This is a genomic window from Dokdonella sp. (assembly GCF_041395345.1).
In the GTDB taxonomy this organism is placed as follows: Bacteria; Pseudomonadota; Gammaproteobacteria; order Xanthomonadales; family Rhodanobacteraceae; genus Dokdonella.
Window position 1 is genome coordinate 115,344 of the sequence record NZ_JAWLAR010000004.1, and the last position, 115,343, is coordinate 230,686.

The 115,343-nt window shown below is 61.9% G+C and carries 92 protein-coding genes and 1 tRNA gene (2 of these 93 cut by a window edge); 45 read left to right on the forward strand and 48 right to left on the reverse strand.

The genetic code is table 11. The features are described from left to right. The 3 genes from R3F00_RS05040 to R3F00_RS05050 all read right to left on the reverse strand — a co-directional run. Window positions 1-742: the 5' portion of a diguanylate cyclase domain-containing protein gene (locus tag R3F00_RS05040; RefSeq protein ID WP_371280633.1), read on the reverse strand. The gene continues 854 nt to the left of window position 1, outside the view; 742 of the gene's 1,596 nt are visible here — the first part of the coding sequence; its start codon is at window positions 740-742; its stop codon lies beyond the left edge, outside the window. A 476-nt stretch (window positions 743-1,218) separates the two neighbouring features. Continuing rightward, a complete protein-coding gene (rocF, locus tag R3F00_RS05045; RefSeq protein ID WP_371280634.1) occupies window positions 1,219-2,139 on the reverse strand; it encodes an arginase in 921 nt (306 codons plus the stop codon). 104 nt (window positions 2,140-2,243) lie between these two features. After that, a complete protein-coding gene (locus tag R3F00_RS05050) occupies window positions 2,244-2,618 on the reverse strand; it encodes an Hpt domain-containing protein (protein WP_371280635.1) in 375 nt (124 codons plus the stop codon). Window positions 2,619-2,782: 164 nt separating this feature from the next. Between R3F00_RS05050 and R3F00_RS05055 the strand changes: the two genes are divergently transcribed. Continuing rightward, window positions 2,783-3,457 carry a DUF937 domain-containing protein gene (locus R3F00_RS05055; protein WP_371280636.1) on the forward strand — a complete coding sequence of 225 codons (675 nt, stop codon included), beginning with the start codon at window positions 2,783-2,785 and terminating at the stop codon, window positions 3,455-3,457. 166 nt (window positions 3,458-3,623) lie between these two features. Here the strand turns inward: R3F00_RS05055 and gspE are convergent, their stop codons facing one another. The 4 genes from gspE to R3F00_RS05075 all read right to left on the reverse strand — a co-directional run bounded on the left by gspE (window position 3,624) and on the right by R3F00_RS05075 (window position 10,185). Then, on the reverse strand, window positions 3,624-5,117 hold the full coding sequence (gene gspE / locus R3F00_RS05060; RefSeq protein WP_371280637.1) for a type II secretion system ATPase GspE: 1,494 nt from the start codon (window positions 5,115-5,117) through the stop codon (window positions 3,624-3,626). Then, window positions 5,114-7,168 (reverse strand): type II secretion system secretin GspD, encoded by a 2,055-nt coding sequence (gene gspD, locus R3F00_RS05065; protein ID WP_371280638.1) that lies wholly within the window; start codon window positions 7,166-7,168, stop codon window positions 5,114-5,116. The genes gspE and gspD overlap by 4 nt, the downstream gene beginning before the upstream one ends. A gap of 244 nt (window positions 7,169-7,412) precedes the next feature. Then, window positions 7,413-8,339, reverse strand: coding sequence for a type II secretion system protein N (locus R3F00_RS05070; protein WP_371280639.1), 927 nt, complete (start codon window positions 8,337-8,339; stop codon window positions 7,413-7,415). Window positions 8,340-8,484: 145 nt separating this feature from the next. Then, a complete protein-coding gene (locus tag R3F00_RS05075) occupies window positions 8,485-10,185 on the reverse strand; it encodes a DEAD/DEAH box helicase (protein WP_371280640.1) in 1,701 nt (566 codons plus the stop codon). A gap of 387 nt (window positions 10,186-10,572) precedes the next feature. Here R3F00_RS05075 and trxA point away from each other — a divergent pair, with 387 nt between their 5' ends. After that, on the forward strand, window positions 10,573-10,902 hold the full coding sequence (gene trxA, locus R3F00_RS05080; RefSeq protein ID WP_371280641.1) for a thioredoxin TrxA: 330 nt from the start codon (window positions 10,573-10,575) through the stop codon (window positions 10,900-10,902). Between the two features lie 314 nt (window positions 10,903-11,216). Then, window positions 11,217-12,962: a transcription termination factor Rho gene (gene rho, locus R3F00_RS05085; RefSeq protein WP_371280642.1), complete on the forward strand. Its 1,746-nt coding sequence runs from the start codon at window positions 11,217-11,219 to the stop codon at window positions 12,960-12,962. A 278-nt stretch (window positions 12,963-13,240) separates the two neighbouring features. Here rho and R3F00_RS05090 read toward each other — a convergent pair whose 3' ends face one another. Further along, window positions 13,241-14,152 carry a lipid A biosynthesis acyltransferase gene (locus tag R3F00_RS05090; protein WP_371280644.1) on the reverse strand — a complete coding sequence of 304 codons (912 nt, stop codon included), beginning with the start codon at window positions 14,150-14,152 and terminating at the stop codon, window positions 13,241-13,243. 104 nt (window positions 14,153-14,256) lie between these two features. Between R3F00_RS05090 and dtd the strand changes: the two genes are divergently transcribed. The 6 genes from dtd to R3F00_RS05120 all read left to right on the forward strand — a co-directional run bounded on the left by dtd (window position 14,257) and on the right by R3F00_RS05120 (window position 20,013). Then, complete coding sequence (gene dtd / locus R3F00_RS05095; RefSeq protein WP_371280645.1) at window positions 14,257-14,703, forward strand: D-aminoacyl-tRNA deacylase; 447 nt, start codon at window positions 14,257-14,259, stop codon at window positions 14,701-14,703. A 111-nt stretch (window positions 14,704-14,814) separates the two neighbouring features. Continuing rightward, complete coding sequence (rpoD, locus tag R3F00_RS05100) at window positions 14,815-16,689, forward strand: RNA polymerase sigma factor RpoD (protein WP_371280646.1); 1,875 nt, start codon at window positions 14,815-14,817, stop codon at window positions 16,687-16,689. Between the two features lie 391 nt (window positions 16,690-17,080). Then, window positions 17,081-17,157 (forward strand) — tRNA-Ile (locus R3F00_RS05105). A gap of 63 nt (window positions 17,158-17,220) precedes the next feature. Next, the gene (queD, locus tag R3F00_RS05110; RefSeq protein ID WP_371280647.1) at window positions 17,221-17,583 is read left to right on the forward strand and encodes a 6-carboxytetrahydropterin synthase QueD; all 363 of its coding nucleotides are present in this window, start codon (window positions 17,221-17,223) and stop codon (window positions 17,581-17,583) included. A 185-nt stretch (window positions 17,584-17,768) separates the two neighbouring features. Further along, window positions 17,769-18,161, forward strand: coding sequence for a phasin family protein (locus R3F00_RS05115; RefSeq protein WP_371280648.1), 393 nt, complete (start codon window positions 17,769-17,771; stop codon window positions 18,159-18,161). A gap of 286 nt (window positions 18,162-18,447) precedes the next feature. Further along, window positions 18,448-20,013, forward strand: coding sequence for a SpoIIE family protein phosphatase (locus R3F00_RS05120; protein WP_371280649.1), 1,566 nt, complete (start codon window positions 18,448-18,450; stop codon window positions 20,011-20,013). Window positions 20,014-20,019: 6 nt separating this feature from the next. Here the strand turns inward: R3F00_RS05120 and R3F00_RS05125 are convergent, their stop codons facing one another. From R3F00_RS05125 to R3F00_RS05135, 3 genes are all read right to left on the reverse strand, one after another. Beyond that, window positions 20,020-20,640, reverse strand: coding sequence for an STAS domain-containing protein (locus tag R3F00_RS05125; RefSeq protein ID WP_371280650.1), 621 nt, complete (start codon window positions 20,638-20,640; stop codon window positions 20,020-20,022). Between the two features lie 167 nt (window positions 20,641-20,807). Further along, window positions 20,808-21,824, reverse strand: a complete 1,017-nt coding sequence (locus R3F00_RS05130) for an FHA domain-containing protein (RefSeq protein ID WP_371280651.1) — start codon at window positions 21,822-21,824, stop codon at window positions 20,808-20,810. A 19-nt stretch (window positions 21,825-21,843) separates the two neighbouring features. After that, complete coding sequence (locus R3F00_RS05135; RefSeq protein ID WP_371280652.1) at window positions 21,844-22,686, reverse strand: cyclic nucleotide-binding domain-containing protein; 843 nt, start codon at window positions 22,684-22,686, stop codon at window positions 21,844-21,846. 574 nt (window positions 22,687-23,260) lie between these two features. Here R3F00_RS05135 and R3F00_RS05140 point away from each other — a divergent pair. From R3F00_RS05140 to glmU, 10 genes are all read left to right on the forward strand, one after another. Further along, window positions 23,261-23,788: an ATP synthase subunit I gene (locus tag R3F00_RS05140; RefSeq protein WP_371280653.1), complete on the forward strand. Its 528-nt coding sequence runs from the start codon at window positions 23,261-23,263 to the stop codon at window positions 23,786-23,788. A gap of 4 nt (window positions 23,789-23,792) precedes the next feature. Further along, the gene (atpB, locus tag R3F00_RS05145) at window positions 23,793-24,620 is read left to right on the forward strand and encodes a F0F1 ATP synthase subunit A (RefSeq protein WP_371280654.1); all 828 of its coding nucleotides are present in this window, start codon (window positions 23,793-23,795) and stop codon (window positions 24,618-24,620) included. 58 nt (window positions 24,621-24,678) lie between these two features. Continuing rightward, complete coding sequence (gene atpE, locus R3F00_RS05150; RefSeq protein ID WP_371280655.1) at window positions 24,679-24,966, forward strand: F0F1 ATP synthase subunit C; 288 nt, start codon at window positions 24,679-24,681, stop codon at window positions 24,964-24,966. Between the two features lie 62 nt (window positions 24,967-25,028). Then, entirely contained in the window at window positions 25,029-25,499 is a 471-nt protein-coding gene (locus R3F00_RS05155; RefSeq protein ID WP_371280656.1) for a F0F1 ATP synthase subunit B, read from the forward strand. Between the two features lie 4 nt (window positions 25,500-25,503). Beyond that, entirely contained in the window at window positions 25,504-26,037 is a 534-nt protein-coding gene (locus tag R3F00_RS05160; RefSeq protein WP_371280657.1) for a F0F1 ATP synthase subunit delta, read from the forward strand. A gap of 152 nt (window positions 26,038-26,189) precedes the next feature. Further along, window positions 26,190-27,737, forward strand: coding sequence for a F0F1 ATP synthase subunit alpha (gene atpA / locus R3F00_RS05165; RefSeq protein WP_371280658.1), 1,548 nt, complete (start codon window positions 26,190-26,192; stop codon window positions 27,735-27,737). Window positions 27,738-27,922: 185 nt separating this feature from the next. Beyond that, window positions 27,923-28,786 carry a F0F1 ATP synthase subunit gamma gene (gene atpG / locus R3F00_RS05170; protein ID WP_371280659.1) on the forward strand — a complete coding sequence of 288 codons (864 nt, stop codon included), beginning with the start codon at window positions 27,923-27,925 and terminating at the stop codon, window positions 28,784-28,786. A gap of 130 nt (window positions 28,787-28,916) precedes the next feature. Beyond that, window positions 28,917-30,350, forward strand: a complete 1,434-nt coding sequence (atpD, locus tag R3F00_RS05175; protein WP_371280660.1) for a F0F1 ATP synthase subunit beta — start codon at window positions 28,917-28,919, stop codon at window positions 30,348-30,350. Between the two features lie 135 nt (window positions 30,351-30,485). After that, complete coding sequence (locus tag R3F00_RS05180; RefSeq protein ID WP_371280661.1) at window positions 30,486-30,908, forward strand: F0F1 ATP synthase subunit epsilon; 423 nt, start codon at window positions 30,486-30,488, stop codon at window positions 30,906-30,908. 236 nt (window positions 30,909-31,144) lie between these two features. After that, complete coding sequence (gene glmU, locus R3F00_RS05185; protein ID WP_371280662.1) at window positions 31,145-32,509, forward strand: bifunctional UDP-N-acetylglucosamine diphosphorylase/glucosamine-1-phosphate N-acetyltransferase GlmU; 1,365 nt, start codon at window positions 31,145-31,147, stop codon at window positions 32,507-32,509. A gap of 40 nt (window positions 32,510-32,549) precedes the next feature. On the opposite strand, the gene R3F00_RS05190 is transcribed toward glmU, so the two are convergent. Next, entirely contained in the window at window positions 32,550-34,301 is a 1,752-nt protein-coding gene (locus R3F00_RS05190; RefSeq protein ID WP_371280663.1) for a hypothetical protein, read from the reverse strand. Window positions 34,302-34,811: 510 nt separating this feature from the next. Here R3F00_RS05190 and R3F00_RS05195 point away from each other — a divergent pair. From R3F00_RS05195 to R3F00_RS05235, 9 genes are all read left to right on the forward strand, one after another. Continuing rightward, window positions 34,812-36,104, forward strand: coding sequence for a nucleotide sugar dehydrogenase (locus R3F00_RS05195; RefSeq protein WP_371280664.1), 1,293 nt, complete (start codon window positions 34,812-34,814; stop codon window positions 36,102-36,104). A 16-nt stretch (window positions 36,105-36,120) separates the two neighbouring features. Beyond that, window positions 36,121-37,128, forward strand: a complete 1,008-nt coding sequence (locus tag R3F00_RS05200) for an NAD-dependent epimerase (protein ID WP_371280665.1) — start codon at window positions 36,121-36,123, stop codon at window positions 37,126-37,128. A gap of 67 nt (window positions 37,129-37,195) precedes the next feature. After that, window positions 37,196-37,816: an XrtA/PEP-CTERM system exopolysaccharide export protein gene (locus R3F00_RS05205; protein ID WP_371280666.1), complete on the forward strand. Its 621-nt coding sequence runs from the start codon at window positions 37,196-37,198 to the stop codon at window positions 37,814-37,816. Window positions 37,817-37,851: 35 nt separating this feature from the next. Further along, complete coding sequence (locus R3F00_RS05210; protein WP_371280667.1) at window positions 37,852-39,396, forward strand: XrtA system polysaccharide chain length determinant; 1,545 nt, start codon at window positions 37,852-37,854, stop codon at window positions 39,394-39,396. Next, window positions 39,393-40,175, forward strand: a complete 783-nt coding sequence (locus R3F00_RS05215; RefSeq protein ID WP_371280668.1) for a CpsD/CapB family tyrosine-protein kinase — start codon at window positions 39,393-39,395, stop codon at window positions 40,173-40,175. Before R3F00_RS05210 ends, R3F00_RS05215 begins: the two co-directional genes overlap by 4 nt. Before the next feature lie 24 nt (window positions 40,176-40,199). Continuing rightward, window positions 40,200-41,495, forward strand: coding sequence for a hypothetical protein (locus R3F00_RS05220; RefSeq protein WP_371280669.1), 1,296 nt, complete (start codon window positions 40,200-40,202; stop codon window positions 41,493-41,495). Then, window positions 41,492-42,514, forward strand: coding sequence for a UDP-glucose 4-epimerase GalE (galE, locus tag R3F00_RS05225; protein ID WP_371280670.1), 1,023 nt, complete (start codon window positions 41,492-41,494; stop codon window positions 42,512-42,514). Before R3F00_RS05220 ends, galE begins: the two co-directional genes overlap by 4 nt. Before the next feature lie 92 nt (window positions 42,515-42,606). Next, a complete protein-coding gene (locus R3F00_RS05230) occupies window positions 42,607-44,307 on the forward strand; it encodes a hypothetical protein (RefSeq protein WP_371280671.1) in 1,701 nt (566 codons plus the stop codon). A gap of 101 nt (window positions 44,308-44,408) precedes the next feature. Continuing rightward, a complete protein-coding gene (locus R3F00_RS05235) occupies window positions 44,409-46,061 on the forward strand; it encodes a hypothetical protein (protein ID WP_371280672.1) in 1,653 nt (550 codons plus the stop codon). 36 nt (window positions 46,062-46,097) lie between these two features. Here the strand turns inward: R3F00_RS05235 and R3F00_RS05240 are convergent, their stop codons facing one another. From R3F00_RS05240 to R3F00_RS05260, 5 genes are all read right to left on the reverse strand, one after another. Then, on the reverse strand, window positions 46,098-47,825 hold the full coding sequence (locus R3F00_RS05240) for a hypothetical protein (RefSeq protein ID WP_371280673.1): 1,728 nt from the start codon (window positions 47,823-47,825) through the stop codon (window positions 46,098-46,100). A gap of 228 nt (window positions 47,826-48,053) precedes the next feature. Next, window positions 48,054-48,824, reverse strand: coding sequence for a glycosyltransferase family 2 protein (locus tag R3F00_RS05245; protein ID WP_371280674.1), 771 nt, complete (start codon window positions 48,822-48,824; stop codon window positions 48,054-48,056). Then, entirely contained in the window at window positions 48,821-50,002 is a 1,182-nt protein-coding gene (locus R3F00_RS05250; protein ID WP_371280675.1) for a hypothetical protein, read from the reverse strand. The genes R3F00_RS05245 and R3F00_RS05250 overlap by 4 nt, the downstream gene beginning before the upstream one ends. A 79-nt stretch (window positions 50,003-50,081) precedes the next feature. Further along, window positions 50,082-50,672: a polysaccharide deacetylase family protein gene (locus R3F00_RS05255; RefSeq protein ID WP_371280676.1), complete on the reverse strand. Its 591-nt coding sequence runs from the start codon at window positions 50,670-50,672 to the stop codon at window positions 50,082-50,084. Window positions 50,673-50,996: 324 nt separating this feature from the next. Further along, window positions 50,997-52,220 (reverse strand): DUF418 domain-containing protein, encoded by a 1,224-nt coding sequence (locus R3F00_RS05260; protein ID WP_371280762.1) that lies wholly within the window; start codon window positions 52,218-52,220, stop codon window positions 50,997-50,999. Window positions 52,221-52,585: 365 nt separating this feature from the next. Here R3F00_RS05260 and R3F00_RS05265 point away from each other — a divergent pair, with 365 nt between their 5' ends. Continuing rightward, window positions 52,586-53,473: a hypothetical protein gene (locus R3F00_RS05265; protein WP_371280677.1), complete on the forward strand. Its 888-nt coding sequence runs from the start codon at window positions 52,586-52,588 to the stop codon at window positions 53,471-53,473. Window positions 53,474-53,799: 326 nt separating this feature from the next. Here R3F00_RS05265 and R3F00_RS05270 read toward each other — a convergent pair whose 3' ends face one another. From R3F00_RS05270 to R3F00_RS05295, 6 genes are read right to left on the reverse strand one after another with little or no spacing between them, the layout of a single operon-like run. Further along, window positions 53,800-54,915 (reverse strand): glycosyltransferase, encoded by a 1,116-nt coding sequence (locus R3F00_RS05270; protein ID WP_371280678.1) that lies wholly within the window; start codon window positions 54,913-54,915, stop codon window positions 53,800-53,802. Beyond that, window positions 54,912-56,285: a phenylacetate--CoA ligase family protein gene (locus R3F00_RS05275; protein WP_371280679.1), complete on the reverse strand. Its 1,374-nt coding sequence runs from the start codon at window positions 56,283-56,285 to the stop codon at window positions 54,912-54,914. The genes R3F00_RS05270 and R3F00_RS05275 overlap by 4 nt, the downstream gene beginning before the upstream one ends. Then, entirely contained in the window at window positions 56,282-57,832 is a 1,551-nt protein-coding gene (locus R3F00_RS05280) for a polysaccharide biosynthesis C-terminal domain-containing protein (protein WP_371280681.1), read from the reverse strand. Before R3F00_RS05280 ends, R3F00_RS05275 begins: the two co-directional genes overlap by 4 nt. Next, on the reverse strand, window positions 57,829-59,100 hold the full coding sequence (locus R3F00_RS05285) for an O-antigen ligase family protein (RefSeq protein WP_371280682.1): 1,272 nt from the start codon (window positions 59,098-59,100) through the stop codon (window positions 57,829-57,831). The genes R3F00_RS05280 and R3F00_RS05285 overlap by 4 nt, the downstream gene beginning before the upstream one ends. Further along, entirely contained in the window at window positions 59,100-59,255 is a 156-nt protein-coding gene (locus tag R3F00_RS05290) for a hypothetical protein (protein WP_371280683.1), read from the reverse strand. Before R3F00_RS05290 ends, R3F00_RS05285 begins: the two co-directional genes overlap by 1 nt. A gap of 23 nt (window positions 59,256-59,278) precedes the next feature. Beyond that, window positions 59,279-60,367: a polysaccharide deacetylase family protein gene (locus R3F00_RS05295; RefSeq protein ID WP_371280684.1), complete on the reverse strand. Its 1,089-nt coding sequence runs from the start codon at window positions 60,365-60,367 to the stop codon at window positions 59,279-59,281. Window positions 60,368-60,469: 102 nt separating this feature from the next. Between R3F00_RS05295 and R3F00_RS05300 the strand changes: the two genes are divergently transcribed. From R3F00_RS05300 to R3F00_RS05315, 4 genes are read left to right on the forward strand one after another with little or no spacing between them, the layout of a single operon-like run. Beyond that, the gene (locus R3F00_RS05300) at window positions 60,470-61,159 is read left to right on the forward strand and encodes a J domain-containing protein (protein ID WP_371280685.1); all 690 of its coding nucleotides are present in this window, start codon (window positions 60,470-60,472) and stop codon (window positions 61,157-61,159) included. Next, entirely contained in the window at window positions 61,156-61,779 is a 624-nt protein-coding gene (locus tag R3F00_RS05305) for a class I SAM-dependent methyltransferase (protein ID WP_371280686.1), read from the forward strand. The genes R3F00_RS05300 and R3F00_RS05305 overlap by 4 nt, the downstream gene beginning before the upstream one ends. After that, a complete protein-coding gene (locus tag R3F00_RS05310) occupies window positions 61,772-62,953 on the forward strand; it encodes a glycosyltransferase (protein WP_371280687.1) in 1,182 nt (393 codons plus the stop codon). The genes R3F00_RS05305 and R3F00_RS05310 overlap by 8 nt, the downstream gene beginning before the upstream one ends. Before the next feature lie 42 nt (window positions 62,954-62,995). After that, window positions 62,996-65,044 (forward strand): NAD-dependent epimerase/dehydratase family protein, encoded by a 2,049-nt coding sequence (locus tag R3F00_RS05315; RefSeq protein WP_371280688.1) that lies wholly within the window; start codon window positions 62,996-62,998, stop codon window positions 65,042-65,044. Window positions 65,045-65,083: 39 nt separating this feature from the next. On the opposite strand, the gene R3F00_RS05320 is transcribed toward R3F00_RS05315, so the two are convergent. After that, window positions 65,084-66,130, reverse strand: a complete 1,047-nt coding sequence (locus R3F00_RS05320; protein WP_371280689.1) for an acyltransferase family protein — start codon at window positions 66,128-66,130, stop codon at window positions 65,084-65,086. Window positions 66,131-66,278: 148 nt separating this feature from the next. Here R3F00_RS05320 and R3F00_RS05325 point away from each other — a divergent pair, with 148 nt between their 5' ends. Then, window positions 66,279-67,445, forward strand: a complete 1,167-nt coding sequence (locus tag R3F00_RS05325; RefSeq protein WP_371280690.1) for a glycosyltransferase — start codon at window positions 66,279-66,281, stop codon at window positions 67,443-67,445. Between the two features lie 8 nt (window positions 67,446-67,453). Next, on the forward strand, window positions 67,454-69,394 hold the full coding sequence (gene asnB, locus R3F00_RS05330; protein WP_371280691.1) for an asparagine synthase (glutamine-hydrolyzing): 1,941 nt from the start codon (window positions 67,454-67,456) through the stop codon (window positions 69,392-69,394). A 24-nt stretch (window positions 69,395-69,418) separates the two neighbouring features. On the opposite strand, the gene R3F00_RS05335 is transcribed toward asnB, so the two are convergent. After that, a complete protein-coding gene (locus R3F00_RS05335; protein WP_371280692.1) occupies window positions 69,419-70,597 on the reverse strand; it encodes a PQQ-dependent sugar dehydrogenase in 1,179 nt (392 codons plus the stop codon). A gap of 297 nt (window positions 70,598-70,894) precedes the next feature. Here R3F00_RS05335 and R3F00_RS05340 point away from each other — a divergent pair, with 297 nt between their 5' ends. From R3F00_RS05340 to R3F00_RS05355, 4 genes are read left to right on the forward strand one after another with little or no spacing between them, the layout of a single operon-like run. Continuing rightward, entirely contained in the window at window positions 70,895-71,143 is a 249-nt protein-coding gene (locus R3F00_RS05340) for an acyl carrier protein (RefSeq protein WP_371280693.1), read from the forward strand. A 9-nt stretch (window positions 71,144-71,152) separates the two neighbouring features. After that, the gene (locus tag R3F00_RS05345) at window positions 71,153-72,685 is read left to right on the forward strand and encodes a class I adenylate-forming enzyme family protein (RefSeq protein ID WP_371280694.1); all 1,533 of its coding nucleotides are present in this window, start codon (window positions 71,153-71,155) and stop codon (window positions 72,683-72,685) included. Beyond that, entirely contained in the window at window positions 72,682-73,671 is a 990-nt protein-coding gene (nadE, locus tag R3F00_RS05350; RefSeq protein WP_371280695.1) for an NAD(+) synthase, read from the forward strand. Before R3F00_RS05345 ends, nadE begins: the two co-directional genes overlap by 4 nt. After that, window positions 73,668-74,717 carry a hypothetical protein gene (locus R3F00_RS05355; RefSeq protein ID WP_371280696.1) on the forward strand — a complete coding sequence of 350 codons (1,050 nt, stop codon included), beginning with the start codon at window positions 73,668-73,670 and terminating at the stop codon, window positions 74,715-74,717. Before nadE ends, R3F00_RS05355 begins: the two co-directional genes overlap by 4 nt. 14 nt (window positions 74,718-74,731) lie before the next feature. On the opposite strand, the gene R3F00_RS05360 is transcribed toward R3F00_RS05355, so the two are convergent. Continuing rightward, window positions 74,732-75,745 carry a polysaccharide deacetylase family protein gene (locus tag R3F00_RS05360; RefSeq protein ID WP_371280697.1) on the reverse strand — a complete coding sequence of 338 codons (1,014 nt, stop codon included), beginning with the start codon at window positions 75,743-75,745 and terminating at the stop codon, window positions 74,732-74,734. Here R3F00_RS05360 and R3F00_RS05365 point away from each other — a divergent pair. Beyond that, on the forward strand, window positions 75,744-76,667 hold the full coding sequence (locus R3F00_RS05365) for a glycosyltransferase family 2 protein (protein ID WP_371280698.1): 924 nt from the start codon (window positions 75,744-75,746) through the stop codon (window positions 76,665-76,667). The two genes, R3F00_RS05360 and R3F00_RS05365, sit on opposite strands and share 2 nt — an antisense overlap. Before the next feature lie 203 nt (window positions 76,668-76,870). On the opposite strand, the gene R3F00_RS05370 is transcribed toward R3F00_RS05365, so the two are convergent. Next, window positions 76,871-78,151 (reverse strand): sorbosone dehydrogenase family protein, encoded by a 1,281-nt coding sequence (locus R3F00_RS05370; RefSeq protein WP_371280699.1) that lies wholly within the window; start codon window positions 78,149-78,151, stop codon window positions 76,871-76,873. A 187-nt stretch (window positions 78,152-78,338) separates the two neighbouring features. Here R3F00_RS05370 and R3F00_RS05375 point away from each other — a divergent pair, with 187 nt between their 5' ends. After that, entirely contained in the window at window positions 78,339-79,577 is a 1,239-nt protein-coding gene (locus R3F00_RS05375) for a pyridoxal-dependent decarboxylase, exosortase A system-associated (RefSeq protein ID WP_371280700.1), read from the forward strand. Between the two features lie 146 nt (window positions 79,578-79,723). On the opposite strand, the gene R3F00_RS05380 is transcribed toward R3F00_RS05375, so the two are convergent. Together R3F00_RS05380 and R3F00_RS05385 are read right to left on the reverse strand one after the other, a co-directional pair. Then, window positions 79,724-81,307 carry a class I adenylate-forming enzyme family protein gene (locus tag R3F00_RS05380; RefSeq protein WP_371280701.1) on the reverse strand — a complete coding sequence of 528 codons (1,584 nt, stop codon included), beginning with the start codon at window positions 81,305-81,307 and terminating at the stop codon, window positions 79,724-79,726. Further along, complete coding sequence (locus R3F00_RS05385; RefSeq protein ID WP_371280702.1) at window positions 81,304-81,567, reverse strand: phosphopantetheine-binding protein; 264 nt, start codon at window positions 81,565-81,567, stop codon at window positions 81,304-81,306. The genes R3F00_RS05380 and R3F00_RS05385 overlap by 4 nt, the downstream gene beginning before the upstream one ends. Window positions 81,568-81,828: 261 nt before the next feature. Between R3F00_RS05385 and R3F00_RS05390 the strand changes: the two genes are divergently transcribed. Further along, window positions 81,829-84,057: a hypothetical protein gene (locus R3F00_RS05390; protein ID WP_371280703.1), complete on the forward strand. Its 2,229-nt coding sequence runs from the start codon at window positions 81,829-81,831 to the stop codon at window positions 84,055-84,057. Window positions 84,058-85,158: 1,101 nt separating this feature from the next. Here the strand turns inward: R3F00_RS05390 and R3F00_RS05395 are convergent. After that, window positions 85,159-86,559 carry a TIGR03013 family XrtA/PEP-CTERM system glycosyltransferase gene (locus R3F00_RS05395; protein ID WP_371280704.1) on the reverse strand — a complete coding sequence of 467 codons (1,401 nt, stop codon included), beginning with the start codon at window positions 86,557-86,559 and terminating at the stop codon, window positions 85,159-85,161. Window positions 86,560-86,929: 370 nt separating this feature from the next. On the opposite strand from R3F00_RS05395, the gene glmS reads away from it, so the two are divergent. Further along, window positions 86,930-88,762 carry a glutamine--fructose-6-phosphate transaminase (isomerizing) gene (glmS, locus tag R3F00_RS05400; protein WP_371280705.1) on the forward strand — a complete coding sequence of 611 codons (1,833 nt, stop codon included), beginning with the start codon at window positions 86,930-86,932 and terminating at the stop codon, window positions 88,760-88,762. 12 nt (window positions 88,763-88,774) lie between these two features. Here the strand turns inward: glmS and R3F00_RS05405 are convergent, their stop codons facing one another. Further along, window positions 88,775-91,108 carry an FG-GAP repeat protein gene (locus tag R3F00_RS05405; RefSeq protein ID WP_371280706.1) on the reverse strand — a complete coding sequence of 778 codons (2,334 nt, stop codon included), beginning with the start codon at window positions 91,106-91,108 and terminating at the stop codon, window positions 88,775-88,777. Between the two features lie 144 nt (window positions 91,109-91,252). Beyond that, the gene (locus R3F00_RS05410) at window positions 91,253-92,281 is read right to left on the reverse strand and encodes an O-antigen ligase family protein (RefSeq protein ID WP_371280707.1); all 1,029 of its coding nucleotides are present in this window, start codon (window positions 92,279-92,281) and stop codon (window positions 91,253-91,255) included. A gap of 158 nt (window positions 92,282-92,439) precedes the next feature. Here R3F00_RS05410 and R3F00_RS05415 point away from each other — a divergent pair, with 158 nt between their 5' ends. Beyond that, entirely contained in the window at window positions 92,440-93,015 is a 576-nt protein-coding gene (locus R3F00_RS05415) for a flavin reductase family protein (protein ID WP_371280708.1), read from the forward strand. A gap of 356 nt (window positions 93,016-93,371) precedes the next feature. Here the strand turns inward: R3F00_RS05415 and R3F00_RS05420 are convergent, their stop codons facing one another. The 16 genes from R3F00_RS05420 to R3F00_RS05495 form a co-directional block, all read right to left on the reverse strand. Next, window positions 93,372-93,842: a DUF4440 domain-containing protein gene (locus R3F00_RS05420; RefSeq protein ID WP_371280709.1), complete on the reverse strand. Its 471-nt coding sequence runs from the start codon at window positions 93,840-93,842 to the stop codon at window positions 93,372-93,374. Window positions 93,843-94,207: 365 nt separating this feature from the next. Continuing rightward, window positions 94,208-94,645, reverse strand: coding sequence for a hypothetical protein (locus tag R3F00_RS05425; RefSeq protein ID WP_371280710.1), 438 nt, complete (start codon window positions 94,643-94,645; stop codon window positions 94,208-94,210). 250 nt (window positions 94,646-94,895) lie between these two features. Next, entirely contained in the window at window positions 94,896-96,770 is a 1,875-nt protein-coding gene (locus R3F00_RS05430) for a hypothetical protein (RefSeq protein WP_371280711.1), read from the reverse strand. Next, on the reverse strand, window positions 96,770-96,916 hold the full coding sequence (locus R3F00_RS05435) for a hypothetical protein (protein ID WP_371280712.1): 147 nt from the start codon (window positions 96,914-96,916) through the stop codon (window positions 96,770-96,772). The genes R3F00_RS05430 and R3F00_RS05435 overlap by 1 nt, the downstream gene beginning before the upstream one ends. Further along, window positions 96,913-98,253, reverse strand: a complete 1,341-nt coding sequence (locus tag R3F00_RS05440) for an MFS transporter (RefSeq protein ID WP_371280713.1) — start codon at window positions 98,251-98,253, stop codon at window positions 96,913-96,915. Before R3F00_RS05440 ends, R3F00_RS05435 begins: the two co-directional genes overlap by 4 nt. Window positions 98,254-98,365: 112 nt before the next feature. Further along, window positions 98,366-99,130, reverse strand: a complete 765-nt coding sequence (locus tag R3F00_RS05445) for a hypothetical protein (RefSeq protein ID WP_371280714.1) — start codon at window positions 99,128-99,130, stop codon at window positions 98,366-98,368. A 332-nt stretch (window positions 99,131-99,462) separates the two neighbouring features. Continuing rightward, the gene (locus tag R3F00_RS05450) at window positions 99,463-99,750 is read right to left on the reverse strand and encodes a GIY-YIG nuclease family protein (protein ID WP_371280715.1); all 288 of its coding nucleotides are present in this window, start codon (window positions 99,748-99,750) and stop codon (window positions 99,463-99,465) included. 157 nt (window positions 99,751-99,907) lie between these two features. Continuing rightward, window positions 99,908-101,767 carry a hypothetical protein gene (locus tag R3F00_RS05455; RefSeq protein ID WP_371280716.1) on the reverse strand — a complete coding sequence of 620 codons (1,860 nt, stop codon included), beginning with the start codon at window positions 101,765-101,767 and terminating at the stop codon, window positions 99,908-99,910. Window positions 101,768-101,801: 34 nt separating this feature from the next. Beyond that, window positions 101,802-103,646 carry a hypothetical protein gene (locus R3F00_RS05460; RefSeq protein ID WP_371280717.1) on the reverse strand — a complete coding sequence of 615 codons (1,845 nt, stop codon included), beginning with the start codon at window positions 103,644-103,646 and terminating at the stop codon, window positions 101,802-101,804. Next, window positions 103,643-105,502 (reverse strand): tetratricopeptide repeat protein, encoded by a 1,860-nt coding sequence (locus tag R3F00_RS05465; protein WP_371280718.1) that lies wholly within the window; start codon window positions 105,500-105,502, stop codon window positions 103,643-103,645. The genes R3F00_RS05460 and R3F00_RS05465 overlap by 4 nt, the downstream gene beginning before the upstream one ends. A gap of 3 nt (window positions 105,503-105,505) precedes the next feature. Beyond that, entirely contained in the window at window positions 105,506-107,374 is a 1,869-nt protein-coding gene (locus tag R3F00_RS05470) for a hypothetical protein (RefSeq protein WP_371280719.1), read from the reverse strand. A 241-nt stretch (window positions 107,375-107,615) separates the two neighbouring features. Further along, window positions 107,616-109,499, reverse strand: a complete 1,884-nt coding sequence (locus R3F00_RS05475) for a DUF885 family protein (protein ID WP_371280720.1) — start codon at window positions 109,497-109,499, stop codon at window positions 107,616-107,618. A 292-nt stretch (window positions 109,500-109,791) separates the two neighbouring features. Continuing rightward, a complete protein-coding gene (locus R3F00_RS05480) occupies window positions 109,792-109,947 on the reverse strand; it encodes a hypothetical protein (protein WP_371280721.1) in 156 nt (51 codons plus the stop codon). After that, window positions 109,944-111,773, reverse strand: a complete 1,830-nt coding sequence (locus R3F00_RS05485) for a hypothetical protein (RefSeq protein WP_371280723.1) — start codon at window positions 111,771-111,773, stop codon at window positions 109,944-109,946. The genes R3F00_RS05480 and R3F00_RS05485 overlap by 4 nt, the downstream gene beginning before the upstream one ends. A gap of 165 nt (window positions 111,774-111,938) precedes the next feature. Next, window positions 111,939-114,050 (reverse strand): tetratricopeptide repeat protein, encoded by a 2,112-nt coding sequence (locus tag R3F00_RS05490; protein ID WP_371280724.1) that lies wholly within the window; start codon window positions 114,048-114,050, stop codon window positions 111,939-111,941. A gap of 169 nt (window positions 114,051-114,219) precedes the next feature. Next, window positions 114,220-114,657 (reverse strand): hypothetical protein, encoded by a 438-nt coding sequence (locus R3F00_RS05495; protein WP_371280725.1) that lies wholly within the window; start codon window positions 114,655-114,657, stop codon window positions 114,220-114,222. Between the two features lie 274 nt (window positions 114,658-114,931). Here R3F00_RS05495 and R3F00_RS05500 point away from each other — a divergent pair, with 274 nt between their 5' ends. Further along, on the forward strand, window positions 114,932-115,343 hold the 5' portion of the coding sequence (locus R3F00_RS05500) for a TIGR00730 family Rossman fold protein (RefSeq protein WP_371280726.1). 170 nt of this gene lie beyond the right edge of the window; only the first 412 of its 582 coding nucleotides appear in the window; the start codon lies at window positions 114,932-114,934; the stop codon falls past the right edge of the window.

Below are 115,343 nucleotides of genomic sequence, written 5' to 3' on the forward strand. Positions count from 1 at the left end.
CATGTGCAAACGCAGGATTGACCATCTGCAGGTTGCCGGCCAGATCATGCGTGAACACGATGCCCAGGCTCAGTTCTATCAACTCGCGTGCGTTGCGTTCGCTGGCTTCCAGATCACTGGCCAGCTGCAGTCGTGCGGTCACGTCAGATACGACAACCAGCCAGGCCAGTCGATCAGCGTGCTGGACGCACTGCACATGGAGTTCGACCCAGATGGCGCTGCCGTCAACGCGGCGATGACGCGCCAGACCGGCCACGGGCGGCGAGCCCATTGCGTCGTCTGCGCCCGCCTTGCTGTGCTGAAGCTGGGAAAATTGCCAACCACGCATCTCTGCCAGGTTGCTTCCGTACAAGGCCGCGGCGGCAGCATTGGTCGCAGTTATCTCGAGAAACTCGCCATCCACGAGGAACATGGGAACCGGCGACGCGGCAAACAGCGTCTCGCCGGCAATGCCGATATCTGCATTGACATTCACGATGCCGCCGGCATCACCACCTTGAACAATGGCCGGGTGCGCGATGTTGGCGCGCCGTCGCAACGAGATCATCACCGCTATGACCGAGGCGGTCAGGAGCAAGGCGAGAAGGGGTGGCGCAAGCAAGTCGGTGCTGGCGGCGAGCGCAAGAATCAGGGTCAGGGCGACAACCGAACACAACATCGGTCGGCGCAACACGCCGGAGCGCGTTGGCCGGGTCATCAGGGCTCCCAGGCGAGCCTGTTCATGGTGCTTGCGAGCAAACATGTGCGAAGCCTGTTACCTGCATCACACGCTCGGACAGAGGTTGTCCGCATTCGGTTTCACGCCCACTGCCTGACCGGAATTCCCGCTGTAGCGACAACCGAGGCTTTTCCTGCCCGGGTCGGGTCAGCAGCCACGAATCAGATTCCGGTATCAGGTGAATGAGCGTTGCGCGTGCTGCAATAGCAGCAAGCAAGCTGTGTGCCACAAGACCATCCAGCGACACTGATCAGGCCGGGTACTCAGACTGGCCGCTCGCATCCCCGTTTTCGAGCCTCGCCAGGCACGCGAAACTTCATCAGGGACAGGGGGTTGGAACAATAAGCGAGCAAGTCGTCCTGATCGGAAAAACCGCAAGCAGTGGCACGTGCGTGGTGCGTGCCGCCTCGGTTTCGGGCAGGCGAACGCACAAGCCATCACGGATTGTCACAATCGCTCAAACTATGCCAGCTTCAGGGAGACGCTGATCAGTTGGCTCCCTAATCGCGCATCAGGGTGCTCTTGCCGAACAGGCTCTCGACCAGATCCACGGAAAGGATGGCAGTCCTGTTGTGATCATCGAAGGCCGGATTCATCTCCATGATGTCGAGTGAGCCAATACTGCCGCGATCGGCAATCATCTCCATGCACAACTGTGCCTCGCGATAATTGGGTCCGCCGGGAATGGTCGTTCCCACACCGGGCGCAATGCTCGGATCGAGAAAATCGACGTCGAAGCTGACGTGCACATGGGTGTTTTCGTCGATGTCGGCGAGCGCTTCCTCCATCACCCGCTTCATGCCGATTTCGTCGATGTAGCGCATGTCATAAATGTCGAGCCCGGCGTCGCGCACGAGCTTCTTTTCGCCAGCATCAACAGAACGGATGCCGATCTGGCGGATGCTGTCGGGCGTCATGGCCGGCGCGCTTCCACCGAGTTCGGTCAGCTCACGCGGCCCCAGTCCACACAGGCAGGCCACCGGCATGCCGTGGATGTTTCCAGACGGGGTGACCGTGCTCGTGTTGTAGTCGGCATGCGCGTCCAGCCACAGGACGAGGAGGCGCTTGTTGCGCTCCCGGCAGTGCTGGGCCACGGCGGTGATCGAGCCGATAGCAAGGCAATGGTCGCCACCCAGCAACACGGGCAGGCGATCCTGACTCAGTTCGGCAGCCACGGCGTGCATGACAAGCCGGTTCCATTCGTGAACCTGTGGCAGATGGCGGTATCCGTCAGTCGGCCCCTTCCACGGGTTCATCGGGCCGGTCAGATTGCCGCGGTCGACCACTTCGATGCCATGCTGGGTCAGTGCCTCGGCGATGCCCGCGACGCGCAAGGCCTCGGGCCCCATGGAGGCTCCGCGATGTCCGGCACCGATGTCGGTTGGGGCGCCTATCAGGGAAACTGGCAGGTAGCGTGGCATGGTCTTGGTCATCCTGGATGAGGGCGCGAAGGATAACGCTCTCGCTTGAGCATGGCCAATTGAACCGGCTTTCGCACAGAGGATTGCGGTTCAGGTTCCGGAGTTCAGTGCCTGACGCTCTGGCGCTCGGACACTGCGGAAGCGAGCTCCATGGCTCGCAGCAGATTGGCGATCAACGGCGTCAATCGATCCAGCATCTCGCAGCAGTCGACCGGGCCTGACGCAGGGTCCTCATGGCGACCGAATTTCTCAAGCAACGCATCGGCGCTCCCGGCGATTTCGCCAATTTCCTCGTAGCCATAGGATCCCGCCGAACCGGCCAGTCGATGGACCAGCCGCGTCAGCGACTGGAGGCGGGCCGGATCCGTGCTGTCGGCGCAGAATGCACGCCAGGCCAGCTCGACACTCGAGCGCTTGTTCGGCAGCGACGTCTGATAGCGCGCGTGAAGTGCTTGCAACCTCGTATCGGCATTCATCATCCCGGCACCCTCTTTCAGCAAATCGGCGGACGATCCGGCAAGCCTAGCGCTTCGCGCAGCCCGCGCCTGCGGTGTAACGATGTTTAACGCCATTGCATGAGAGATTCCATGCAATAGCGCGGCCACATGCTAACTTTGGGATTCAATTCGCACCGGAGCTGCCCATGAATGACCTGACCTCTAGTGTTTTTGCGCAACTGGATTCTTCCAGCATCGAATCCATCGCCGCGCAGCTCGGCATCGATCCTTCACAGGCCAGCAACGCCATTCAGCAGGCTCTGCCATTGCTGGTGGGCGGACTTGCCCGAAACACGAGGACGCCGCAGGGAGCCGATGCGCTGCATTCGGCCCTGGAACGCGACCATGCATCGGTCGATCTCGGAGGACTTCTGGGCAGCGTACTGGGCGGCGGTTCCGCGAGCGGCGGCGGTATTGGCGACATTCTCGGAAGCGTGCTCGGTGGCGATTCGAGCTCGCGCCGAACGGCGCCGGCTGCCGGCATGGGCGAGGCCATTCTCGGCCACATCTTTGGCGGGCGCCGTGAACGGGCTTCGCGGGGGCTTGGCCAGACCAGTGGTCTCGGCAGCGCCGGTGCGGCGCAGCTGATGGCCATGCTGGCGCCGCTGGTCATGGCTGCGCTGGGCAACATGACGCGCAAGCAGAACATGGATTCCAATGCACTCGCCGGCGTGCTCGGTCAGGAAGACAACCGACTGCAGCAAAGCGGTGTCGGCGGACTGCTCAACGGCGTCCTCGATACGGACGGCGACGGCGAGATCAGCATGAGCGAGATGCTGCAGGCCGGGGCAGGCCTGATGGGGGCGTTGGGCCGGAAGTAAACACGAAATGCGGGAAGCGGTCGTAGGAGAGGCGTCAGCCGCGACGCACTTCGTTCGAAATCAGGAGCAGAAGCATCGCCCCTGACGGGACTCCTACCAAGATTTTTCGCTTACCTGTGCGCCGAAAACAACGCGCGCGCCCCGCCCGACAACCGCTCACCGCAAGTCAATCCTCCCGCGTAACGCGCAACACTTCTTCGGTCGTGGTCACACCGGCCAGGCATTTGCGCCAGCCGTCTTCAAGAATGCTCGGTGCGCGGGTGCGTGCGTGACGCTCCAGCTCGGCCTCCGAGGCCCCTTCATGGATCAGGCGGCGCATGGCGTCGTCCACCGGCACCAGTTCATAGATTCCGGTACGGCCCTTGAAGCCGGCATGGCGGTTTTCGAGATCCGTGCGGGGCCGATACAGGGTCGCCTGCTCAGCGGCCGGTCGACCGAACGCAGCGAGCTCCGCAGGTGTCGCCTCATACGACTCGCGCGTTGCCGGATCCAGCGCACGCACGAGGCGCTGGGCAAGTACGCCGACCAGGCTGGAGGACAACAGGAAGGGTTCGACGCCCATGTCGCGCAGTCGCGCCACCGCACCGACGGCCGAATTCGTGTGCAGCGTCGACAACACGAAGTGACCGGTCAGTGAAGCTTGCACGGCGGTCTCTGCGGTATCCAGGTCGCGAATTTCGCCCACCATCACGACATCGGGATCCTGGCGCAGGATCGCGCGCAATCCGCGCGCGAATGTCATGTCGACGCGCGTGTTGACCTGGGTCTGTCCGATACCGTCGATGTAGTACTCGATCGGATCCTCGACCGTCATGATGTTGCGCGAGGAATCGTTGAGCTTGAGCAGGGCGCCGTACAGCGTGGTCGTCTTGCCCGAACCGGTCGGACCCGTCACCAGCAGAATGCCGTGTGGACGCGCGATCATCGATTCCAGGCGCGTGCGTGAATCGGTGTCCATGCCGAGCTGGGCCAGATCGAGTCTGCCGGCCTGCTTGTCCAGCAGTCGCAACACGACACGCTCGCCATGGCCCGCGGGGATCGTCGACACGCGCACGTCAACCGGCCGGCCTGCGATGCGCAAGCCGATACGGCCATCCTGCGGAAGTCGCTTCTCGGCGATGTCGAGTTTCGCCATCACCTTGATGCGACTGACCACGGCATTGGCGATGCCCTTCTGCGGCGCAAGCACTTCGCGCAGGACGCCATCAATGCGGAACCGCACGACCAGGCGGTTCTCGAACGGCTCGACATGGATGTCCGATGCACCTTCCTTGACAGCTTCGGTCAGCAGCGCGTTGATCAGGCGAATGATCGGCGCGTCGTCCTCGCTTTCGAGCAGGTCCTCGGGCTCCGGCAGCTCATCGGCCAGTGCCTTCAGATCATGGCGCTCGTCGAAATCCGAAACCATGGCGCGGGCGTCGTCGCCCTGCTCGTATAGGTCTCTGAGCAGGCGTTCAAAATCGGCCGGCGCGTAGGCGGTCAGGTGCAAATCGACGCCGAGGTGACGGCGCAGCTCGGCCAGCACCTCGGGACGCACGCCCTTGCGGCAGGCGATGTCTGCCGCGTCGGCATGCCAGCCGGTAAGCGTTACGCCGTGCCTGCGCGCGAATCCGAATCCCGGACGCGCCGGTCTTGCTTCGGCACGGACGGCATCATTCATTGCCCGCCCTTGCCCTTCGCCGGCGTGAGCGGATCGATCTGCTCGATCGGCGTGCTCAGGAAATCCTGTACATCGGGCAGCAACGGACGATCGGAGCGCGGTGTCAGCAGGGCAGAGTCCTCGCGCAGGCGCAGTTGCTCGGTGCGCATGTAGTTGTACTTCTCGCTGGATACCGCCGCTTCGGCTATCTCGTCGCGCAGGATCTGCGGTCGCAGGAAGACCATCAGGTCGCGCTTGTCGTTCTGGTTGGAGCGGTAGCGGAACAGGTTGCCGATCAGCGGAATGCTGCCGAGACCCGGCACCTTGCTGTTGTTGTCCGAAGTCAGCGTATCGACCAGTCCACCGAGGACCAGCATCGCCTTGTCTGCGACCAGCACGCTGGTATTTATTTCGCGCACGTTGGTAACCAGATCGACTGCGCCGGTGACCGGCGGGGCCAGCGAGGAGAGTTCCTGGTGAATGTCCAGGCGTACCGAATCACCTTCGTTGACGTGTGGCGTCACCTTCAGGATCAGGCCGACATCCTTGCGCTCGATGGTCTGGAACGGATTGGTCACCTGACCGTTGTCACCGGTGCTGGCGGTGTTCGTGTAGGAGCCGGTCAGGAACGGCACCTGCTTGGCCACCTTGAACTCGGCCTCGTGGTTGTCCAGGGTCAGGATGGATGGCGTCGACAGGATGTTGGTCTTGCCATCGCCACTCAGCGCACGCACCAGCGCGCCGAGATTGAGGATTTCCCTGTCGGTGCCGGGAATCTTGATGGTGCCATCGACATAACCCAGCGACAGTCCACCCAGGCCCGAGAATGCGAGCGGATTCGTGGCCAGCGCGGTCAGGCTCGAGTTGCCATTCGGACCGGCGTAGTTGGTGCCGCCGATCAGACCCTGGCCAATCGTGCCATCGCCAGTCTGCGGCGCGGTAAACCATTGCACGCCGAGTTCGGTAGCGGTCGAATCAGAGACCTCGGCGATGATCGCCTCGATAAGGACCTGGGCGCGACGCACGTCGAGTTGGCGCACGACCGAAGCCAGTGAACGGAATACGGCGGGCGGCGCGCTGATGATCAGCGAGTTGGTCTGCTCATGGGCCTGAATGGTCGCGATGCTGGAGCCCCCGGAGCTGCCTGTCTCCGCGTTGGCTGCGGCCGTCGGAGGTTCCATGCCGGTCAGGGTCGCGGCCACGCCCTGCAGAATCGGTACCAGATCCGCGGCACTGGCGTTTCGCAGGTAGATCACCTGGGTATCACCGCCGTTTTGCAGCGGTGTATCGAGGTGGGCAATCAGGGCGCGCATCTTGAGTCGCGCATTCTTGGCCCCGGCCAGCAGGACCGAATTCGTGCGCGTATCGGCAAACACTCGAGGCGCCTCGCCATTGGCCTGCGCGACGTTGTCCTGGGCCAGGGATGTCAAGGTTCGGGCCATTTCTGCCGCATTCGCATTCGCCAGCGGGATGACCTCGACCTCGGCATCGGACACGGTATCGATGCGCCGGATGATATTCACCAGTCGGGCCACGTTGCCGGCACGATCGGAAATGACCAGCGAATTTGACGGGGCATGCGCAATCAATTGGCCGCCCTGCGGCATCAGTGGACGCAGGATCTGGATCAACTCGTTTGCAGAGACATGCTTGACCGGCACGATCTGGGTGATCAACTCATCCGTTGCATGTTCCTTGGCGCCGTTCAGCGAAGCGGAACCATCCTGTTGAGCCATAGCCTCGGGCACGATCTTGATCATGCTGCCCTGGCTGATCGCTGCGTAGCCGTGCACACGCAGCACGGAGAGAAAGACGTCGTAGATTTCGTCCGGAAGCATCGGCTTGGCCGAAATCACCGTGACCTTGCCCTGCACGTTGGGACCCAGGATGAAATTCTTCCCGGTGATTTCCGATACGGTTGCGATCAGCGCCTGGATATCGGCGTCCTTGAGATTCAGCGTGTGCCGGCCGTCTGCACCGGAAGCGGCAGGTCGTGGCGTCTGCGCATGGGCGTTGAGCGCCAGCAGGCACACCGCCATGAGGACCATTCGGAACAGGAAGGCACACTTCATCGGGTCAGATTCTCACTCGGTTTGCAGCGGGCGCATGATCGATCGCGGGGCAAGCCTTGCCATCTGCTTGCTGCTACCACCGCACCACCGCGACGGCATCACGCGCAAGCGTAGCAAAGCATGAAGGCGAGTGTGGTGTTTGAATCCCGGAACCGGGCGAACGGAAGCGAGAATCCGGCTCGGCCACGTGACCGGCGCCTCTGTGGCTTCTCCCTGTTCCTGGCTCGCCACTCCCACTCCGGCTCTACTTCAGCTGGACCATGATTTCAGCCGGCTTGCCGTCGCGGGTCACGGTAACCCGCACGCTGCTGGCATTGCGCAGGCTTTCGAGGATCTGCTGGCCACGGGCGACCGAATCGACCGGCACGCCGTTGACGGCAGTCACGATATCGCTGGGGCGCAGGCCCAGCTTCGCTACCAGACCGGGATCACCGTTGGCTGCCGAAACGCGCACGCCGGTAATGTTGCCGTCGTTCAGGACCGGATCGATGCGCACATTCCTGGCCATCTCTGAGGCATCGCCGCCACCGACACTCTGCATGGTTTTCTGCCAGTCCAGCGCACCGTGCGCAAGATTGGGCGGCTCGAAACTCGTGACTCCGAGAGAATTGTTCGACGGCGCCGTGTTGCGCGGAGCTGCACCGCCGCGCATGACCGCGGGAATCGGCTCCACGCGAGCGGAGACTTCGTTGCGCTGAAGCGCCAGAACTTCCTGTGTTCCGGCGTGCAGTATGACCACCCGATCCGGATAGACTTCCTCAAGCGTGACCCCGGGAGTGATTTCCTCACCGACGCGCCAGGCGCGCTCCGCCCCCTGCTCGTCGGTGATCACGGCGATGCCGGTCCGCGGGTCCGCATCCGCAAGTGTTCCGCGCAGACTGAGGCTGAGCGTGGTTTCCGGGGCGTTCTTTCGCGCATTCAGCTGTTGGGGAGCATTGCCGAACAGGTGCCATTTGCCGATCGAAATCGTCGGTGCGCTGCTGGCCACGCTCAATTCACGCGGCGCGCCGCCCGCGAGGCCGTCGTCGCCGGGGACCAGCAGCCAGAATGTTCTGGCCAGCATCCAGACCAGAATCAGGGCCAGCGCGACGCAGCTCAGCCACGCAGCGCGCTCGGACAGGCGGTCGCGCCTGCCGGCAGTCCATCCAGTCAGATTCAGGAGACTCGGCATGCGTGTTCAGTTCCTTCGGCAACCGGTGGCAACTCTATCAAATCAGCCTGCACGACCGCGCCTGGCAGGCGGTTGCAACCGCCAGCCTTTGCGGGGTCGACCGGAGCTGCGGGTCACGCCCGCATCCAGTCGCTTCCGGGATACCTCAATGACGACCGAAAAAACTGGCGATGCGATTGAAGAAACCCTGCTTCTTGTGTGCAGTCGCGGTCGTCGACTCGCTGGCTGGTGCCGCCCGCCCGGTGTCGACATGCGGCGCCCGCTCGCGACGCGGCTTGCGTTCGCCTTTGCCAGCTTCACCCTGACCGTTGCCCGAACCGGCTTCGTTCGCGGCCGGGTTCTGGTCCGCACCCCTGGAACGATTGCGACCGCGTCCGCCGCGACGCCGGCGTTTCTTCGATGGATCCGCTCCTGCTTGCGGGGTGGCCGAAGCATCGGCGGCTACGACCGGCTTGCTCTCGGCGCTCTCGCTCGCGACCTTTGGCGCGGAAGACTCGCGACGGGGTGGCCGCGTGCGACCGCCGCTGCGCGGCGCCGCGGAACGCGGCCCGGCGCTGCGTGATTTCTGTTCTTTCGGGGGTGCGCCGGCCGTGTTGCGAAGGTCGTCAGCCGCATTCGCTTCGGCGTCCTCATCGGATATGGCCACCCGTGCACGCACGCGTGGCGGCGGGACCACCAGCAACTCCGGCTCCACCCGTGCAGTGGGAATCTTCTGTTCGATGTAGGCCTCGATATCCGGCAGACCCATCGCATAGAGGTCGCAGGCAAAGCTGATCGCATCGCCTTCTGCACCGAGTCGTGCGGTACGACCGATACGGTGCACGTAGTCTTCGGCATCCTGCGGCAGATCGAAATTGAATACGTGGGACACGGCCGGGATATGCAGTCCGCGTGCGGCGACATCGGTGGCCACCAGTATTTCGATATCACCCTTCTGGAAGCGCGCAAGCAGTCGCTCGCGCTTGGCCTGCGGTACGTCGCCCGACAGGGTCGCCACCCGGTAGCCATTCCTTTCCAGCGCGCGGGTTACACGTTCGGCCATCGCCTTGGTGTTGATGAAGACGATGCTGCGTTGATCATCGATCTTGCTCATCAGATTGAGCAGCAGCGGCATCTTTTCCTCGGTCGCCGGGAAATAGACCACCTGGCGCACACGATCGGCCGTCACGTTTTCGGTTTCGGCAGTCACCTTTTCCGGACTGTTCATGTGATCGTAGGCCAGCTCGAGCACGCGATAGCTCAAGGTGGCCGAAAACAGCATGCCCTGGCGCTGTTCGCGCGGCGGCATGCGCCGCATCAGGAAGCGCACGTCCTTGATGAAGCCCAGATCGAACATGCGGTCGGCCTCATCGAGCACGCAGACATCGACGGCGCGGAACGAAACCACATGCTGCTTGAGGTAATCGATGATGCGGCCCGGCGTGGCAATAACGATGTCGACGCCATTCTTGAGCATCTCGCGCTGCTTGTCGTAGTCGACGCCGCCGTAGATCAGGGCCGAGGTCAGGCCGGTGTGCCGGCCGATGCTGCGGAAGTCCTTTTCGATCTGAATGGCCAGTTCGCGCGTCGGAGCCAGAATCACGGCGCGCGGATCGCCGGTCTTGCGCTCGACCAGGGCCGGCTTGGTGAGCAGGCGGTTCAGTACCGCCACCAGGAATGCGGCGGTCTTGCCGGTACCGGTCTGGGCCTGGCCGGCGATGTCCCGCCCTTCGAGGGCGATTGGCAGGGTCAGTGCCTGGATCGGTGTGCAGCGGATGAATCCGGTGTCATTCAGGCCAGCCAGCAGGCTGGGATGCAGGTCGAAACTCTCGAAAACGGTATCGGTAAGTGGTTGAGTATGTGACATTCAATGGGGGTCTCATGGAGTCGGCGTCCGTGAACTGCGGTGCCGGAGCCCTGGCGGCAGAAATTTTCGTGGGGTTCGTCGAGCCGGTATTGGAGAGGGGCCTGAAGGCTGAACGCCCGAAAAACGAGTGCGCGCATGCCTTTGACGCCTGCTCCATGGAAAACCCGAATACCGCAACCTGAAATTTCTGCCGCCAAGGCTCCTTGTGCGGATATGATCCGCCCCCAACTTGCGCAGGACAGCCGATTGGGCTGAAATGGACTTCATGGTGGGCGCAGGCTCATCGTCAAGTCCACGCCGTAAAGCCGGACAAGTGTAGCTGAAGAGGCTGCAGCCCGCTTGCATTGCGGCACAATCCTCAACCCTTGCCCCCATTGGAGGTTCCGCGTGAGCCATCAAATCGCCCACGTCAGCGACGAACAGTTCGACGCTGAGGTTTTGCAATCGTCCGAGCCGGTACTGGTCGACTTCTGGGCCGAATGGTGCGGCCCATGCAAGATGATCGCTCCTATTCTTGACGAGCTGGCCCAGACCTATGGCGGTCGCCTCAAGGTCGCCAAGATCAATATCGATCACAATCAGCAGACGCCCCGCAACTACAACGTCCGCGGCATCCCGACCTTGATGATCTTCAAGGACGGCAAGGTCGAAGCCACCCAGATCGGCGCCGTCAGCAAGACCCAGCTGACCCAGTTGATCGACAGCGCGATTGCCTGAAAAGCCGGGATTCGGGAGTGGGTTGAAAGCCGGGAACTGGGAACAGGGAATGGGGAATCGGAAGAGCAGCAATGTGGCTCCCCCTGAATGTCCCACGTACTTCTACGCGCAGAATTGAACCAACGGTCGTTCCAGATTGGACCCCGCTTCGAGCCTGTTCCCGATTCCCCATTCCCCACTCCCGGCTCCCAAAGCTAGACGCACGCCCAGCGCAGTGCTAAGTTAGGTCGGAGTGACATGGAGCGCATCCGCTCCGCCTTCCGCAACACCCCCCGACATCCCTTTTTTCCTACGGAACCCAACGAGGTCCGTCCGTGTCCGATACCGATAATCCCGAAAACGGCGAAAGCGCCGCACCCAAGTCTCGTCCAGAGCCTCGCCAGCGTCAGCCACGCGCACCGCGTGCAGCCAAGGGCGAGGGCAAGGCCTCCGAGTCGGATTCCTCAAACGAGTCCGCGGAAGCACCCCCCCCTCGCCAGGAACGTAGCGCCTCCGGCAACGAAGACGGCAATCGCCAGCCCGAATCGACCTCAGGCGATTCGGCACCCAATCCGAACTCGAAGTCCGACAATTCGCGCGACAGCGAGGGCGGCTCCGGTTCGTCGGAAGGCCAGGATGGCGGCAACGCCAACCATCGCCACGGCAACCAGCAGCGGGGCCCGCAGCAGAACCAGCAGCGCGGTCCACGCAACCGTCGCGATCGCAACCGCGGCAGCAATCGGCAGCAGAATCCCGCGCATCGCGGTCTGCCGCGTGATGACGAAGAATACGATCCGAGCAAGGACAATGGTCCGCTGATCGATCTCAACGAACTCAAGCGCAAGAATGCCCTCGACCTGATTGCCCTGGCCGAAACGCTCGGCATCCAGGAAGGTGTGGCCCGCGCACGCAAGCAGGATGTGATCTTCAACATCCTCAAGGCACACGCCAAGTCCGGCGGCGGCATCTACGGCGAAGGCGTGCTCGAAATCCTGCAAGACGGCTTCGGCTTCCTGCGCGGCCCGGATCAGTCCTACCTGGCGGGCCCTGATGACATTTACGTTTCGCCGTCGCAAACCCGACGATTCAATTTGCGCACGGGCGACTACATCGCCGGTCGCATTCGTCCTCCCAAGGAAGGCGAACGCTACTTCGCCTTGCTCAAGGTCGACCATATCAACGGTGAGCCGCCCGAGGCGTCGAAGCACAAGGCCCTGTTCGAGAATCTGACCGCGCTGTTCCCGCGCAAGTCGTTCCGGCTCGAGCGTGGCAACGGTTCGACCGAGGACATCACCGGACGCATCCTCGACCTGGTTGCACCGATTGGTCGCGGCCAGCGCGGCCTGATCGTCTCGCAGCCCAAGGCCGGCAAGACGATGATGCTGCAGAACGTCGCGCAGGCGATCGTGCACAACCATCCCGAAGTGCACCTGATCATCCTGCTGATTGACGAGCGTCCCGAAGAAGTCACCGAAATGCAGCGTGGTGTGCGCGCCGAGGTGATCAGCTCGACCTTCGATGAGCCGGCCACGCGTCACGTGCAGGTCGCCGAGATGGTGATCGAGCGAGCCAAGCGTCTGGTCGAGCACAAGAAGGATGTGGTCATCCTGCTCGACTCGATTACCCGCCTCGCACGCGCCTACAACACCGTGATCCCCTCATCGGGCAAGGTGTTGACCGGCGGTGTAGACGCCAACGCGCTGCAACGACCGAAGCGGTTTTTCGGCGCCGCGCGCAACGTCGAGGAAGGCGGTTCGCTGACCATCATCGCCACGGCGCTGGTGGAAACCGGCTCGAAGATGGACGAAGTGATCTACGAGGAATTCAAGGGCACCGGCAACATGGAAGTGCACCTGAGCCGGCGCATTGCGGAAAAGCGCGTCTATCCGGCCATCGACATCAATCGCTCGGGCACGCGTCGCGAGGAATTGCTGATCGAGCCCGACATGCTGCAGAAGATCTGGATCCTCAGGAAACTGCTGCACCCGATGGACGAGCTTGCCGCGATGGAATTCATGCTCGACAAGATGAAGAACACCAAGTCGAACGACGAGTTCTTCAACTCGATGAAGCGCGGCTGATGGCTGCGTGACATCGGTTCAGGCAGAAACCGCCGCGAGGCGGTTTTTGCTTTTTCGGGAGGGGATCGAAGAGGGCTCCTCCGCCAACTCGCCGATGCTTCTGTTCGGAAGCAGGCAATCGCAAGTCCAACGTGCACCATTCATGATTCGTACCCGAGGGGTAATCTGTCGCGCGCACATGCAATGCAGGAGGCCCGACAGGGGCGACGATTCAACGGGATGGTACGACCCTCTTCAGGATCCTGTTTCAGCGGATGGAATAAACATCCAATGCGGTTTCATGACTTTGCTGGTGTTTTCTTGTACGGGTTTCTTGAGGCACTTGTTGGACGGATCGAGTAGCGCTTGTAGTGCCACTGATACTGCAGCGGAGCGATGCGCACGCACTCTTCGACACTTCGATTCATTGCCCTGCATGCAATCCGCAAGTCGGTATCGGCGATCTCCCGGGATGCAGACTGCAGTCGAACACGAAATCCCTTGCCGCGCGGCAGGCGTTCGGCAAAGGCGAACAATACGGCTGCTCCAGTGCGTTCGGCCAGCCGCGGAACCAGCACCATGGTCAGGGCATCGATCCCGAAGAACGGTGCAAACTCGCCCTCGCCCTGTTTGGGTTGCTGATCAGGCAGGATGCCCACGACGCCGCCCGCAGCAAGACGCCGGTAAAGGCTGCGTACACCGGCGCCCTCGGCACGAACCTGTTCGACCTTGGATGCGCCGCGCGCCTTGATCAGCAGCGATTCCATATCCGGGTTTCGCGGCGGCCGATAGACGATGGCCAGCGGCGTGCGTTCGGCCAGCCAATAGCTGAGCAGTTCCCAGCAGCCCAGATGAGGCGCTGCGATGATGACACCCTTGCCACTGGCGAGTGCCTGCTCGAACAGTTCGGACCCGTGGACTTCGCGCACCAGCCGCAACGCGGCCTCGGGCCGACCCGACCAGATGCGGGCCACCTCGACCGCAGACTTGCCCGACTCGCGCAGAACCTGGCGCGCATCCAGCAGTCCCAGTGCCCTGCCCTCTGGCGTCGTCGATATCAGGCCCAGATTGATCTCGGTGATGCGCCGTTCGCCGCGATGCAGCCACCACGCAACATCACCAAGCGCGCTGCCGAGCACATGCAGGATGCGCAGGGGCAACAGGCCAGCCAGCCAGAGGACGGCATAGAAAAGGCGAATCGGCCAGGTCATTGCGTGCAATCAGGTGGAAAGTCACGATTCTAAACGGCTGCCGGCGGTTTGACCGGATTCGCCCTCTGCGGCGAGCATATTGCCCCTGTCCAGTGGAGCCCGCCATGATTGCCCTGATCCAGCGTGTCAGCCAGGCGCACGTAGAAGTCGAGCAGGAAGTGGTGGGCCGGATCGGCGCAGGCCTGCTTGCGCTGGTTGCGGTGGAACGCGGCGACGGCGAAGCGCAGGTCAGGCGCATGCTCGAACGGATCCTGGGCTATCGTGTCTTCGGCGATGACGAGGGCCGCATGAATCGCTCCCTGCGCGACACCGGCGGGGGTCTCTTGCTGGTCTCGCAATTCACCCTGGCCGCCGATACTTCCAGTGGAATGCGGGCGGGGTTCTCCGGCGCGGCCAGCCCGGAACAGGGCGAGCGCTGGTTCGGCCATCTGGTGGATTTGGCACGGATCGCGCACGCGGAGGTGGAAACCGGGCGCTTTCGTACCCACATGAAGGTTCACCTGGTCAATGACGGGCCAGTGACCTTTCAGCTGCGCGTGGCCCCGGACTGATCCGGGCCCGGCTGGCAGATTACGATGTAGCCATATAAATCAATATCTTAGGCTGCCCTTGACGGGCCTCCTATACTTCCGAGTCTTTGTTTAAGGGTTATCACAACATTCATGGCGACCGAGCATATCCAGGAGCAGAAAACCACCGATATCAAGATGCTCATCACCAAGGGCAAGGAACAGGGATACCTGACCTATGCCGAGGTAAATGACCATCTGCCCGATGACATCGTCGATCCGGAACAGATCGAAGACATCATCGGCATGATCAATGACATGGGTATCGAGGTGCACGAAGTTGCGCCGGATACGGAAACCTTGCGCGCGCAGTCAGCCGGCTCCACCGACGACGATACCGCGACCGAGGAAGCGGTCGCCGTGCTGTCTGCCGTTGATGCCGAAGTGGGTCGCACCACCGATCCGGTGCGCATGTACATGCGCGAAATGGGTACGGTCGAGCTGCTGACCCGCGAAGGCGAGATCGCCATCGCCAAGCGCATCGAGGAAGGTCTCAACCAGGTCCAGGCGGCTCTGGCCAGCTTCCCCTGGTCGATCCAGCTGCTGGTCGAGGAATACGATCAGTTCACCGAAGGCAAGAAACGCATGTCGGAGGTCGTCACCGGCTTTCTCGACATCGAAGTGCCAACACCGGAGGAGGTCGCTGCCGCAGCGGCCAAGGAAGCCGCCGAGAAGGCAGATGGCGCCGAGGATGGTGACGGCGACGACGATGATACCGATGACGATAGCGAGGACTCGACGCCGGTCGACACCGGCCCCGACCCGGTTGAGGTCGCTCGACGCATGGAACTGCTGCGCGCCGGCTACGCCAAGTACCAGAAGTTGTCCGAGAAGAACGGTCTGGGCGACAAGAAGGCGCAGAAACTGCGCGAGCTGATCGCCGAAGAGTTCCTCAATCTGAAACTGCCTGCAATCCTGATCGACAGTCTTGTGCGCAAGCTGCGCGAAGTGGTCAGCAACATCCGACACCACGAACGTCTGATCATGGATATCTGCATCAAGCAGGCGCGCATGCCGCGCAAGGAATTCCTCAAGGTATTCCCGTCCAACGAGACCAATTTGGAGTGGGCCGACGAACTGATGCGCAAGCGTCAGAAGTGGTCGGCTGCGGTGAAGACGCACAAGGATGCACTGGTTGGCGAGCAGCACAAGCTGGTCTCGATTGAGAACACGCTGTTCCTGACGGTCGCCGACATCAAGGAAATCAATCGTGCGATGTCTATTGGCGAGGCCAAGGCGCGCCGTGCGAAGAAGGAAATGGTGGAGGCCAACCTGCGCCTGGTCATCTCGATCGCAAAGAAGTACACGAACCGCGGCCTGCAATTCCTCGATCTGATCCAGGAAGGCAACATCGGCCTGATGAAGGCCGTCGACAAGTTCGAGTATCGTCGCGGTTACAAGTTCTCGACCTATGCGACGTGGTGGATCCGCCAGGCCATCACGCGCTCGATTGCCGATCAGGCGCGCACCATCCGCATCCCCGTGCACATGATCGAGACAATCAACAAGCTCAATCGCATCAGCCGCCAGATGCTGCAGGAAATGGGCCGCGAGCCGACCCCGGAAGAGCTGGCCATCAAGATGGAGATGCCCGAGGACAAGATCCGCAAGGTGCTCAAGATCGCCAAGGAACCGATCTCGATGGAAACGCCGATCGGCGACGACGAGGATTCGCACCTGGGCGACTTCATCGAGGACATCTCGATCGTCTCTCCGATCGAATCCTCGACCAACATCGGCCTGATGGAAACCGTGCACGATGTGCTCGGTGGCCTGACGCCCCGCGAAGCCAAGGTGCTGCGCATGCGTTTCGGCATCGACATGAATACCGATCACACCCTGGAGGAAGTCGGCAAGCAGTTCGACGTCACTCGCGAGCGTATTCGTCAGATCGAAGCCAAGGCCCTGCGCAAGCTGCGTCATCCGAGTCGTTCGGAACAGCTGCGCTCGTTCCTCGATCTGGAGTAGGTCCGAGCAGCAATTGGCAGAGACGAGTGCAGCCTCGCTCCCTCTCACCAGGACAAGCAGGCTGTGGCTTCGCTCCCTCTCCCCCCGGGAGAGGGCTGGGGTGAGGGTACGGATTCGCACCCACCCCCGCTTCCCGATTTCACCTGACCGAGGGCCCCTGGTTTCAATCAAGATCGCAGCCGATGGCGCCGTTGGTTGGCGAAGATTTCTTTTCCGAAGCGGCGTTTCAGAGCATGGAGATCGTCGCGCCTTGCGCGACAGTTCAAGCGTCGGTTGGCATAATTGCGGATTCGCGCTACTTGCGCTTGCGTACCCTCACTCCAGCCCTCCCCCGAAGGGAGGGGGCGAGTGTTCGTCGCGCAAAGCGCGACCTCGTTACTGTTTTGAAGCGGGGCCTATAGCTCAATTGGTTAGAGCAGCGGACTCATAATCCGTTGGTTCCAGGTTCAAGTCCTGGTGGGCCCACCAATATCCGGCTTGCGGCCGCGCACTGCAGGAGTCCCGTCCGGAATACCCAACTGAGCGCCCTTGATGGTCATCTACAAGAAATTCCGAATCGAAGCCGCCCATCGGTTGCCGAATGTGCCCGAGGGACACAAGTGCGCGCGCCTGCACGGTCATTCCTTCGAGATCGAACTGCATCTGGATGGTCCCGTGGACCCGACCCTGGGCTGGGTCTGTGACTTTTCCGAGGTGAGCGCCGCGTTTGCGCCGGTCTTCGAACAGCTTGATCACCGCTATCTGAATGACATCCGTGGCCTGGAGAACCCGACCAGCGAGAACCTGGCTGTCTGGATCTGGAATGCAGTCAGGCCGCGCCTGCCCCTGCTGGCCAGGGTGATCGTGCACGAAACCTGTACCTCGGGCTGCAGTTACGGCGGACCCGCGGCCTAGCCCTTTTCGCCCGCTGATCTTCCGCGACGCAGCAGAGCTCGGAATTCGCGGAAATCGTCTATAATCATGACCTTGAGTGCCAAACCTGAATAAACGGCAACGCCAGCAGCTGCCGATATGTTGCGTCGCAACAAATTCCCTGCTAGAGTACGTCCATCCACTAATCCTAGAGAGGGAGTTATCACATGTACGAGCAGATGAATTCGCAGTTCCTTTCCCTTGGCAAGAACTTTGCCGACGCCGCCGTCAAGGCTCAGGGCGTCGCCCTGGCCGGTTTCGAGAAGATCGCCGACCTGCAGCTGAAGGCCGTCGAAAGCCACGTCAGCGCTTCCAACGCATTCTGGGCCGAAGCTTCCGAAGTCCGTGACTTCGAAGCCGCCAAGGCGATCCTGCCGAAGGGCGTGCAGCTGGCCAAGGAATCCGCCGAGAAGATGTACAACACCAACCAGGAAGTGCTCGGTCTGACCCTGAAGACCAACGAGCAGCTCGGCAACCTGATCAAGGGTTCGTTCGAAGCGACCAATGAAGCCGTGACCAAGCAGGTCAATTCGGTGAAGAAGGCTGCTTCGGGCAAGTAAGCAACCCACTTCGGAGTTGGTCGCAGCACACCGCAGCCAGCACCGAAAGCGATTCAAGAAACCGGATGGCTTGCCATCCGGTTTTTTTATGGCCCAATGACCGCGGTTCCGGCAAGCATCGACGCGGACCACGGCTTGTCGCGATGAGCAATCGCCCGCTGACCACTGTTCCAGCCCGCGCAAACGGACTCCGCGCCACACCCGCAAATGCACGATGGCGCATTTGCCGGCATTCAATCGCTGCCCGCGCAGCCCACGGCGAGGGATTCACCGCAGGCGCACCGGCGTGCGACACTGCATCATCATGCCGCGCCTGACCATTACCGGCGGTGCACTCGCCGGCCAACAATTCAGCTTCAAGGAATCCGTGGTCATCGGCCGCGGCGCCTACTCTGACATTCGAATCGATGACCCCACCGTCTCGCGGCAGCATGCGGAGGTCAGTTGCGGCGATGACGGCATCTGGCGAATCAAGGATCTTGGCAGCGCCAATGGCATCCTGCACGGAGGCAGCCTGATTCGAGGCGAATTGCTGATCGAAAACACCGTCGAAATCGTGATCGGCGAAGTGGCGGTACAGTTGAGTACGGAAGACGAGGCGGAACAGCCCGAACCCGGGCGTAGCGCGTTTCCTCAACTGGTCGACCGACTGGAGCTGCTGGCGTGGATTACTGCCTTGCCGGCACGACGCGAGGATCCGGCGCAATTGATCGACGAAATCCTCGATACGGTCATGGTCCGTTTTGACGGCTGCGTGCGTGTCGGCCTGTTCGTCAGCCGGCCCGGCAGCAGCAACCTGATTGCCTACGCCTGCCGCAGCGACAACGAGGAAGAGGACTGGAGCTCCAGCGCCTTGCTGGCCAAGGCCTGCCTGCGACACGTGGATGGCGTGGCCGGAGGCCAGTCCGCGCTTGAGCCTCTGGGTGTTGCCGATGCCCCGAGAGGCATCCTTGCCGCGCCCGTCATTTTCAGCGGCGAAACCCTCGGTGCAATCGTCGCGGAATCGGAGCGGGAAGATACCTGGAATCCGATGGATCGCTCGATCGCGAAGGCCATCGGCAGCGTGGTTGCAGGACTTCTCGAAGCTGAGAGAGGCAGCCATCCGGACCGTCGCGTTGCCGAACGTGATCTGGCCCTGGCGCGACGCGTCCAGCAGCATTTTCTGCCGCAATCGCAATTGCGGCTGCCCGGACTGCAACTGGCCGAAGCCTATGTTCCGGCACGAGTGGTCGGCGGCGACCACTACGATTATTTCCACTTTGCGGATGGCCGCGCCGGTCTGGTAATTGCCGATGTTTCAGGGAAGGCGGTATCGGCCGCACTGGTCATGGCGCGCTTCGGCATGGGGGTACGCCTCCTCGCCAGCCAGGCCAGCAACCCGGTGGATCTTCTGGTCACCTTGAACGTGCTCATGCTCGATGAGCTCGAAGCAGGCATGTTCGTCACGGCACAGATCGTGGCCATCGGCGAGCAGTGTGGCGATCTGGAGATTGCCAATGCAGGACATCCACGACCCTTGTTGCGCTCAAGAAGCGGAGACGTTTCCGAAGTCGCCCTCGAACCCGGCGCGCCACTCGGCGCCAATGCGCAAACCCGGTTCTCGACGGAACGCCTGCAACTGGAAGCGGGAGAGTGCCTGCTGCTTTACAGCGACGGCCTGGACGAAGCCGAAAACGAGGACGCGCAGTCGTTCGGAATCGAGCGCGCATTCGACGCCATGGCTGCCGCGTCATGTGCAGACGCGCCCGCCGTTCTGGCGTCGATCAACACGGCATTGACGGACTTCGTGGGCAATGCGAATGCCACCGATGACTTGACCCTGTTGCTGCTCAGTCGCGACGCAACGGCCTAGTCCAATTCAGACCCTGGCGCCCCGCGCCACTACCAGAGCCACCCGGGCCACCTGATCTGCCGGCATGATGGATGCGGGTTTTGCGCCGGCCTTGATTCCGAGCGCCTTCAAGACGCGAGCGGCCAGCGGATTGCCCGACGGTTCCTTCTGCTTGCTCTCGGCAGCCTTGGCTGGGGCGGGTTTGGCTGGTGCAGGTATTGGCGGCTCGGGCTTGCTCGCAGCAGGCTTTGCTGCCGCCGGCTTCTCCTCGACCGCAGGCTTGGCCGCAGCGGGCTTGCTGGCGGAGGTCTTGATCTTTTGCGCCAGTGCCGATTCGCGGTCGGGAAGTATCGTGAACAGTTGGGTGAAGCCGGCAACATCGAACACCTGGCGCACGGTCGGATTGAGCCCGGCCAGACGCAGGCTGCCGTTGCCGTCCACGCCTTTGCCCAGCATCAGCAGGACACGCAATCCGGCGCTGCTTACGTAACCGACGCCCGCCAGATTGATGATGAAGTCGCGAACGCCGGTCTCAAGGAGATCCTGCACGGCCAGCTCGAGATCCGCCGAGGTATCGGTATCAAGACGCCCGCTCAGATCAATTACAAGGACGTCCCCCACCCGTTCGTCGCGAATCTCGAGTGCCATTGGTCGAGCCCGGCCTATTCTTGAATGCGCGCGATGATCGCGCGGTACATTGGATTCACACGGCTTTTCGCGATTGAGGTGATAGCGGGCACTATCGCCGAATGAGCGAAATACCGTGTGGATTCAATGAACAAGTGAGAGCGTGCGCAATTCATGGATAGTCCGGGCTAACCTTCGCGGAAGACGAAGCGGGCCATGCCGATCTGGACGACATCCTCATGTCGCAGCAGACGTTCCTTGATCGACTCGGCATTGACCCGGGTGCCCGACTTGCTGCCGAGATCGCTCAGGGTATAGCCCTTGGAGTCCACCGTGATTTGCGCATGCTTGGGCTCGACGCCGGGGCCTCCGATTCGCACTTCGTTGGCCGGATCGGCGCCAAGCGAAATGGGCTTGGGCGGCAGTGGTATAGCCGAACGCCCCGCTTCGGGATTCTGCGGAACGAGGCGCGCCGTGCGTAGCGACATGGTTGCGTTCGGTCCGAATGCGGGCCGCTTCCCTTCAGCTCCCGGCACCGGCGGCGCGCCCGGCACCTTGGGCGGCTCCGGCATCTTCAATACCTGAAGGATCTGGGTCTGTGCCGCCGCGGGCTCATGGCTCGAGGCTGACGGAGCCGGTGGCGGTGCGGGCGGTGGCGCCTGCGGCAACGGCGGAGGTTCGTCTGCAGCTGGCATTTCCTGCGTGCTGGCGGGACCCGGATCTTCCACTCCCTGCAGAAGTTCTTCCTCGCTGGCAAATACTTCGAGGAAGCGTGCACGCAGAGCCTCGCCCTGCTTGTGCGCTACTGCGCGTTCGGCCAGCGCCGCCTCGATTTGCTTGAGCCGCTCCTTGTAGCCCTCGTCATCGAATTCACCGAGCTTGCGGCGCAACTCGATTTCCTGGCGGTCCAGCTTGACCGCCTCATGCGCATCGGCAATGTCGCTCAGCGCGCCGCGCAGTCGCGCATAGGATTCCCTGGCCTGCTGGCGCATCGGTTCGGCTTTGGCCTCGATCGCGGCAAGTTGCTTCGCGTAGTCGGCATTCACGCGGCTGAAGACGGCAGGATCGAAGTCGGCCTTGACAGCCTCGAGGCCGGTCAGACGTTCGCGCAGAATGTCGGCCTCCTCCTTGAGAGCCTTGAGGGCATCGATCACGCCGAGATCCACCTCGGAAAGGGATTCGGGCAATTCGCGGATATTCACCATTTTCGCTCTCCCAACCACCTCAGGCGGTGGCAAATTCGACTTCCACAGCTCCAAACCGCAGTTTGTCACCCGGCTTGATCGGCACATCAACCCCGGTGGCGACACGAACATTGTTGACGAAGGTTCCATTCACGGTACCGGATTCCTCGCGCACGAAGTACAACTGCCCCTGGCGAACCAGTTTGGCATGCTTGCGACTGAGGCTGCGGGTCGGATCGACACTGCTCAGATTGACTTCCGGATTGATGCCGGCTTTCGGGTCGGGGCGGCCGACCAGGAATTCCTTGACGTCGGGATCCAGCAGGAACGTCTCGCCTTGCGCGTGCTTGAGCAAGCAAGCCGGCTTCGGAGCCGCCGGGGCCGCTGGCGGGGCTGGCGGGGCTGACAATGGTTCTGCTGCCGGTTTGCTCCTGGCCGGAGACTTCGCTGGCGCCTTGACCGGTGCTGCCTCGGCAACCGCTGCGGAAGCAGACGGCTTGCCCGCCTGGGCAGCCCCTGCCGAAAGTGCCTTGGTCAACGCGTTCTCGCAATCGAGATGGCGCTGCGCCAGCGTCTGCATGAGTGAGATGGCGATTTCAACGTTGTCGGCCAGAAGGCCAGGAAAGGCTTCGCGTTCGATCCGGAGCAACCGGGTCGGCTCTCTCGCAATCGCGCTGGCAGAGCGTGGCTGACCGGAAAGCATCGACAATTCACCGAAAAACTCGCCCGGGCCCAGGCGCGCCACCGGGTCAGTGCCACGCGCTGCCAGAAAAATCTCGACCACCCCGGATTCGATGACATAAAGGGTCTGCCCGGGATCGCCCTCGGAAAACACCGCCTGGCCGGCCGGTACATCGAAGGAGAATTCGGCAGATTTGCTCATGGCAGACAGACTCTGACGCGGCGGGAACCAGCCCGGACTCACGATTATGCCGAGCGCGCGACGCCAGCGGCAACCTGCATCCCCGCAGATCGGGGACGTTTGCACCCATGAGAGCCGCAGGTTGAGCGTGCTTCGCCTCATTCTCCGGAGTCGAAATCGCCTACGGGACGCCTGATGGCGGTTCCGGGTCTGTCGGTTGGCCGCGGAGTTCAGCATCCGAGCGAAGATGGGCCCTTGTTGGCAGGCGCCCCGGGATACGTTGTTCACGCTGGCGGCTGACTGACTTTCCGCAATTCCTTGGGCTGGGGCGGGTTGTTCCCGCGAGCGACTGATTGCCGCATCCTCGCTTGTTTCTCGCCAGGGAAATCGTTCACGCTGGCGACTGATTGCCACCCTGCAGCTTTCTTGCTTGAGGCGGCTTGTCCCCGCAGGCGACGGATTGACGCAGCTTCGACGGTTTCCCGCTAGTGAAATCGTTCACGCTGGCGACTGATTGCCACCCTACAGCTTTCTTGCTTGAGGCGGCTTGTCCCCACAGGCGACGGATTGACGCAGCTTCGACGGTTTCCCGCTAGTGAAATCGTTCACGCTGGCGACTGATTGCCGCAACCTCGCTTGTTTCTCGCCAGGGTTGGTTGCGACCTTCGAAAGCCAACTGATATCATTCGCCGGCTCAGCGGGCGACGTTTTGCGTCGATCCGGAGTTCCAACACGACATTCGGGAAAGGCACAGGTGCGCAATTCCATCGCCTACGGTTGGCAGGTGGCAGTTCGCACCACGCTATTGCAGATCGGCGTGACCGTGCTGGTTGCCTTGATCGCAACAATGTTCGAATTGCGGATCGGCCTGGCCACCCTCGCGGGCGGCGCCATCATCGCAGTCGGAAATATGGTTTTTGCAGTGCGCCTGTTCGGGCGGGGAGTCGCTCCGGCACGCAACGCACTGCGCTCTGCCTACGCGGCAGAGGTATTGAAATGGTTCTGGCTGTGTCTGGCGCTGTATCTCGCCATCGCAGTCCTGAAACTGCCGTTCGCCGGACTGATCACCGGCGTCCTGGCAGCGCAGTTTTCATTCTGGATCGCCCTAATCGCAATCAGGTAACCCGATGGCCAGCGAACACGCTCCAGCGAACATGACCGACTACATCAAGCACCACTTGCATCACCTGCAAGTGCAGGTGCCTGGCACGGAAGGTCAGTTCTGGTTGATCAACGTCGACAGCGTACTGTTCAAACTGCTGGCCTGCGTCTTGTTCGTCTGGGTGTTCCTGCGCGTTTCGCGGCGAGCGACCGCAGGCGTACCCGGCAAACTGCAGTGCGCCGTTGAAATGATCGTGTCATTCGTCGACGGCATGGTCCGCGAGACTTTTCACGGCAGCAGCAAGATCATCGCGCCGATGTCGATCACCATTTTCTGTCTCGTGTTCCTGATGAACTTCATGGACATGATTCCGGTTGACGCCTTGCCCGCCGCGGGCGCTGCTGCAGGCATCAACTACCTGCGTGTCGTGCCGACTGCCGACATCAACACCACGGCAGGCATGGCGATTACCGTCTTTCTGCTGATCCAGTACATCGGCATCAAGCACAAGGGCCTGTTCGGTTTCTTCAAGGAATGGTTCACGGCGCCGTTCGGCCCGTGGTTCGCGCCGTTCAACCTGCTCCTGCGCGTGATCGAGGAAGCCGTGCGCCCGCTGTCACTTTCATTGCGACTGTTTGGCAACATGTACGCGGGCGAACTGATCTTCATCCTGATCGCGGTGATGACGCTGGGCGCCACACTGGATCACTTCTCGACCTACCTGCTCGGCGCAGGCCAGTTTATCGCCGGCTTCGTATGGACCGCTTTCCACGTGCTGATCATCACCTTGCAGGCATTCATCTTCATGACGCTGACCATCGTTTACCTGAGCATGGCGGCGGAGCACCATTGATTCAACCAAGAGCCAGATTTTTTCATTCATTCAAACACTGAGAAACCCGGAGAGAACCATGGAAACCATTGCCAATATTGCCCAAGTCGGCGACCTGCTCAGCATGACGGTCATCGCCGCTGCCCTCCTGATCGGACTCGGCGCACTCGGAACGGCGATCGGCTTCGCCCTGCTCGGCGGCAAGTTCCTCGAAGGCGCGTCGCGCCAGCCGGAATTGACCCCGATGCTGCAGACCAAGATGTTCATCGTTGCCGGCTTGCTCGACGCGGTGCCGATCATCGGCGTCGCCATCGCCCTGCTGCTGCTGTTCGCGAACCCGCTGCTCGCCACGCTGGGCGTGCAGTAACTGTCTGAAACCCGGCATCCGCGCGGCGGCCAACCGGCCGCCGTCCCGCAGGAGCAATATCCATGATTCCGAACATTACACTGGTGATCCAGGCCCTGGCGTTCTTCGCCGTGGTCTGGCTGGTGATGAAATTCGGATGGCCGCACATCATCGCGGCCATCGAAGAACGTCAGGCCAAGATCGCCGAAGGTCTGGCAGCCGCCGATCGTGCCCGCCAGGAATTGGCCGATGCCGACGCCCGCGTGGCCGACGAGATCCGCAAGGCTCGCGTCGACGCCGTGGCGATCATCGACAAGGCCACCCAGCAGGCCAACCAGATCATCGAAAAGGCACGCACCGACGCAATCGTCGAGGGCACCAAGCAGAAAGCCATTGCAGCGGCTGAAATCGACAGCATGGCTCACCGTGCACGCGAGGAACTGCGCGGCAAGGTGGCTACCTTGGCGATCGCTGGCGCCGAGAAGATCCTCAAGCGCGAGATCGATGCCAATGCGCACAAGGACCTGCTCGACCAGCTCGTGAGCGAGATCTAGGCCCATGTCCAGCGCACTGACCCTGGCCAGACCGTATGCGCGCGCCGCGTTTGAAACGGCGCACTCGCACGCGGCATTAGCCAGCTGGGCCGAAAAGCTGGCGTTCTCTGCCGAGGTGGCAGCGGACTCCCGCGTGGCGAAGCTGTTTGGCAATCCGCGTCTGGGCACCAGTGAACTCGCTTCGCTGTTCCTTCCGCACGGCGAGAAGCCGGACACCGATTTCGGTCGTTTCATTACCTTGCTGGCGGACAATGGCCGCTTGCCGGTGTTGCCCGAGATCGCTGCCCTGTTCGAGCAGCTCAAGCTCGAATCGGAGCGCACGCTGAAAGTGCGCCTGCGCACAGCCGAGCGCATCGATGCCGCTGGACTCGAGAAAATCAGTGCGGCTCTCAAGCGCCGCTTTGATCGCAACATCGAGCTGACCCAGTCGATCGACCCGAAGATGATCGGCGGCACGATCATCGATGCCGGCGAAACCGTTATCGATGGTTCGGTGCGCGGCCGTCTCGCGCGACTCGAACAGGCCCTTGTTCAGTGAGCGGAAGAACAGACACCGGCAAGCGGGAAGTACAGTTGCAGCCCGCGCAGCCGTTGCTTTTTCCTTCTCCGCTTGCTGCTCAGCGCTGACTGCTCAAACCAAATACTGAAAAACGCGTACGCCACATGGCGTGCACGAACCGGGAAACCAAAATGGCCACCACGATCAATCCGTCTGAAATCAGCGAACTCATCAAGCACCGTATTGAGGAGTTCAAGCTCACCGCCGATGCGCGCAACGAAGGCACGATCACCAGCGTGTCCGACGGCATCGTTCGCGTCCACGGCCTCAACGATGTGATGTCCGGCGAAATGGTCGAGATGCCCGGCGACACCATCGCCCTGGCCCTCAACCTCGAGCGCGACTCGGTAGGTTGCGTGGTTCTCGGCAGCTACGAGCACCTGCGCGAAGGCGACACGGTCAAGACCACGGGCAAGATTCTCGAGGTGCCGGTCGGCCGCGAGCTGCTTGGACGCGTCGTTGATGCACTGGGCAATCCGATCGACGGCAAGGGTCCGATCAATGCCAAGCACAGCTCGCCGATAGAAAAGGTCGCGCCGGGCGTGATCTGGCGCAAGTCCGTCGACCAGCCGGTGCAGACCGGCTACAAGTCGGTCGACTCGATGATTCCGATCGGCCGCGGCCAGCGCGAGCTGATCATCGGCGACCGTCAGACCGGCAAGACCGCCCTGGCCGTCGACGCGATCATCAACCAGAAGAATTCCGGCATCAAATGCATCTACGTCGCCATCGGCCAGAAGCAGAGCTCGATCGCGAACGTGGTGCGCAAGCTGGAAGAAAACGATGCGCTGGCTCACACGATCATCGTTGCCGCCTCGGCGTCCGAATCGGCTGCGATGCAGTACATCGCTCCGTACTCGGGTTGCTCGATGGGCGAGTTCTTCCGCGATATCGGCGAAGACGCCCTGATCATCTATGACGACCTGACCAAGCAGGCCTGGGCCTACCGCCAGATTTCGCTGTTGCTCAAGCGCCCGCCGGGTCGCGAAGCCTACCCGGGCGACGTCTTCTACCTGCATTCGCGCCTGCTCGAGCGCGCCGCGCGCGTGAACGAGGAATACGTCGAGAAGCAGACCAACGGCGCGGTAACCGGCAAGACCGGCTCGCTGACCGCCCTGCCGATCATCGAGACCCAGGCCGGCGACGTCTCGGCATTCGTTCCGACCAACGTGATCTCGATCACCGACGGGCAGATCTTCCTTGAGACGGACCTGTTCAATGCGGGTATCCGCCCGGCCGTCAACGCCGGCGTTTCGGTGTCGCGCGTCGGTGGTGCCGCGCAGACCAAGATCGTCAAGAAGCTGTCCGGTGGCGTCAAGCTCGCACTCGCCCAGTTCCGTGAGCTGGCCGCATTCGCGCAGTTCGCATCGGATCTCGACGCGGCAACGCGCGCCCAGCTGGAGCGCGGCCAGCGCGTTACCGAGCTGATGAAGCAGAAGCAGTACTCACCGCTGTCGATCGCCGAGCTGGCGCTGTCGGTGTACGCCGCCGAGAAGGGTTACCTCGACGATCTTCCGATTGCCAAGATCCTGCCGTTCGAAGCCGCTCTGCATCAGCATTTCCACAGCAACTATGCCGACCTGATGAAGAACATCGTCGACACCGGCGACTGGAACAGCGATATCGAAGGCAAGTTCAAGCAAGGGCTGGACGAGTTCAAGACGACTGGGTCCTGGTAACAGAGCCGGGAATGGGGAATAGAGGATAGAGAATCGGTTAGTAGCGGAAGTGAGAATCGGCAGACTCGAAGCGACAGGTGCGATACCGCGCTCTTGATCCAACCCATTCCCCATTCCCCATTCCCGATTCCCAAGCAAGTCCCGCAGCCGAATGATGGCTGCAACGACGAAAGTGTGAGGTAGACGTGGCCGGCGGAAGAGAAATCAAAACCAAGATCAAGAGCGTGCAGAACACCCGCAAGGTGACGCGCGCGCTGGAAATGGTCTCGGCATCCAAGATCCGCAAGGCGCAGGACCTGATGAAGGCCTCGCGTCCGTATGCGCGACTGATGCGTCAGGCGATCGGCCACATCGCGCACGCGAACAGCGAATACCAGCATCCATTCATGCTGGAACGCACCGAGATCAAGCGCGTTGGCTTCGTCATTGTCTCGACCGATCGCGGCCTCTGCGGCGGACTCAACACCAACCTGTTTCGCAGTCTGCTGACGCAGATTCGCAGCTGGCAGGACAAGGGGGTCGAGGTCGACATGGTCTGCATCGGCCAGAAGGCGACTTCGTACTTCCGTCGTCTCAAGGTCAACATGGTCGGCAGCGTCACCCATCTTGGCGAAAGGCCGCAGCTGGACAAGCTGATCGGCGTGATCAAGGTGATGCTCGATGCCTACACCGAGGGCAGGATCGATCGCCTTTCGCTGGTCTACAACGACTTCGTCAACACGATGACGCAGAAGGCGACCATCGACCAGTTGCTGCCGCTGCCGCCGGCGGAGGAAATGCCGACAACGCATGCATGGGACTACCTCTACGAACCCGACGCTGCATCCGTGCTCGACCACGTACTGACCCGCTATATCGAATCCCTGGTCTACCAGTCCACCCTTGAAAACCTCGCCAGCGAACATGCCGCCCGCATGGTGGCCATGAAGAGCGCGTCCGACAACGCGACCAAGGCCATCGGCGAACTCACGCTCGTTTACAACAAGGCCCGCCAGGCCGCGATCACTCAGGAAATCTCGGAGATCGTCGGCGGGGCAGCGGCAGTATGAATTGCCGGGATTAGGCATTCGGGATTAGGGATTTGTCTCAGCGCGGGAAACCGGCGCTCCTGCGAATCCCAAATCCCCAATCTCGAATCCCGTTACCGAAAAACCAAGCATCAACGTGGAGTCCCACAACATGAACCAAGGCAAAGTCGTACAAATCATCGGCGCCGTCGTCGACGTCGAATTCCCGCGCGATTCCGTGCCCAAGATCTACGACGCGCTGACCATCGATGGCATGGCGATCACACTCGAGGTGCAGCAGCAGCTCGGTGACGGTGTCGTTCGCACCATCGCACTCGGTTCGACCGATGGCCTCAAGCGCGGCCTCGTCGCCAACAATACCGGCGACGGCATCAAGGTTCCGGTCGGCAAGGAGACCCTTGGCCGCATCATGGACGTGCTCGGCAACCCGATCGACGAAGCCGGTCCGATCGGCGAGAAGGAAAAGTGGGTCATCCACCGTGAAGCACCCGCCTATGACGATCAGTCCTCGAGCAACGACCTGCTTGAGACCGGCATCAAGGTCATTGACCTGGTCTGCCCGTTCGCCAAGGGCGGCAAGGTCGGCCTGTTCGGCGGCGCCGGCGTCGGCAAGACCGTCAACATGCTCGAGCTGATCAACAACATCGCCACCCAGCACGCCGGTCTCTCGGTGTTCGCCGGCGTCGGCGAGCGTACCCGCGAAGGCAACGACTTCTATCACGAGATGATCGAGGCTGGCGTCGTCAAGCTCGACAACATTCAGGACTCGAAGGTGGCCATGGTCTACGGCCAGATGAACGAGCCGCCGGGCAATCGCCTGCGCGTCGCCCTGACCGGCCTGACCATGGCCGAATACTTCCGCGACGACATCGATCCGGAAACCGGCAAGGGTCGCGACATCCTGTTCTTCGTCGACAACATCTACCGCTACACCCTGGCCGGTACCGAGGTCTCGGCGCTGCTCGGGCGCATGCCGTCCGCGGTGGGCTACCAGCCGACCCTGGCCGACGAAATGGGCCGTCTGCAGGAGCGCATTACCTCGACCAAGACCGGCTCGATCACCTCGATCCAGGCCGTCTACGTTCCGGCCGATGACTACACCGACCCGTCCCCGGCAACCACGTTCGCCCATCTGGACTCGACCGTGGCGCTGTCGCGCGACATCGCCAGCCTCGGCATCTACCCGGCCGTCGACCCGCTGGCCTCGACCAGCCGCCAGCTCGACCCGCTGGTTATCGGAAACGAGCACTACGACACCGCACGTCGCGTCCAGGGCACCCTGCAGCGCTACAAGGAACTGAAGGACATCATCGCCATCCTCGGCATGGACGAGCTCAGCGAAGACGACCGCAACACGGTCTACCGCGCACGCAAGATCGAGAAGTTCTTCTCGCAGCCGTTCACGGTTGCCCAGGTCTTCACCGGCGCGCCTGGCAAGTACGTGACCCTCAAGGAAACCATCCGCGGCTTCAAGATGATCTGTGACGGCGAGTGCGATCACCTGCCGGAACAGGCCTTCTACATGGTCGGCGGCATTGATGAAGCGTTTGCCAAGGCTGAAGAGATGTCGAAGAAAGCGGCCTAGGCCGCTTTCCGGGAATCGAGAATAGGGAATCGGGAATAGGCAAAGCGAAATGCGCTTCGAGCTTGCTCCTGCATTTGACCATTCCCCACTCCCCATTCCCGATTCCCGTCGAACGAACGAAGTGAGAGAGACAAGATGAGCACAATTCGCTGCGACATCGTCAGTGCCGAGAAGGAAATCTTCCATGGCAACGTCAGCATGGTTATCGCGACCGGCGAGATGGGCGAACTGGGCATCGCGCCGCGTCATGCACCGCTGATCACGCGTCTCAAGCCCGGCCAGGTTCGCCTGAAGCTGGAGAATGGCGACGAGCAATTCTTCTATGTATCCGGCGGCATTCTCGAAGTACAGCCCCAGGTCGTTACCGTGCTGGCCGACACCGCCGAGCGCGCGGCCGATCTCGACGAAGCGGCAGCGCGCAAGGCCAAGGAAGAAGCGGAGCGTGCAATCGCCGACCGCAGCGACGCCATGGAGATTGCAGAAGCGCAAGCCCAGCTGGCCCAGGCCATGGCCCAGTTGCAGGCACTCGAGCACTTGCGTCGCAACCTCAAGCACTAAGTTGCGGTGAGCGGAGGCCTTTCGCAGGAAAGGCCTTCAGGCTCGATGCCTTTCGGCACGTTGCGGCAAACGCATCGCGGCTGAAGCCGCTTCCTGCGAAAACCTTTCCTTTTCCCGCCTCCCGCTTACCGCTTATCCCCGGAGCCTGACCGCCGGGCGCGTGCCATGGGTCCCGTCCATTTCCCGCATCCCCCGTTTCGGCTATGGTTCCGAACCTGCCCTGGGGAGAAATGCAGATGCCCGCCGCTTCTCTGCACGTTGTCATTCTTGCCGCCGGTGAAGGCAAGCGCATGAAGTCGTCACGACCGAAGGTGCTGATGCCACTGGCCGGTCGTTCCATGCTGGGCCATGTGCTCGATGTCGCCCGCGCACTTGAGCCCGCTGCCATTCATATCGTGTATGGCCATGGCGGCGACCAGGTCCGCGCGGCCTTCGCCGATCCGGATCTTTCCTGGGTAAAGCAAGCCGAGCAGCGCGGCACCGGGCACGCGGTCAAGCTCGCCATGACCGCCGTACCGGACGATGCGCGCGTATTGATCCTGTACGGAGATGTTCCCCTGATCGGTCGCGATACCCTGGAGGGCCTGCTGATGACGGCCGGTCCGCTGACCGCCCTGGTGACCCAGCTTGAAGTTCCCTATGGCTATGGCCGCGTCGTCCGTGACGGCATTGGTCGCGTGCGCGCGATCGTGGAGGAGAAAGACTGCACGGTCGAACAGCGCGCCATCAACTGGGTCAATAGCGGAATCCTTGTCGCCGAGGCGCGCCGCCTGCGCGTCTGGATCAATAATCTTTCCGATGACAACGCCCAGAACGAGTACTACCTGACCGATATCTACGCCCAGGCCGATGAGGAAGGCGAACCGGCCGAAGCCAGCCAGTGCATGAATCCGCAGGAAGTGTTCGGCGCCAATGATCCCTGGCAGCTGGCCGCTCTGGAACGCCTGTACCAGCGCATGCGCGCCACCGAACTGGCCGCAGCCGGCGTTCGCTTTTCGGACCCGGTGCGCTTCGACCTGCGTGGCAAGGTCAATGTCGGACGCGACGTCGAAATCGATGTCGATGTCATTCTCGAAGGTGAAGTCGAACTCGGCGACGAAGTCTCGATCGGGCCGTTCACGCGGATCTCGAACTCGCGCCTGGCTACCGGCACCGTGGTCAACGCGCACTGCGATATCGAGGGGATCGTTACCCACGGTCCCTGCGTAATCGGCCCGTTTGCGCGTCTGCGCCCGGGAACCGAACTGGGCGCCGGTTCCCGCGTCGGCAATTTTGTCGAGACAAAGAACACGCGCCTGGGTTCGGGCTCGAAGATCAACCACTTGAGCTATGTCGGCGATGCCGATGTCGGCAGTCATGCCAATATCGGAGCCGGCACCATCACCTGCAACTACGACGGCGTGAACAAGCACCGCACCAGCATCGGCGATGGCGCCTTCATCGGCTCCAATACCGCACTGGTGGCGCCGGTTTCGATCGGTCGCAATGCGACCATCGGCGCCGGCTCGGTCATTACCCGATCAGCACCCGAGGAACAGTTGACCGTGGCACGCAGCCGACAGAACACGGTGCCCGGCTGGAACCGGCCAAAGAAGTCCTGATCGATACCGCTGGCCGGACGATGACCTCGCCAGCAAACGCTCAATCGAAGCCGTTCGCAAACACGGCGTCGGTCGTTGCCGTTGCCGCATGCATGGCCCAGCCCAGTCCCCCGGAGACGCGATGCTCCCAGCCGAACTTGCGCCACGGCGAGGTGCGGTAGGCAGGTAAACCTGCGCCGGGCCCGCCGGGTCGAATCCAGTAATTGACGCCTTCGTCATAGGTGAAATAGAGGTCTTCGGCGGTATCGGCGAGGCGCGGATCCGACTGCTGGGTCAGCTCGGCGAAGTAGTTCGCCCAGGCCAGTCCTGCGGCAACATCAAGTGCGTGCTCGACATCCGAGCTGCCGGTCTGGCCGTCGGCGCCATTGGAAAGCATGGCATAGCGTGGCAGGGCGAGCGCTCCACCAAAGTTGTACATGTGGTCCGTGGTGTTGATCGTCGCCACGCGCAGGAAATTGCCCATGCGCCGGATGAAGTTCGCGATGGCAGGGTCTTCCGAGGTGGAATAGGCGCGCAGCATGGCATCAACGACCAGCATGCTCATCCAGCCGGAGGCGCCAAACGAACCGTCGGCCCAGTCGCCATCGTGCTGGGAGCCGAGATGATAGAGACCCCCGTCGACATAGCCGGAGGGTTGCGGAATCTGCCCGTTCGCACCGTTCTGGTGGCTCACCATGCGACCGACCAGGGTCGCCACATTGGCTGCCTGGCTGCCGCCATTGATTTCGTAGTCGACCTGGTAGGCAAGCAGCTTGAAGGCGGCGTGGCGCTCGGTCCAGAAGCCCATGCCTGGGCTCCAGGCATCATTGAATCCGCTCTGGGCGCTGACGATGGCGGAAAGACGATCCAGTGCCGTGTCATCCCCGGTCAGCCAGTATCGATAGGCCAGGTTCTCCGCATAGACATATTTCGTATCGCCGTTCTTCAGCGAAAAGAAGCCGCCCGAGTTGATGTGGTCGGTGTAGAAATCCGACGCGCGTACCGCCTCACGCAGGGCCTTGTAGAAACCGCTGCGTTCATACAGGACGAACATCGAGGTGGCGCGGTCGTACAACCAGGGTTCGTAGTCGGTCTTGTAGTGGCACTGGTTGGCAACCGTGACAGCCGGATCATCTTCGTTGATCGAGCTGTAGAAGTTGTTCTTGATTGCGCGATCCGCCTCCTGATAGTCCGGCCAATGCGCAATGGCGGCATTGGTGGTCGGGTTGTCCCGGGGCTCGGTATTGCTGTTGTCGAAGGCAATGCTGCGCACGCCTTTCAACATGCCCAGGCTCAGCCATGACTTGGGCAGGACCGCATAAACGTCTGGCTCCTGCACGCTGTCGGAAGCCACGAAACTGCCGCTGCTGACCGTGTGCCAGCCGTTGCGCGCCGATATCAGTGCCGGGACATCCTGCTGACGCGGGGGTCCGCCCCAGCTCAGGGTGATCGATTCGGGAGCAGACGCAGCGAACGCATACTGGATCTGTACGCGCGCAACACGCACCGAGGTTCCGTCAAGCGCGGCATTGCCGCGATGTCGCCAGGGCGTCATCTGACTGACATGGGCCGGTATTTCCTGTCCGCCCTTGAGTACCCGCAGCGTGGCCAGGCCTGCCGTGGTGATCGAGCCGCGCGGAAACGGCACGCCAAAGGTGACCAGTCGATTGCTGCCGGGGGTCACGACCTCGGTAGGTACCAGTTGCACGGACAGACTGCCGTTCGGAACGGCAGGGGCGACAAAGGGCTCGACTGCAAACGCGCAACCGGCGCCGAGTGCAATCAATCCCGCGACAAGGCGAGCAAAAAACACAGTCCTACTCCGACCATCAGGGGTGCGCATCATGTGCCCGCAAGCCGCTGATTTTATTGAATCCGATCACATACTTGCGTGTCCATTCAGGAGCCAGACACAAAGCTGTGGAACAGGTCCGCCAGCTTAAGGCAACGCTGAACAAGTGGCGCAACCGTCACGACGTCTGTGAGCGTTCAGATCGCGGCGCACGGACGCAGATGGACCGGCCGTCTCGGCAACTGCTCCTGCGTTGCTCTACCTCCTGCATCCATGCAGTCGCTTCAGGGCAGCGCAACAAGGAGCTGCGTGCTGACAGGCGTCGCCTAACCGATTGATTCTCTACTGAAACAGGTGGCCTTCAGAAGGCCCGCCAGCCGCGCCGCGAGTCCTGACAACGCCGCCAGGCGACCCGGCCTCTTGCTCCACCGCTCTGGCCAATGCCATGCACGGGTCGGGTATAGGCCGGGCCTTCGCCCGTACGAAGATCAACTTGATAGACTTGGGGGCTGACTCTGATGGATGCGCTCAATGACCTCCGCTGCGCTGCCCCGTGAACAGGAAATTCGGCTGGCCATCATCGGCCTGGGCTATGTGGGCCTGCCCCTGGCAGTCGGCTTTGGCAGAAAGCTGGCCACCCTTGGATTCGACATCAATACGCACCGGATCTCCGAGTTGCAGTCGCATCGTGACCACACCCTGGAAGTCACGGCAGAGGAACTCAGGGCAACGCCGAATCTGAGCTTCTCGGCTGACCAGGCCGACCTGCGCTCGTGCAACGTATTCATCGTCACCGTGCCGACGCCGATAGACGATGCCAAGCGCCCCGATCTGGGGCCGCTGGAAAGTGCCAGCCGCATGGTCGGCAAGGCCATTCGGCCAGGATCTGTCGTGATCTTCGAATCCACGGTCTACCCCGGGGCTACCGAAGAGGTGTGTGTACCGATCATCGAACGCGAGTCCGGACTGCGCTTCAACCAGGATTTCTACGCCGGTTACAGTCCGGAGCGGATCAATCCGGGCGACAAGGAACACCGTCTCGAGTCGATCATGAAAGTCACTTCCGGCTCGACGCCCGAAGTGGCGGATTTCGTCGACTCACTGTACCGGCGAATCATCACCGCAGGCACGCACAAGGCATCGAGCATGCGCGTGGCCGAAGCGGCCAAGGTCATCGAGAACACCCAGCGGGATCTCAACATCGCGCTGATCAACGAGCTGGCCCTGATCTTCGACCGGCTCGGCATCGACACCAGCGAGGTGCTTGCCGCGGCCGGTACGAAATGGAATTTCCTGCCGTTCCGGCCCGGCCTGGTTGGCGGACATTGTATCGGCGTCGATCCGTACTATCTGACCCACAAGGCTCAACAGATCGGTTACCACCCCGAGGTGATTCTCTCGGGCAGGCGCATCAACGACGGCATGGGCAGCCATATCGCCCGGCGTGTCATCAAGCACATGATCCAGCGTCGCCTGCACGTGGCCAATGCCAACATCCTTGTGCTGGGCCTGGCATTCAAGGAAAACTGCCCGGACTTGCGCAACACCCGGGTCGTCGATGTCGTCGACGAATTCCGCAAGTTCCACGCCAGCGTCGAGGTCTACGACCCCTGGGTCAGCCCGGCAGAAGCCCTGCACGAGTACGATCTCGAACTTGTCGGCACACTCGAGAATGGGCGCTATGACGCCATCGTACTGGCCGTCGCCCATCATCAGTTTGTCGAGATGGGTGCCGAGCACATTCGCGCACTTGGCAAACCGGGCTGCGTGCTGTTTGACGTCAAGCAGGTCCTGCCGCGTGAAGCGGTAGACGATCGCCTGTAGTTCAATGGAGCATTCGATGCGCGTACTCGTCACCGGCGCCGCCGGATTCATCGGTTCAGCATTGAGCCAGCGCTTGCTTGCGCGTGGCGATGAAGTTCTGGGTTTCGACAATCTCAACGACTACTACGACCCCAGGCTCAAGCAGGATCGGCTGGCACGCCTGACTTCGCAGCAGGGTTTCCAGTTCGTGCACGCCTCGCTGGAGGATCGAGCTGCCGTCGAATCCGCTTTCGCGGACTTTCGACCGCAGCGTGTCGTCAATCTGGCCGCCCAGGCCGGCGTACGTTATTCGCTGGAGAATCCTCGCGCCTATGTCGACAGCAACATCGTCGGCTTCACGCATATCCTTGAAGCCTGCCGCCACGGCAAGGTCGAACATCTGGTCTATGCATCATCCAGTTCGGTCTATGGCGCCAACCGCAAGCTGCCCTTCTCCGTACGCGACCCGGTCGACCATCCTGTCAGCCTGTACGCTGCCTCGAAGAAGGCCAACGAGTTGATGGCACATACCTACAGCCACCTGTTCGGCCTGCCGACCACGGGGCTGCGATTCTTCACGGTTTACGGTCCCTGGGGCCGGCCCGACATGGCCCTGTTTCTGTTTACCCGCAAGATTCTGGCCGACGAGCCCATCGACGTGTTCAACCATGGCCGGCACACGCGCGATTTCACCTATGTCGACGATATTGTCGAAGGCGTCATGCGTACCCTGGACAAGGTGCCCGTTGCAGACCCGGAGTTTGATCCGCTACTGCCAACACCGGCCTCGTCCAGCGCGCCCTATCGCATCTACAACATCGGAAACAACCAGCCGGTCGAGTTGTCCCGCTATATCGAAGTCATCGAGAATTGCATCGGACGCAAGGCCCGGAAAAACCTGCTTCCGTTGCAGCCGGGCGATGTCCCCGATACCTACGCCGATGTCTCTGAATTGACCCGCGACACGGGCTACGCGCCGGCGACAACCGTTGAAGAGGGCGTCGCCCGCTTCGTCGACTGGTATCGCGACTATTACGGGGTCTGAGCCGGTCAGAAAGACATCAAAGTGTGATACGTTTCACACTCCAGATCGAGTGTACAAGGGAACTTCGATGAGCTACGTTCGCCTGTTGGCATCAATCGCGGTATTTGCAATTCTGACTGCCTGCGCCAGCGGTCCGCGGCCCGGATCCGCTCCGGAGATCAACCCGGCCGAGCAGGCAGTGAAAGCGTACCGAATCGGCGTGGACGACGTCATTCGCGTATCGGTCTGGCAGAACCCGGACCTTGATGTGACTGTTCCGGTTCGACCGGACGGAATGATCTCGGTGCCCCTGGTCGGCGACGTCACTGCTGGCGGCCGGACTCCAGAGGAGGTTTCAGCCGAAATCAAGACCAAGCTCGAGACATTCGTGCGCAATCCTCAGGTCACCGTGATTGTCGACCAGCTGCGCAGCCACGAATATCTGGCCAGGGTGCGCGTGACCGGCGCCGTTCGCACGCCCATCTCCGTGCCCTATCGGCAGGGCATGACCGTGCTGGATGCCGTCCTCGCTGCCGGTGGCACGAATGAGTTTGCCGCAGCCGATCGCACCGAGTTGTACAGAAAGGAGGGCACATCGACCCGCGCCTATCCGGTGCGGCTTGATCGAATCCTGCAGAAGGGGGATCTGGAGACGAACTACCCGGTGCAGCCTGGTGACGTGATCACGGTTCCCGAGCGTACGTTCTGAATGGCCTACGGAATCAGGTGGGGAAGTTCGCGATCGTGAATACGGAAATGGCGCCCATTGCCGAGATGCTGCCGGTGTTCGCGCGCGAGACGCGACGCTATGGCGTGACCCTGGCGATCCTGTTTGCGGTCATTGCCATGATCGGACTCGCCGCCGGCATCTTCTGGCCACGAAGCTACGTCGCTTCGACGACGATCCTTGCCTCGAGCAGCGACATCATCCAGCCCTTGCTCGAGGGTCGTGCGGTGGCAACCGAAGTGGCCGACCGCGCGGGCATGGCTCGCCAGGTCATCTTCAGCCGCAAGATACTCGAGACTGCGCTGGAACACGGTGGCTGGACTGCAGACAATCCCTCCCCGGTCGTGCGCGATCGACTGATGGAGCAGATCAAGGACCGAACCACCATCACCAGTCCGCGTCCGGACCTGATCCAGATCACCTATCGGGATTCCGATCCGCAAAGGACCTTCGAGCTGACCCAGCTGTTCGCGACCCGGTTCATCGAGGAGAGCAAGGCGACCAAGGAACGTGAAAGTCGCGAGGCATTCGAGTTCATCGACAGCCAGGTCAAGGACTACCACGCGAAACTGACCAGCGCCGAGGATGGCCTGCTCAAGTATCGTTCCGAACATGCCGACGCCCAGCCCGGCAGCGCGACCGACGCCAACGCGCGCATCAGCGCATTGCGTACCCAGGTCGAACAGGCACGCATGAACCTGATGGAACAGCAGTCGCGCGAAGCAGCCCTGGTGGCGCAGTTGTCAGGAGAATCGGAAGTCACTGCCGTGCAGACGCGTTCCGGCCTCTACCGGGCCCAGCTCATCGAACTGCAATCGGAACTTGACCAGCTGCTGCTCACCTACACGGAACAGTATCCGGACGTGGTCCGCGCGCGCATGCAGATGAAGGACATCCAGCGCCAGCTTGAAGAGGAAGAACGCCGCCGCAACTCGGGCACCAGCTCGGGCCAGAGTCCATTCGACAACGCCCAGTTCAATCCCCTCTACCAGGAACTCAAGCAACGTCTGGCCGAGTTGCGTCGCGAGATTGCCGCCAACCGGTCGAGAATGAGCACGAGCGAAGCCATGCTCAATGCCGAGCTCGATCGCAGCCGCCGCATCGCCGAGTCGGAAGGCGCACTGGCCGAGCTGACCCGGGACTATGAAGTCAATCGCGACATCTACCAGGATCTGCTGCGCCGGCGCGAAAACGCGCGTGTCTCGATGGTCATGGATCAGGAACAGCGCGGCCTTACCTTCCGCATCCAGGATCCGGCCATTCTGCCGCTGAGGCCTTCCGGTTTGCGCCTGGCCCATTTTGCCGCCGCCGGGCTGGGGCTGGCGGTCCTGATTCCGTTCGGCTTGCTGTTTGCACTGATCCGCTTCGATCCTCGCGTGCGTTCGGCAAGACAACTGGAGCGCGCGACCGGACTGGTCGTGCTCGCCACGGTCCCGGTCTATTCGACCAGTCGCGAGCGCATGCGCCACCGCGCGCGCGGTCTGTTTGCCTTCCTCATGGTGGCCGGTGTCCTCGCCGCCTTCATCTTTACCTACTGGATACGGCAGCACTCCGGCTCATGAGCAATCCCGATTCCAGCGACAACACGATGCCCGACCATGTCGGCAAGGCGCTCGGTGCCGCCGCCGGGGACATGGCCCGGCGCGCCGGAGCGACGCGTTCGATCGCACGCATCGTTGAACCCAATGCACTGGCTCCGGTCGCGCTTGAAGAACGTCGACTGATCCATCGCGAAGAATCGGTGCGCCGTCAAGCCGATGCCTTTCGGGAAATCCGCACGCGACTTCTGGCCCTGGGTGGCGAACACAACTTCGTCACCATGGTGGCGCCGATCAGTCCCCGCTCGGGCGGCAGCTTCGTTGCGCGCAACCTCGCCGCGGCGTTCGCCTTCGATGAAGCCAAGACGGCCCTTCTGGTCGACTGCAATCTGCGCCATCCGTCGCAACACACCGAGTTGCGCGTCGATCCGGTCAACGGCGGCCTGATCGACTATCTCGATCACCCATCGCTCGGGGTCGAGAAAATTCTCTACCACACCGGCATTCCGCGCCTGCGCCTGATCCCGTGCGGCCGCCAGCGCGAGATGGGTGGTGAATATTTTTCCTCGTTTCGCATGCGCGCCATGCTGGATTCGCTGCGTAGCCGATACGCGGACCGCTACATCTTTCTGGATGGCCCGGCGGTCAAGGGTTCACCGGATGCGCGCATCCTCGCGGACCTGGTCGATTTCGTCGTCCTCGTCGCTGGCAGCGGTCGCGATACACCGGCATCCATCCAGAAAGTCGTGGCCAATTTCGACTCTACCAAGCTTGCAGGAATCGTCCTCAACGAACTGCCTTGAGCACCATTGAAGGAGGAGTACGACATGCAGCCGAAAGTCCTCGCCGCGACATTGCTGCTGGCCCTGCCATGCAGCGCCCATGCGGTACGCATCGATTACTCGGCCGAGCTCGGCCTGCTCTACAGCGACAACATCACCCTGAGCGCGACCGATCCGGTCAGCGAGAGCGTGCTCATTCCGCGTCTCAACTTCGAGATCAGCGAGGAAGGCTCGACCGTGCAGGCGCAGGTCAGCGGCACGCTCGAGTATCGCGACTATCTCGGAAACGAATTCGGCAACGAGTTCCGCGGCACCCTGGACGGAATCGTCAACTGGGTCCTGGTTCCGGAGCGCCTGGACTGGGACTTCGCCGACAATCTCGGCCTGTATCCGGTCAGTCTGCGTGCCCCAGACGTGCCCGAAAATCTCCAGCAGACCAACGTGTTCTCGACCGGTCCGAAGCTGCGCTTTCGCATCAGTCCCACCGTTCAGGGCCAGGCCGAGCTGCGCTATGTCGACAGCCGGGCTGAGGAGACCGAAGCGTTTGACTCACAGCGTCTCGTCGGCGCCTTGCGCGCCAGCTACGAGCTCGGTCCGACACGCAGGATCAGCGCCAACCTGGTCGCGCAGGATGTCGATTTCAAGGAAGACCTGCTCGCCAACGACTTCAAGGGCTACTCGGTGTTTGCCGGATACGTGGAAAATCTGTCGCAGATCGATCTCGACATCGCGCTTGGTTATACGCATCTCAATTTCGATCGCGGCGACAATGCGTCCGGACCGCTCGTGCGCTTCGGCGTGGACTGGCGTGCGACCGATCGCAGCACCTTCAGTTTTGATGCCGCCTGGGAATACACGGACGCAGCCAGCAGCCTGGCAGACGGCGGTGGCGTCGATTTCGATTCCGACCTCGGCGGCGTCGGCATCATCGGCACGGAGGCGATCACGCCGGACGTCTATCAGGAAAAGCGTATCGAGGGTGGCTATCACTTCGTCTCGACACGACTGAATGTCGACGCGCTGGTGCGCTATGCCACCTATCGCTATGAGGAGCTGACCGGCCTGCCGAGCAACCGCGATGAAACCGGGGTCGGCTTCAACATGGGCTACCTGCTGCGTCCACGCCTGACCCTCGGCGTGGTCGCAGAGGCGAACTACCGGGACTTCACCGTGACCGATACCAACGAACGCGATTACCGCTTCGGCACCTATCTGGCTCAGCAAATGGGCCCGCACTGGAGCTGGCGCGTCGACCTGACCCGCTACGAACGCCGCGCAGACGGTGACATCGAGTCGTTTGACGAGAACTCGGCCTACCTCCGCTTCGTTTACACCCGTTGAGTACGCGGAGCCTGACAGGCATGCAGGACGACGGCGCGCGCAAACCCGTTCTCGTGACTGGCGGTGCTGGCTACATCGGCAGTCACGTCGTGCGCCAGCTTGTTGAACGCGGAGAACGTGTCATCGTGCTGGATGACCTCAGCACCGGCTTTCGTGAGGCCTTGCTTGGCGTCGATCTCGTCGAGGGCAACGTGGGCGATGCAGGCCTGGTCCGGACATTGCTGGGCGAGCATGCGATCGAGACGGTCATGCATTTTGCCGCCCATACGATCGTTCCGGAATCGGTTCGCGATCCGCTCAAGTACTACGGCAACAACACCTGCGCGACGCGTTCGCTGCTCGAATCCTGTTCGAGCACTGGCGTGCGTCAGTTCGTCTTCTCCTCGACCGCTGCCGTGTACGGCATGCCGGAGTCTGGCGAAGCCAGCGAGGCTACCGCAACCGCACCGATCAATCCCTACGGCATGTCCAAGCTGATGAGCGAGAGCATGCTGCGAGATCTGTCGGCGGCAACGCCGATGCGCCACGTGATCCTGCGTTACTTCAATGTTGCCGGATGCGATCCCGGCGGACGCATTGGCCAGTCAACCCGAAACGCCACCCTGTTGATCAAGGTGGCCTGCGAACACGCCGTCGGCAAACGCGATCGGCTATGTGTGTTCGGCACCGACTATGACACCGCGGATGGAACCTGCATTCGCGACTACATCCACGTGGATGATCTGGCCACTGCCCACGTGCAGGCTCTGGACTACCTGTGCGGGGGTGGCGCGTCGGCGACACTGAATTGCGGTTATGGCCACGGCTACAGCGTGCGAGAAGTCATCGATGCAGTTGAGCGGGTCAGCGGGAAAACGCTGAACGTGATCTACGAACCGCGTCGCGCCGGCGATCCGCCCGCCCTGGTCGCACGCAGCGAAAGACTCAAATCCGTTCTGGGCTGGCAGCCGCGTCACGACGACCTCGACTTCATCGTCTGCACAGCGCTCGAATGGGAAAGAAAACTTCTCGCGCGCTGAGGATGCGCGTACGCGACGACCGCGCGATCAATCATTCAATCGGACCAGGCCAAGCCAGATTCGCCATTGCTCCGAACAGACCAGGGAACGCCATGACTCTGCAACGCCGGACACGAGCAATTCCATTCGCCGCACTACTCCTTCTCACGGCAGTGACCACCTGCGCGCAGGCGGAACTGAAGACGGATCTCGGCTTTGTCGACCAGAAGTCGGCCTCGTACAAGCGCTTCAGGTCCTGGGTCGATGCTGCCGCCGCGGGGCGGCCCGGCTACGAATTCTCGGCCACCGACGCAGCCCTGATGTTCAGCCTGACCGGCAAGGAAAAGTACTGCGAACTCGCGGTCGGCATGGTTCAGGCCCAGGTCGATGAAGCCAATGCGAAGATCGAGGCTGGCCAGCGTCCCCAGGTCGCAGGAGACTCCTACCTTGAAGCCGGCCCGATGATCGGCGCGCTCGCCCAGACCCTGCAAACCTGCGCGGCCGACATCAGCGACGCCCAGCGCACACAGTGGTCCGGCTATGCGGAACAGACGATATCCAATATCTGGAATCCGGGCGCCGCGCAGTGGGGCGGCAAGCCTTTTTCGTGGTCCGGTTGGTCGATCGACAATCCGGGCAACAACTACTACTACAGCTTCGTTGAAGCGACCATGGCCTGGGCCCTGGTCAGCAACAATGAGCGCTGGCTGAAACTGCTGCGCGAAGACAAGCTGCCGGCGTTGCAGACCTATTTCAGCAAGTTGCCGGGCGGTGGCAGTCTCGAAGGCACCGGCTATGGTGCCGCCCACATGCGTCTGTTCGCGATCTATCGCACCTGGAAGGATTCGACCGGTGTGGATCTCGCCAATGCCAATTCGCATGCCCGGGACAGCATCCGCTTCTGGGTGCATGCAACGATGCCGACGCTGGACCGCTTTGCGCCCATTGGCGACCAGTCGCGCGTGTCGGTACCTGAACTGTACGACTATCACCGCCGCCTCGTGCTCGAGGCGCGCATGCTCGACGAGGATGAAGAAACGCGCGAGATGGCCTCGTGGTGGCTGAACAATATTTCGGCCCGGGAAATGTCGCACGGTTTCAACGCGCGCCACGACCTGCTGCCTGCTGGTGATGCAGGCAGCCCGCCGAATGAAACGGTCTTTGTCGCCGAAGGAACCGGTCACGTGTTCGCGCGCACCGGCTGGGACAGCAACGCGATGTGGCTGGGATTCAATGCGGGACCCTATCTCGAAAGCCACGCCCATCAGGATCAGGGCGCCTTCACGCTGTTCGCGGGTGACTGGCTGGCGGTCAGCGAGAACATCTGGAGCCATAGCGGCATCCAGCAGGGCACCGAAGTACAGAACGTGGTCCGTTTCGAACGCAACGGCACGATCTTGCGCCAGCGTGAGGGTACGCGCTCCAGCATGGAGGTCACCGGAATCGACCAGGCCAATGGCAGCGTTGCCATCAGCGCCGATCTGAGCCCGGCCTATGGAGCCGATTCGGGCGTGCGTTCCTGGCAGCGCAACATCCGCTTTGGCGGACGCAAGCTGATTGTCAGCGACAGCTTTTCGACATCCGCCGATGTGGAGGCCGTGTTCCAGATAAACGTGCCGAAGAAGCCCGAAGTGAACGGGCGCCAGGCCCAGGCCGGTGATCTGCACATCCGCGTGGTGACACCCGAGGATGGCGTGCTCGATGTGCTTGAATGGTCAAGTCTGGACGCGCAGGAATTTCGCTCCGGCTGGCGCATTGACGTGCGCGGATCGGGCAATGCGTTCGTCGTGGAGTTGTCAGACAGCCCGCCGTGAACCGAATGCCTGGCGGCATTCCAGATCCGCATCGCCCATTCGAGCCCGACCTCTTCCGCTGGAGCACAGACACGTCACCGTGAAACGATGAGGAGTCCTCCATGACATTCCGATTCTTCCGCCCGATTCCGGCCTGGGCCATCAGCCTGATGCTGACGTTCCTGCCGGCACCAGCCTGCCTGGCCGCCGATGCTGTCGCCGCCAAAGGCGAACGGGGCCGTATTACCCTGCATTCAACGGACAAAGCCGATGGCGAGTTGCCGGTGACGTTCGGCATTCCGTTTGCACCGGGACAACTGGCCGATGCGGGCAAGCTGCGCATTCTCGATCAGGACGGCAACGAAGTACCCGCGCACGTGGAAGAGACCCTGCGTTGGCACTCCGGGGATCATGGTATTCGCGCGGTGCGCGTGCAGTTGCGCACCACCCTGAAGAACGGCAGGCGCGAGCTCGAATTCTCGACCGAGGGCGTGCGCAGCCGAGAATTGGACGGCTGGCCCTATGCCGAAGGTCTGGTCGATGCCGCAAACCATTTGCGCATGCCCGCAGTGCTGGCAACGCTGGAACCGAAGTGGCTGAGCCGATCGCTGATGGCGGGCCCGCAGGTTCCGTTCAGTACCGACAATGCCTATGACACCTATGTCGAGACCCAGTACGGCTGGGCCGGAAAGCTGCCTGCTGCCGATTCCACGGCATGGCTGTTCGATCGCCCGACGACCTTGTTCAAGCTCTATGTCCGCAGCGGAAAGATCGAGCACCTGCGCAGCGCGGTCGAGAGCTATCGCTTCTACATGGGTCATATCAAGCGCAGCGGGGAGTGTGCAGGCGGCTGGGAATTCGGTCGGGCCAAGCCTTGCGATGCCAAGTACGTCTACGTCGAGCCTTCCCTGCTTGCCCTTGGCCTGACCGGCGACGACAGCCTCTACACGCCGGAGCTGATCGACCGGATGATGGCTCTTTGGGATACCGGTGGGTGGAGCGGAATCGGAGGTCCCTACCGCAGCCCCGACCAGAATTTCACCGAGCGCCACATCGGGCTTGGCCTGATAGAAACCGTTGCAGCCTTCGAGCTGACCGGAAAGCCGGAGTACCGCAAGCGCATCGCCGAGCGCATCGGCTGGCTCCACGAGCACCAGGAGAACAATCCGGATCTGCTCGGCAAGGACGGCTCGTGGCGCCACAGCTGGCAGCGCCATGAAGGCGCCAGCTACGACGTGGCCACTGATGTCCGGGGGGCTTCCCCGTGGATGAGCGAAAACATCATCGATGGTCTATGGCACGCATGGCTGGTCACCGCCGATCCGCGCATTCCCGGCATGATGGTGTCGTTTGGCCGCTATCTCGAAGAGCATGGCTGGATCACCAAGGAGACCTTCAAGTTGGCCGGGCACAGCTGGCGCGACGACTGCAGCGGGGAGGACGGACAAATCGCCTGGTACTGGTCCTCGTCGCAGGCGTCCATGGCGACCCTGATTCGCATGCAGGACGAAGGCGGCGAATACAGCGATTCGCACACGGTCCAGTTGGCCTTGCCGGTCGCGGCCGCGCGCTATTTCGAAACCGACCCTGCCTGGAAATCGAAGTTCGACAAGCGCCTTGAACTGATCGCGCATTCCTATGCCGTTGAATGCGCGAGAACCAGCTCGACGGCGCGCCGCTTCAACTGGAACAACCGCGGTGCCGGCACCGTGCAATGGATGCTGAAAAACTTCGACTCAGCGCCAGAACCGGGAATTCCTGCCCGACCAAAGTGAGATCGCGGCGGCCTTCGATCAGTGTTCCCTGCTTGCCTAGTTGTCGAATCCGTTCTTCATGATCGTGTCGCCCGTACTCAGCTCGACAACGAAGCCGGTGTTTGTCGAGGCGCCACGAACCTCAAGCTTCCAGCCGGAGTTGAAATCGCCGTCGACGGTACGCCAGTCGACCACGCTCAAGGTGGCGTTGAGCGGCTCGATCACGCGGATCTTCAGGCTGCCCGCAGTCGCCGTCTGGCCGCTGATGATCGGGCGTGCCGGTGTGTTGACCTGGAAGATCGCCTGGGTGCCCGAGAGTACGGAGAACTGGTCGGTTACCAGCAGGGTGCTGCCGTTGAAATCCAGGCTGCGTTGCCATGAGGTCACGCCTGCACCGGCCTGATAGGCAGCGCTGAGATCACCGGTGACATGCACTTCGCCCGGGGCAGGCCCGACCTGCGTCACGTTCATTGTCGACCGCGTGCCTTCGCGCTGGCGCACGTTCACGCCATTGCGCACGAAGCGGACCACGTTGTGCACCTCGGTGCCTTGCTGGATACCGCTGTGGCTCCAGATGTTTTCGGTGACGCTGAGCCAGTCGCCCGAGAACAGGGTGAACGAACCCTGATCCTGATGCGCATGGCTTTGCGCGTAGGAACCTGCGGAGAAACTCAGCCAGGTCGCGCTCGGCTCCCAGCTGGTGCGCGTGAACAGGTGGCCGATGCCGCTGGCGACATAGGTCAGCGGCGCATTCGGCACGCTTGACGAGCTTCCGGTCGGGAGCAGGTCGTCGCGGTAGTTGAATCCGCTGGACATCTGCTGCACCGAATTGTTGTTGATCCACCACGAAGCCAGGTCGCGTGCAGCCGCGTTGTTGGTCATGTAGCGCGCTTCGAGCAGCAGGTGACGGTGGTAGTCGAAAAACTCGGGATTGGAATTGCGCGACTGGTCGCCGTAGGGCGCAAAACGGTTGCGCGTCGGCACCGTCGCGTGCAGCCAGTAGGAAATGGTGTCGGTCAGGTGCGCATTGGCATTGGCCAGGTCGGTCCCCGTGGAATCCCGCCAGACCCGGTAGAGTTCAAACAGCTTGTGATGCGAGGTGCCATAGCCGGTGCCTTCTTCGCTGCCGCCGCCGGTCAGCATCGCGAAGTAGTTTTCCAGCGGTGGAAGTTTCTGCGTCTGCAGGAAGGAGATCCAGGTTCCATTGTTGCTGGCCAGCGCCCAGTACATGGTCGCGCGCAGAAAGCTGTAGTAGTAGTTGTTGGCCGGGTCGTTGGTGCCCCAGCCCGACCACGGAGCCGAACGCCCGGCCCACTGCGCCTGCGACGGGTTCCAGATATTGGCGATGGTTCGTTCCGCGTAGGCTGACCAGCGCGTGCGCTGGGCGCTGCTGACAAAGGCCGAGCACCAGTCGTAGGTCAATGCCAGGTCACCAATCATCGCACCGGCATACAGGTAGGAATCATGCGCCACTTCGGGATTCTGATTGGCAGCCATGGCCGCTTCGGCAGCGGCCACCTGGCTCTCCACCATGTTCCGTGCCAGCGTGCAGTACTGGGACTGGTTGGTCAGCCGGTACATGACGACCGCATCATTGGCCGAAAACTCGTAGCCCGGACTGCCGGCAACGGCCTGATCCACCCAGTTCCTGAATCGCGCATATTGCGCCGACTGCATGTTCACGTAGGAAAGATCGCTGTTGACGGTTGCCATGGCTTCGCCGGCAACGCAAAGCGCCAGGGCGGACAACAGGGTCAATCGGGCGGCCGAGGGAAAACGGAACATGGCATGGTCTCGCGAGCTGGCTACGCTACAGCTGGCGAAACCGATCTCGGCCCGCCCGGCTGCTCTTCAGGGAAGCGGACAATAGCGAGCGCGGGGCGTGAAAATTGAGCACCGCGTTCACAAATGGCGAGAACACCGTCAAATAGTGTGAACTGGCACGCAAGTCCCCGATTCTTTTAGTGATTTTCGCGAGGCCGGGAGCGCTGAAATGGCCGCTCCGCGAGGATGCTAGCGCCGCTTGGCGAGCGCGTTTCGGAGGTAATGCAGCATGTTCCAGATGGCCTTGCCGAGCGGAAGCGATTCAATATCGCGATAGATGCGCCATTGCCAGAAGGCGGCCTTCAGCTTGTTTGCCGACACCGATCCTTCGCGGACCAGGTAGAAGGCCAGCGGTTCGTCGTGCTCGATACACTCGGCGCTACCGGCACGCTTGAGCATCTGCAACCAGAACACGTAGTCCTCGTGACCGACCTTGAGAAATTCCGCCGGGCCCAGGCGGCGTTCGTAGACACCGGTGAGATTGCCGATGTAATTGCTGCGCAGCAGGTCGGCATGCGTCAGGCGCGCGGGTGGCCGGACTGTCGACAACACACGACCATCTTCGGCAATGCGTTGATAGGCGCAATAGCTGACCCTGGCACCGGTTCGGCGCATCTGTCCAATCTGCAGCTCGAGCTTGCGCGGATGCCACCAGTCATCGCTGTCCAGAAACGCGACGAACTCGCCGCGGGCGGCGGCAATTCCGGTATTGCGTGCCGCCGCCACACCTGAATTGCTTGCCAGGTGCATTGGCCGGACGCGCGCATCGGCCTGGGCATATCGCCCGATCAGGGCAGCGGTGTCATCGGTCGAACAGTCATCGACGATGATCAGTTCGAGATCCGCGCGGGATTGGGCGAGTACCGAATCGACCGAGCGCGACATGAAGGCCGCCGCATTCCAGGCCGGCATGACGACGCTGACCAGACCGTCACGGTGCTCCACCTGCGCTTCGTTCACGGCGCTGAAGCAGCCAGGCTTCCCGGCGCCGGCAGGATGTAGTCGCGGTACTGCGCCGGATTGCCCCGCTCGCCTGCTTCGGCTGCCTTGACGATGTTGTAGACCTCGCGTGCGGTCACATAGTGGAGCACATGGTTCACGCCATCGTTGTAGCGTTTTTCCAGATATGCATGCATGGCATCCATCTCCGCACCCAGCAGGGTATCCATGTCCCCTTCCTGGGTGCCGTGGGTGTGGATCTTGACGAACACCCACTCCGGGCGCCCTTCGACATGGATGCCGGTCTCGATCCAGGCATCGACGCGCTCGGGCGTTGGCGGACAGTTGCGACGGATATCCGAATTCTCGATGCGCGGAATCAACCCGAAGCGTCGGCTGCGCCAGTTCAGTGCCAGCGGCCCCTGCACGATCATGAGATCGCCCACGGGCGTCCCGCCGACTCGAACGGGTTCGCCGCGATCATGCGATTTCGGCTTGTCCGGATCATCGGTCGCGTAGTAGATCGAATTGACTGTACTGGTCTGCGTGTCGCTCGGCGCGGAAGGCAAGGTGAAATCGGCGTAGCAGCCGAGCTCGCGCAGAAGAATCAACTCGTTGTTGATGCCGCACCAGCGCCCGTCTGCGCGTGAATTGTCCAGCGACCAGTTGCCGTGGATGAAGGCGAAGGCGAGCTTGCCGGTGCGCGGATCCCGCACCAGCGCGCCGTGCTTTTCGTGCAAGGTATTGCAGAATCGCTGCATCGATGCGTTGAAGTTCTCGGCCGTGTCGTTGTCGTGATGGAGATGGATCTCGATCTCGCCGAACCCGTCTGCACAGAGCGCCGCGATCTTGTCCAGATGCTCTTCAACGTATTCTTCCTCCGGGTAGAAAAACCCGTGCTGCGGATGGCGCCCATCCGCATCGCGATGACGGCCCGCCATCGCGCGATAGTCGCGACACCAGCGATCGACGCGTTGACGCTGCGTGTCCAGATCGGCCTTGCCCCACATCGGCTCGAAATGATCGACAAAGCAGAACATGACATGGACCGGCCCGGATGTTTTCGGACGCGCCGGCCGGGTCAGATAGCTACGCAACCAGATCTGCATGTTGCGTGAGCGCAGGATCATCCAGAACGCGAAGGCCGCGAGGCATGCAGCCACGATGATCACGATCGTACCGAGCAAATAGGGATTCACGATGTCCGGGCTTCCTTCGTTCCCGCCTGCATCGGGCCGGAACCCGGGACGTGGCGGATATGCGCCATGCGCAGCTTGCTCATGCTTCCGGCAACTCCGGCAAAGTCGAAAACTCGAAGCCCGAAGCACGCCACTCGGGCAGCAATACCGCCAGCGCATCAATGGTGGCATCGCTGTCGTCGTGCATGAGCACGATGTCGCCGGGGCGTGGCGGGTGATTGCGCATGACGTCAATCAGCTCGGATACCGACTTCTGCTGATAGTCGAGACTGTCGTAGGACCAGTAGGCCATGCTGCCCGGGTTGGACGCATAGTAGGCCAGCAGCGAAAGCGGAAAACGACCGGAAGGCGGCCGAAACCGATGCAGGGCCTTGCCGTCGAATCGGGTGAGCAGGCGTTCGGTGCGTTCAATCTGCTCCAGTTGCTCCGCCATCGGGATGCGTGTAAAGCGCGGATGGTCGTAGGAGTGGTTGCCGAGCTGATGGCCTTCTGCAACCAGGCGCTCGACGATCTCCGGGTGTTTCTCGACTTGCTCGCCAAGCAGGAAAAACGTGGCCTTTGCCGCATGACTTGCGAGCAGATCGAGCAGACGCGGCGTGTGTTGCTCGTTTGGACCGTCGTCGAAGGTCAGGTGCAGGCAACGCTCGGCGGCGCCCCCCGTCGTCACCATCCATGAATCGGGCAACCATCTGAGCAACTTCAGCTTGTTTGGCCTTGGATTCAATTCGATTTCCGAAAAGGTTTTGATTGCGCACTGACAGCCGATGGCAAGGCCCAAGCGCAGGGTGCGCGGAACGTCAGGACGAAACCCGAATCTTACGCGGTGGGCGCCCTGTCGACCAGACAAGCATTCGAGCCAAGTCTGCGCGTTTGGGCAGGTGCCGCCAGGCAGCAGCCCATGTTTGCGCAATCATTCAAAGGATCTCTGTTGGACCCAGCTTCGCACAACCAACTCTCTCCAGCGACGAGGCCGGAATCGACCCATTGCGGACATTCACGCTGGCACAACTGGCACCCCCGGCCGTCCGTATGTGAGGCGCCGCCACAATGCTTCAAGCGGACCCATGGCATGATGAGCTAGCCACCAACTGCTGAAGGCGATCTGCACAGCCCAGATGACCACTACCAGTGCCCACAATTCGGCACGCTCTAGATAGGCGTAGAGCCCCAGACCAAACCCAGAAAAGATGAAAACGGCGATGACGGTCTGAGCGACGTAGTTGGTGAGCGCAATGCGACCCACGGCCGCCAGTGCTTGCTGCACTTTCGGCGCCCAATGCCGCTTCACAATGAATAGGATCAGGCCTAGGTGCCCGGCCGTCACCGCTATCCGGCCCAAATGGTACGTGACATCAGGCCAGAAAGTCGGCTGAAACCCGCTTGCCACGACTGTAGCGGTTTCCCAGAGGTTGATTGGTACGCCGACCAAGTAGCCGCCTAAAGCCAACATCGCGTAGAACCGCTCCGGCCGTTCCGCACTGATGATGCCGCTCTTCATCAACGCTGCACCAATCAGCATCAGGCCTATAGCGTCGAGCACCCACCAGAATGTCGACCAATCGAAATTCCAGCTATTTACGACGTTGAAGTTGTGGCGAAGGTTCTCGGAAATACCGCTACGTCGCGCCAGGATCTCATCGCGATAAGCTGCAACGTCCAGTTCGTAGCCGTCTGGGAGCCTCACACCAAGATCGGCAAGTGGCTGATCTTGGATCAATCGTGTTGGCTCTCCCGCGTGATCGGCGGCTGCGTTTCTTGCATCCACTGCAGACCAAATTGCCGTTGCCAGGAGCACAGCTGCGCCTGCGACGAAGAGTGAACGCGACTTCCACCGGAGAAAGGGGATCAACGCGAGACCGGCGATGCCATAGATGGCGAGCGTCTCGCCCGGCCAAAGGAGTACGTACATGTGGATCAGCCCGAACACGAAGAGCCAGAAGATGCGACGGAGATAAAGAACGCGAATGTCCGCCCTGCCCGAGCTCGTCAGGATCCTGCCGCAGAAGATGATAAAGCCAGCTCCGAATAGGAGCGTGAAGAGACCTCGCATGGTCCCCTCGACGAAGATCTGTGAAATCCACCAGAGTACCTGGTCGGCTGGGTCCCATCCGCCTGCCGGCCCAGGCTCATGCCCGTAATAAGGGCTGATATCGAGCTCCCGGCCCATACCCATGATGTTGATGAGCAGTATGCCGAGCACCGCGGTGCCACGGAGCACGTCCAAGGACATTATCCTCGGCCGACGAACCCCTGCTGCCGGCTCATCGATCGCGATCGCGCCCATACCCGCACCCCCAAGAAGGATAGGAAATCCAAAGCCCCTTTTCGCATGAGAGTACAGCACAAAGCCACCTGACCAATCCGCTGGATCACCCTAGGCAGGCCGCTTTTGAGCCGCGCCGGTTCGTGGGGTACTTTGAGCTGTTCTCCAACGTCTCTTATTGGCCGACTGAAGTCGATCTAAAGTGGTTGTGCAGAACGTGCTGTTTCGCGAATTTCAAAGCTTGCGATGATTTGTCAGGGGCGCTATCCAAGCGAACTGATCGCTCAACGTATTCTCCAACTTGAGGGCAAGGAGGCGCCATGTACACGGTCGAGGAAATAATTCATGGGCTAAAGAGGTCAATCGAGGCGTGCTCAACGTTCCGCACGGATTTGAACCGCAACAGAATTGGTCATGCTTTGAACATCCTAAATTCTGTTTCACTAGATTCCGACGGTGGGTTGAAAGTAACTCGGGATGAGGTCTGGACAGCAATGATCGAGTCCCTCGATATCAGCTATCTTCATACGTTCTCGGTTGATGTGCTAAAGCCGGTTAGAAAGACTCTTGATCGGCTACCATTGGGCGCGTTTTCATACGTCAATGCTGGCACTGATGATCAGGGTCGTGACATCGCTTTTGAAATCGGAACCGCGCGTTGGCTGGCTCAGGCAGGGGGTGAAATTTCACTAGGTAGGCCTGCAGATGTAGTCGCCACTTTTCCGGGGTATCAGCTTGGAGTGGAATGCAAGAGAGTAAAAAAGGGCCGGGCCATAGGCTCAAACCTGACGTGTGCTGCAAATCAAATCATCAAGCACAGAGCAAAGGGTCATGATCACCCCTTCGCTATTGCAGTTGATTTGTCCAGGGCAGTAAATCCGGGCTCCGACATAATGGTTGCCGCAGACGAGGATGAGGCTGTGCGCCTAATCCACTTAAATGTTGAGAGACTTTTCAGAGAGAACAGTAGGTTTATTCGGACGGCGATGACCGACGTGGTTGCAGCTGACGTTGAAGCGATATTGTTTAGGGTTCTTGTGATGATAGGAGACACAGCTGGAAAGCGGATCTCTATTGGAAACATCTGGAGAGTTCAGCCGGTGGTGCCAGTGGATTCAGAACGCTTCGCGCAGTTTCGTGAGCAGTTTAGAAGCGCTCCTGGGCACGTCGATGGCGCGTTTCGAATAGAGGAAATTGAGGCTAGTTGATGAGTAAGCCAGAGGGGCGCGTCACTTGCAGAAGATTCGAGGTGGCTGCAACTGGCATTCGGTGCCATTGGCCCCTCCCAATTTGAATGCGAGCAGAGCGACTTGGTCCCAAGGTTCGGGGCCAGTTGGCTCCAAAGAGAGCAATTGATTCCAATCGAGGCCAGTTCGCCTTGTCCAAGATCTCAACCGTAGCCAATACGCACCTTTGAGCGTCCGCTTCTGGCCGATACTCGCCGTTCGGTCCATCCATTCGAGCCATTGCTACGCGAGAACACTCAAGGTCAGCGCGGGCAACCCTGGCCTGGAAACACAACAGGTGTTTCGCATCAGTCTCCGATCTGATGCCCTGCATAGACGGCGTCGTAACGCGCTGCCATGGTCGTGAACGAGCCTTCTTCGAGAACCCAATCGCGGCCGGCCTTGCCCATTGCTGCCATGCGCTGCGGATCACTCAGCAAGTCGATCATCGCCTCGGCCAGGGCGTCTTCGGAGCGGGCCGGGACGAGCAGGCCATTGATGTCTTCACGCACGATTTCGGCATTGCCACCGACATCGGTCGCGACAATGGGCAAGCCCGCGGCGCAAGCCTCGAGCAAGGCGATCGAATAACCCTCGGTCAGCGAGGACATCGCAAACAGGCTGAATCCGCGCAGCAGTTCATCGACGTCATTGCGATCGCCAAGAAAAAGGATCCGCCCGGCTGCTGCGCTCTTGTCGGCGATCTCTCGCAAACCGGCGCGCAATTCTCCATCGCCAACAACGACCAGGGCGGTATCTCCGATCCTCTCGTGCACCCTGGCGAAAGCGGCGATCAGGCTGGATTGATCCTTGGCCCAGTTGAGCCTGCCGACCGTGCCGATCAGGCGTGTCCCTGCAGGCAAGCCAAGGCTGGCGGCAAGGTTTGCGCGTGATGGCTCGTCGGACGGGTCAAACCGCTCGACGCGAATACCATTGGGTATTGCCACCAGTTTCGACTCTGGCGCAGCATCACGTTCGAGCATGTCCCTGCGCGCCGATTCGCACACCGTGACCACCGCATCGGTGCGCATCAGCGAACGCCTGTAAATCCATTCGCGCCGACTGCCGGTGGCAAGGCCGCCCATTCCGTGTCGCGTGTTGATCGTGCGGCGTATTGGCAATCCCAGCGCGGCCAGCACGGCGTGATAGTGGGCCACGGCATTGTGGGTATGCAGTATTTCACTCGCGTGATCGCGCAGATGCCGACGCAGCCTGCCGATCGCGGCCGTGTCGAAACCGCGCCGCTTCTCGCAGGCATGCACGGGCACGCCGTGCCCCTCCAGCTCCTCGGCCAGGGTGCCGCGTTCGAACAGGCAGATCAGCTGGCAGTCGTGACCGCGCGCGCGCTGGGCGCAGATCAGGTCGATGACCGCCCGCTCGAGGCCGCCACGATTCAGGTTTTCGACGACGTGGGTGATTTTCACGATGTCGTTGCGTCCTGACCCAGCTCGCAGATCGCGACCCGAAACTTTCCGCTGGGGCTGGCGACGATCTGGTCCACCTCGTGAAAACGGATCGAAACGCTGTCGCCGACGACCTTGGCCAACTCGGCGCGAATCTGCTGCCGGGTATGTTCACCGAATCCCGAATCCGGAACCAGATTGACGTCGAGCGCGGACAGCTCCCGCTGCACGACCTGGTAGTGCTTGATCGAGGCGATCCCAAGGAATGCGTAGACGATGTATTCGCCGGGCAAGAGATGGCCAGCCGGCGTGCGCAGGGTGTCCAGCTTGCGGCCATCGATACGCCGCACCCTCGGCAGACCGCGCCCGCAACCGCACGGACCGTCCGCGGCCGTCGCCAGATCCCCGTTCGCGTAGCGCAGCAGCGGCATGCCGTAGTTGTGCAGATCGGTCAGAACGACTTCGCCAATGTGTTCTCCGGACGGACTCGTCTGCAGCGATTCCAGTTCGACGCGCAGATGATCCGCGCTGAGATGCAAGCCGTCGCGCTGCTCGCACTGCGAGGCAATCAGCATCACCTCACGACATCCATAGGTGTTGAACACCGGGCAACCGAATGCTTTCTCGATCACTTCGCGCTGGGCGTTGTGCAGGGCCTCGGCGGCACTCAGGATCGCCTGTGGCTGATGAATCGGCGGCTTCCGGTCGCGTATCCATTCGGCCATGCGCAGCAGCGGCCCGGCATAGCCGACCACGACTTCGGGTCGATAGCGGTTGAATCGCTCGACGTACTCGGGCATGCGCTCCTCACTCATGAGGAACGCGTTGAGCATGTATCGGTTGAACGCGTAGTGGTAGATGCTTTCCTTGATCCGATGGGTCAGGCTCGGGTCGCCGATCAACATGCCCCACAGGTACAGCATGCGTCGGCCCATGCGCGCACCGGCCCAGGAATAGCCTCGCCACATCACTGCGGTGCGGCGCTCATAACTCTCTCGCGTATAACCGAATCGAAGCGGTTCCCCGGTCGATCCGCCGGTGGTCTTGTAGAGCAGGCCCTTGCGCAGCGAAGTCGCATGCAGATCCTCGAAGTTGGCTCGTATTTCCGCCTTGTTGAGGATCGGCAGGCGCGCGTAGTCGTCGAAGGATTGCAAGTCGTCCGGAGTGACACCGAGTTCCTTCCAGCGTCGCTGGTAGTAGGGCACGTCGCGCCAGCAGTGTTCGATCAGGCGCTTGAGCTTGCCCCACTGAAGTTCGGCCAGTTCGCTGCTGCTCAGCCACTGGTTCTGCTCGTACTCCTTCATGTAGGCCAGTGTGGGTCGGCGGCGCAGACCGCTCTCATAGAGCGGAAACAGCACACGACGGAACGCCGTTTCATACAAGCTGCTCACGGAACCTGCCTCGTTGCCCTTCCCGACCATTCGAGCAGACGCATCAGCGCCTTTGGACGTCCACGCGCATAGCGTTGCACCAGCTGCTGCAGATGCTCGGTATCGGCGCTGCTCCAGCAGCGCAGCAACAGGGTCAGAAAGGCATAACACACGGCAACCACGATAGCGCCGATCACCAGGGTCGGCAGCGATGGCCAATGGCCACGCAATGGCAGGGCAGCAAGAGCGGCCAGGGCGGCTGCCAGGCTGATGCGCAGCAGGCGCGCCCAGTCCGGATGCAGGCCGATGGCGCGCAGGGCGAGCGTCATGACCGCCGCTGCGTTGACGATGGCGACGACCAGGTAGGCCAGCATGGCACCGTGCAGCCCATAGGCCCGGATCAGCACGACATCGAGCAGGATCTTCAACAAGCCGCATCCCACCACCATGACCAGGATGGTCAGCTGGCGATCAGCACTGACCAGCAGGCTTGAGCCTCCCTGGGTTACCGTGGCCAGCGAACAGGCAAACAGGCACACCGCGAATACCGGCGCTGCTTCAGCGTACTGGGCGCCATACAGGAGCGCGATAATCGGTGCGCTGAATACGGCACCAAAGGCAACCAGGGGAGCTGCGAGCAGGGCCAGGTAGGAAGTCGAGCCGACAAAGCGCTGGCCTGCAACATCCCTGCCCTGGCTCAGGGCGTTCGCCATCATCGGCAGCATCAGCGCACCGACGACGCCTGGCACCAGCATCGCCGCACCCACGGCAAGCTGGTAGGCCACCTTGAACATGCCGGCGGCATCCGAGGTACCGAACATGTTGAGGAAAAAGACTTCGACTTCGCTGGCGGCCAGGAATCCGACGGTGACAGTGACCGCGACCAGGCGCATGTGCCGGCGCACCCTGCGCAACAGCGGATCAGGCAGAACGGTGTCCTTGCCAGGTGGCGGAATCATGCGTGAAGTGAGCGCCTGCGAGACGCCATAGAACAGGGCGCTGGAAATCAGGAAGACGGCCAGCAGCGCCTCCACCTCGGCATCCACCCACCAGGCAAACACGACCATGCCGAGGTTGATTGGCGTTGCAATGCTGGCCACGATCGCGGTTGCTCGAAAGTCCTCGAAGCCCTTGGCAATGCCGACATTGAACATGTATTGCGCGCGCAGGCTGACGGCGATGACAAGAAAGCCGAAAATCATCAGGTGATTGAAACCGGGCGTTATCCGATTTCCGGCGAAAAAAAGCAGCAGCCCGCCGATCACCAGCACCGCAAGCAGGAACCAGCGCTGGGCGCGACGCAGATAGGCGATTGCGATGGCGATCTGGTCCTCGCGGCCGGCGCCACGCAGTTCGGCAACGAACTTGATCACGGCACTCGCCGTTCCCGAGTTGGTCATCGCAACGCCCATGGCGACCATCCATATCACCGCGCTGTAGGCACCAAAATCCTCGGGGCCGAGGTGCCGGGCGATAAAGATCGAAGTGAGCATGCCGAGCAGGTACTCGGTATAGATGCCGACACTTGAAAACAGCGTATTGCGGATGGCCTTCTTGCGGACGTTCACATGGTCACCAGCAGGATCTTCACGATCACATAGAGTCCAAACGTGGAGGCGGCGGCAATCAGGGGCCAGCGCACGATATCCCGCGCGAGATCGAATCGTGGCAATCCCGGGTAGCGTCGGCAGGCGCCCGTGTAGTAGCCAAGCACGAGGGCGGCAAGCAGGTAGAGCAGGATGACATAGCTTCGACTCAGAAAGAATGCCGCCGAATAGAATCCGACCTGCGAAAGCAGCAGGGTGGTTGCCAGGGAACGCTCGGCCTTCCAGTCGGCCCTGGCCGCTGCGTCGTCGAGTTCGGGCTGGTATCTGATCACCGCCATCATCATCCTGAACCCGTAGATGACGAAGGCCAGCCAGATGGTGAAACCGATGATCCCGGTTTCCGCCAGTACCAGGACGAACGAGTTGTGTGCGGTGAGGTTGGCATTGTTGTCGGCGAACAAGCCCGGGCCCACGCCAAACAACGGATTGGCCAGAAACATTTCCAGCCCGGCGTACCAGGCGTCGATGCGCCCCGCGGCGGAAGATTCGCTGGCATCGATGTCGGCCATTCGCGATGGCAGCATCAGCAAGACCCCGAGCATGCCGGCACCCAGCATTCCCGCCATGACCAGCCCGCGGCGCTGCCAGAACCAGACCGCGGCGATGGCGACAATCGCAACCAGCGCACCGCGCGATGCGGTCAGGTAGATGGCGTAGACAAGCACGCCCGCCATCGCCCACCAGAACAGTCGACGCAGGCCGAGCAAACCCCCGCGGCTGGCCAGGAAAAGCGCCATCGGCAAGGTAATGATGAAGAGCAGGCCAAGGTCGTTCGGGTCGTTGAAGATGCCCAGGTACTGGATTCGCGTCTCCTGCGACAGGCCGACTCCGGTCCAGCCAATCCCGTGTTCGATCTGGTCGATGCCATGCAGCGCGAGGATCACGCCGCTCAGCACGAATACGAACAGGGTCTTTCTGACCCGCTCCAGATCCACGGCGGCATGCGCAAGCACGGTAAATGCCAGCACGGTAGGGCCAAAACTCTCGAGCTGAACCAGCGCGCCGCCAAACCAGCCATTGACGATGTGCGACAGCATCAGGACGACCAGAAACAATCCCAGCAGCACGTAGTGCGGGGGCGAAAGGTTCTTGTCGCGTGAAGGCAGCCAGAACAGGACCGCGATCAGCAGCACGATCGGCAGCATCGGGATGCCGGAGTCGGCCAGCGCCGGATAATCCTGCGGGCGCACCAATACGAGAATGAGGTAGAGCAGGATGAAGAAGAACATCAGGCTGGCCCGGCCCCTTGCGGAATGCGCGCGATCGCCGGGCAGGACATCGATCCCGCGAGAGTTTTCTCGATCGGGCTCATGCCGGGCACACTTGCCGTGAAGGCGAAGTGGATATTCTTTCCAGGCGAGATGCGAGGGCGCGTGTCATTCATGAACCATTCGAGCTGGAAGGGGCTCAACCAATGCGTCGCCGTGAAGGATAGGTGAAAGCTTCGGGAATCCCGAGCAGGGAGGCAAACCATGCCTGATCCATGTGACGCTCGATAGGCAAGCGACGCAGTTCGAATTCAGGCTGGCGGGGTACGGGGCTTGTTCCGGCGACGTAGCTGCAGCCGAGCCTGAATCCCGATTCGCGCGCGGCCTCGATGACCGCCTCGTCGTAGGCATCCTGGCCACCCACCGGATAGGAAATCACCTCGACATCCCGTTCGAGTTCGCGATCCAGTGCCGCCTTGGAGCCGGCTACTTCGGCATGCATCGCCAATGACGGCAATTTCGCCAGCATGTTGTGCCAGATGCCATGCGAGCCGATTTCCATGCCAGCCGCCTGCATCTCGCGCAGTTCATCCCAACTCATGGGCCTGCAATCGGGATGACCCGGCGCGCGTGGCATCGCCCATTCGCGCTCAAGTCGTTCGATGACCGTCGATTGCGCGTCCGCGTCCAGCCATTTCATGCGATCCAGCAGGCGTGCTGCGACACTGCGTCGCTGTCGGCGGCTGTCCGGCAAGACTTCGTCAATCTGCAATTCCTCGATGCGAAGGCGCGTGGCACCGGTCCGCAAGAGCATGTGCACGAGCCAGTCGTAGGCAAACACCCGAGCGCTGTCGATATGCCCGGTCGATACGAAGAACGTGGCCGGAACACCCAGCTCGCGAAGGATTGGAAACGCGATTCGGTAGTTGTCGTCGTAGCCGTCATCAAAGGTGACGATGACCGGCCTGGGCGGCAGGGAGCGGCCCTGCTCCCAGGCCTCGATGACATCGCGGAACCGGATCGGCGAGTAGTGCCGCCTGATCCACTCCATTTGCTCGCGAAACTGCCGTGCGGAGGCGCTGACCAGGTCGAGATCGAATTCGAATGCATCTTCGTCATCGATGTTCAGCACGCGATGATAGGCGAGGATGCGCAGATCGCGGCGCAGGGCCGATCGCAGCAGGGCTGCCAGACTGACCAACCGCGTCCGCCAGAGCACTGCGGCCATGAAGTGTCGCCGGCTGCGCGGTGTCGCCGATGCCGATTCTGCCTGGCTCATCGCCGACATGCCTGTCCCCCTCCCTGTCCGATAATCGGGTGTGCCCGCTGGGCGCGCGCGTCAGCGCCAACTTCCGCGGCGCGGTAAGATTGTATGTGCAAGGGGGCAGGAATGGCAGGCAACACCGATTTCATAGCGCTTTACCAGGAGCTCGAGGTCAGCGCCGGCTGCACGCTGGAGGAGTTCAAGCACGCCTACAGAAAGCGGGTTGGCGCCCTGCATCCCGATCGGGAAGGCAGCCACGCCCGGGCACCGCAGGATCTGCAGCGCCTCAATGCGCTCTACGCTTCGGCGATGGAATTCCATCGCCGCCACGGGCGCCTGCCCGGAGCGGCACAGCTGGGACCGATCAGCGGCACCCCAGGCCCGATGCCGACGCAGCAGGCAGCACAGCAGGTACACATGCAGGAGCCTGCCGAGTCGCGTGGAAACTCCCGCATCGTTCTGGCGTTTGTCGTGCTGGTCGTGATCGGGCTCTGGATCGGCGCGAACTTCGCCCCGGCCGAAGATCCGGATCCTGCGGCCAGCCTGCCTGCTGCGGAAGGCCCGCAACAGTCGAAGCCGGGCCCGCCGGTGGTCAGCATCATCGATCTTGGCGTCACTGCCCAGCAGGTGCGTGATATCCAGGGCGAACCGGTGTCCGGATGGGAGCAACGCTGGGAATACGGTCCGTCCTGGGTGGCCTTCCGCTGCGGCGTCGTCATTGACTGGTACAGCTCGACCCTGCGCCCCCTGAAAGTTGCCAGCGAGCATCCTCCCGCGAAAGCCAATTGGTCGCCGCCGCGCAACTGCAAGGAATGACAGAGTCCATGCTGAACAAGGCCAGAGCCCTGCTGCAAAAGGTCAAACGACGCTCGTGGATGAAATATGCGCTGCGTGGGGTCGGCCCGAATGACAACCATCAACGCCTCGACCTGGCCTATTCGATTTCCGATCCATGGAACATGGATTCGCCCGCCGAGATTTCGCGTTTCGAAGGCACCAATCGCATCATCGAACGCGAGTTCGGCTCGTTCGACACCCTGCTTGAACTGGGTTGCGGCGAAGGCCACCAGACCCGCCACCTGGCCAGGCTGGCGAACCGGACATACGGCCTGGATGTCAGCGAGAAGGCGATCGAGCGCGCCCGCCAGCGACTGCCCGATGCGAAGTTTGCAGCGACAGACATCTTTGGCCAGCCCTGGTCCGGCGAGGTCGATCGCTTCGACCTCGTCACCGCCTGTGAAGTGCTCTATTACATGAGCGACGTCGAGCGCACGCTGGGACGCATGTCCGAACTGGGCCGCAACTGCCTGGTCACGATCTTTGCACCGGCGGCACGGCGCGTGGGTCCGCACTTGGACCGCATTCCCGGGCTGAAAAAGGACTGGATCTGGTTCGGCGGCACGGTCTGGCTGGTCTGCTGGTGGCGCAATGAGTGATGTCGCTGACCCGTTCGACGGACGCGGCATCCTCTATTTCGGAAACGACTGGCACTCGGAGAATCGCACCAGCAGCCATCACGTCGCCCTGCGTCTGGCCGAACGGACCCCGCTGCTGTATGTGAGCTCGCCCGGCATGCGCGCGCCGACCGCCAGCGGCCGCGACCTCAGCCGCATGCTGAGAAAGCTGCTGGCGACGCTGAGGCCGCCGACCCGGATCGAAGGCAATCTCTGGCACTGCACGGTGCCGCAGCTGCCATTCCGGCGCCTCCCCGGCGTGGACGGCCTGAACCGCTGGTTCGGGCGCTGGGCAGTGCGCAGGGCGGCGCGCAAGGCCGGTATCCGACGCTGTCTCTCCTGGTTTGTCGTGCCGCATCCGGGTTTTCTCGCCGGCCGCCTCGGCGAGGATTTCTGTGTCTACTACTGCATCGACGACTACGCCGCCCATCCCGGCGTCGATACCGAACTGATCGGTCGCCGAGACCAGGCGCTCAGCCGCCGCGCCGACCTGCTGTTCGTGGCCCCGCCGGCCCTGGTCGAGGCCAAGAAGGCGCTGAACCCGAATACCGTTTTTTCTCCGCACGGCGTCGACCTCGAACTGTTCGCGCGCGCCGCCGAGGCGACAACAGCGATCGCGCCCGGAGCCGCCGGTCTGGCGCATCCGGTGATCGGTTATTTCGGCTCCTTGCATGCATGGATCGATTTCGAACTGATCGCCTGGCTCGCAGGCCAGCGCCCGCAATGGTCGTTCCTGCTGGTCGGACATGCGGCGGTCGATACCGACGCGCTGCAGGGCTTGCCCAATCTGCATCTGACCGGCGCACAGCCGTACCGGGACCTGCCGAACTGGGCTAAAGCCTTCGATGCGGCGATCATTCCGTACCGGCTCAACCGTCAGGTGGCCAACGCCAATCCGCTCAAGCTGCGAGAATACCTGGCGACAGGCAAGCCGGTCGTCAGTGTGCGCAACGCCGAGATCGAGAAATTTTCCGATGTGGTGCGCATTGCCGAGGACCGGGATTCATTCCTCGCTGCCCTTGATGTTGCGGTACTCGACCAGTCTGCGGACGCCAGCGCCCGGCGCATGGCCGCGGTCGCCGACCAGTCCTGGGATCGCCGTGTCGAGGAAGTCGTCGCTCGAGTGGCGCACGACCTTGCCCGAAAAGCTCAATAACGAAGTTCAGGGGTTTGTTTCATGAATGCAGAACGTCCTGCAATGTTGCGTGTCGCAGTTGTCGGCGCAGGTTACGTTGCCAACCATCATCTGGCCGCACTGAAGCGACTGGATTTCGTCGAACTGGTGGCTATCTGCGATACCCAGCGCGAGGCGGCCGAGGCATTGGCAGCGCGCTATGGCATCGGCCTGGTCGTCACCCGCATCGACGATCTCGCGGCGGCGCGTCCGCAGATCGTGCATGTGCTGACTCCGCCGGCGTCGCATGCCGCATTGGCGATCAAGGCGCTGGACATGGGTTGCGGCGTGCTTGTCGAAAAGCCGATGGCCGATACAGTGGCCGAATGCGAAGCCATGATCGAGAAGGCGCAAGCCAAGGGTCTGATTCTCGGCGTCAATCATTCCGATCTGCTTGATCCGGTCGTGATGAAGGCCCTGCAAGCGGTACGTGCCGGTCGCATCGGCGAAATCGTTTCGGTCGACATCCTGCGCAGTTCCGAATACCCCGCCTATGCCGGCGGTCCGCTGCCGGCCCAGGTCGCCCAGGGCTCCTATCCGTTCCGTGATCTCGGTGTCCATGGGCTCTACACGCTCGAAGCCTTTCTCGGACCGCTGTCCGACTTGCGCGTCGAGTTTCAGGGCAGCGGCCGTGACCCCAACCTGCGCTTCGACGAATGGCAGGCCACGGCGAGCGGGGAAAAAGGGCGCGGGCGCTTGCTGCTGTCGTGGAATGCCCGTCCGATGGAAAGCCGCGTCGTCGTGCGCGGTACGCACGGCATCATCGAAGTGGATCGTTTCCTGCAGATCGTGCGCATCCATCGCGTGCTGCCGGGCCCCAAGTTCATCGGTATCGTCCTGAATACGTTCCTCAGCGCGATAGCCGATACCGTTCGCGTGCCGTGGAATGTCCTGCGTTTCGCCACCGGCATGCTCAAGCCTTCACCCGGCATCCAGAAGGGTGCCGCCGATTTCGCCATCGCGGCGCGCGACAACGGCAAACCTCCGTTTGACGGCGCCGCTGCCCTGCGCACGATCTCCCTGCTCGAACCGGCCTGCGCCGAGCCGGACCGACTCAGGCGCGAGGAAATCGAAGCGCGCTATTCGAACCTGGCGCCAGCCGATGTGCTGGTGACCGGTGCCGCGGGCTTTCTCGGCCGTGCCCTGGTCCAGGCATTGCGCAAGCGCGGCCAGAGCGTGCGTGTGCTGGTGCGCAAGCCGGTTGCCGCCTATGCCGATGATCCGGGCATTCAGGTCGTCATCGGAGACCTCGGTGACCCACGCAGTGTCGATCACGCCGTGGCCGGAGCCGGCATCGTTTATCACGTCGGTGCCGCCATGCGCGGCAGCGCTCGCGACTTCGAGGCCGGCACGGTCTGGGGCACGCGCAACGTGGTTGATGCCTGCAGGAAACATGGCAACCAGCGTCTGGTCTACGTCAGCTCGATGAGCGTGCTCGACCATGCCGGTCGCGATCCGGCTGTGGCCCTCACCGAAACTTCCGACTACGAGCCTCACCCGCAGTGGCGCGGTGCCTATACGCAGACGAAACTGACGGCCGAGCAGACCGTGCTCGACGCGATTCGGCATGACCGACTGCCAGCCGTCATTCTGCGGCCCGGCCAGATCTTCGGTCCCGGCGCCGAAAAGGTCACGCCGAACGCCGTGATCGGCCTGGCCGGTCGCTGGGTTGCGGTGGGCGACGGCGGCGTGACCTTGCCGCTGGTTTACGTCGATGATGTCATCGATGCCCTGTTGCTGGCGGCAGAAACGCCCGAGGCTGCCGGCAAGCTCTTCAATATCGTTGATTCGGCCGTGATCACCCAGCAGGAGTACCTGGCCCGCGCCAAGCGCAAGCTGGGCGAGGAGTTGCGTATCGTGCGCGTACCCGCGGCGATGTTCATGGCCCTTGCTTTCGGCGTCGAGCTGCTCGGCAAGATGTTGCGTCGGGACGTACCGCTGACCCGTTACCGGGTCCGCTCGTTGCGGCCGCTGGCGAACTTCGACTTGCGTGCCGCCAACGACGTGCTCGGCTGGAAGCCGCGCATCGGCGCCAAACGCGGGCTGGATCTCACCTTTGGAAAATCAGGCTGAGTTCCCTGGCGCGCAACCGGTAGCGTCGCGCCACGCGGATCAGGCCTGGCTGGCGTGCCGCAGCGCCCTGGCATCGAGACGCCGACGCCTTGCGCGCCGGATCGCGCGCATGGCCGGACGTTCGACCAGGAAGGTCAGCCCTGTCGCGAGGATCGTGACCGCGACGGCGGCGACCAGGGCAGCCAGGCTGGCCGAGACACCGACGGTCTCCAGATGCCAGATCAGGCTGAATCCGATTGCCTGGTGCAGCAGGTACAGCGAATAGGAGATCGTGCCGAGGAAGGCGAACGGTGCCCAGCGCAAACCACCCAGAAGCCCCGCCGCGAACAACGCGAAAATCGCCGTGCTGATCGCGGCCACCTCCAGATAGACGGGCTTGAAGGCGAGTCCGATCGCGACCAGGCACAGACCGATCAGGGCGATGTCACCGCGACGTTCCAGCGGGTGCGTACGAATCCGGTAAAACAGGATGCCCAGCGCGAAATAGGGAATGTGGCGGACGATCAACAGCTCCCTGGCCGTATAGGAGAGGTGGATGTCGTGCTTTTCTGCAAGCCCGCAGATGACGGCGAGAACCAGCCACGCCACGATGATCCAGCGGATCCGGTGCAGCAGGCCAAGCACGAACCAGAACAGCATCTGCATATAGAAGAACAGCTCGACCTGCAGGGTCCAGTACGAGCCATCGAGATGCTCGGCACCGAGAATCTGCTGGATCATGGTGAAGTCGATAGCGACATCACGCCACGGAACCTGCTGCGCGGACATGCCGATCGTGTAGACGAAGGCAGCACTGATCAGGATGGCGGCCCAGTACGCCGGGAACAGGCGCGAGAATCGCGACACGACAAAATCCATCGCCGTGCGCGTGTGCTCGAGCGTCATGAAGATCACGAAGCCGCTGATCATGAAAAACAGGTGTACGCCGTAGTTGCCGAAGGCCAGCGAGATCGGGGCCGGGCCGATATGCCCGACCTCGTTGCCATAGTGCGTCGTGTAGTGGAAGGCCACGACGGCCAATGCGGCCAACCCGCGCAACGCGTCGAGCTCGACGATGCGTGACGCTTTGGAACCCGATGTCTGCACGCCCGCTGCGCCTCTGAATGGGTCTGCCCACCCTGCGAGCGCAATTATGCGCCAGGATCGGCGTCCATTCCGACAGGTCGCCGGTTGTCGGACCCAAGTGTGGGCGCGCAGTCGATACAATCGTGTCTTTCGCAGACCCCCGGGCCGCATGCGCATCCTTGTCGTTACCTCGCAGTTTCCCGTTGCCGGTGAACCCACGCGCGGTCGTCCGATCCACCAGACGGTCACCGAACTCGGCCGCCTGGCCGAAGTGCGTGTGATCAGCCCGGTCGCGCGCTATCCGCGCTGGGCCCAGCCCAGGAGCTATCTGTTTCGCGCCCCCGATCCTGCCGAGCCGGTGAGCGCCTGTGACGTGGTCTACGTGACTTATCCGGCCTTGCCGATGCTGAGCCGCCCGTTCAATGGCTGGTTGTGTGCTCGCGCGATTCTGGCCGAAGCGCAGGCGTTCAAGCCGGATGTCATTCTTTCGTATTGGCTGTATCCCGACGCCTACGGCGCTCTGCGCGTCGCACGCGAACTGGGCGTCCCGCTGGTAGCCGGCGCGCGCGGTTCGGATATCCGCGTGCGCGATGTCGTCAGTCGACGCCTGACCGCGCCGGTCGTGCGCAAGGCCGATCGCCTGCTGGTGGTCAGCGCCGATCTCGGCCGGCTTGCGGTACGCGACTATGGGGCCGACGCCGACCGCGTTCGTGTCATCGCGAATGGCTGCGACGCCGCCACGTTTCACCGCCGCGACCGGGCCGCGGCAAGAGTCGAACTCGGCCTCAGCGAAAATGCCGAACTGGTGCTCTATGTGGGGCGCCTGGTTGCCGAAAAAGGCTTGCGTGAACTGGTCGAAGCCATGCGCAGCCTGCGCGGCGAACATCCGCGAGCCGAACTGGTCCTGGTCGGCGACGGTCCGATGCGTGCAGAGCTGGCCGAGCTGGCGAAGGACCCGGCCAATCAGTTGAGACTGGCTGGTGCGCAACCCGCCAGTGAGGTAGCAAGCTGGATGGCCGCCTGCAATCTGCTCGCCTTGCCGAGCTATTCCGAAGGACACCCGAACGTGCTGGTCGAGGCGCTGGCCTGCGGCCGACCGGTGGTCTCGACACCGGTCGGTGGCGTACCCGAGGTCGTCGACGACAGCTGTGCAATGCTGGTACCGCCGCGCGATGTGCCCGCGCTGGCGCATGCGCTGACCGACGTTCTCGACCGTGACTGGGATGAAACGGCATTGTCACGGCGTTTTTCACGCAGCTGGGGCGATGTCGCCGCAGAAACACTGGCCGCCTGTGACGAGGCGCTGGCCATTCACAGAACCGCAGCAGGGGAGTAGATCGGACCGTGTGTGGAATAGCAGGTTTCAGCGGTGCGGGCGCGGGCGGGCCGGAAGCGCAGGGCGTTCTCGAACGCATGATCCACACCCTGCATCATCGCGGGCCGGACGGCTACGGCTACCACGTCGCGCCGGGCATCGGTCTCGCCCATGCACGCCTCTCGATCATCGACCTGGTTACCGGTGACCAGCCCATCCACAACGAACGCGGGGACGTCTGGACGGTTTTCAATGGCGAGATCTTCAACTACGTCGAGCTGCGCGCCGATCTGATCGCGCAGGGCCACCACTTCTATACGCAGTCGGACACCGAGGTCATCGTCCACCTCTACGATCGTTACGGTGATCGCTTTGTCGAACACCTGAACGGGCAGTTCGCCATCGCGCTCTGGGATGCGCGCAGGCGACGCCTCGTCCTCGCCCGGGATCGCGCAGGCATTCGCCCCCTGTTCCACACCCGCGCCCGCGGCCGGATCTGGTTCGCCTCGGAGATCAAGGCTTTGCTTGCGGCGCTGCCCGAGCGCGCCCGCCTGCACGCGGGCGGCCTGGTCGAAGCCCTGACCTATTGGGCACCGGCTGACCCGGAAACCCTGTTTGAAGGTGTCCACAGCCTGCCACCCGGGCATCTGCTCACAATCGAGGAAGATGGCAGCGAAACCTTGACCCGCTACTGGGACTGGTCGTTTCCGGAAAGGGGCTCGCCGCCGGCGTTTACTTCCGTCGAGCAAGCCACCGACGAATTGCGCCGTCTGCTGGTCGATGCCATCCGCCTGCAACTGCGCGCTGATGTTCCGGTCGGCGCCTATCTGAGCGGAGGTCTCGACTCGTCCGGCATTGTCGCGATGATTCGCGGATTCACGCAGACGCCGGTGCGTACGTTTTCGGTTGCGTTCGAAGATGCCGAGTTCGATGAAAGCGAGCACCAGCAGGCCATGGTGCGTCATCTTGGAACCGACCACACCACCTTGCGCTGCACCCGCGAACAGATCGGCGAAGCGTTTCCGCGGCTGATCCGGCACGCCGAGGTGCCGGTCCTGCGCACGGCACCGGTCCCGATGATGCTGCTCTCGCAGCGTGTTCGCGAGGAGGGCTTCAAGGTCGTCCTCACCGGCGAAGGCGCCGACGAGGTCTTCGGCGGCTACGACATTTTCAAGGAAGCCAAGGTGCGCCGATTCTGGGCCAGCCAGCCGGGCTCGACCCTGCGTCCGAAACTGCTCGGCCGTCTGTATGGCTATCTCGAGAACTCACCGGTCAGCAACCCGGCTTTTGCGCAATCCTTTTTCGGCCAGGGCCTCGAGCATATCGATCGCCCGATCTTCGCCCATGTGCCGCGCTGGACCACCTCGGCGCGCGCGCTCAATTTCCTTTCCGACGAGTTGCGCGCCAGCGTGGGCCCTCGCGATGCGCTGGACTGGTATGAACAGCGTCTGCCGCAGGAAATCAGGCGTTGGACGCCACTGGCACGCGACCAGTATGTCGAGGCCAAGTCATTGCTGGCCGGCTATCTGCTCGCCGCGCAGGGTGATCGCGTCGCATCGGCGAATTCGGTTGAAGGTCGCGTGCCCTACCTGGATCACCGCGTGATCGAGTTCGGCAACCGCCTGCCACCCAACTACAAGATCCGCGGCCTGACCGAAAAATACCTGTTGCGGCGCGCACTCTCGGACCTGCTGCCGCTCGATATCGTGACCCGCACCAAGCAGCCGTATCGTGCCCCGGACAGCCAGAGCTTCTTCAACAACGGCAAGGCGCCCGATTACGTGACCGACCTGCTCAGCGCCGAGCGCATCAGGAAATCGGGCTATTTCGACGCCACCCGCGTGGGCCGCCTGCTCGACAAGTGCCGGGCCGGCAAGGCCACCGGGTTTGCCGACAACCAGGCCTTCGTCGGCATTCTCTCGACGATGCTGCTGGATGAAACCTTCATGCGCGGAGCACCGGACACCTGATCGGCCAGCGCGTGCGGTGCGCGCTTATTCGCTGACGAGCTCGATGCGCAGCAGCTTGCCGCTGTCCGCATCGGTCAGCGCATAGAGCCTGCCATCCGGCCCGACCCGCACATCGCGAATGCGTTCGCCGCGATCCTTCAGCAGGCGTTCCTCGTGGACGATGGCGTCGCCCTCCAGCTCAAGCCGGATCAGGCTCGTGCCGGCGAGAGCGCCCATGAACAGATTGCCCTTCCAGCCGGGCATCTGTTCGGCGTCGTAGAACGCCATGCCGCTGACCGCCGGCGACACCTTCCAGTAGTGATGGGGCTGCTCCATGCCCGGGGCTTCGGTGCCGATCGCCTCGGGAATCGGATCGCCATCGTAGTTGATGCCGTAGGTGATGATCGGCCAGCCATAGTTCTTGCCGGCTTGCGGAATGTTGATCTCGTCGCCGCCCTTGGGCCCGTGCTCGCTGGTCCAGAGTTGCTTCGTCCAGGGATTCAGCGCCGCTCCCTGCATGTTGCGATGTCCGTAGGACCAGATCTGCGCAGGAACGTCTTTCTGCCCGACAAAGGGATTGTCGGCAGGCACGCTGCCGTCGGGATTGATGCGCACCAGCTTGCCCTGCAACTTGTCGAGATCCTGGGCGGTCGGTCGCTTGTTGTTCTCACCCTGGGTCACGAACAGGTGGCCGGAATCGTCGAAAACCAGACGCGAACCGACATGCGTACCGCTGGACAGTTTGGGCTCCTGCTCGTAGATCACCTTGCCGTCGCGCAGGCTCCTGTCTTCCAGCCTGGCCCGGAACACGGCCGTGCCGGCCAGGTTGCCTCGCCAGTTGGGCTTGGCGTAGGAAAGATAGATCAGGCCGCTGCTGGCGAAATCCGGTCCGACCGCCACGTCGAGCAAGCCCGACTGGCCGCTGACGAAGATCGTCGGCAGACCGGAAATCTCGCTGATGAAGCCGCCGCTGGCGTCCAGCAGCAGCAGTCGTCCCGGACGTTCGGTCACCAGCATCCGGCCATCGGGAAGGAAGGCCAGCGCCCACGGATGATCGAAACCTCTGGCGAGCTCGACGATTCGGACCTCTCCGCGCTCGCTGGATTCGGTTTGCCCCACCGCGTCACCGGCCGATACCGGTTCCTGTCGGGCGGGCGCATCGGGATGCGACGTGCACGCCGTGATGACAAGCAGCACGACTGCCATGGCTACGCTGGATCGCATGGTTGCACCTGTTTCGTCGTCGGGTCTGGCCCCGAACCATAGCCAATTCGCCGAAAAGCTGCACGCGCGCACTCACACCGCTGTCCCGATGGCCCGCGGGGAAGCCAAGTCCACCTGCTTTGGTGCACAATTGAGGATTACGGCCTGACTGACGGGGCGGTGGGCGTCGTACCAGCCGATTTTTTCGGGTTTGGCTGTAGCCGTTTTCCTCAGCAAGCCTGCATACGCGCCATGGCGGTCAATGGGCGATCGATCGTCCGTTCCGCGGGGCCACAAGACCGGGGTGAAACCAGATCGATGGATCACAAAAAGCAGATCAAGAAGTTCGTGCTCGAAAACTATCTTTTCACCGACGATGAAAGCGCGCTTGCCGACAGCGATTCGCTGATCCGCAACGGTATCGTCGATTCGACCGGCATGCTCGAACTGATCGGGCACCTCGAAGAGACCTACTCGATCAAGGTCGAGAATGCGGAAATGATTCCAGCCAATTTCGATTCCATCGACACGATCGGGGCGTTCGTCGAAAACAAGCTGTCTGCGTAGATTGCTCGCATGGCCTCGCTTACCTCACGTGTCGAACGGATAGCACGCAGCGAGCCCGAACGACGCGCGGTTGCTTGCGGCGAGCAGCGCATCGACTACGGCACCCTCTGGGCACAGGCAAACGCTTTCGCGGCGTTTCTGCGCAACTCAGGCATTGTCGACGGTGACCGGGTTGCCCTGATCCTGCCCAACGGCATCGAGGCGATCGTTGCCTGTTATGGCAGCTGGCTCGCTGGCGCAGTGATCGTGCCGCTCAACGCGCAGGCACGTGCGCGCGACCTCGAACCGTGGCTGCGTCACTGCGAGGCACGCTGCGTGGTCCACGAATCCGGGCACGGCGACGCCGAATCGGCTCTCGCGGCCCTCGAGCTGCCGCCACTGCGCGTTGCTACGGGAACCGGCGAAGCGACGCCGGGAACCATCGCCTGGCAGACCGCTGTCGAAACCATGGCAACGCCCGCCGCGACAACGGCCGAACCTGCCGATCTGGCCATGATCCTCTATACCTCGGGAACGACCGGCGCCCCCAAGGGCGTCATGCTCGGTCATGCAGGACTTGCCGCCAATGTCGACTCGATCATCGACTATCTGGAGCTCGACAGGAACGACAGCATCGTGTCGGTACTGCCGTTCTACTATTCCTACGGGGCATCGGTGCTGCATACGCATCTTGCTGTCGGCGGCTTCCTCGTCATCGAACCCAACCTGGTATTTCCACACATGATCGTGGAAACCATGGCGCGTGAGCGCGTCAGCGGTTTCTCGGGCGTGCCTTCGACCTTCCTGCTCCTGCTCAATCGGGTGCCGCTGGCCGACCATGACCTGTCGTCACTGCGATACGTGACCCAGGCCGGTGGCGCCATGGCCCCGGCCACCACGCAGCGTCTGCAGCAAGCGCTGCCGCAGGTCCGGATCTTCATCATGTACGGACAGACCGAAGCCACCGCACGCCTGACCTGGTTGCCGCCGCAGAAACTGGTGGAAAAATCCGGTGCGGTCGGCATACCGATTCCGGGCGTCGAGCTTGTGGTCCGTCGTGAAGACGGACAGCTGGCGGAACCGTTCGAAGTCGGTGAGGTGCATGCCCGCGGACCCAATCTCATGCTCGGCTACTGGCGCAATCCCGATGCGACTGCGGCCGTACTGAGCGAGGGCTGGCTAAAGACCGGTGACATGGGCCATCTCGACAGCGACGGCTATCTGTTCCTGTCCGGTCGTCGCAGCGACATGATCAAGACCGGCGCCCATCGCGTGCATCCGAAGGATGTCGAGGAAGTCATTGCCGAGTTGCCCGCGATCGCAGAGACGGCCGTGGTCGGCATCGACGACGACACCCTCGGCCAGGTCATCAAGGCCTTCATCGTCGTCTCGACAGAACAGAGCCTGACGGTCAACCAGGTCAAGGCGCATTGCCGGGATAGACTGGCCGCCTACAAGATTCCGAAACACATCGAATTCGTCGACGCGTTGCCGAAGACCGCCTCTGGCAAGATCCGGCGTGCGGAACTGATTGCCACCACCGAACCGCGGGAGGTCTCGTGACAAAGCTGGATTGGAACGTACTGGAAATCGACTACGAGCAGGAGGCGGATCGCATCGCCAGGCGCCTGCGCGAAATTACCGCGCGAGAGCTGCACAAGCGCGGCCTTGTCGTGGCCATTTCCGGCGGCATCGACAGCTCGGCCAGCGTGGCGCTCGCCGTGCGTGCGCTGGGGCCCGAGCGCGTGTTCGCATTGATCCTGCCCGAGCGCGATTCCTCCGACGACAGCGCCGCGCGTGCCAACATTCTCGCCAGCCATCTCGGCATTCGCGTCGAGACCGTCGACATCGCCCCGGCCCTGGCTGCAATCGGCTGCTACAAGGCGCGCGATGAAGCGGTTCGCCGCGCCCTGCCCGAATACGGCGATGGCTGGCGTTTCAAGATCGTCATCGAAGGCGGCATCGAGGGCCAGATCAATCGCTTCAAGCTGGTCGCCGTTTCGCCGGACGGCGAACAGGTCGAACGCCCGTTGGGGTTGAGCGAGTACCTGCAGATCGTCGCCGCGACGAACTTCAAGCAGCGCATCCGCAAGAATCTCGAATACTTCCATGCCGATCGCCTCAACTATGGCGTGGTCGGAACACCGAACCGGCTTGAATACGACCAGGGCTTCTTCGTCAAGAACGGCGATGGCGCCGCCGATGTCAAACCGATCGCGCATCTGTACAAGACCCAGGTCTATGGCATGGCGCGTTTCCTCGGTCTGCCCGAACGCGTCTGTGCGGCCGTTCCGACCACCGACACCTACAGCCTCGAACAGGGCCAGGACGAATTCTATTTCGCCCTGCCCTATCGCTCGATGGATCTCGCCTTGTGGTCGCTCAACCACGACGTGGCCGCAGCCGAACTGGCTCGCGTGCTCGAGATCAGCGAAGCGCAGGCCGAAGCCGTCTACGAGGATATCCGCACCAAGCGCCGCACCACACGCTACATGCACCGCGCGCCGATCCTGGTCGGTGAAGTCAACGAACTGGACCTGCCGCATTGAGTGACACCGCGCCAGCGCCCTACGCAGTCGACGCCGGTGATGTCCGGCGCGACCGCGAAGCCGTGCTGGCGCTGTGGCAGGGCAACCTGGGTGAAGCCACACGCATGCAGTCGAAGTTCGACTGGTTCTATGCGGGTTGTCCGTTTGGCGAACCGACCCTGCGCCTGCTTCGCCAGGTCGCCAATGGCAGCCATGTCGGAGTCGCTTCGGCGGGTCCGCGACGCATGCAGGCTGCAGATAGCGTATTCGAGGCCGGCGTTCTCGTCGATCTGGCCGTCAGTCCCGAACATCGTTCGCTGGGCCCGGCGATGATGCTGCAGACTGCCGTTGCTGAAGCCGGTGCTGCGCGATTCGGATTGCTGTACGGATTCCCGAATCCCAAGGCCGCGCCGGTGTTCAAGCGGGTCGGCTACGCAAAGCTTGGGGAGATCGTGCGCTACGCGCGCGTATTGCGCCACGCCGGATACCTGAGTCGACGTTTGCCACGCGCACTGGCGGCTGTCGCCGGCCCCTTCGTCGATCTTGGTGTGCGTCTGCGCGATGCCTGGCGCTCGCGCCGCGACGCGCGCCCGCTGGTGCTGTGGAGCGATGCCGCCGACCCGCGCTTTGACGCGCTATGGGCGCGATCGAATATTGGCGACACCGCACTGTCGATTCGCGACTACCGCTTCGCCCACTGGCGCTTCGACCAGTGCCCGTTCGAAGACACCGAGTTCCTGCTGCTCAGTGACCCTGCGAATGGCGACCTGCTCGCCTGGTTCGCCTGCCAGATCGTGGACAACACCGTGCACGTGCGCGACTTCTGGTCTGCCGAAGCCGCCCAGGGCATCGCGCGAATTCATGTCGATACCCTGATGGCTGAAGTGCGCAAACGGGGCCATGTCGCGATCTCGGTCGAAGTCGCCGGCAAGCGTGATCGTCTCGCCGGCTGGCGTGCCGCAGGATTCAGTGCACGCGGCAAGCGCCCGGTGTTCGGCAAGTGGAGCGACGGACGCGCGGCCAACGAGGTCGATCTGTATCTGACATCGGCCGACGAGGACGAATAGCCGCACCGCGAGGTTCAGGCCGTCTCCAGCACCCGCTGCGGCTTGCGGAACAGCAGCAGCGCCAGCTTGTCGGGACGAAACCTCCCCGCGCCATCGACAATGCCGGGCTGCTCGAAACCGATGCGACCGAGCAGCCAGTCCGGGCGATCGGCGACCGGATTGATGGTCGGATCGCTGGTGAAGATCAGTTCGTAACCCGCCTCATGCGCGCGCCTGGCAATCGCCGGCGTATAGCGGCCATGCGGAAATGACATCGTTGTCGGCGGTTCGGCCGAGTCCAGGAAAGGCGCGACCTGGGCGCGCGCACCGGCCAGTTCGGCATCGAGATCGGATGCGCGCGTCATCGGCGTATGCGTCTTGCCGTGCAGGCCGATGGCGATACCGCCGCGCTCGAGTACGGCCAGTTCCTCGGCCAGCACCATGTGCCGATGTCCGTCATCCATGGCCTCGGCGAACGGCGCCAGCGCGGCCTCACGATCGTTGTCGTCGAGTTGCTCGATTGCCGCGATGGCGCGGCGCAGGCCGCCCATGTCGTTGCCGGCCTCGGGCTGCGCCTGGCCCGCCGCGGCCAGCAGGTCGGCCGCCTTCACCTTGCCCAGGCGCCAGCCGCCAACCAGACGTTCCTGGTAGAACGGCAGGCGCCTGCCAACCACGTCGGCGACCAGGAACAGCAATGCAGGCAAGCCAGCCCTGCGCAGGCGCGGCAAGGCAAAATCCACGTTGTCCGACCAGCCATCGTCGAAGGTGATCAGCAGGGCGCGCGCAGGCAGGCAGGTTTCGCCACGACGAGCCGCCAGTACCTCGTTGACGGAAACGATGTTGTAGTGTTGCTGAAAGAAGGTGATGCAACGGTCGAACAGCGCTGTATCCAGCGTGTAATCGGGGTCGCACGAGGCCCAGCGCGGATCGGAAGGATCGATGACGCGATGGAACATGATGACCGTCAGCGTGCGCCGGTTGCGAAAACGGTGGTAGAGCCCGAGCAGGCCGCTACCATAGAGAAACTTCTTGACGAGATCAGACAGCATGACCGCAGTTCCGGATGTTTCGGCCATCATACCGACATACAACCGACGCGAACTCGTGATCCGCGCAATTCGCTCGGCGCTCGCGCAGACACGCGAGGTGGGCGAAATCATCGTCATCGACGATGGCTCGACCGACGGCACGGACGCAGCGTTGAAGGCGGAATTCGGCGATCGCATCATCAGCGTGCGCCAGGCCAATGCCGGCGTCTCGGCCGCCCGCAATCGCGGCATGGCGATGGCACGCGGACGCTACATCGCCCTGCTCGACAGCGACGACGAATGGATGCCGGAAAAGACCGCGCGGCAGGTCGACTGGCTCGACGCGCACCCCGATTTCGGCATGGTTCTGTGCGACGTGGAGCGCGTGGATATCGAGGGCCGCCCGATCGACCGCTTTCGTCGTCGCGAGGTCATCCGCGAAGATGGCTGGGTGCTGCCGATGGTCTTGCAGGATCCGGCCCTGGCGCCGGTGTCGGCCATGTTCCGGCGCGAGGTCCATGCCGATGTGGGCGGCTTCGACGAAACCCTGGCCACAGCCGAAGATCTCGATTTCCACCTGCGCGTGGCCAGCCGCTGGCAGATCGGCGTCATCGAGGACGCCCTGGCTCGCGCGATTCGCGGCCACGACGGACTCTCGTCGCTGTCGCGCACCTACGACGACTACACGCGTGTCATCGAGCGCAGTGTCAAGGAAGCCGGGGACAGGGTTTCCGAACAGGACAAGGCGCGCGCCCTGGCCGCCGTCTACCTGCGCAATGCACGCGGCGCGATCTTCGCCAACCGCTTCCGCGATGCCTGGGCATGGACCCGAAAGGCCAGCCGCACGTCAACGGACTCGCGCATTCGCAGCAGCGGGCGTGCAACCATGATGCTCGGCCTCAAGCGCATGGCCCTGAACCTGGTCGGGCGCAGCAAGTCCTAGAAGGCTGTTGGAATTCATATCAGGCCGCACGTAGCGGCCATGCAGAATGCCTGGTCGCGAGCGACACCCACCTGCCGTCGATCCCCACCATTCGTACCGTTTCTAGGCTACGGCACGCAAACTGCGCGTGCTCAGGCAGTTGATCCTTGCCTCGCATTCGCCTGGGCGATTCAACAACCTGACAGGCGGCGCTGGACCCGGCGTCAGTCAAACCCGTTCGCAAAAACAGGGTCGGACGCGGATGAGTCGAAACGCCAGATCCGCCCGTTCTGATGGTCGACCAGATAGAGATCGCCGTTCTGGCCTTCGCCGAACGCCACGATCGTTCCATAGCCGGCCGAGATGCCCGACGGAAAGACCGTATAGGACGGCCCCCCGCTCTGCGAACTGATGAAGATCTGGCTGCTGCAGGAATCTCCGAAAATGTAGTGCCCGTTCAGCGGCGCGATCGGCCCGCGGTAGCGCACGCCGCCAGCAATGGAACAGCGCAGGTCGGCATGCGAATACTCGATCAGCGGCGCAACGGAACCGTAGGTCGCCGGACAGTTCGTGCCGGGGCCTGAGGGACGTCCGAAATGGTTGCCTTCGCATTGCGGATAACCGAAGTTGCGATTGGAGCTGCCCGCCGCCGGTCGATAGTCGATTTCTTCCCAATTGCCTTCGCCGACATCGCCGATCCAGAGATCGCCATTGGCACGATCAAAACTCCAGCGCCACGGATTGCGGAAACCGTACAGCCAGATCTCGTCGCAGGTATTGGCGCTTCCGGCATACGGATTGCCGGGCGGAATGGAGTAGCCGGCCGGTTGGCCCGGTGTTGCGCCGCACATCTCCGCGCTGGCGGATCCGGTCGGGTTGCGCACATCCAGTCGCAGGATCTTGCCCATCAGGAAGTAGTTGGTGCCGCTGACGTTTTTCTTCCAAAGATTCTGGGCCAGGTCTTCCGGATCGAAACTGCCAGTGCCCGAGCCTGTTCCCCAATACAGGTAGTTGTCCGGCCCGAAGTGGATGTCGCCCCCGTTGTGGTTGTAGAACAGCGGGATGCGCATGATTTCGGTATCACTGCCGGAAAACACATTCGCTGAAGGATTGCTGGCGACCAGGCGGCGCAGGATCTCGCCATTGCTGCCACTGGCCGTGTAGACGATATAGAGGGTGCCGTTGCTGGCGAAATCCGGATCGAATGCGATGCCGAGCAAGCCGCGCTCGACGTCCGAGACGCTGTCGACGCTGCGCGTGTAGTACGGCGTGCCCAGCAGGACACCGCTGCTGTTGATGATGCGGATGCTGCCGCTACGCTCGAGCACGAACAGGCGTCCGCTGCCGTCTTCGGGACTGCGCAGGGCGACCGGATTGTTCAGCCCGGTTGCAACAGAGGTGAGATGCAGATCGCCGGGAATGGTGGCCCTTGCCGGCAATGCGGCCAGCGCCAAGAGCGCGCAGAACGCAGCTGCGAAAAGGAAGATTTCGGATTTGGTATTCATGGCATCGGCCCGTCTTGCGGGGGCAGCTCCGTTGCTCGCGACGTGGGTGTGCCCGCTGGTGCGGTACTGTTGCGCTTCCGGTGCAATCCGGCATCGCCCATGCAGGAGTCGCCTTTGATTCCTGCGACGCCGTAGTATAGCCCAGAGCGCGAATCCGCAGATGTGACAGCAGCGAACGGAAAATCCATTGAGCAAGCAGGAACACGCCAACCGCACCAGTCAAGACGCGATCTGGAAGCGTGCCGCAAACGGTGAATTTCTTGTGGGCGGCATGCCGCTCTCGAGGGTGATCGCTGCGGTCGGCTCCACGCCTTGCTATCTGTATGACCGCCAGCGGCTGAGCGGGCGCGTGGACGAGCTGCGCTCGCAATTGCCCGAGGGCATCCAGTTGCACTATGCGGTAAAGGCAAACCCGATGCCGGCCCTGGTTGGTCACATGGCCGGCCTTGTCGATGGGCTCGATGTGGCATCGAGTGGCGAGCTGCGCACGGCGCTGGATACCGGCATGCCGGCCGCGCGCATCAGCTTCGCCGGGCCCGGCAAGTCCGATGCGGAATTGCGTCAGTCGCATGCAGCCGGCATCCTGGTCAATCTCGAATCCTTTCGCGAATTGACTGCGCTGAGAGAAGCCAGCGATTCCAGTGGGATCGCGGCGCGCGTGGCAATCCGGGTCAACCTGCCTTTTGAACTGCGCGCATCGGGCATGAAGATGAGCGGCGGATCGCGCCCGTTTGGCGTCGATGCAGAGCGCGTGCCCGAATTGCTCGCCGAAATTACGGCTGCGGGTCTGGATTTCGAGGGCTTCCACCTGTTCGCGGGCTCGCAAAACCTGGATGCGCAAGCCATCGTGGAAGCCCAGTCGCGCAGCTACGAACTCGTGCTGGGCTGGCTCGATGCCTGCCCTCGGCTGCCGCGAATCCTCAACCTCGGCGGCGGATTCGGCATTCCGTACACGTTGCGAGACCACCCACTTGAACTGACGCCCATCGCGGAAAACCTCGGTCGGCTGCACGAGCGTGCCGGACGCGAAATGCCCGGTGCGATGCTGGCCATCGAGCTCGGCCGCTATCTGGTCGGCGAAGCCGGCATCTACGTCGCCCGCGTCATCGACCGCAAGATCTCGCGTGGACAGGTTTACCTGGTCGTTGATGGCGGCATGCACCACCACCTGGCTGCTTCCGGCAATTTCGGCCAGGTCATGCGCAGGAACTACCCGGTTGCGGTCAACCGGCAAACCGCGAACAAGGAAATCGCCAGCGTGGTCGGCCCGCTGTGCACACCACTGGATCTGCTCGCCGACAGTGCCGAGCTGGACCAGGCCGACATCGGCGACCTCGTCGTCGTTTTCCAGTCCGGGGCCTATGGACTGACCGCCAGTCCGCGCGCGTTCCTGAGCCATCCGGACGCGGCCGAAGCCCTGATCTGATCTCGGCAGAAACAACCAGGCGACAACGCGAAGGCCGTACTCGAATCCCGCGCCACCCAGCGCGCCCCTCGTAGGAGCGGGCTTCAGCCGCGATGCTTTTGGTCAGGTGAATCAGGAGCATCGCGGCTGAAGCCGGCTCCTACCGATCAGGAATCTGCCGAACCGGCTTCGCTATCCACAAGCGGCTTCCCTTCCGCTTCAGCCTGCAAGGCGCTGCGTCGGATCTTGCCGGTGACGGTCCTGGGCAGGGCATCACGAAATTCGACCAGCCTCGGCACCATGAAATCCTCGAGATGGGCCAGGCAGTGCGCCACCACGTCGCGCGCGCTGACGGCAACTTCCGGATCCAGCGCGACAATCGCCTTCAGGGCCATGCCGAGGATCTCGTCGGGCACGCCAACCACGGCCGCTTCGCGGATACCGGGCATCGCATAGAGCACGTTCTCGACTTCCTTCGGACTGATCTTCTCGCCACGCGACTTGATGATGTCGTCCTTGCGTCCGACGAAATAGCAGTAGCCCTCCTCGTCCATGCGAAAAAGATCGCCGGTGTGAAGGACCTTCTCCCAGGGGTTGCGTCCAATGCGCAACGCCCTTGCGGTGGCTTCCTCGTTACGCCAGTAGCCCTGCATGACGTGGCCGCCGCGCACGACGAGCTCGCCGATCGTGTTCGGCGCCACCGGCTTTCCGTGCTCGTCGGCAACCCAGACCTCGGTGCCCGGTATGGCGATGCCGACGCTGTCGGGCCGCGACGCCAGTTGCTCTGGCGGCAGCCAGGTGCAGCGCTTGGACTCGGTCATGCCATACATCGAATAGATGCGCGCCTGCGGAAACAGCGCCTGCAACTTCAGAATGTGCGCGGGCGGCAGTGCGGCTGCGGTGTTGGTCAGGAAGCGCACGCTCTGTGCCCATTCGGGCTTGAAGTTGCGCAACTGCACGATCAGCGCGGCCATGGTCGGTACCAGCGGAAAGCCGGTGACGTTTTCGCTGGCGAGCAGAGGCAGGATTTTCTGCGGGAACGCGAACGACCGCTCGAGAACCAGAGTGGCGCCGGTCAGCACGCACATCAGCCACTGATAGAGGCCGTAGTCGAACGACAGCGGCAGCACGCTGAGAATCACGTCGTCGGCACGCATCTGCAGATAGCCGGATACAGATGTCGCCGCAAACAACACGTTGCGGTGGGTCATCATCACGCCTTTCGGATGCCCCGTGGATCCGGAGGTGTAGACCAGCATCGCCAGGTCGATGTCGATACCTCGTGGCGTGTCCGACAACAGCGCTGGGGCTGCCGCCATGAACTCCGGCCAGGCCAGCGACCCGGCATCGGATTCGCCACCCACGACAATGATCCGGCGCAGGCTGGGCACTTCCGCGGCAGCGTGGCGGGCTACCGGCAACAGCGAAGCCTGAGTCACCAGGATCGTGGCTTCGCAGTCGTTCAGCAGCCAGGCGAGTTTTTCCGCCTTGGTGCCAGGATTGATGACGCTGAAGACGCCACCGGCGCGCAGCGTGCCGAGGATTCCAACCGCGTTTTCGAGCCCGTTGTCGAGAAACAGGATGCAGCGCTGTCCGCGCTCGAAACCCTGGCTCAGAACCAGGCCGGCCGCAAAGCGCTCTACCTGGTCGTGCAACTCGGCGTAGGTCGTGCGCCGGCCCTGGCTGACCAGCGCAATCTTGCCGGGATCGCGTTCGGCGCTGCGCCGCAGGCACGCCTCGAAGCGGATCATCCGACCAGGCCGGCCTCGGCGCGCTTGCGTTCGACGAAGCGCACCAGCGGCCCGATGCCGTCGATATTCTCGGGGATCACATCGTCGTCATCGACAAAGATGTCGAACTCGCGCTCGAGCCAGTTCATCAGTCCGAGCACCCCTATGGAATCGAGAATTCCGGCATCGAACAGGCTCTCCTCCGCGGCCAGCTCGGATTCCAGCGCAACCGGAAACGTCTCGTTGATGAAGTCGCGCAAGCGCTTTTCTGTTGAATCCATATCCACTTGGCTACCCGTGGCCCGCCGAGGTTGACTGCGCAATGCCGCGCTTCGAGCGCGAAAGTGTGCCAGAACCGGGCCTGGGAGTCTGCGCGCACGCCCTTTCCGCCCACCTGACCGCCGGCCGGGCAGGCGCCGCAGGACCGTCTGCCCATGGCCGCGCGGCGGGCCGCAAAGTCCGGGTTGCCTGTGACCCCATTCACTGTATGGCCGGCCGCAGCCGGGGCACACTGGTCATTCAGACGGAACGGGGACAGGGGCATGACGGGAGTTGCACGCAATCGGCTGTGCCGGCATACGGCATCGGCACAGACAATCCGGGGGCTGACCCTCCTTCTCGGCGTGGTTCTGGGGTCGCTCTGCGCCCGCCCGGCCCTGGCCGCCCCCAATCTGCAGAACCCGATCCTGTTCGTCACCCAGGTCCCGGTACCGCAGGATTTCGCCACCATTGGCTCGGTATTCGCCAACCACATGGCCGACATGCAAAGTGCGGCTCGTGGTGGCGACCTCTGGATCCGCTATCCGAACGGCACCCTGCGCAATCTCACCGCCGAGGCCGGTTATGGAACCAGCGGCCTGCAAGGCGCCAATGCGATTGCAGTTCGCGATCCCGCAATTCACTTCAGCGGCAACAAGGCGCTCTTCAGCATGGTCGTGGGCGCGCCGACCGAGCAATACCAATGGATCACGCGCTACTGGCAGCTCTACGAAATCACCGGATTCGGCAACGGGCAAACCGTCAGCATCACGCGCGTCGCCGGCCAGCCCGAGGACACCAACAATGTCGAGCCGGCCTATGCCTCGGATGGCAGCATCATTTTCGTCAGCGACCGCCCGCGCAATGGCGAGCGTCACCTCTATCCGCAACTGGACGAGTACGAATCGACACCGACTCCCAGCGGCCTCTGGAAACTCGATCCGGCCACCGGCAGCCTGAGCCTGCTGCAGCACGCGCCCTCGGGCTCGTTCCGCCCCTTCGTCGACAGCTTCGGACGCATCATCTTCACGCGCTGGGACCACATGCAGCGCGATCAGCAAGCCGACGCCGGCAACAACGGCGCCTTCAACTGGGAATCAGAGTCAGCGAGTGCGGCGATCCTGCCACCGACCGAAGTGTTTCCGGAACCGCGCACCGACACCGCCACTACCTACGGCTTTCGCATCAACCATTTCTTCCCCTGGCAGCTCAACCAGGATGGCAGCGCGGAGGAAACGCTGAACCATGTCGGCCGGCATGAACTGTTCAGCTACTTCAATCAGAGCCTGCGCAACGATCCGAACCTTGTCGAATACATCTATGGCGCGGCGCCGCCTCGCAACAACACCAACTCGGTCGAGAACTGGCTGCAGATGGCCGAGGATCCGACCACGCCCGGACGCTACTTCGCGATCGACGCCCCCGAGTTCTACACGCATGCGTCGGGCCAGATCATTTCCATCGATGGCTCGCCGACGACCAATCCCGATGCGATGCTGGTCCGCTACCACACACCGCGCAGCACGCGTGAATTCCATGCCGGTACACCGCCCGCGGATTTCACCGGGCACTACCGCAACCCCCTGCCGCTGGCGGACGGACAAGTGCTGGCCGCATGGGTGGCGGAACCCCGAGAGGCGGCCAATGACGGGACACGACCGAACCCGAATCCGCGCTACAAGTTCCGCCTGCACAGCCTGATCGCCGACGGCGCCTACCTGCGTGCCGACCCGAATGGCGCACTGACAGGCGGCATCAGCAAATCCGTATCCTGGTGGGATCCCGACGTGCTGGTCAGCTACAACGGGCCGTTGTGGGAGCTCTCTCCCGTCGAAGTGCGCAGCAGGCCGGTACCGCCCGACACCGTCGATCCGCCCCTGCAGTCGCCGGAGGCCCAGGCCTTCAGCGCGGCCGAGGTCGACTATCAGGCATTCAGCAGCTTCCTGGCCCAGCGCGGACTGGGCGTCCTGGTCAGTCGCAACGTGACCACGCGCGACCGCGCCGACCGCCAGCAGCCGTTCAACCTGCGCGTCCCGGGCGGCGTGCAGTCGGTGGCCAATGCCGGAATTCTCTACGACATCACCCACATGCAGTTCCTGCAAGGTGATCAGATTCGCGGCCTCAACGGCAGCGCACAATCAAGCAACGGACGCCGCGTGCTGGCCCAGCCACTGCACGAGGCGGCGGCTCTGCAGTTCATGCCGCCCGCAGAACCCGGTGCGCCAGCCGGCTCGGTGCGCATCGCCAGCGATGGATCCGTCGCCGCGATCGTGCCGGCACAACGCGCGCTGGCCTGGCAATCCACATCGGAAGACGGTACTCCGGTCGTACGCGAGCGCTACTGGATATCGGTCAAACCTGGCGAAGTGCGCTCGTGCGCTGGCTGTCACGGGGTGAACACGCTCGACCAGACCGGACAACCCCCAGCCACAAACATGCCGCTGGCACTGCGCGATCTGCTGATTCACTGGCGGCTGCACGCCGACTCGATCTTCGCCAACGATTTCGATTGAGCGCAACAATCAGGTCGACTGCCAAAACCCGCGCGGGAAAAAATCTACTGCAGGAGCCAGCTTCAGCTGCGATGCCTTTTTCGACGATCCATTCAAGAGCATCGCGGGTGAAGCGCGCTCCTACGGTGAAGCATCGCGAATTGCGGACGATGGGCTTGCACCTTGGCGAGGCCAATAATTCGTCAATCGGTGCTCCGACCGTCGCGGAGCTGGCGAAGGATGGCTGCGGACTTCCGTCACCTCTCGCGTTCCCCACGACTGCTTCTGTAGGAGGCGCGCAAGCGGCGATGCCTTTCCAACGGTCCGGCCAAGAGCATCGCCGCTGACGCGCCTCCTACGGGGAACACGGCAAACGACCGACCCAGGGCTTGCTCCTCGGCAAGGCCGATGAAGCGCCAATCGCTGCTCCAAGCGTCCCGGAACTGGTCTGGGACAGGCGCTGAGCGGAAACAAGTTCCGTCGTAGGAGCCAGCTTTAGCTGCGATGCTTTGTCGACGATCCATTCAAGAGCATCGCGGCTGAAGCGCGCTCCTACGGTGAAGCATCGCGAATTGCGGACGATGGGCCTGCGCCTTGGCAAGGTCGATGAAGCGCCAATCGTTGCTCCAAGCGTCACGGAACTCGTCTGGGACCAGCGCTGAGCGGAAACAATTTCCGTCGTAGGAGCCAGCTTTAGCTGCGATGCTTTTTCGACGATCCAGCCAGGAGCATCGCCGCTGAAGCTCGCTCCTACGGCGAAGCATCGCGAATTGCGGACGATGGGCTTGCACCTCGGCAAGGCCGATGATTCGTCAATCGTTGCTCCTGCCGTCGCGGAACTGGCGAAGGATGGCTGCGGACTTGCGTCACCTCTCGCGTTCCCCACGACTGCTTCTGTAGGAGGCGCGCAAGCGGCGATGCCTTTCCAACGGTCCGGCCTGAAGCATCGCCGCTGACGCGCCTCCTACGGGAGATCACTGCATACGACCGGCCCAGGGGTTTGGACAGAAGCCAAGGACAGGCACCCATTCTGTGCCATTCGGCTCAGAGCCTGCTCCGGATACCGATCAGGGCTCGAACGATCACGCTCATCAAAGCTTGCTTCGGCGCCGAGCTAGAACCTCAGCGCGCGCCACGCCGGAACAGGATCACCTCGAAGGTCTGGATCAGGATGATCAGATCCAGGGTGAAGTTGTGGTTCTTCACGTAGAAGAGGTCGTACTTGAGCTTCTCGGCGGCGTCTTTCTCGTCAGCACCGTAGGGATAGTTCAACTGCGCCCAACCGGCAAGACCAGGCTTCACGCAGTGGCGCAAATCGTAATACTGGATCTTCTTCTCCAGCTCTTCGACGAACTGCGGACGTTCGGGTCGAGGTCCGATCAGACTCATGTCGCCGCGCAATACGTTCCACAACTGCGGCAGCTCGTCGATGCGAACCTTGCGGATGAAGCGGCCTGTGCGGGTAACGCGGTCGTCCTCCTTGCTAGCCCAGCGCGCGACGCCATCCTTTTCGGCATCGGTACGCATGCTGCGAAACTTGATCAGCTGGAAGGTCTTGCCGCGCTCGCCAACCCGCTCCTGGCGGTACAGGATCGGCGCACCGGGCCCTGATTCGATCCAGATTGCCAGTGCGGCCAGCAACATCAGCGGCCAGACAAACACGAGCATCAGCAAGGTCGAACTGACATCGAAAATCCGCTTGCTCATCCTGCGCAGCGGCGTCGCATCGAAGCCGTTCGAGAATATGAGCCAGGACGGATCGATCAGGCTCAGTTTGACCTTGCCCTGCTCGCGCTCGAAGAACGTGATCAGGTTCGTGATGATGATGCCGTCCTGCTTGCAGGCCAGAAGATCCGGCATCGGCAACTGGCCGCGGCGATCCTCGGTCGCGATAACGACTTCATTGATCTGCAACCGTTGCGCGATTGAATAAAGGGATTCCGACGCGTCCAGTTGCAACTCTTCCGGCACCGACGCCGTCTCGCCTTCGACCGGCAAGTAGCCCACAACAACGAAGCCGCGGCGATCAACACGTCGGCGCATCCGGTGCACGATCTTTCCGGCCCTCCTGCCGGCACCAAGAACCAGCACGCGGCGCTTGAGTGCGTTGACATCGACCAGGCGCAGGAATATGTGGCGACCCACCGCGATGACCGGAAAACTGATCAGCAAGGCAACGGCAATGACACCGCGACCAATGAAGATCTGCGGAACCAGATAGAAGACGAACGTGACCGCGATGCTGCCCATGACGAAACCGATCGCCTGGCGTGCAAGCAGGCCAAGCCAGTTGTCGCGCAGTGAGCGCTGATACAGGCCGATCGCGGCCATCGAGGTCACCATCACTACCCCGAAAACCACAGCCCGCAGTTCGAAGGACGTCGAGAAGACCTCGAGATAGTCCGGTTCGGACCAGAACCGGATGTACATTGCAGCCACCAGAGATCCGACGAACGCACACAGTTCGGCGAACGCCAGCAACAAGAGCCAGCGTGTACCCTGCTGACGCAGAAAATGAAACATCCCATCCCCCGGATTTGCTCGTGCGGTGCCAACTCCGTAACAGCCGCGACAAGTACCCCACTGATCAGATCGCCACACCGGTGCGAAAGTGCCAGCACGTCGTTACCTGACTCACCCGGAAACGCGGAATGCCCGGGGTGCTCGAACATGCAAGGCGAACGCGGATACTAACGCGTCGGGAAGTTGCTTGCATACAGCGCGGCCGGCTGGCCGGCGCCAAAAGGGGCAGCCATGGGCGCCTTGCAACGCTGCGCCGGGACCAAACCCGGCTTGCCCTGCCCAGCAAGCCGGCAACCGTTTACTATTGGCATTCCCCGAGAGGGTCACGCGCTTGCGTTGCGCCCTCCCGAAACCGACCCTGGAATGCCTCATGTGTGGAATCGTGGCCGCAGCGGCCGAGCGTGATGTCGTACCCATCCTGATTTCCGGCCTGCGAGCCCTCGAATACCGGGGCTATGATTCTGCCGGCCTGTCCGTATACAGCGGCGACGCGTTGAGTCGCGCTCGTACGGTCGGCAAGGTGCGCGAACTGGAAGCACGTCTGACCAGCACACCCATTTCGGGCATGACAGGTATTGCGCACACGCGCTGGGCCACGCACGGCGTGCCCAATGAAGCCAACGCCCATCCTCACCTGTCGGTCGAATCGATCAGCGTCGTGCACAATGGCATCATCGAGAACCATGCGGCGTTGCGCGAAGAGCTGAAAGCCAACGGATACCGATTCGATTCGGACACCGATACGGAAGTCATCGCGCATCTCGTGCACCACTACTGCAAGCAGGGCATGTCCCTGCGCGCCGCTACGCAGACGGCCATAAAGCGACTCGAAGGTGCCTTCGCCATTGCCCTCATGAGCCGCGATGAACCCGGGCACGTCGTCGGTGCGCGCCGCGGCAGCCCGCTCGTCGTCGGCGTCGGAATCGGCGAGAATTTTCTCGGGTCCGATGTCCAGGCCCTGATCAAGGTCACCAGCCAGTTCAGCTATCTCGAGGAAGGCGACCTCGTCGAAATCACGCGCACTTCGATCGAGGTTTTTGACGCTGACGGCAACGCTGTCGAGCGTCGCGTACATACCAGCGAGCTGTCAGCGGATGCGGTGGAGCGCGGCGAATATCGCCACTACATGCTCAAGGAAATCTTCGAGCAGCCACGCGCGGTGGCCGATACGCTGGAAGGCCGGATCGCCAATGACCGTATCATGCCGAACATCTTCGGGGTCAAGTCCGAGGAATTGCTCCAGCGCGTGCGTCACGTCCAGATCGTTGCCTGTGGCACGAGTTACCACGCCGGCATGGTTGCGCGCTATTGGCTGGAGGGCCTGGCCGGCATTCCGTGCAGCATCGAGGTGGCCAGCGAATACCGCTACCGCAAGGCCGTGGTGCCGGCGGACAGCCTGTTCCTCGCGATCTCCCAGTCAGGCGAAACGGCCGACACCCTCGCTGCCCTGCGTGAAGGCAGGCAACACGGCTATCTCGGATCCTTCGCCATCTGCAACGTGCCGGAATCCAGCCTGGTGCGCGAGTCTGATCTGGTTCTGATGACGCGCGCCGGGCCGGAAATCGGGGTTGCCTCGACCAAGGCCTTCACGACCCAGCTCAGCGCGCTGGCTCTGCTCGTGCTCGAACTCGCGCGCATGAACGGGCTCGACGATGATCGCTATACGCGCCTGGTCAATGACCTCAGCACGCTGCCCAGGCGCATTGCCGATGCCCTCGAGCTGGCGCCCGAGATCGCCTTGCTGGCCGAACGCTTCGTGCACAAGCACCACGCCCTGTTTCTTGGCCGCGGGGTCAACTTCCCGGTCGCCCTGGAAGGCGCACTCAAGCTCAAGGAGATTTCCTACATCCATGCCGAAGGCTATCCGGCCGGTGAGCTCAAGCATGGGCCGCTGGCCCTGGTCGACGAGGACATGCCGGTCATTGCGGTCGCACCGAACAACCAGTTGCTGGAAAAACTGAAATCAAACCTCGAAGAGGTCCGCGCCCGCGGTGGCGAACTGTTCGTGATAGCCGATGAGGAAGTGCAGTTCGACGGCGATGGCGTGCGCGGAGCCCTGATCAAGGTCAACTCGGGTGGCAACCTCATCGCACCCGCCGTTTTCACGGTGCCGCTGCAATTGCTCGCTTACCACGTGGCTGTCCTGCGTGGCACCGACGTCGACCAGCCGCGCAATCTGGCCAAGTCGGTGACGGTCGAATAGACACGCACACAATCAATCGAACCCGTTCGCGAACAAGGTGTCGTCCGTGTAGACGTACACGGCACCCTGGTCGACAAAGTCGATGTCGCGCCGAAGTGCGCCGACGAAAATCGAGCCGTCACCGGATTGCGCAATGTCGAATCCGAACAGGTCGTTCGGGCGTGCGTCGTCCAGCTGCAATTTCTGCGTTTGTGACCAGTTGCCGGCGGACTTCCTGAATACGTAGGCAGCGCCCTCGTACTCCGGCTTGAAACAACCGACCACCATTGTGTCGTCGCGCAACGCGACGCGTGAACAGGACATGTCCGCCGTCACGTCGTCTGGCAATACGTTGGTTTCCGGCAACCACCCGTTCGCGTTGCGGCGGTAAACCACGACCGGGCGCATCGCCTCAAGACTGGCAACGGCCAGCAGGGTGCCGTCGAAGCTGATGCCTCTGCCGAACCCCTGCCCGGTACTCGTGCCAGCCAGCGTGCCTTGTGCCTGCCAGATGCCGCCACTGCGCACATACACGGCAACTTCTCCCACGTTGTTCGTACCCAGATCGACGTTGGAGTCGCCGAGCAGCATCAGGTCGCCGCGGATTTGCGCGGCCCAGGCACGATGCGGAATGCTTTGCATCGGCGTCCATATCCCGCCACCGCTACGCTGGTAGACCGTCGTGTTCACCCCGAACTCACCGATGACGGCGGTGTCGCCGTCCAGGGCCAGACTGAAGCCGAAGGTGATTTCGTAGCCGGATACCGCCGGAAACAGCTGCGCCTCGAGTGACCAGACGCCCGCATCACGGTGGAATACGTAGACGCTGCCACCCTGCGGTTCGCCATTGAATTCCCTGCCTAGCGCGCTGATCAGGGCGATATCGCCCTGCAAGACGATTACCCCGCCAAACCTGTCATCGGTCATGCCGTCGGGCGCGAGCAGGCGAGTCTGATAGACATACCCGCCATCTGCACCGCGCTGGTAGACATAGACCGCACCGCGCTGATGCTGGGAGCCGACATCCTCGGCTTGCGCGCCGATCATCAGGGTATCGCCATCGACGGCCATCACCGATACGAACGCACCGCTTAGCCCTTGTCCGAGATCGTTCTGACGGACTAGTGCAAACGAGGCAAGCGACTGCACGTTGGCAAACAGCAACACGCCTTGTGCCGGATTGCCGAACCGTGGTGCCACCGGATTGCCAACGATCACGTTGGGCCCGTCGCGATCGACATCGAGGCGGCTCCCAAGGTATTCGTTCACTCCTCCTTGTGGATCCGAGGCAACGACACCATTCGCACTGCTGAAATCAGGCGAATACTGCAGCAGTACCACCGCGCCGGACGCCGCAGCCTGACCCGTGCGCGTACACGAGCCCACCAGCGCCCAGACACCGTCCATGGCAATAGCGCAACCAAAGCCATCGCTCGCCGTGCCGCTGGACAGAATGGGCCCGAACTGCGACCACGTTCCGCCGCTGCGCGTGATGCTGTAGACGCGACCGACGCGCGATGTCGACGGATTGGAGAGGGTCGTGACGACGATATGATCGGGGACCGCATGGTCGGTACCGCTGATGGCAACTGCCGTGCCGAAACGGTTCTGCGAATGGTCGCCTGCAGAAGGGTCGACCAGTCTTGCGACCTGCGACCACGTATTGATTGTCAATTCGAAAACATAGGCTGCGCCAGCCTGCGACTGGCCCGCCGTTTCGTCCGGCGCCCCGACGACCACGGTTCCGGCCTCAATGGCCACCGAGGCCCCGAACCGCGCCTGAGCCTGGGGCGTCGTTGGCAGGACCAGTACGCTTGTCCAGGTGCTGGGCGCTACTCGCCGTACGATCAGGATGCGCCCCTGATCCGCGCCTGCGGCGCCGTCATAGCTTGGGGAGCCGGCAACAACGATACCATCGACCGCGGCAACGGCCTCGTAGACTCGCGAGGTCGACGAGGTCGAGTATTCGAGCACCCAGGCCGATCCATTGCGTGAATAGATGTGCAGATAACTGCGATTGGATGTGCTGTCGTACGCGGTGAGGGCAAGCATGCCTTCGTGGAAGGCAAGTGTGGCACTGGAGTCACCCGGGATAATGATGTCCTGCCCGGAAAGATACGACCAGGTGGCACCTGACCGCGCGTAGGTTCGCACGATGCCGGGAATCGGAAAGTCACCGAGATTGCTGGCTACGGCGAGGTCACCGTCGATGGCCACGGAATTGCCGAAGATGCCGTTGGCCACGCCTTCACCCGAAGGGATCGCGCTGAGCTCCTGACGCAGGGAATACTCACCTGCGCGTGCAACCTGCAAGCCCGCCAGGACAATGATTGCGAGCAATGCAGACGCCAGCACAGGGCGCCGCATGGACCGGATCGTTTCTGAAAACGCAAGGCAAGCAAAGGGCAACATCCCGCACCTCGAACATCATGACCTGCCTGTTCAAACGGAATGCGGTGATTCGAAGGGCCATTGCAGGCACGCGGAACAGGGATTGCCCTTTAAGGAACCTTACTCGTTGACGAGACACCGATCGCCGCGAGCGGTCGAGGAGGAACCGTTGGCTGCCGCTGCAATGGCGATCCCTGAAAGGATCGCGAATACCGCCATCAGGGCCGGGGTCCGCAGCGGGTAGTCGACGCTGGAATGCAGTACGACAACGCTGATGCCCATCATCGCCGCAATCCCGCAGGTACGGGCGCGTGATCCGACCCTCAGCCGGACCAGGCGGATAAGGGTCATGAGCAAGGTGGTGAATGCGAGCATCACCACAAGCACGGCAAGGACGCCTCCTTCCAGCCACCATTGCGCATATTCGTTGTGGGCGTTGTTTACGTAGGCATTCATCAGGTAATTGTCGCCGGCACCTTGCTTGAATACCGGAATGAAAGTTCCGAACCCTGCCCCCAGCGGCGCTTGCCTCAAACCAATGGCTACCGTTTCGCTTGAAAAGCCATAGCGCGAGGCCTTGATAGCCGCGTCGTTGGCATCCGTACTTATCCATGCCAGCGCGGCATAAAACCCGGTCACGAAGACAAGGACCGCCAGTACCGAACCCACCTTCAGCAATCGACTGGTGCGAAATGATTGCCTGGACAGGAGTCCTGAGGCCAGCACCACCCCCATCAGAATGATCGTCGCGATGATGACACCGGCGCGCGAACCGACCGGCGGCAAGATGGCAACCAGAAGCAAGGCGATAAAAGCCAGCAAACCGACCAAAGCGCTTGATCCACCCCCTTCACGCAAGCGCCTCAGAGCAACCAGCAGTAGGACGCAAGACACCACCATTCCGATCGCGAAGCGATCCACCATGTTGTTACCCTGATCTGCGCTCCTGGCTGGTTCAATCCGATATTCCCGTATCGGCAGGTCATGAACTGGCCCGGCTTTCTCGAAGAATAAACGCTGGGCTGGATCGAACCATGAAATGAGCCTCACAAACTGATGGGGTGGTCGGGGTGGACGGTGTTGGAGGGGCTGCTCCTTCCTGTTGGACAGGGTCGCTGCAAGTGGCTGGTGAAGTATTGAATGCTCCATCCAAGCTGTCCTTCGACAAGCTCAGGACGAACGGCTGAGGTAAGCCGGTTGATGCGCGTTCAAGGCAGGAAGGCTTCTGCGCGGGTTTGCCGAGGGCGGAAGCGGGATTTGGGGAAGAGGCGGGCTATCTTCGAGCTCAACCGATAGAATCAGACGCCATGACCAAGGCTTCGGCACAAACTGGCGCGGAGGAATCCGGGGAATCGGATTCCGGGGATCTGGCCGCACTGGATCAGCGTACGTTTCGGCGCGTGATGGGACGGTTTTCCACGGGTGTTGCGGTGGTCACGTTTCTGCGCGATGGCGAACCTGCGGGAATCACGGTCAACTCGTTTCTTTCGGTATCGGCGGATCCGCCCCTGATTCTGGTTTCGCTGCGCAGGGAATCCAGTGTCATCCACCATCTGGGCGTGGGTGATTGCTACGGCGTGAGTTTCCTGACCGAGGAGCAGCTGGATATCGGGCTGCACTTTTCCGGCAAGCCAATCGAGGATCTCGATGTGGCTTACGAGGAAAAGGATGGCACCCCCTTGATTCGCGGCAGCCTGGCTCAGGTGATTGGACGCGTCGTGGATGTGCATGAGGCGGGCGATCATTTTCTCTATATCGCCGGCGTCGAGCACCTTTGGCAGGGCCCGGAATCGAAGCCGCTGATTTTCTACAGCGGTCGTTACAAGCAGATTCACGCGCATGAACCTGGCCGTCATTTCAGCGACGAGCTGCAGGGGTGGTAGTTGCCAGGGTAGATCAAAAGCGCCACCCTCATCCGCCCTATGGGCACCTTCTCCCGCCAGCGGGAGAAGGAAAAGCGCCACCCCCCTCATCTGCCCTGATTCGCCGCTTCTTGCGGCTCACCCTTCGGGCCTGCTTCGCCGTTCGCGCCCGATCCCGTCGAGCGCAGTCGGGCACCTTCTCCCGCCAGCGGGAGAAGGAAAAGCGCCACCCTCATCCGTCCTGCGGGCACCTTCTCCCGCCAGCGGGAGAAGGAAGAGTGCGAGTTGCTGCGCAGTGAAATACCTCTCCCGCTGGCGGGTGAAGGAACATCAAGCAGCGGGATCCGGGAAGTGTGCCCCGGATCCCGGGTTGTGAATCAGTTGGGTACGACCACCGCACCGAAGTTGGCGTGTACCAGCATCCATTTGCCGCCCATCTTCGCGTAGACGCGTGTCGACTTGGCCAGGTTGGGGCTGACCTTGCCGTCCTTGTCTTTCGTCATGCCCATGTAGTTGTACGTAAGAATGGCCGTGTCGCCGTAGAACTGCACGTGCGGGTTGAGCATCTCTGAAACCAGCCCGGTATCACCGCCTTTCAGGCTTGCTTCGTAGAACGTGGATGCCAGGGCCTTGCCCTCTACCAGGGTCGGCGCTACGGGATTGAATTCCGTATAGCTGTCGGCGACTGTGGACATGGATTCCGATGCAGGTTTCTTGGCATCTTCTGCAGCCCACTGCGCCTTGGCCAGGCCAATGATCTCGTCTGCGTTCTGTGCAACGGCAGGTGAGGCGAATCCGAGAACGACGACGGACAGGGCCGCCGCAAGTGACATGCTGAGTGTTTTCATTGTTCTATCCCCATGAGTGAGTGAATGCACTACGGGCGACTTCTGTCGATTGTTTTACTGGAGCGACGCTCCGCACGGAGCTCACGTTCCCCGCCGGGCCAGCGGCCCGGTGCACTGGATCGATTGAAATCGAAAAATCCCCCCTACGTGCGCCCCTCACTCTACTCCTGGGCTTGTAAACAGGGGGTTAGCAAAAGCACTCGCGCTTCTACCCGATCGCCTGCAAATGGAGTTGGCTCTTGTTCGCGTTATCAGCGAATCCAGCGGCGAACACGTCAGCGCTGGCAGTACAGCGGTGCGCGACACTTGCCTGCGGCAGGACTCGAATCGGACGCCTGAGAGGCCAAACGCGGCTCCCGAAACCCTCACTTTCCGATGATCTGCAGCATGTCTTTCATGCTTGTCGCTTCGAGCATGGTGGTTCGCAGCGTGGCCCCATCGGCGCTTTTCATTCGGGCATCGCGATCGACGATCAGCTGCCGGGCTCGGATCGCATCGGCGGTTGCTATCCGCTGCAGGTCGAAACGAACTTCGGTACGACCGTTCGGATGCGCCATCAGCCAGATCCCCGAATGCTCGGATTCGAGCTTGTCGAGCCGATAGATGTCGAGCCGCGAATCGATCAGATAGACCTCACCATGCGCGCCCATGACCCGCTGCACGCTCATGATCTTCAGATCCGCGGCATCGTCATGGCGCACGCTGCCGCTTTGCGGAAACAGGACAAGAACCGGATAGGCCAGGTCGGCCGGCATCACAGGTGGCGGCGGCGCACATCCGGCGAGCAGTACGATCAACAGCATCAGGCAAGTGTGGCGCAGATGGACGGCCAAACGGCAACAGCCCGTCGCGGTCGCATGCCTGCGCCGACAGCTGCGCTTTGCACATCGGGCCTTGCCTAGGGGATGTGGCAGCCATTCGGTCTGGCTGGCGAAAGTTTGAATGACGTCGCCCATGACACGCCCTCAATACGCATTGACTTCGGTGAATCTGGAACTTCGCATGCTTCTGGCAAGGCGATTGGAGTAGTCCCATTCACCGTGCCCTTGCTGCTCAGGCGTCGCAATCCAGAAGAATGTCCGGGGTCTCGATCAACTCGCAACCGTCCGGTGGACCTGCCTCACGCCAATTGGCCAGCAGTCCGCGACGTTCGGCAAACTCGATGAAGCGTGGCATGGCGCGGAACTTGCTGAACTGTGGATACCAAAGACTGAGCATGAAGGACTGCACCGTATACTGATTTGCCGCTAGGGCTTGGTCCATCGCGGCTTCGGTGGCGCCAAAGACATCCAGCAGAACGATCCAGTCTCCCTGCGGCTGCGCAGCCGCGGCGTCGATCAGGGTCTGGCGCGCCGAACCCATCAGATCCGGATCGGCAAACGCCGGTGCCAGAGTACGGGCCAGGTCGCGCTGCGGCACGGGCAGTGTTTCATCATCGTGCAGCCAGTCGAGATAGCGCTGGGTCTGTTCGGCCGCATCATCCGACTGCAAGGAGATCAGGAACAGGGCGCGGCTGGCCGGGCCGCGCCAACCAAAGGTGTGTGCCTGCGTGAGAAGAATCTCGCCTTTTTCCTGATCGCCGAGCAGCGAAGTGCTGATGCCGAGCCAGCCCAGCTGAAGCCCACTCAGCGGATCGAGCCGCTGCGCCTGCACAAAGCTCGCATGAGCGGCTTCGATGTGCCCTGCCTCGATCAATCCGAGACCCTGCCAGAGCCAGGTATTGGCATTGTTTGGGTCGAGCTCGAGGGCACGCCTGATCAGGCGGGATTCGAGCAGTCGATCGCCCGAGATCGCGGCAAGCCGCGCGCTCACGGCCAGCGCACCGGGATGATCGGGTTGCAACTCCAGCGACTTGGCTGCAGCTTCCGCCGCGCGCTGCAGGGAATCGATGCCCTCGGGTTCCGGCGCATACGAGCCCCAGACATACCAGGTGCCGGCGAGGGCGGCCCATGCATCGGCGAAGCGCGGATCCTGCGCCAGGGCACGTTCGAGCAATTCCCGCGCCGCCGGCAGGTTGGCGCCACGCTGGATGAACAACTGGCGTCCGCGCAGGTACCACTCGTAGGCTTGCAGGTCGGTGGTTGCGGGCGCGACCTCAACCGTGCGCACGCCGAGTGAATCGGCCAGCGTATCGGCAATGGCCTGGGATATTTCCTGCTGCACCTGAAAGATGTCGCTGATGCGGCGATCGTAACTTTCCGACCAGATCTGGCGATCATCCGAGGCATCGATCAATTGCGCGGTGATGCGCACATCATCGCCCTGGCGTCGCACCGAACCTTGCAGCAGATGCGCCACGCCGAGCCTTCCGGCAATTTCACGCGCGCCCTCGGTGGAATCCCGGAATGCGAAGGAGGAGCTGCGCGAGGTCACTTTGAGATCGGCGATACGCGCCAACACGTTGAGCAATTCTTCGGCGAGACCATCGGCAAAATACGCGTCTTCAGGATCGGGACTCAGGTTGGCGAACGGCAATACCGCGATCGAGCGCGGATCGACCGCGCCGCGATTGATGGGCATGGCCACAGCAGCGGCCGGCTTCGAAACCTCCGCCTTCGATGCATCCGCCACGGCAGCTTCCGCTATTCGTGCCGCGCGCTTTGCGGCATAGGGTTGCAGCACCTGGTAGAGGATCGACAGACTCAAGGCACCCAGCACCAGCACGACGCTGGCCTGGTCGATACGCCGCGCAATGCGTTTGCCATGGGTGCTGTCGGCAGACGCGTTTGCGCCGAGGCGCCAGGCCAGAATCAACACCAGCGGCCACGCAGCAAGCAGGCCCAGCAACAACCAGCGCACCGATTCGATTGGCAGATCCATCGCCGGAAACAGCAGGTTCGCAATCGCTACCAGCAACCACGACAAGGCCAGCCAGGCAACGCTGGCACGAACGATGTTGCGGCGCTTGAGTTCGGCGATCAGTGACATCAGCGCCTCCCCTTGTGCTTGACCCATCCCGTGATGTGCGGGGGATCGAGTATGCCAGCGAACTCCTGTTCGGGACCGGATTGGCCCGGGTAGGTTGAATTCGGGTTCGGCCTTGCCGAAATCAGGCCGGAGATCGGCGTCGTCATACGCACTGATCGACCTGGCAGTCTGCGCGCACGAGCAGGATCAGGCCGACACCGACCAGGGCAAACCCCGCGCCAATGGCAATCGCGACCTGCCAACCTAATGCATCGGCGACATAGGCCAGCAACAGGGCGTTGACGAAGCCCATGAAGTTCGCGCCGGTATTCATGAGCCCGCACGAAGCACCGGCATGGCGCCCACCGACCGCCGTCGAGGCGGCCCAGTAGGGGCCTTCGGTCATCTGGTTGAAGAAGAAGCACAGACCCAGCATGGCGGCGGCCACTTCGGCACTCGGGTGAAACGCGACGCCGAGCAAGAGCGCTGCCGAAACCAGCATGCCGACGACGATCGGCCAGCGACAGCCCCAGCGCAGTCCGACCCTGCGGCACAGCCGATCGCAGGCCCATCCGCCGATTACTGCACCTATACCCGCAAACAGCCACTGCGCGGAAGTCAGGAATCCGGCGTCCTGTTCACTGAAGCCACGCACCTTGACCAGGTAGTAGAACCCCCAGCTGAAGACCACGTAGAAAACAAAGTTCATGCACGAGTAGCTCAAGGTGACCAGGAGCGCGTCGCGGTTCTTGAGTATGCGCAGCCATGCCGGTTGCTCGCCTGGCGCTGGCGGAGCTGTGTCATCGTATTCGACAGGATCGCGACCCGCCGCTATCAGATTGACTTCTGCCGCATTGATGGATCGATGCTCGGAGGGCAGGTCGCGGGAATACCACCACCAGAGCGCCCCGACGCAGACACCGAACGGAGCGATCATCAGGAAGGACACCCGCCAACCGTAAGCGCCGATCAACCACGGCAATGCCGATGCGGTCAGCGCAAGACCAATGGTCAGCCCGCATACCGTCAAACCATTGGGCAGCCCCCAGCCCCCGACGGGAAACCAGCGTTCGATGCTTGCCGCCATCACCGGGAACACCGGCGCGTGCGCGGCCCCAACGAAAAACTGGATCGCCATCAGGCAAGTGAGAATCAATGCGGTCGACGTGACATCCGCCGACGGGATCGCGCTGGTGACCGCGATGAGCAGCGACCACGCCACCGCAATCAGGGCAAGCGCCTTGCGTGGACCGACGCGCCCGCCCCATACGCCCCCGGGAAACTGAAATAGCGCGTAGCCCAGCGGGAACGCCGACATCACCCAGCCCCACTGCAATTCGGTGAGTTGCAGGTCGGCCATCATCGTCGGCGCCGCTATCGAGAGATTTCCGCGCAGCATGTATGAAACGAAGCTCAGGGCACCGAGTACGAACAGGATTCGCCAACGAACCAGCGTCGGCCGACCCGGGTTTGCGGAACTTGCCACTGCAGCAGGGCTATTCATGTGCGCGCCTTTTGTTGTTGACGGTTCACTTGGAAACGCGCGATCTACAAATCGCTCATCATGCTTGCTTATCCCTACTGTTTGTCACCCCTGCCATTCGTCAAGCGCCAAATCATTGCTGCTCCCCCAGCTCGGCACCCACCAGCTTCATTGCGCGTGATGCAGACTGATTCTGACTGTCGAGGGCCTCGATTGAGGCGGCCGAGTAGCCCACCCATTCCGTCAGCGTCCGGTGTATGTCGGGGTGTCTGACGATTGCATCGACACCAGTGGCGGAAATCTCCGCTGGAACACCTTGCGGACAATCCTCTACATAAGCCTCTTCTCCGTCGGCCAGTTGGAAGCAGGAAGCCCAGTACGGCTCGTGAATCGCGAAGGGAATAAGGCCGCGCACGAGCGCCCGGTAGGCAGGGGGCTGATCTAGTGGCTTGGCAACCTGGAGTGCCTGTCGCTTGTAGGCCTCCATCGCATCGACGATCGCGCGCTTGCGCGGCCACCCGTTGCGGCGCAACTCGTCATACGTGGGCAGTTCGACAATCATTGCCTGCCACTGTGAGGCGTGAAAGAAATCGACAATGACTGGCCAGCACGTATCGCCGCAGGTATTTCCGGAGTCCAGAAATGCGATAGCCCGTTCACCAGAAAGTGCAATCTGCTCGAATGCTTTCTGCTTGATGGCGGTCTGTCTGATCGAGTCGGCAAGCTCGGCGCGCAGTTCGCCCAGCAATACTAGCTCACGCTCGCGCTCGACACGCGAGTCATTCCAGTTCGACACCTGCATACCGAGGAATACGCCGAGCACGACGATCACCAGCTCGATTCCGATCGCGGTCCAGTTCTGTTCCTTCACATGCTGCATGACGCGGCGCAGGATCATGGCTTTTTTGTCCTTGAGGAAACATAGAATCCAACTCTGCTCGTCATTCCAGTCATTCGAACCACTCCCCTTCACCCTTCGCCCCTCTCGTCACCCTTCTCGTCACCCCAGCGCAGGTTGGGGTCCAGTTCCTGCCTTTGCTTCTTCAAGGGATCCGCGGATAAAAATCGCTCCAACCCCCCGTTCACTCTCCCCCTCGTCACCCCAGTGCAGCCTGGGGTCCTGCTCCTGCTACTTCAAATGTTCCCCGAACACAAATCGTTCCATCCCCCGCTCACCCCTTCCCCCGTCACCCCAGCGCAGGCTGGGGTCCAGTTCCTGCTCCTGCTACTTCAAAGGATCCCCGGATACAAGTCACTCCACTCCGGGTTCATGGCTTCGATCAAATTGAACTTCCAATCTCGCTTCCATGCCTTCAATGCTTTCTCGCGAGTAATCGCCGATTCCATCGTCTCATGCTGCTCGAACCAGACCAGCGTGTGCACGTCGTATTGCTTGGTGAACCCATCTACCACGTTGTTCCGGTGCTCCCATATTCGCTTGATCAAGTCCGAAGTCACTCCGATGTACAGGGTGCCGTACTTCTTGCTGGCCAATATGTAGACGCAGGGATGCTTCATGCATGTGCGGAGATCAGGAACCGGACCCCAGCCTCGGCGCCGCCGAGCCTGTCCTGAGCTAGACGAAGGGCTGGGGTGACAAGCATTAGCGGCAAGCTCATAACATCCGACTCAGCCATGCGGATAACATTGCGGCCCTTGAGTTCGGCAACAAAAGTCATTGTGCTTGCCCCGAGCAATCCAGATGATCGCCTTTGGCATCATTGACGCGCTGGCAGCCAGGCGGATATCCACGTTGCTCCCACAATTCGATCAGTCCGTAAGATTCAGCCCACTGCATGAAACGGGGGTCTTCGCGCAACCATCGGGTCGAGGGCAGCCAGAGCGTGCGCAGCATCCAGCGTGCCCACCTCATTGCATCCTGCGGTTGCGCTTCATTGATCCAGTCAAAAATCCGCTCGCCCATGCCGAGCGCCAGTAGATCCTCGGGCGGACCCTTGTAGGTTCGATTGGCAAGGTAGGTCTGGATTGCGTCCGGATCGCGCAATGCGGCGTTCAGGCCTTTCCTGTCAGCATCGCTAAGACCGATTGATGTGCTGTTTGAAAAAACCAGCTCGGCGGCTTGCTGGCGTCTGCCAGTGACCGCGAGCTCTACCATTTGTACGAATTGACCACCCTCCCAGCCATTCGCAGTGCCGGCACGCGCGCTGGCCACACCGCGTTCGAATTGCCCCGCAGAAAAGTAGGCGATGGCCAAGGAACCGTGGTTGATGCCCACTTGTGGTTCCATCAACACCGCTCGCTCGAGCACCTTGATCGACTCATCAATATAGCCGGCCGCCATCAGGCTCTGGCCGTACCACAGGACCGGCGTCGAGTCCTGGGTACTCAGCTCGGACGCCCGTTGCTCCAGAATCATCGCCTCGGCCCACTCGCCATCGTCAGCACGCAATTCGCCCTGGATGGCCAACACCAACGGGTGATCCGGATTCAGCTGGGCGGCGCGGGCCAGAGCCGTTTTCGCTGCCGCCACGGTTTTCGACGGAGACAATTCGTCGGAGTAGCCTGAAAACACAAAATTGGTTGCCGCAAGGAAGATCCAGGCATCGGTAAATTCCGGATCCTGCTCCACTGCGAATTCAAGATCGGCCATTGCACCCAGAAGTTCAGCACGCCTGTTGAATCGTGCGCGACCGCGCAGGAAGCGCTCATAGGCCACCAGATTGGTGGTCGGCGCATCAACAGAAACGCTGGTGGGGCCGATCACGTCGCTCAACTCGGAGGCGATGGCTTGAGCGATCTCTTCCTGGATCTGGAAGATGTCGGTCAGTTCGCGATCGTAGCTCTGCGACCACTGGTGGCCATCACTGCCTGCATGGATCAGTTGGGCCGTAATGCGCACTTTCTGGCCCTGCTTGCGCACCGATCCTTCGAGCACGTGGCGCACACCGAGCGATCGCGCGATCTCGGGGATCGGGATGTCCTTGCCCTTGAAGGTGAATGCCGAAGTACGCGATGCCACCTTCAGGCCATCAATTCGGGAAAGCACATTAAGCAGCTCCTCGGAAATGCCATCGGCGAAATATTCATTGTCGGCGTCGGCACTCATGTTGACGAAAGGCAGCACCGCAACCGAAGCCTCGGCTATTTCGCTTGTGGATGTCTCATTGTCGGCTGGCTCAGCTACAGTCGCTTGAGTTTCATCGACATGGGCTTTCGACGGATTCGATTCCGGCGCCGAGCTTCGCTGCCATACGAAAAAGGCGCCGAGGCCCAGCATCAACACGATGACCGCGATATCCAGTTTGCGTGCAGTGTGATCTACAACTCCCTGTGATCGATCAACCTCGCTTTCACGTCTTATGCCCTTGGGTGTCAGCTCGAACACCCAGGAAAATATCAGCGCTGGAATGAAGCCGATTGCCAGCAGGATGATGGTGGCACGCAGAACCCATGCGGGAACGTCGAAAGCAGGCAGTACCGTCTCTGCTACTTGCACGATTAGCCATGAACCGATCAGGTAGAGTCCGGCCATGCGAATGACGTTGCGACGCTTGAGTTCTGTAAACAGGCTCACTGGCCAGTCTCCGCGTCAGCGCCATTCGGGATCATCAATCGCATTCGAAATCATCCTGTTGCAGGGGCCGGCACTGCGGGGGGAAGCCCTTGCTGCGCCAATAGGCGAATATGCCACTGTCACGGACATAAGCCTTGAATTCGGGCGACTGTCGATAGCGCTTGTGATCCTCCCCCCAGAACACAAGTGCATTCGGCGTGAGCAAATCGTGTATGCCCAGAGGTATCAGCAGGTTGGATTTGTAGCCCTTCTCGTTTCTATCGGTCTGTTCAAGATAGTTGCGCAGATTGCGCAACAGATCCTGATGATCTGCAGCTGGATTCAGATAGGCCTCGTAAATCTCGCGCTGCCGCCGCCATCCCGGCAAAATCCTGGATTGATTGAGCGCGAGCAGGAAGGCAGATTCCTGCTTGAACTCAGCCAGCAGACCAAAATTCACGTAGTCGTCAGTTACCAGACCCTTGTCCAGTGCGGCGAGAAAATGCGTATAGGCCTCGTCGTTTCGGCCGAGCACATACAGGGCCTCATATTCATTTTCGACGCATGCCGCGTTCAGCGGATCGACTTCCGCGCAGCGTTGGAACGTTTCCAGCGCTCGCTGGTTTTGTCCCACCATGCCAAAAGCCAAGCCGAGCCAGTTCAAGGCATTGCCGTTTTGCGGGTCCAGCGCTGTGGACCTTTCGAAATCGGCCATGATCTGGTCCAGGGGATAGGATCCGCGCAGATTTCTTACCGCGAGAGAACGAATGTTGGCCTGGGCAGCCAGTGCCAGGGCGCTATCCGGGTCCAGCGCCAAAGCCTGCCGCGCATATTCAATTCCGCGCTGATTCAGCTCTTCGTCTGACAGGTCGGTATCGGTGTACTCCGAAAGCAGTGGCTGAGCGGCTGCGCGCAATGCCCAGGCCTCGGCGAACTTGGGATCGAGCTCCAGGGCACGATCCAGCAGCTGGTCCACGACATCGAGCGTTCGCCGCCCTTGGAACAACGCTCGTGCCTGCAGATAGAGATCGTAGGCGGACAGGTTCGCCGTGGGCTTGTCGTGATCCACCGTACCGACATCCTTGATGTTCAAGGATTCGACAAGCGCAGCGACAATGGCTTTGGAAATCTCGTCCTGGATGGCAAAAAGATTCTCGGCCGTCAGCGGTCGGTCGAAGGTATCCGACCACAGGTGGCGATCAACTGTCGCATCGATCAGCTGCGCGGTGACCCGAACCGTATCACCGGATCGGCGCACACTACCCTCTAGCACATGACGCACCGCCAATTGCTCGGCAATGGCTGGAATGCCTAGTTCCTGCCTATCCTTGAAGGCAAATGACGAGGTCCTCGACGCAACCTGCAGACCCTTGACCCGAGCCAGCACATTGAGGATTTCTTCGGCCATGCCTTCCGAGAAATAGGCCTGATCTCCCGCTTGCGACAAATCGGCAAAGGGCAGCACGGCGATGCTTGCCGCGTTCACTTCGGAGATCACCGGAATGTCGGCCGAGTCAGTTGCGGTCGCCGCTGGCGGCGCTTCGGTCGAAAGCACTGGTGATTTGCCGGGTTGCACGAAAAACATCCCGATAACCGCCAGCAGCAGAATGATCACGACCACATCCAGCTTGCGTGCCGTGCGATCCGTCGAGCCTTGCGAGCGATCCACATCGCTGTCGCGCTTGATGCCATCGGGGGTCAGCTCGAAGATCCACGAGAACACCAGGGTCGGCACGAAACCGATCGCGAGCAGCAGTACCAGCGACTTCAGAACCCAGGGCGGCGTGTCGTAAAGCGGCAACAGGGTCTCCGCCACCTGCACGATCAACCACGCACCAACAACATACAAACCGGCGATGCGGATCACGTTGCGGCGCTTGAGTTCGGCGAGAAGCCTCATGGCGCCGATTCTGCAGCGGAAAGGCCAATCTGATGGAGCAGTGCCTGGAAGCGTGGCTCCTGCCACAGCGGTTCGAATTCGGGGACGGCGTAGAGATATACATTGAGCGGATCGTGTGCGGCGAACAGCTTTTCCAGTTCGGTCATGGCCAGTTCCTTGCGGCCCAGAAACATCAGCATTCTCGGCTTGCCACCCACGCCGCCCGGACCCGTCTCCAGAATCCGCTCCACTGCATTGTCGGCAAGGGTGTCATCCTGCATGGCCGCGATCAGGAGCCTCATGACTTCGGCACTGTCCCCGGGAAGTCGATCGATGAGCGCTGCCGCCTCGTCGAACCGGCGCTGTTCGATCAGGGCAAAGCACTTGTTCTTGAGGGCGACATACATCGTGGGAAACAGCCGCAGTGCTTCGTCGTACTGCAGCACCGCGGCATCGGTTCGCCCCTGATAGGCCAGTGAATTGGCCTTGGCGACATGGATGATCGGCGCCAGCGGATCGACTGCGAGTGCGGCATCCAGCTGCATACCGGCTTCTTCCCCGCGACGCTGCAAGAACAGGAATTCACCATACCATTGCAAGGCCGTGGAGTCGGCTGGATTGCTGGCAACGGCGGCACGGAAATCTTCCTCGGCGGCCTTCCAGTCGTACCGATACTGGAAGCGGACCACGGCCCTGGCAGATAACGCCGCGCTTGATTGAGGATTCAGGCGCAAGGCATGCTCGGCCGCATCGAGCGCCTCGGCCGAGGTATCGCGCCGACCCGGGCTTTCGGGGTCGTTGATCGAATATTCGAACAGCAGTGCGTAAGTCTGTGCGAGGGCCGCCCAGGCATCCGCGTAGTCAGGATCATCGACCAGCGCCTGCTTGAACGACTCTTCGGCGATCTCGAGATTCCGATAGCTGCGCCGACTCCAGAAATAACGCCCGCGCAGGTACAGCTGGTGCGCATCAGCGTTCGAAGTGGTCTGCCGCGCCAGCCTTTCCTGCTGTCCGGCATCAAGGACGACCTTCAGTTCATCCGTGATCGCGCGGGCAATGCGCTCCTGCAGTTCGAAGACATTGGCGAGATTGCCGTCATAACTTTCGGACCACAGATGGAAACCGTCCGATGTCTGGATCAGCTGCGCGGTGATGCGCACCTGATCGCCCTGCTTGCGCACCGAACCTTCAAGCACGTTGGCGACACCCAGGGCATTGCCGATATCGCGCAGATTCTCGTTCTTGCCCTTGAAGAAGAACGATGAAGTGCGCCCGGCGACCTTCAGGTCCTTGACCTGCGCAAGCGCATTGAGGATCTCTTCCGACATGCCGTCGGAAAAATATTCCTGGTCGTGACCGGGACTCAGATCGGAAAAGGGCAGTACGGCAATCGACTTCTTGCTGGAGAGCGAGGGTGAGTTGCTTGCTCCGGATTCGGATTCCGCACCCTTCGAGTCGGTGGAAGCAGTTGCCGGCTGTTGGCCAGAAGCCGAGGTTGGAGTTCTCTGTAGAACGAACTTGTCGACGCAAAAGAAGATCAGCGCCACGGCCAGCACAACGATGATGCTGCGATCCATCCGCCGCGCCGTGTAATTCGGCAACGACGTTTCCTGCGAGTTACCCCCAAGGGAACGGTCGGGCACCACCTCTGCATCGCGCTTGATGCCTTCGGGCGTGAGCTCGAAGATCCAGGCAAAGATCAACGCAGGAACAAAACCGATGGCGAGCAGCAACACCAGTGTTTTCAGGACCCAATCCGGCGTCTCGTAGAGTGGAAGCAGGGTCTCGGCCACCTGCACGATCAGCCACGCACCAACCAGATACAGCCCGGCCATGCGGATCACGTTGCGGCGCTTGAGTTCGGCGAACAGGCTCATGATCTACTCGCAGACATAATCACCCTGCTCATTCTTGCTGCACAGGTCCGGCGGGCCAAACTTGTCCCAGGTGGCAGCCAGCCCCGTTTCCCTGGCAAAGTCCGAGAATTCAGGAATCACGCGCGTATTGCGACCTGTGGGTGACCAGATCATCGAGAGCAGGAGTGGATCGTTGCTCGTCGGCTTTTCCCCGGCGAGCGCAAGCGCGCGTTCCGGGTGACCGAGGCGGGCCAGAGCATAAGGCGCTATTCCGGCAACCAGCTTCGGCCGAGTGGCGAGATAGGCGTCTACTACCTCGACCGCTTTGCCCCGGGCTGCGGCATCACCCATGATGCCTTCGGCCAGAACTTGCGCGCTGCCTTCGGGCAATTCGTGGGTAAATGGCTGCAAGCCTCTGGCAAGCTGGCGCAAGGCCTCGGCCGTATCCCCGCGCTCTGCGGCAACCAGAGAGAGTCCGACGCCCGCATGCACCAGCCCGGTATCGTCGGCCCGACGGAAGTGGCTCTCGGCTTCCTTCCAGTTCCCCGCTTGAACCTCCACAAACCCCCGCCACAACAGCGCAACAGGCAACATCGGATCGACTTCCAGCACCTTGTCCAGTGAAGTGCCGGACCGTTTCAAGTAGCCCGTCTTGTACTGGTCGGCCCCCAGCCAGAGATTTGTCGTGATGTCATTGGGATCAAGCGAGGTCGCCTTTTCAAAGGCTTCGCGGGCTTTCGCCCCCTCGCGCTGCCCACCATAAACCAGCCCCAATGCCGCATAAGGCTCCGCCAAGGTCGGGTCGAGCTCAATGGCGAGTTGCGCTTCCCGCTGAGCGTCCGCGGCCGGGTCCTCGGAGATTCCGGCATCGTAGGCCGGAGAGATCGCATAGAGAGAGGCCAGCCGCGCATGCGCCCGGGCAAAAGCGGGATCGAGTCGAATCGCTTCCTGCAACTGCTCGACCGCAAGCGGGAAACCGCTCGCATCGCGCTGATTGAACGGGACGGCCGCCTGCCAATACAGCGCATAGGCGGCTGTATTGTTCGTAGGCTGATGTACCAGACGCGACTTCTGATCGCCCTGAAGCACGATCTTCAGGTTTTCGGTGATGGCGCGCGCAATGCGCTCCTGCAGCTCGAACACGTCGCTGAGGTCGCCATCGTAGGTTTCCGACCACATGTGGAAGCCGTCCGACGCCTGGATCAGCTGCGCCGTGATGCGCACCTTGTCGCCCTGCTTGCGCACCGAGCCTTCGAGAATATGGGCGACGCCAAGAGTCGCGGCTATGGCGCGCAGATCATCGTTCTTGCCCTTGAAGTGGAACGAGGACGTGCGCCCGGCGACTTTCAGATCCTGGATCTGGGCCAGCGCGTTGAGTATCTCTTCGGACATGCCGTCGGAAAAATACTCCTGATCGTGACCGGGACTGAGATCGCTGAAGGGCAGCACGGCGATGGACTTCGGGTTGATCGACGGGTCGGAAGTTTCTGCTTCCTGTACCGGAAGCGTAGTAAGGCTTGCCGCAATACGGGTTGCATCGCGCGCCGGTGCCAGCACGAACTTGTCGAACCCCAGGTACAGCACGGCCAGTATCAGCATCACGATGAACAGGCGATTGAGACGCTTTCCCGTATGCAGCGTGATCGACTCCTCGCGAGCGATCGCGCTTTCGCGCCTAAGGCCATGCGGTGTCATCTCGAACACCCACGAGAACGCGAGCGCCGGCAGGAAGGCAAGACCCAGCACGATGATGATCGCGCGCAGGACCCAGCCGGGTATATCGAAAGCAGGCATCAAGGTCTCGGCCACCTGGACGATCATCCAGGCGCTGACCAGGTACACGCCCGCCATGCGGATCACGTTGCGGCGCTTGAGTTCCTCGAAAAAACTCACGTCACTGGCCCCTTCCCCCTGTGCGGCACCGTCAAGTATCGACCAGCCATTTCATGATTCTACGCTGTGCTGCAAAGATCGCCTGCTCTTCCGCGCCCCTCTCCTCGCGGGAGAGGGGTTGGCGTGAAGGTACGAGCGGAGCGGGAGGTCGAGGCTGGCCCGTACCCTCATCCGCCCTCCGGGCACCTTCTCCCGGCGGGAGAAGGGAACACGGGAGGAAAGTCCGCGCCCGTCATGGCGATCACTTTTTCTCATTCGCTTCGGCTATCCATGTGCGCATCTCCTTTTCGATCACCGGCAGCGCGGAAGAAGAAATGGCGAGCAGGCGATCGTGGAATTCGCGGATATCGAACTGGTCGCCATAGGCCGCTTCGGCCTCCTTGCGCAGTTGCTGGATCTTGAGCATGCCGATCTTGTAACCGAGAGCCTGACCGGGCCAGACCACATAGCGCTCGATTTCCGACGTGGCGCCGGGCACATCCAGCCCTTCGGTAGCGACCATGTAGTCGATAGCTTGTTCACGGCTCCACTTCTTCGCGTGCATGCCGGTATCGACGACAAGACGCACGGCGCGATGCAGCTCGTCACGCAGGCGTCCTATATCACCGACCGGATCATCCTTGTACATACCCATCTCCGCAGCCAGCTGTTCGGCATACAAAGCCCAACCCTCGCCGGCGGAGTTCGAATAAAAACTTTTGGCGATGAACGGGGATTCCTGATCGATGGCAATGGCCATCTGCATGTGATGACCGGGAATCGATTCATGGTATGTGAGCGTCGGCGAGGAAAACTTCGGCAGGCCGGCCGTGTCACGCAGATTCACCCAGTAGATGCCGGGACGTGAGCCATCCGGTGCGGGTGGATCGTAGTAGCCGCCTGGCGCGGAGTCCTGACTGAATTCGGGTACGACGCGCAACTCGACAGGATGCTTTGGTAGATTTCCGAAGAGCTGGGGCAATGCAGCGGTCATCGCCGCCATTTGCGCCTCGATGCTTGCCAGCAGGTCGGCCTTGCCTTCCGGTGTATTGGGAAATACATATTTTGGATTGGCGGACATCGCGATGATGCGCTCGCCGACTGTTCCTTCTGTATAGCCCTCCTCCTGCAGCAGTGTGTCCATTTCGCCGGTGATACGTGCCACTTCATCGAGGCCGATCTGATGCACTTCCTCGGGATCGAGATCACTGTCCGTCATGTGCCGGACCATCGCCTTGTACAAGGCGGCGCCATTTGGCAGCCGCCACAGGCCGGCATCGTGCGGAGCAATCGGCCCGATCTCGCCAAGGTAAGCGCTGATGCGCTGATAGGCAGGCAGTACGCCATCTCCCACAATTGTCAGCGCCTTTTCCGCATAGCTGTCCGCATCGGGCACGCTTGCAGCCGCTAGCTTGCTGACGAACGTCGTGTAGAGCACGTTGTCGGCGGCGGGGATCGCTGCGAACGCATCTACTACGGCCCTTGCTTTCTGGATGATGAAGTCCGGCGGAATCGCGCCGAGATCCACATCGTGACGCATCTTGGCCAGCGCCCCATCAAGGATCTCCGGAAACAATTCCAATCGCGCCAGATACTCCTTCGCTTCATCAGCGTTGCGCACCGTTTGCTGAGCCTCCATCAACTTCGGAACATCGATCGTGACGCCGGAGTTCTGGTTGATCAGGTAGGGCAAGAACCAAATGCCGTAGACATCAAAACCGCTGCCGTAGTCGACCAGGCGCGAGGGTGCGAGCGCGCCATCAAACAGCGTAACCAGCGAATCATGGATGGGGCGCTGTTCGTCGGTAAGAGAATCGACAGGGATGGCTTTCAGCTCGGCCAGGCGCTTCTCCAAATCGGCGTTGCGCGCTGCCTCACCTGCAACCGAACGATCGTTGAGCCTGGCATCGGCGCCAGAGGTGAGCTCTTCGGGAATGCCGTTGTAGGTTGCCGCTTCGGGTACTTGCTGGTAATAGGTCTGGCTCAACTGATCGACCGCGGCGTCGAATGCGGTGCTGGCTTGTGCTGTATCGCTGGTAGCAGATATTGCTACTTGAGCGGGCTGCGTTTCCGCGTCCTTTTCTGGTTGGCCACAGCCGACCAAAGTCAGCGCAGAAGCTGCAAGTATCGGTATGAATTGACGCATGGCTGGATCCTCATTTGCTCGTATCGATCTTCGAAACGTCTTTGTATGGATGGGGACAGGCTCGAACACTCCCCAGAATATTTCCATGCCCCATGATCTTTGTAGGAGCAGGCTTCAGCCGCGATGCTCCTTTCCGCATCGTGTCGAAGGGCATCGCGGCTGAAGCCTGCTCCTGCAAGAAGCGGTTTCAACGCCCTGGCTCTGCGGCGAGGCTAGTCGCCAGCTTCGTCTCCGCCTGCTGCAACTTTTCGATCGCGCGGGGCTTCAAGCTGATTTGGCACACAACGGTAAATCATGGCTTGTGTCCTAGTTCGACATCGAAACCTTCGGCCTTGATCGGCTCTTCGCTGGCGAGGCATTCATGCCCGACACCTTCCGTAGAAGTGCGGGAAACAGCATCGCGGCTGAAGCACGCTCCTACAGAAGAACCAGGAGTTTCAATCTTCATGGGTTGCCTTCCGCCGCGCGCCACGCGAGCAGGTTTTTGCGATAGGCATCCATGTAGGGCTTCATGCGCGGATCGTTCCACACCGCCAGCCATTGCGGATCAGTGCTGAGCTCTTCGGGAAACTTTGCGCCCCCAAGCGCATACACGATGGCAAAAGTCGGGAACCAGTCCTGCAGGTCGATGGCTGATCGCTGCGTATCAGTGGCTCGGGGGAAATCATGCAGCCCTGCATAGAGCCACGCTATTGTCGATTCACTGCCATAGGCTCCGGAATTGCCTTCCGCCTTGAGTCTGCCAGCCAAGGCCTTCACGGCGCTCGATGCCTGCTCGTCTTTCCCTTCTGCCGCGAGCACGAGCGGCTCATTGGTTCCGCACACATTTGATTCATCCGGGTTCAGCTCGCACGCCTTCTCGTAGGCCACCCTGGCGCGTTCGAACTGCCCGCTGCTGAGATAGCCCACGGTCAGGCGGTCATAGCCATATTCATTCGCACCCAAGGCTATGGCCTGCTCGGCGAAGACGATCGACGCTTCGTTGCGGCCCTGGCTCAGCATGACGTCGGCAAGATTCAGAGGATGCACAAAGGACAGCGGATCCAGGGCCATCGCCTTGCGCTTGCCCTGCTCTGCAGCGGCCAGGTCACCGACATAGTTCCGGAAGTCGCCTTCCATGTTGAGAACATCGACATTGCCAGGCGCCAGTGCCAATGCGCGATTCAGATCCGCCGCGGCAGCAACGGGATCCCATCCGTAGAACGCCGCCATGCCGCGCACCATGTAGGCCTCGGCGTTGTTCGGATCAAGCTGCAGCGCCTTGTCAGCAATCCTTCTGGTCTCATCAAGCACCGCGTGGTTGGCAGACGCCATGTTCCACACGGGTCGCAACTGGATCGCGAAGGCCTTGCCCGAGTAGGCGGGGCTGTAGTCGGGCTCGATTGCGATTGCGCGATCGAAGGCGGCAATGGCCTTGTCGAGATCACCGCGTCGATTGGCGAGAAAGTCGCGGCCGCGCAGATATTCCTCATGGGCCTTTGGATTGATGCTTCGAACCGTACCTGCGCTATCGATCGCCAGCTCAATCTTGAGCCTCTCGGCGATTGCACTGGCGATTTCATCTTGCACCTTGAAGATATCCGATGCATCGCGGTCGTAGGTCTCCGACCACAGGTGATAGCCCGAGCGACTGTCAATCAGCTGTGCGGTGATGCGCAGAGTGGTGCCGGATTTGCGCACGCTGCCTTCCAGGACGTGGGCGACCTTCAACTGACGACCGATATTTCCGATGTCTTCATTCTTGCCCTTGAACTGGAAGGCCGAGGTGCGCGCAGCGACCTTCAGGTCCGACAGTTGCGCAAGCCTGTTCAACAATTCCTCGGCAATGCCGTCGGAAAAGTATTCCTGGTCCGGGTCGGAACTCATGTTGACGAACGGCAGCACGGCAATGGACTTGTCGGGCGTGGGCGACTCGGCGACAGACGTGTCGGAGACGCTGTCGGTCGCGTTGCCATCGGGCACCGGATGCACCGACTCGACCTGCGCGTAGCGCCACAGGAATCCCCCGCCCACTGCCAGCACGGCGGCAAGGATCATCAACTCCGCGCCGGAAACTCGCTGCTCGCCCCGCTCGCCATGGTACCAGGCCAGCACCAGGGTCACGACGAAGCCGAGCGCGATCAGCGCGAAAGAAACGCGCACGACGATGGACGGCCAATCATAGTTGTCGGCGGCCAGGTCGAGCACCTGCAACAACGCCCACGCGCCGGCCAGATAGGCCGCAGCCCATTGCGCGAGCTTGCGTTGCTTCAGATTGGAGAAAAATTCAGACACTATCGATTGTTTCCCTTCCGAACGGCGCACCATCCATGATATTCGCAGGAAAGGCTTCAACCGCGGTGCTGTTTGTCGCTGCACGTCGAAGAGCATCGCGGCTGAAGCCCGCTCCTACGAAGAGCGGGGATTGATGACGTAGAGGTATCTCGGCACCGCCGCCGCTCATCGCTGGTCATCGCTGATCTTGCCGCCGATGGGTTGCTCATCGAGCAACGCCTGGAATGCCGGCTCGCTGCGCAAGGGATCCCAGATCGGATCGAACCGCAGGTTTCCCGGGCTGAGGCCCGCCGGCGCTTCCAGCAGTTCGGCCAATGTGGCGATCGCAGCCGTATTTTCGCCCATCTGGACCTGAACCCGCGCCATGGCCATGTTCGCGAAAACCCGATAAAACGCATCGTTGCGATAGAGCTCGATGGCGTCGGCCGCCTGCTTCCTTGCCAGTTCCAGATTGCCGAGCCCCGCGTTGGCCCTTGCCAGTACAATCGGCAGGATGCTGTCGTCGACCTGGCCGGCAGGATCCGGGCCGATCCGGTCGACCAGGGACTGGAAGATCGCTCGTGCCCTCTCTTCGTGTCCGGAGCGCTTCAGCGCTTCGGCAAGATGGATTCTCAGTTGCGGCCCGAACCCGTTGAGTGCGGCATCGGGCTGCCGAAGGAGGGGTTCAAGCTCGGCGATGATCGCGTCATCACGGCGCTCCAGTGCGAACTGGCCGCTGCGGCCCAAGGCGATCTGCGGATCCTCGCCGGCCTGAGGAATCCGGTCGAGCAGACGGGCGGCCTCATCGAGGCGCCCTTCGCTCTGGTAGGCGACTAACTTGTAGAACATGGCCAGCGACGAGTTGGGCGCGAGCGCGAGCGCTCGATCGAGATAACGATGCGCCTCATCCCATCGGCGCAGGTTGCGCAGGGTTTCGCCGCCGATGACGACCAGCAGGCCGGCGTTCTTCGGGTCGCGTTCGGCGGCCCTCTCGAAGTGCGCCAGCGCCTCATCCCACTTGCCCTGGCGTCGCTCCGCAAGCGCCGTGTAGAACAATGCGGTCGGATTGTTCGGCGCCTTTTCGAGGACGACTTCGAACACGCTTTCGGCACCTGCGAAATCGCGTTCTGCGCTGTAGCGATAGATCCCCTGGGCGAGTTGCGATTCGACCAGTTCCGGTTGCAGCCTGGAAGCGTTGTCTGCGGCGTGCTTGACGTACTCGGCAGTGAAGGTCTCCGGGTCGACTCCGTTGTGATAGAGATATCCCGCCATGCTCGCTAGCTCCGCCCAGGCCAGGGCGAAGTCCGGGTCGAGCCGCACCGCTTCGGAATAGGCGAGCGCAGCGGCCCTTGCAAGGTTCAACTCGAACCCCTGCGCATTCAGGGCGAGGCCGCGCAGGTAGGCTTCATAGGCCGCAGGATTCCTGGTGGGGCTGCTCGCCAGCGTGGCGCGTTCGTCACGCGTGAGCGTCGCACTCAGGGAATCGGCGATCCTCTGCGCAACCTCGCTTTGGACCGCGAAGATGTCGTCCAGGGTCCGGTCATAGGTTTCCGCCCACAGGTGGCTGTCGGTCGCTGCATGAATCAGCTGCACGATCACGCGCACCCGGTTGCCCGACTTCTGCACGCTGCCCTCGAGGATATTGGCGACGCCGAGCTCGCTGGCGATCTGCGGAAGGTTGTCCGGCCGCGCGTCGTAACTCCTGGTCGAGGTGCGCGAGATCACGGTGAGGTCGCCGATCCTGGCCAGGGTAGTCAGGATTTCGTCCTGGATGCCATCCGCGAAGTAGGCGTTGGCCTGCTCCTCGCTGAGATTCTCGAACGGCAATACGGCGATCGAGCGCGGATTGACCGAAGGCGCCGATTCGGCAGCGGGTTCAATCGGCTTCTGGGTCGAGGCCACGTTGACCGCGTCGTGTGCGGGCGAGATCGCGTACTTGTCGAGGACATACCAGGCCAAGCCGATCGACAACAGGACGGCGATCATGATGTTCATGCGCTGCCCTGTCTGCGGCGCAACCGATCGGCTGCGATCGACTTCGTGATCGCGCTTAATGCCTTCGGGAGTGAGCTCGAAGACCCAGGCGAAGATCAGGGAGGGGACGAACCCCAGGGCGAGCACGAGCATGATCGCGCGCAACACCCAGTCGGGTATGTCGAACACCGGCAGCACCGTCTCAGCCACCTGCACCAGCATCCAGGCACCGACCAGGTACAACCCGGCCATGCGGATCACATTGCGGCGCTTGAGTTCGGCGAATACGCTCAATTCGGAGGCCCCGGATCGTGAAACTCGCACTCGAGCGCGAGATACGGGTCGATTCCAGAAGCCGTCCCGTACTCGCAGGCCGCGCACTCCCCGGTGCCTCGTGCCTGTCCGGATACTACACGAATGAGGTATGGATCACGGTTTTCGGGCCTGCTTCCCGATCCCGAAACCTGCGCTCCACAGCCGGCTCCGGAGATTCTCAGTCGCTGCCGGAAAGCTCCTTTGACGACGCGTCACGGGCGCGGGCCTCGTCGATCTCGACTTGCCGGCGCGCGCGCGCGAGCTGGCGTTCGGCCCAGCGCCTCAGTACCCGAGCACGGCGAGCGCCAACGGATGGATCGGAGACGATTTCCTCGACGCGTGCCAGGAGCGTGTCCACGTTTTCCTGCCGTACCGGCCCGTCTTCGCGGGCCGCCGACCAGAGATCGATCCATTCTTCGCTATGCAATCCAATCTTGAGTACGCGCTTGAAGTAGCGCGGCGACTGCTGCTTCGAAAGGAGCAGGTCCAGAACCGCAGCGGCGATGGACAGCGGGCTCAGGGCCAGATCGCGCAAGGCATCCAGCAGCAACTTGAACTGCAGGACGATGACGTTTCGGACGATGCTTCGATTGGGGCTTTCGGCGTCTTGATTCATGTGGTGAGCCTTTGCGGACTGCATGGCCACGGCTTCCGACAGGGGTGCGAGTTTCCTGCCGCGCTCAGATGGCGCTGTCCTTTTCGTGGAATTCAACCCCTATTGTAGGGTTGTGCGGCGCTGCGGCTAACCCCGAGCCTACAGACTTCTTGCGGAGGATTGGTTGCAGTGCGCCAGGTCGCCTTGTTGTGGCCGACGCCATTGGTGGCGCTTGCCGAAGCCATTCCTGTCGGGCGCGATAGAATGCGGGGTCTGTCCATCACGGATCTTGCCCATGCGTATCTGCGTCTATTGCGCGTCCAGTCAGGAATGCGATCCGACCTATCATGACGTCGCGTTTCGTCTTGGCGCAATGCTGGCCGAGTCCGGCAGCACGCTCGTCTACGGCGGCGGATCGACCGGCTCGATGGGTGCCGTTGCGAATGGCGCGCTGGCCGCCGGCGGAGAGGTGATCGGCATCATTCCGAAATTCATGGCAGACCTGGAATGGGGTCATCCGGGTGTGACCCGGCTCGAACTGGTCGAGGACATGCGCGAACGCAAACATCGCCTGCTGACCGATTCCGACGCCGTGATCGCCCTGCCCGGTGGCTGCGGCACTCTGGAGGAGTTGTTCGAAGCGATCACGCTGAAACGGCTCGGCCTCTATTTCAATCCGATCATCCTTCTCAATACTCGCGGCTACT

Coding starts and splice junctions, on each gene's coding strand:
- R3F00_RS05475 (WP_371280720.1), bottom strand. CDS start 109,499: ATGCGTCAATTCATACCGATACTTGCAGCTTCTGCGCTGACTTTGGTC.
- R3F00_RS05255 (WP_371280676.1), bottom strand. CDS start 50,672: ATGGTGACGACGGGGGGCGCCGCCGAGCGTTGCCTGCACCTGACCTTC.
- glmS (WP_371280705.1), top strand. CDS start 86,930: ATGTGTGGAATCGTGGCCGCAGCGGCCGAGCGTGATGTCGTACCCATC.
- atpD (WP_371280660.1), top strand. CDS start 28,917: ATGAACCAAGGCAAAGTCGTACAAATCATCGGCGCCGTCGTCGACGTC.
- R3F00_RS05075 (WP_371280640.1), bottom strand. CDS start 10,185: ATGTCACATACTCAACCACTTACCGATACCGTTTTCGAGAGTTTCGAC.
- R3F00_RS05450 (WP_371280715.1), bottom strand. CDS start 99,750: ATGAAGCATCCCTGCGTCTACATATTGGCCAGCAAGAAGTACGGCACC.
- rocF (WP_371280634.1), bottom strand. CDS start 2,139: ATGCCACGCTACCTGCCAGTTTCCCTGATAGGCGCCCCAACCGACATC.
- R3F00_RS05420 (WP_371280709.1), bottom strand. CDS start 93,842: ATGAAAACACTCAGCATGTCACTTGCGGCGGCCCTGTCCGTCGTCGTT.
- atpA (WP_371280658.1), top strand. CDS start 26,190: ATGGCCACCACGATCAATCCGTCTGAAATCAGCGAACTCATCAAGCAC.
- R3F00_RS05220 (WP_371280669.1), top strand. CDS start 40,200: ATGCAGCCGAAAGTCCTCGCCGCGACATTGCTGCTGGCCCTGCCATGC.
- R3F00_RS05415 (WP_371280708.1), top strand. CDS start 92,440: ATGACCAAGGCTTCGGCACAAACTGGCGCGGAGGAATCCGGGGAATCG.
- R3F00_RS05340 (WP_371280693.1), top strand. CDS start 70,895: ATGGATCACAAAAAGCAGATCAAGAAGTTCGTGCTCGAAAACTATCTT.
- R3F00_RS05435 (WP_371280712.1), bottom strand. CDS start 96,916: ATGACGACGCCGATCTCCGGCCTGATTTCGGCAAGGCCGAACCCGAAT.
- R3F00_RS05335 (WP_371280692.1), bottom strand. CDS start 70,597: ATGCGATCCAGCGTAGCCATGGCAGTCGTGCTGCTTGTCATCACGGCG.
- R3F00_RS05290 (WP_371280683.1), bottom strand. CDS start 59,255: ATGAATGACACGCGCCCTCGCATCTCGCCTGGAAAGAATATCCACTTC.
- R3F00_RS05390 (WP_371280703.1), top strand. CDS start 81,829: ATGACGGGAGTTGCACGCAATCGGCTGTGCCGGCATACGGCATCGGCA.
- R3F00_RS05315 (WP_371280688.1), top strand. CDS start 62,996: ATGTTGCGTGTCGCAGTTGTCGGCGCAGGTTACGTTGCCAACCATCAT.
- R3F00_RS05235 (WP_371280672.1), top strand. CDS start 44,409: ATGACATTCCGATTCTTCCGCCCGATTCCGGCCTGGGCCATCAGCCTG.
- R3F00_RS05135 (WP_371280652.1), bottom strand. CDS start 22,686: ATGAGCAAATCTGCCGAATTCTCCTTCGATGTACCGGCCGGCCAGGCG.
- atpE (WP_371280655.1), top strand. CDS start 24,679: ATGGAAACCATTGCCAATATTGCCCAAGTCGGCGACCTGCTCAGCATG.
- R3F00_RS05200 (WP_371280665.1), top strand. CDS start 36,121: ATGCGCGTACTCGTCACCGGCGCCGCCGGATTCATCGGTTCAGCATTG.
- R3F00_RS05230 (WP_371280671.1), top strand. CDS start 42,607: ATGACTCTGCAACGCCGGACACGAGCAATTCCATTCGCCGCACTACTC.
- R3F00_RS05115 (WP_371280648.1), top strand. CDS start 17,769: ATGTACGAGCAGATGAATTCGCAGTTCCTTTCCCTTGGCAAGAACTTT.
- R3F00_RS05385 (WP_371280702.1), bottom strand. CDS start 81,567: ATGGATTCAACAGAAAAGCGCTTGCGCGACTTCATCAACGAGACGTTT.
- dtd (WP_371280645.1), top strand. CDS start 14,257: ATGATTGCCCTGATCCAGCGTGTCAGCCAGGCGCACGTAGAAGTCGAG.
- R3F00_RS05495 (WP_371280725.1), bottom strand. CDS start 114,657: ATGAATCAAGACGCCGAAAGCCCCAATCGAAGCATCGTCCGAAACGTC.
- queD (WP_371280647.1), top strand. CDS start 17,221: ATGGTCATCTACAAGAAATTCCGAATCGAAGCCGCCCATCGGTTGCCG.
- R3F00_RS05050 (WP_371280635.1), bottom strand. CDS start 2,618: ATGATGAATGCCGATACGAGGTTGCAAGCACTTCACGCGCGCTATCAG.
- R3F00_RS05300 (WP_371280685.1), top strand. CDS start 60,470: ATGGCAGGCAACACCGATTTCATAGCGCTTTACCAGGAGCTCGAGGTC.
- R3F00_RS05465 (WP_371280718.1), bottom strand. CDS start 105,502: ATGAGCCTGTTCGCCGAACTCAAGCGCCGCAACGTGATCCGCATGGCC.
- R3F00_RS05125 (WP_371280650.1), bottom strand. CDS start 20,640: ATGGCACTCGAGATTCGCGACGAACGGGTGGGGGACGTCCTTGTAATT.
- R3F00_RS05305 (WP_371280686.1), top strand. CDS start 61,156: ATGACAGAGTCCATGCTGAACAAGGCCAGAGCCCTGCTGCAAAAGGTC.
- R3F00_RS05070 (WP_371280639.1), bottom strand. CDS start 8,339: ATGCCGAGTCTCCTGAATCTGACTGGATGGACTGCCGGCAGGCGCGAC.
- R3F00_RS05155 (WP_371280656.1), top strand. CDS start 25,029: ATGATTCCGAACATTACACTGGTGATCCAGGCCCTGGCGTTCTTCGCC.
- R3F00_RS05440 (WP_371280713.1), bottom strand. CDS start 98,253: ATGAATAGCCCTGCTGCAGTGGCAAGTTCCGCAAACCCGGGTCGGCCG.
- R3F00_RS05310 (WP_371280687.1), top strand. CDS start 61,772: ATGAGTGATGTCGCTGACCCGTTCGACGGACGCGGCATCCTCTATTTC.
- R3F00_RS05180 (WP_371280661.1), top strand. CDS start 30,486: ATGAGCACAATTCGCTGCGACATCGTCAGTGCCGAGAAGGAAATCTTC.
- R3F00_RS05055 (WP_371280636.1), top strand. CDS start 2,783: ATGAATGACCTGACCTCTAGTGTTTTTGCGCAACTGGATTCTTCCAGC.
- R3F00_RS05370 (WP_371280699.1), bottom strand. CDS start 78,151: ATGAATACCAAATCCGAAATCTTCCTTTTCGCAGCTGCGTTCTGCGCG.
- R3F00_RS05090 (WP_371280644.1), bottom strand. CDS start 14,152: ATGACCTGGCCGATTCGCCTTTTCTATGCCGTCCTCTGGCTGGCTGGC.
- R3F00_RS05325 (WP_371280690.1), top strand. CDS start 66,279: ATGCGCATCCTTGTCGTTACCTCGCAGTTTCCCGTTGCCGGTGAACCC.
- R3F00_RS05205 (WP_371280666.1), top strand. CDS start 37,196: ATGAGCTACGTTCGCCTGTTGGCATCAATCGCGGTATTTGCAATTCTG.
- R3F00_RS05410 (WP_371280707.1), bottom strand. CDS start 92,281: ATGGAGCATTCAATACTTCACCAGCCACTTGCAGCGACCCTGTCCAAC.
- glmU (WP_371280662.1), top strand. CDS start 31,145: ATGCCCGCCGCTTCTCTGCACGTTGTCATTCTTGCCGCCGGTGAAGGC.
- R3F00_RS05425 (WP_371280710.1), bottom strand. CDS start 94,645: ATGCTGTTGATCGTACTGCTCGCCGGATGTGCGCCGCCGCCACCTGTG.
- R3F00_RS05430 (WP_371280711.1), bottom strand. CDS start 96,770: ATGTCACTGATCGCCGAACTCAAGCGCCGCAACATCGTTCGTGCCAGC.
- R3F00_RS05285 (WP_371280682.1), bottom strand. CDS start 59,100: ATGTTCTTCTTCATCCTGCTCTACCTCATTCTCGTATTGGTGCGCCCG.
- rpoD (WP_371280646.1), top strand. CDS start 14,815: ATGGCGACCGAGCATATCCAGGAGCAGAAAACCACCGATATCAAGATG.
- gspD (WP_371280638.1), bottom strand. CDS start 7,168: ATGAAGTGTGCCTTCCTGTTCCGAATGGTCCTCATGGCGGTGTGCCTG.
- R3F00_RS05405 (WP_371280706.1), bottom strand. CDS start 91,108: ATGCGGCGCCCTGTGCTGGCGTCTGCATTGCTCGCAATCATTGTCCTG.
- R3F00_RS05445 (WP_371280714.1), bottom strand. CDS start 99,130: ATGATCCTGCGCCGCGTCATGCAGCATGTGAAGGAACAGAACTGGACC.
- R3F00_RS05360 (WP_371280697.1), bottom strand. CDS start 75,745: ATGCTGTCTGATCTCGTCAAGAAGTTTCTCTATGGTAGCGGCCTGCTC.
- R3F00_RS05295 (WP_371280684.1), bottom strand. CDS start 60,367: ATGTCGGCGATGAGCCAGGCAGAATCGGCATCGGCGACACCGCGCAGC.
- R3F00_RS05460 (WP_371280717.1), bottom strand. CDS start 103,646: ATGAGGCTTCTCGCCGAACTCAAGCGCCGCAACGTGATCCGCATCGCC.
- R3F00_RS05240 (WP_371280673.1), bottom strand. CDS start 47,825: ATGTTCCGTTTTCCCTCGGCCGCCCGATTGACCCTGTTGTCCGCCCTG.
- R3F00_RS05395 (WP_371280704.1), bottom strand. CDS start 86,559: ATGTTTCATTTTCTGCGTCAGCAGGGTACACGCTGGCTCTTGTTGCTG.
- gspE (WP_371280637.1), bottom strand. CDS start 5,117: ATGAATGATGCCGTCCGTGCCGAAGCAAGACCGGCGCGTCCGGGATTC.
- R3F00_RS05365 (WP_371280698.1), top strand. CDS start 75,744: ATGACCGCAGTTCCGGATGTTTCGGCCATCATACCGACATACAACCGA.
- atpB (WP_371280654.1), top strand. CDS start 23,793: ATGGCCAGCGAACACGCTCCAGCGAACATGACCGACTACATCAAGCAC.
- R3F00_RS05345 (WP_371280694.1), top strand. CDS start 71,153: ATGGCCTCGCTTACCTCACGTGTCGAACGGATAGCACGCAGCGAGCCC.
- R3F00_RS05215 (WP_371280668.1), top strand. CDS start 39,393: ATGAGCAATCCCGATTCCAGCGACAACACGATGCCCGACCATGTCGGC.
- R3F00_RS05265 (WP_371280677.1), top strand. CDS start 52,586: ATGTACACGGTCGAGGAAATAATTCATGGGCTAAAGAGGTCAATCGAG.
- R3F00_RS05380 (WP_371280701.1), bottom strand. CDS start 81,307: ATGATCCGCTTCGAGGCGTGCCTGCGGCGCAGCGCCGAACGCGATCCC.
- R3F00_RS05480 (WP_371280721.1), bottom strand. CDS start 109,947: ATGAAGATTGAAACTCCTGGTTCTTCTGTAGGAGCGTGCTTCAGCCGC.
- R3F00_RS05160 (WP_371280657.1), top strand. CDS start 25,504: ATGTCCAGCGCACTGACCCTGGCCAGACCGTATGCGCGCGCCGCGTTT.
- R3F00_RS05195 (WP_371280664.1), top strand. CDS start 34,812: ATGACCTCCGCTGCGCTGCCCCGTGAACAGGAAATTCGGCTGGCCATC.
- R3F00_RS05130 (WP_371280651.1), bottom strand. CDS start 21,824: ATGGTGAATATCCGCGAATTGCCCGAATCCCTTTCCGAGGTGGATCTC.